Annotated in this window: 105 protein-coding genes and 4 tRNA genes (2 of these 109 running past the window's edge); 45 read left to right on the forward strand and 64 right to left on the reverse strand. The window is 72.1% G+C overall.

Annotation, left to right across the window (positions count from 1 at the left end):
* The 4 genes from A6F73_RS15370 to crcB (A6F73_RS15385) all read right to left on the reverse strand — a co-directional run.
* Positions 1-630: the start of a DEAD/DEAH box helicase gene (locus A6F73_RS15370; protein ID WP_063348327.1), read on the reverse strand. It extends 1,704 nt beyond the left edge of the window; only the first 630 of its 2,334 coding nucleotides appear in the window; it begins with the start codon at positions 628-630; its stop codon lies off the left edge, out of view.
* A gap of 1,070 nt (positions 631-1,700) precedes the next feature.
* Positions 1,701-2,075 (reverse strand): fluoride efflux transporter CrcB, encoded by a 375-nt coding sequence (gene crcB / locus A6F73_RS15375; protein WP_063348328.1) that lies wholly within the window; start codon positions 2,073-2,075, stop codon positions 1,701-1,703.
* Entirely contained in the window at positions 2,072-2,422 is a 351-nt protein-coding gene (locus tag A6F73_RS15380) for a DUF190 domain-containing protein (protein ID WP_063348329.1), read from the reverse strand. The genes crcB (A6F73_RS15375) and A6F73_RS15380 overlap by 4 nt, the downstream gene beginning before the upstream one ends.
* On the reverse strand, positions 2,419-2,916 hold the full coding sequence (crcB, locus tag A6F73_RS15385; protein WP_063348330.1) for a fluoride efflux transporter CrcB: 498 nt from the start codon (positions 2,914-2,916) through the stop codon (positions 2,419-2,421). The genes A6F73_RS15380 and crcB (A6F73_RS15385) overlap by 4 nt, the downstream gene beginning before the upstream one ends.
* Positions 2,917-2,986: 70 nt before the next feature.
* On the opposite strand from crcB (A6F73_RS15385), the gene A6F73_RS15390 reads away from it, so the two are divergent.
* From A6F73_RS15390 to A6F73_RS15410, 5 genes are all read left to right on the forward strand, one after another.
* On the forward strand, positions 2,987-3,328 hold the full coding sequence (locus A6F73_RS15390) for a metallopeptidase family protein (protein WP_063348331.1): 342 nt from the start codon (positions 2,987-2,989) through the stop codon (positions 3,326-3,328).
* A 126-nt stretch (positions 3,329-3,454) separates the two neighbouring features.
* Positions 3,455-3,527 (forward strand) — tRNA-Glu (locus A6F73_RS15395).
* Positions 3,528-3,582: 55 nt separating this feature from the next.
* Positions 3,583-3,656 (forward strand) — tRNA-Asp (locus tag A6F73_RS15400).
* Between the two features lie 27 nt (positions 3,657-3,683).
* Positions 3,684-3,757 (forward strand) — tRNA-Phe (locus A6F73_RS15405).
* Between the two features lie 129 nt (positions 3,758-3,886).
* Positions 3,887-4,432, forward strand: a complete 546-nt coding sequence (locus tag A6F73_RS15410; RefSeq protein ID WP_063348332.1) for a Uma2 family endonuclease — start codon at positions 3,887-3,889, stop codon at positions 4,430-4,432.
* Between the two features lie 111 nt (positions 4,433-4,543).
* Here the strand turns inward: A6F73_RS15410 and A6F73_RS15415 are convergent, their stop codons facing one another.
* Complete coding sequence (locus tag A6F73_RS15415) at positions 4,544-5,569, reverse strand: hypothetical protein (RefSeq protein WP_063348333.1); 1,026 nt, start codon at positions 5,567-5,569, stop codon at positions 4,544-4,546.
* Entirely contained in the window at positions 5,566-6,096 is a 531-nt protein-coding gene (locus tag A6F73_RS15420; RefSeq protein WP_063348334.1) for a SigE family RNA polymerase sigma factor, read from the reverse strand. The genes A6F73_RS15415 and A6F73_RS15420 overlap by 4 nt, the downstream gene beginning before the upstream one ends.
* Before the next feature lie 187 nt (positions 6,097-6,283).
* Between A6F73_RS15420 and hrpA the strand changes: the two genes are divergently transcribed.
* Positions 6,284-10,270: an ATP-dependent RNA helicase HrpA gene (gene hrpA / locus A6F73_RS15425; RefSeq protein ID WP_063348335.1), complete on the forward strand. Its 3,987-nt coding sequence runs from the start codon at positions 6,284-6,286 to the stop codon at positions 10,268-10,270.
* Positions 10,271-10,388: 118 nt separating this feature from the next.
* Positions 10,389-10,462: transfer RNA gene (locus tag A6F73_RS15430), tRNA-Asp, on the forward strand.
* Positions 10,463-10,819: 357 nt separating this feature from the next.
* Here A6F73_RS15430 and bldC read toward each other — a convergent pair.
* Together bldC and A6F73_RS15440 are read right to left on the reverse strand one after the other, a co-directional pair.
* Positions 10,820-11,026: a developmental transcriptional regulator BldC gene (gene bldC, locus A6F73_RS15435; protein ID WP_014137253.1), complete on the reverse strand. Its 207-nt coding sequence runs from the start codon at positions 11,024-11,026 to the stop codon at positions 10,820-10,822.
* A gap of 485 nt (positions 11,027-11,511) precedes the next feature.
* A complete protein-coding gene (locus A6F73_RS15440) occupies positions 11,512-12,399 on the reverse strand; it encodes a hypothetical protein (protein WP_244293398.1) in 888 nt (295 codons plus the stop codon).
* 209 nt (positions 12,400-12,608) lie between these two features.
* On the opposite strand from A6F73_RS15440, the gene A6F73_RS15445 reads away from it, so the two are divergent.
* Both A6F73_RS15445 and A6F73_RS15450 read left to right on the forward strand, forming a co-directional pair.
* Positions 12,609-13,766 carry a Glu/Leu/Phe/Val dehydrogenase dimerization domain-containing protein gene (locus tag A6F73_RS15445; protein ID WP_063348337.1) on the forward strand — a complete coding sequence of 386 codons (1,158 nt, stop codon included), beginning with the start codon at positions 12,609-12,611 and terminating at the stop codon, positions 13,764-13,766.
* Positions 13,767-14,182: 416 nt separating this feature from the next.
* Complete coding sequence (locus A6F73_RS15450) at positions 14,183-14,440, forward strand: DUF3073 domain-containing protein (protein ID WP_063348338.1); 258 nt, start codon at positions 14,183-14,185, stop codon at positions 14,438-14,440.
* A gap of 174 nt (positions 14,441-14,614) precedes the next feature.
* Here the strand turns inward: A6F73_RS15450 and purM are convergent, their stop codons facing one another.
* The 3 genes from purM to A6F73_RS15465 all read right to left on the reverse strand — a co-directional run bounded on the left by purM (position 14,615) and on the right by A6F73_RS15465 (position 18,460).
* Positions 14,615-15,700 (reverse strand): phosphoribosylformylglycinamidine cyclo-ligase, encoded by a 1,086-nt coding sequence (purM, locus tag A6F73_RS15455; RefSeq protein ID WP_063348339.1) that lies wholly within the window; start codon positions 15,698-15,700, stop codon positions 14,615-14,617.
* 79 nt (positions 15,701-15,779) lie between these two features.
* Positions 15,780-17,363: an amidophosphoribosyltransferase gene (gene purF / locus A6F73_RS15460; protein WP_063348340.1), complete on the reverse strand. Its 1,584-nt coding sequence runs from the start codon at positions 17,361-17,363 to the stop codon at positions 15,780-15,782.
* Positions 17,364-17,605: 242 nt separating this feature from the next.
* Positions 17,606-18,460 (reverse strand): hypothetical protein, encoded by an 855-nt coding sequence (locus A6F73_RS15465; RefSeq protein WP_063348341.1) that lies wholly within the window; start codon positions 18,458-18,460, stop codon positions 17,606-17,608.
* Between the two features lie 126 nt (positions 18,461-18,586).
* Here A6F73_RS15465 and A6F73_RS15470 point away from each other — a divergent pair, with 126 nt between their 5' ends.
* From A6F73_RS15470 to A6F73_RS15480, 3 genes are all read left to right on the forward strand, one after another.
* The gene (locus A6F73_RS15470; protein ID WP_063348342.1) at positions 18,587-19,870 is read left to right on the forward strand and encodes an adenylosuccinate synthase; all 1,284 of its coding nucleotides are present in this window, start codon (positions 18,587-18,589) and stop codon (positions 19,868-19,870) included.
* Positions 19,871-19,995: 125 nt separating this feature from the next.
* Entirely contained in the window at positions 19,996-20,625 is a 630-nt protein-coding gene (locus tag A6F73_RS15475) for a GNAT family protein (protein WP_063348343.1), read from the forward strand.
* A gap of 60 nt (positions 20,626-20,685) precedes the next feature.
* Positions 20,686-20,886, forward strand: a complete 201-nt coding sequence (locus A6F73_RS15480) for a DUF397 domain-containing protein (RefSeq protein WP_063348344.1) — start codon at positions 20,686-20,688, stop codon at positions 20,884-20,886.
* A 51-nt stretch (positions 20,887-20,937) separates the two neighbouring features.
* On the opposite strand, the gene A6F73_RS41460 is transcribed toward A6F73_RS15480, so the two are convergent.
* Positions 20,938-21,096, reverse strand: coding sequence for a hypothetical protein (locus A6F73_RS41460; RefSeq protein WP_159398464.1), 159 nt, complete (start codon positions 21,094-21,096; stop codon positions 20,938-20,940).
* 309 nt (positions 21,097-21,405) lie between these two features.
* Here A6F73_RS41460 and A6F73_RS15485 point away from each other — a divergent pair, with 309 nt between their 5' ends.
* From A6F73_RS15485 to A6F73_RS15500, 4 genes are all read left to right on the forward strand, one after another.
* Entirely contained in the window at positions 21,406-22,257 is an 852-nt protein-coding gene (locus A6F73_RS15485) for a helix-turn-helix transcriptional regulator (protein ID WP_063348345.1), read from the forward strand.
* The gene (locus tag A6F73_RS15490; protein WP_063348346.1) at positions 22,254-22,454 is read left to right on the forward strand and encodes a DUF397 domain-containing protein; all 201 of its coding nucleotides are present in this window, start codon (positions 22,254-22,256) and stop codon (positions 22,452-22,454) included. Before A6F73_RS15485 ends, A6F73_RS15490 begins: the two co-directional genes overlap by 4 nt.
* 166 nt (positions 22,455-22,620) lie before the next feature.
* Positions 22,621-24,354, forward strand: a complete 1,734-nt coding sequence (metG, locus tag A6F73_RS15495) for a methionine--tRNA ligase (protein ID WP_063348347.1) — start codon at positions 22,621-22,623, stop codon at positions 24,352-24,354.
* Positions 24,355-24,537: 183 nt separating this feature from the next.
* A complete protein-coding gene (locus A6F73_RS15500; protein WP_063348348.1) occupies positions 24,538-24,849 on the forward strand; it encodes a metalloregulator ArsR/SmtB family transcription factor in 312 nt (103 codons plus the stop codon).
* A gap of 66 nt (positions 24,850-24,915) precedes the next feature.
* Here A6F73_RS15500 and A6F73_RS15505 read toward each other — a convergent pair whose 3' ends face one another.
* Positions 24,916-25,818: a class I SAM-dependent methyltransferase gene (locus tag A6F73_RS15505; protein ID WP_063348349.1), complete on the reverse strand. Its 903-nt coding sequence runs from the start codon at positions 25,816-25,818 to the stop codon at positions 24,916-24,918.
* Between the two features lie 141 nt (positions 25,819-25,959).
* The gene (locus tag A6F73_RS15510) at positions 25,960-26,958 is read right to left on the reverse strand and encodes an NAD(P)/FAD-dependent oxidoreductase (RefSeq protein ID WP_063348350.1); all 999 of its coding nucleotides are present in this window, start codon (positions 26,956-26,958) and stop codon (positions 25,960-25,962) included.
* A 225-nt stretch (positions 26,959-27,183) separates the two neighbouring features.
* Between A6F73_RS15510 and A6F73_RS15515 the strand changes: the two genes are divergently transcribed.
* Positions 27,184-28,239, forward strand: a complete 1,056-nt coding sequence (locus A6F73_RS15515) for an aldo/keto reductase (protein WP_063348351.1) — start codon at positions 27,184-27,186, stop codon at positions 28,237-28,239.
* A 27-nt stretch (positions 28,240-28,266) separates the two neighbouring features.
* Here A6F73_RS15515 and A6F73_RS15520 read toward each other — a convergent pair whose 3' ends face one another.
* From A6F73_RS15520 to A6F73_RS15530, 3 genes are all read right to left on the reverse strand, one after another.
* The gene (locus A6F73_RS15520; protein ID WP_079135707.1) at positions 28,267-28,836 is read right to left on the reverse strand and encodes a GNAT family N-acetyltransferase; all 570 of its coding nucleotides are present in this window, start codon (positions 28,834-28,836) and stop codon (positions 28,267-28,269) included.
* Positions 28,837-29,000: 164 nt separating this feature from the next.
* Positions 29,001-29,423, reverse strand: a complete 423-nt coding sequence (locus A6F73_RS15525; RefSeq protein ID WP_063348352.1) for a DUF350 domain-containing protein — start codon at positions 29,421-29,423, stop codon at positions 29,001-29,003.
* A gap of 121 nt (positions 29,424-29,544) precedes the next feature.
* Positions 29,545-30,033 carry an LURP-one-related family protein gene (locus A6F73_RS15530; RefSeq protein ID WP_063348353.1) on the reverse strand — a complete coding sequence of 163 codons (489 nt, stop codon included), beginning with the start codon at positions 30,031-30,033 and terminating at the stop codon, positions 29,545-29,547.
* Positions 30,034-30,124: 91 nt separating this feature from the next.
* Between A6F73_RS15530 and A6F73_RS15535 the strand changes: the two genes are divergently transcribed.
* Positions 30,125-30,634 (forward strand): GNAT family N-acetyltransferase, encoded by a 510-nt coding sequence (locus A6F73_RS15535; protein ID WP_063348354.1) that lies wholly within the window; start codon positions 30,125-30,127, stop codon positions 30,632-30,634.
* Between the two features lie 38 nt (positions 30,635-30,672).
* Here A6F73_RS15535 and A6F73_RS15540 read toward each other — a convergent pair whose 3' ends face one another.
* Complete coding sequence (locus A6F73_RS15540; RefSeq protein ID WP_063348355.1) at positions 30,673-30,927, reverse strand: hypothetical protein; 255 nt, start codon at positions 30,925-30,927, stop codon at positions 30,673-30,675.
* Positions 30,928-31,052: 125 nt separating this feature from the next.
* On the opposite strand from A6F73_RS15540, the gene A6F73_RS44020 reads away from it, so the two are divergent.
* From A6F73_RS44020 to A6F73_RS15550, 3 genes are all read left to right on the forward strand, one after another.
* A complete protein-coding gene (locus A6F73_RS44020) occupies positions 31,053-31,175 on the forward strand; it encodes a hypothetical protein (RefSeq protein ID WP_279634904.1) in 123 nt (40 codons plus the stop codon).
* A 206-nt stretch (positions 31,176-31,381) separates the two neighbouring features.
* On the forward strand, positions 31,382-31,627 hold the full coding sequence (locus tag A6F73_RS15545) for a hypothetical protein (RefSeq protein ID WP_063348356.1): 246 nt from the start codon (positions 31,382-31,384) through the stop codon (positions 31,625-31,627).
* A 48-nt stretch (positions 31,628-31,675) separates the two neighbouring features.
* Positions 31,676-33,490 carry an NHL domain-containing thioredoxin family protein gene (locus A6F73_RS15550; protein WP_063348357.1) on the forward strand — a complete coding sequence of 605 codons (1,815 nt, stop codon included), beginning with the start codon at positions 31,676-31,678 and terminating at the stop codon, positions 33,488-33,490.
* Between the two features lie 88 nt (positions 33,491-33,578).
* Here the strand turns inward: A6F73_RS15550 and A6F73_RS15555 are convergent, their stop codons facing one another.
* Complete coding sequence (locus A6F73_RS15555) at positions 33,579-34,889, reverse strand: M18 family aminopeptidase (protein ID WP_063348358.1); 1,311 nt, start codon at positions 34,887-34,889, stop codon at positions 33,579-33,581.
* 447 nt (positions 34,890-35,336) lie between these two features.
* Positions 35,337-37,166 (reverse strand): acyl-CoA dehydrogenase, encoded by a 1,830-nt coding sequence (locus A6F73_RS15560; protein WP_063348359.1) that lies wholly within the window; start codon positions 37,164-37,166, stop codon positions 35,337-35,339.
* Positions 37,167-37,449: 283 nt separating this feature from the next.
* Here A6F73_RS15560 and A6F73_RS15565 point away from each other — a divergent pair, with 283 nt between their 5' ends.
* Together A6F73_RS15565 and A6F73_RS15570 are read left to right on the forward strand one after the other, a co-directional pair.
* Positions 37,450-37,884, forward strand: a complete 435-nt coding sequence (locus A6F73_RS15565; RefSeq protein ID WP_107452894.1) for an SseB family protein — start codon at positions 37,450-37,452, stop codon at positions 37,882-37,884.
* A 126-nt stretch (positions 37,885-38,010) separates the two neighbouring features.
* A complete protein-coding gene (locus A6F73_RS15570) occupies positions 38,011-38,961 on the forward strand; it encodes a pirin family protein (RefSeq protein ID WP_063348361.1) in 951 nt (316 codons plus the stop codon).
* A 40-nt stretch (positions 38,962-39,001) separates the two neighbouring features.
* On the opposite strand, the gene A6F73_RS15575 is transcribed toward A6F73_RS15570, so the two are convergent.
* The 3 genes from A6F73_RS15575 to A6F73_RS15585 form a co-directional block, all read right to left on the reverse strand.
* The gene (locus A6F73_RS15575) at positions 39,002-39,823 is read right to left on the reverse strand and encodes a protein phosphatase 2C domain-containing protein (RefSeq protein WP_063348362.1); all 822 of its coding nucleotides are present in this window, start codon (positions 39,821-39,823) and stop codon (positions 39,002-39,004) included.
* 355 nt (positions 39,824-40,178) lie between these two features.
* Complete coding sequence (locus A6F73_RS15580) at positions 40,179-40,799, reverse strand: TIGR03086 family metal-binding protein (protein ID WP_063348363.1); 621 nt, start codon at positions 40,797-40,799, stop codon at positions 40,179-40,181.
* Positions 40,796-41,662, reverse strand: coding sequence for an alpha/beta hydrolase (locus A6F73_RS15585; protein WP_063348364.1), 867 nt, complete (start codon positions 41,660-41,662; stop codon positions 40,796-40,798). Before A6F73_RS15585 ends, A6F73_RS15580 begins: the two co-directional genes overlap by 4 nt.
* Before the next feature lie 175 nt (positions 41,663-41,837).
* Here A6F73_RS15585 and A6F73_RS15590 point away from each other — a divergent pair, with 175 nt between their 5' ends.
* Positions 41,838-42,479 (forward strand): TetR/AcrR family transcriptional regulator, encoded by a 642-nt coding sequence (locus A6F73_RS15590; protein ID WP_063348365.1) that lies wholly within the window; start codon positions 41,838-41,840, stop codon positions 42,477-42,479.
* A 7-nt stretch (positions 42,480-42,486) separates the two neighbouring features.
* Here A6F73_RS15590 and A6F73_RS15595 read toward each other — a convergent pair whose 3' ends face one another.
* Together A6F73_RS15595 and A6F73_RS15600 are read right to left on the reverse strand one after the other, a co-directional pair.
* Entirely contained in the window at positions 42,487-43,806 is a 1,320-nt protein-coding gene (locus A6F73_RS15595) for an amidase (RefSeq protein WP_063351232.1), read from the reverse strand.
* A 30-nt stretch (positions 43,807-43,836) separates the two neighbouring features.
* Positions 43,837-44,067 carry a hypothetical protein gene (locus A6F73_RS15600; RefSeq protein WP_063348366.1) on the reverse strand — a complete coding sequence of 77 codons (231 nt, stop codon included), beginning with the start codon at positions 44,065-44,067 and terminating at the stop codon, positions 43,837-43,839.
* Positions 44,068-44,274: 207 nt separating this feature from the next.
* On the opposite strand from A6F73_RS15600, the gene A6F73_RS15610 reads away from it, so the two are divergent.
* Positions 44,275-45,240 carry an LAETG motif-containing sortase-dependent surface protein gene (locus A6F73_RS15610; protein ID WP_159398465.1) on the forward strand — a complete coding sequence of 322 codons (966 nt, stop codon included), beginning with the start codon at positions 44,275-44,277 and terminating at the stop codon, positions 45,238-45,240.
* Between the two features lie 116 nt (positions 45,241-45,356).
* Here A6F73_RS15610 and A6F73_RS15615 read toward each other — a convergent pair whose 3' ends face one another.
* The gene (locus tag A6F73_RS15615) at positions 45,357-45,992 is read right to left on the reverse strand and encodes an ATP-binding protein (RefSeq protein ID WP_063348369.1); all 636 of its coding nucleotides are present in this window, start codon (positions 45,990-45,992) and stop codon (positions 45,357-45,359) included.
* A gap of 229 nt (positions 45,993-46,221) precedes the next feature.
* Here A6F73_RS15615 and A6F73_RS15620 point away from each other — a divergent pair, with 229 nt between their 5' ends.
* From A6F73_RS15620 to A6F73_RS15670, 11 genes are all read left to right on the forward strand, one after another.
* The gene (locus tag A6F73_RS15620; RefSeq protein WP_107452895.1) at positions 46,222-47,052 is read left to right on the forward strand and encodes a hypothetical protein; all 831 of its coding nucleotides are present in this window, start codon (positions 46,222-46,224) and stop codon (positions 47,050-47,052) included.
* A 226-nt stretch (positions 47,053-47,278) separates the two neighbouring features.
* Positions 47,279-48,034 (forward strand): YcnI family protein, encoded by a 756-nt coding sequence (locus A6F73_RS15625; RefSeq protein ID WP_063348370.1) that lies wholly within the window; start codon positions 47,279-47,281, stop codon positions 48,032-48,034.
* Between the two features lie 79 nt (positions 48,035-48,113).
* A complete protein-coding gene (locus A6F73_RS15630; RefSeq protein ID WP_063348371.1) occupies positions 48,114-48,782 on the forward strand; it encodes an SCO family protein in 669 nt (222 codons plus the stop codon).
* Positions 48,779-49,300, forward strand: a complete 522-nt coding sequence (locus A6F73_RS15635) for a copper chaperone PCu(A)C (RefSeq protein WP_079135711.1) — start codon at positions 48,779-48,781, stop codon at positions 49,298-49,300. The genes A6F73_RS15630 and A6F73_RS15635 overlap by 4 nt, the downstream gene beginning before the upstream one ends.
* A 13-nt stretch (positions 49,301-49,313) precedes the next feature.
* A complete protein-coding gene (locus A6F73_RS15640; protein WP_063348372.1) occupies positions 49,314-51,338 on the forward strand; it encodes a FixH family protein in 2,025 nt (674 codons plus the stop codon).
* A gap of 5 nt (positions 51,339-51,343) precedes the next feature.
* Positions 51,344-52,681 carry an iron uptake transporter deferrochelatase/peroxidase subunit gene (gene efeB, locus A6F73_RS15645; RefSeq protein ID WP_079135712.1) on the forward strand — a complete coding sequence of 446 codons (1,338 nt, stop codon included), beginning with the start codon at positions 51,344-51,346 and terminating at the stop codon, positions 52,679-52,681.
* Between the two features lie 125 nt (positions 52,682-52,806).
* Positions 52,807-53,742: a prephenate dehydratase gene (gene pheA / locus A6F73_RS15650; RefSeq protein WP_063348373.1), complete on the forward strand. Its 936-nt coding sequence runs from the start codon at positions 52,807-52,809 to the stop codon at positions 53,740-53,742.
* A gap of 548 nt (positions 53,743-54,290) precedes the next feature.
* On the forward strand, positions 54,291-55,565 hold the full coding sequence (serS, locus tag A6F73_RS15655) for a serine--tRNA ligase (RefSeq protein ID WP_079135713.1): 1,275 nt from the start codon (positions 54,291-54,293) through the stop codon (positions 55,563-55,565).
* Positions 55,566-55,612: 47 nt separating this feature from the next.
* Positions 55,613-56,473 carry an HAD family hydrolase gene (locus tag A6F73_RS15660; protein WP_063348375.1) on the forward strand — a complete coding sequence of 287 codons (861 nt, stop codon included), beginning with the start codon at positions 55,613-55,615 and terminating at the stop codon, positions 56,471-56,473.
* A gap of 139 nt (positions 56,474-56,612) precedes the next feature.
* Positions 56,613-57,344, forward strand: a complete 732-nt coding sequence (locus A6F73_RS15665) for a FadR/GntR family transcriptional regulator (protein ID WP_063351236.1) — start codon at positions 56,613-56,615, stop codon at positions 57,342-57,344.
* A gap of 66 nt (positions 57,345-57,410) precedes the next feature.
* Complete coding sequence (locus A6F73_RS15670) at positions 57,411-58,730, forward strand: MFS transporter (RefSeq protein ID WP_063348376.1); 1,320 nt, start codon at positions 57,411-57,413, stop codon at positions 58,728-58,730.
* Positions 58,731-58,843: 113 nt separating this feature from the next.
* On the opposite strand, the gene A6F73_RS15675 is transcribed toward A6F73_RS15670, so the two are convergent.
* From A6F73_RS15675 to A6F73_RS15695, 5 genes are all read right to left on the reverse strand, one after another.
* Positions 58,844-59,563, reverse strand: coding sequence for an ABC transporter permease subunit (locus A6F73_RS15675; protein ID WP_063348377.1), 720 nt, complete (start codon positions 59,561-59,563; stop codon positions 58,844-58,846).
* A 58-nt stretch (positions 59,564-59,621) separates the two neighbouring features.
* The gene (locus A6F73_RS15680; protein WP_063348378.1) at positions 59,622-60,539 is read right to left on the reverse strand and encodes an ABC transporter ATP-binding protein; all 918 of its coding nucleotides are present in this window, start codon (positions 60,537-60,539) and stop codon (positions 59,622-59,624) included.
* Positions 60,540-60,565: 26 nt separating this feature from the next.
* Positions 60,566-61,468: an ABC-2 transporter permease gene (locus tag A6F73_RS15685; protein WP_063348379.1), complete on the reverse strand. Its 903-nt coding sequence runs from the start codon at positions 61,466-61,468 to the stop codon at positions 60,566-60,568.
* Entirely contained in the window at positions 61,452-62,414 is a 963-nt protein-coding gene (locus A6F73_RS15690; RefSeq protein ID WP_063348380.1) for an ABC transporter ATP-binding protein, read from the reverse strand. The genes A6F73_RS15685 and A6F73_RS15690 overlap by 17 nt, the downstream gene beginning before the upstream one ends.
* Before the next feature lie 132 nt (positions 62,415-62,546).
* Entirely contained in the window at positions 62,547-63,434 is an 888-nt protein-coding gene (locus A6F73_RS15695) for an LLM class flavin-dependent oxidoreductase (RefSeq protein WP_063348381.1), read from the reverse strand.
* Between the two features lie 507 nt (positions 63,435-63,941).
* Here A6F73_RS15695 and A6F73_RS41465 point away from each other — a divergent pair.
* The 3 genes from A6F73_RS41465 to A6F73_RS15705 all read left to right on the forward strand — a co-directional run bounded on the left by A6F73_RS41465 (position 63,942) and on the right by A6F73_RS15705 (position 66,190).
* A complete protein-coding gene (locus tag A6F73_RS41465) occupies positions 63,942-64,808 on the forward strand; it encodes a hypothetical protein (RefSeq protein WP_159398466.1) in 867 nt (288 codons plus the stop codon).
* Positions 64,809-65,129: 321 nt separating this feature from the next.
* Positions 65,130-65,726 carry a MarR family transcriptional regulator gene (locus A6F73_RS15700; RefSeq protein WP_063351237.1) on the forward strand — a complete coding sequence of 199 codons (597 nt, stop codon included), beginning with the start codon at positions 65,130-65,132 and terminating at the stop codon, positions 65,724-65,726.
* Positions 65,726-66,190, forward strand: a complete 465-nt coding sequence (locus A6F73_RS15705; RefSeq protein WP_208869085.1) for a hypothetical protein — start codon at positions 65,726-65,728, stop codon at positions 66,188-66,190. The genes A6F73_RS15700 and A6F73_RS15705 overlap by 1 nt, the downstream gene beginning before the upstream one ends.
* A 60-nt stretch (positions 66,191-66,250) precedes the next feature.
* On the opposite strand, the gene A6F73_RS15710 is transcribed toward A6F73_RS15705, so the two are convergent.
* The 3 genes from A6F73_RS15710 to A6F73_RS15720 form a co-directional block, all read right to left on the reverse strand.
* Complete coding sequence (locus tag A6F73_RS15710; protein ID WP_063348383.1) at positions 66,251-67,276, reverse strand: hypothetical protein; 1,026 nt, start codon at positions 67,274-67,276, stop codon at positions 66,251-66,253.
* Positions 67,273-68,742, reverse strand: coding sequence for an AMP-binding protein (locus A6F73_RS15715; protein WP_063348384.1), 1,470 nt, complete (start codon positions 68,740-68,742; stop codon positions 67,273-67,275). The genes A6F73_RS15710 and A6F73_RS15715 overlap by 4 nt, the downstream gene beginning before the upstream one ends.
* Positions 68,743-69,044: 302 nt before the next feature.
* Positions 69,045-69,257: a hypothetical protein gene (locus A6F73_RS15720; protein ID WP_063348385.1), complete on the reverse strand. Its 213-nt coding sequence runs from the start codon at positions 69,255-69,257 to the stop codon at positions 69,045-69,047.
* Positions 69,258-69,463: 206 nt separating this feature from the next.
* Here A6F73_RS15720 and A6F73_RS15725 point away from each other — a divergent pair, with 206 nt between their 5' ends.
* Positions 69,464-70,291, forward strand: a complete 828-nt coding sequence (locus tag A6F73_RS15725; protein WP_244293399.1) for an HAD family hydrolase — start codon at positions 69,464-69,466, stop codon at positions 70,289-70,291.
* A 34-nt stretch (positions 70,292-70,325) separates the two neighbouring features.
* On the opposite strand, the gene A6F73_RS15730 is transcribed toward A6F73_RS15725, so the two are convergent.
* The 21 genes from A6F73_RS15730 to A6F73_RS15830 form a co-directional block, all read right to left on the reverse strand.
* Positions 70,326-71,216: a phosphate ABC transporter ATP-binding protein gene (locus tag A6F73_RS15730; protein ID WP_079135714.1), complete on the reverse strand. Its 891-nt coding sequence runs from the start codon at positions 71,214-71,216 to the stop codon at positions 70,326-70,328.
* Between the two features lie 38 nt (positions 71,217-71,254).
* Positions 71,255-72,166: a class E sortase gene (locus tag A6F73_RS15735; RefSeq protein ID WP_079135715.1), complete on the reverse strand. Its 912-nt coding sequence runs from the start codon at positions 72,164-72,166 to the stop codon at positions 71,255-71,257.
* Positions 72,163-74,040: a substrate-binding domain-containing protein gene (locus tag A6F73_RS15740; protein WP_063348387.1), complete on the reverse strand. Its 1,878-nt coding sequence runs from the start codon at positions 74,038-74,040 to the stop codon at positions 72,163-72,165. Before A6F73_RS15740 ends, A6F73_RS15735 begins: the two co-directional genes overlap by 4 nt.
* Positions 74,041-74,078: 38 nt before the next feature.
* A complete protein-coding gene (pstA, locus tag A6F73_RS15745) occupies positions 74,079-75,305 on the reverse strand; it encodes a phosphate ABC transporter permease PstA (protein ID WP_063348388.1) in 1,227 nt (408 codons plus the stop codon).
* A gap of 43 nt (positions 75,306-75,348) precedes the next feature.
* The gene (gene pstC, locus A6F73_RS15750; RefSeq protein WP_063348389.1) at positions 75,349-76,380 is read right to left on the reverse strand and encodes a phosphate ABC transporter permease subunit PstC; all 1,032 of its coding nucleotides are present in this window, start codon (positions 76,378-76,380) and stop codon (positions 75,349-75,351) included.
* Between the two features lie 375 nt (positions 76,381-76,755).
* Entirely contained in the window at positions 76,756-79,428 is a 2,673-nt protein-coding gene (locus A6F73_RS15755; protein WP_159398467.1) for a hypothetical protein, read from the reverse strand.
* Between the two features lie 244 nt (positions 79,429-79,672).
* The gene (locus tag A6F73_RS15760) at positions 79,673-80,263 is read right to left on the reverse strand and encodes a hypothetical protein (RefSeq protein ID WP_063348391.1); all 591 of its coding nucleotides are present in this window, start codon (positions 80,261-80,263) and stop codon (positions 79,673-79,675) included.
* Between the two features lie 45 nt (positions 80,264-80,308).
* Positions 80,309-81,346: a substrate-binding domain-containing protein gene (locus tag A6F73_RS15765; protein ID WP_063348392.1), complete on the reverse strand. Its 1,038-nt coding sequence runs from the start codon at positions 81,344-81,346 to the stop codon at positions 80,309-80,311.
* An 83-nt stretch (positions 81,347-81,429) separates the two neighbouring features.
* Positions 81,430-82,467: a substrate-binding domain-containing protein gene (locus tag A6F73_RS15770; RefSeq protein WP_063348393.1), complete on the reverse strand. Its 1,038-nt coding sequence runs from the start codon at positions 82,465-82,467 to the stop codon at positions 81,430-81,432.
* Between the two features lie 321 nt (positions 82,468-82,788).
* Entirely contained in the window at positions 82,789-83,193 is a 405-nt protein-coding gene (locus A6F73_RS15775; RefSeq protein ID WP_063348394.1) for a hypothetical protein, read from the reverse strand.
* Positions 83,183-83,581: a hypothetical protein gene (locus A6F73_RS15780; RefSeq protein ID WP_244293400.1), complete on the reverse strand. Its 399-nt coding sequence runs from the start codon at positions 83,579-83,581 to the stop codon at positions 83,183-83,185. Before A6F73_RS15780 ends, A6F73_RS15775 begins: the two co-directional genes overlap by 11 nt.
* A gap of 293 nt (positions 83,582-83,874) precedes the next feature.
* Positions 83,875-85,542, reverse strand: a complete 1,668-nt coding sequence (locus tag A6F73_RS15785; RefSeq protein WP_244293634.1) for a GAF domain-containing protein — start codon at positions 85,540-85,542, stop codon at positions 83,875-83,877.
* A 234-nt stretch (positions 85,543-85,776) separates the two neighbouring features.
* The gene (gene cydD / locus A6F73_RS15790; RefSeq protein ID WP_063348397.1) at positions 85,777-89,328 is read right to left on the reverse strand and encodes a thiol reductant ABC exporter subunit CydD; all 3,552 of its coding nucleotides are present in this window, start codon (positions 89,326-89,328) and stop codon (positions 85,777-85,779) included.
* Positions 89,329-89,332: 4 nt separating this feature from the next.
* Positions 89,333-90,358 carry a cytochrome d ubiquinol oxidase subunit II gene (gene cydB / locus A6F73_RS15795; protein WP_063348398.1) on the reverse strand — a complete coding sequence of 342 codons (1,026 nt, stop codon included), beginning with the start codon at positions 90,356-90,358 and terminating at the stop codon, positions 89,333-89,335.
* Between the two features lie 19 nt (positions 90,359-90,377).
* On the reverse strand, positions 90,378-91,922 hold the full coding sequence (locus tag A6F73_RS15800; RefSeq protein WP_063348399.1) for a cytochrome ubiquinol oxidase subunit I: 1,545 nt from the start codon (positions 91,920-91,922) through the stop codon (positions 90,378-90,380).
* 441 nt (positions 91,923-92,363) lie between these two features.
* Positions 92,364-93,752: an EF-hand domain-containing protein gene (locus A6F73_RS15805; protein WP_244293401.1), complete on the reverse strand. Its 1,389-nt coding sequence runs from the start codon at positions 93,750-93,752 to the stop codon at positions 92,364-92,366.
* Positions 93,745-94,323 (reverse strand): Uma2 family endonuclease, encoded by a 579-nt coding sequence (locus A6F73_RS15810; RefSeq protein WP_063348400.1) that lies wholly within the window; start codon positions 94,321-94,323, stop codon positions 93,745-93,747. Before A6F73_RS15810 ends, A6F73_RS15805 begins: the two co-directional genes overlap by 8 nt.
* A gap of 206 nt (positions 94,324-94,529) precedes the next feature.
* Positions 94,530-95,474: an LAETG motif-containing sortase-dependent surface protein gene (locus A6F73_RS15815; RefSeq protein ID WP_063348401.1), complete on the reverse strand. Its 945-nt coding sequence runs from the start codon at positions 95,472-95,474 to the stop codon at positions 94,530-94,532.
* Between the two features lie 174 nt (positions 95,475-95,648).
* Positions 95,649-97,226: a HAMP domain-containing sensor histidine kinase gene (locus tag A6F73_RS15820; protein WP_244293402.1), complete on the reverse strand. Its 1,578-nt coding sequence runs from the start codon at positions 97,224-97,226 to the stop codon at positions 95,649-95,651.
* Between the two features lie 12 nt (positions 97,227-97,238).
* Entirely contained in the window at positions 97,239-98,027 is a 789-nt protein-coding gene (locus tag A6F73_RS15825; protein WP_244293403.1) for a response regulator transcription factor, read from the reverse strand.
* Between the two features lie 250 nt (positions 98,028-98,277).
* The gene (locus A6F73_RS15830; protein ID WP_063348403.1) at positions 98,278-98,751 is read right to left on the reverse strand and encodes a carboxymuconolactone decarboxylase family protein; all 474 of its coding nucleotides are present in this window, start codon (positions 98,749-98,751) and stop codon (positions 98,278-98,280) included.
* A gap of 152 nt (positions 98,752-98,903) precedes the next feature.
* On the opposite strand from A6F73_RS15830, the gene A6F73_RS15835 reads away from it, so the two are divergent.
* On the forward strand, positions 98,904-99,827 hold the full coding sequence (locus A6F73_RS15835; protein ID WP_208869086.1) for an RNA polymerase sigma-70 factor: 924 nt from the start codon (positions 98,904-98,906) through the stop codon (positions 99,825-99,827).
* A gap of 6 nt (positions 99,828-99,833) precedes the next feature.
* Here the strand turns inward: A6F73_RS15835 and A6F73_RS15840 are convergent, their stop codons facing one another.
* On the reverse strand, positions 99,834-100,043 hold the full coding sequence (locus A6F73_RS15840; RefSeq protein WP_063348404.1) for a hypothetical protein: 210 nt from the start codon (positions 100,041-100,043) through the stop codon (positions 99,834-99,836).
* A 110-nt stretch (positions 100,044-100,153) separates the two neighbouring features.
* On the reverse strand, positions 100,154-100,300 hold the full coding sequence (locus A6F73_RS39350; protein WP_347878537.1) for a hypothetical protein: 147 nt from the start codon (positions 100,298-100,300) through the stop codon (positions 100,154-100,156).
* Positions 100,301-100,758: 458 nt separating this feature from the next.
* Between A6F73_RS39350 and A6F73_RS15845 the strand changes: the two genes are divergently transcribed.
* Entirely contained in the window at positions 100,759-102,960 is a 2,202-nt protein-coding gene (locus tag A6F73_RS15845; RefSeq protein WP_079135719.1) for a transglycosylase domain-containing protein, read from the forward strand.
* 58 nt (positions 102,961-103,018) lie between these two features.
* Here A6F73_RS15845 and A6F73_RS15850 read toward each other — a convergent pair whose 3' ends face one another.
* Complete coding sequence (locus A6F73_RS15850; RefSeq protein WP_347878538.1) at positions 103,019-103,237, reverse strand: DUF397 domain-containing protein; 219 nt, start codon at positions 103,235-103,237, stop codon at positions 103,019-103,021.
* Positions 103,212-104,078, reverse strand: coding sequence for a helix-turn-helix transcriptional regulator (locus A6F73_RS15855; protein WP_063348407.1), 867 nt, complete (start codon positions 104,076-104,078; stop codon positions 103,212-103,214). Before A6F73_RS15855 ends, A6F73_RS15850 begins: the two co-directional genes overlap by 26 nt.
* Before the next feature lie 186 nt (positions 104,079-104,264).
* Between A6F73_RS15855 and A6F73_RS41470 the strand changes: the two genes are divergently transcribed.
* Positions 104,265-104,627, forward strand: coding sequence for an ATP-binding protein (locus A6F73_RS41470; protein ID WP_063348408.1), 363 nt, complete (start codon positions 104,265-104,267; stop codon positions 104,625-104,627).
* Positions 104,624-104,878 (forward strand): hypothetical protein, encoded by a 255-nt coding sequence (locus A6F73_RS15865; RefSeq protein ID WP_063348409.1) that lies wholly within the window; start codon positions 104,624-104,626, stop codon positions 104,876-104,878. The genes A6F73_RS41470 and A6F73_RS15865 overlap by 4 nt, the downstream gene beginning before the upstream one ends.
* A gap of 151 nt (positions 104,879-105,029) precedes the next feature.
* On the opposite strand, the gene A6F73_RS41475 is transcribed toward A6F73_RS15865, so the two are convergent.
* From A6F73_RS41475 to hisC, 5 genes are all read right to left on the reverse strand, one after another.
* A complete protein-coding gene (locus A6F73_RS41475; RefSeq protein WP_063348410.1) occupies positions 105,030-105,683 on the reverse strand; it encodes a DUF5666 domain-containing protein in 654 nt (217 codons plus the stop codon).
* A gap of 7 nt (positions 105,684-105,690) precedes the next feature.
* Entirely contained in the window at positions 105,691-106,902 is a 1,212-nt protein-coding gene (locus tag A6F73_RS15875) for an ABC transporter permease (RefSeq protein WP_063348411.1), read from the reverse strand.
* A complete protein-coding gene (locus A6F73_RS15880; protein ID WP_063348412.1) occupies positions 106,899-107,702 on the reverse strand; it encodes an ABC transporter ATP-binding protein in 804 nt (267 codons plus the stop codon). The genes A6F73_RS15875 and A6F73_RS15880 overlap by 4 nt, the downstream gene beginning before the upstream one ends.
* A 2-nt stretch (positions 107,703-107,704) precedes the next feature.
* Positions 107,705-109,120: a biotin/lipoyl-binding protein gene (locus A6F73_RS15885; protein WP_063348413.1), complete on the reverse strand. Its 1,416-nt coding sequence runs from the start codon at positions 109,118-109,120 to the stop codon at positions 107,705-107,707.
* A 324-nt stretch (positions 109,121-109,444) separates the two neighbouring features.
* Positions 109,445-110,521 carry a histidinol-phosphate transaminase gene (hisC, locus tag A6F73_RS15890; protein WP_063348414.1) on the reverse strand — a complete coding sequence of 359 codons (1,077 nt, stop codon included), beginning with the start codon at positions 110,519-110,521 and terminating at the stop codon, positions 109,445-109,447.
* Positions 110,522-110,904: 383 nt separating this feature from the next.
* Here hisC and A6F73_RS15895 point away from each other — a divergent pair, with 383 nt between their 5' ends.
* Positions 110,905-111,430, forward strand: partial view of a LacI family DNA-binding transcriptional regulator gene (locus tag A6F73_RS15895; RefSeq protein WP_063348415.1) — the 5' end (the start) only. 632 nt of this gene lie beyond the right edge of the window; the window shows 526 of its 1,158 coding nt (coding positions 1-526); the start codon lies at positions 110,905-110,907; the stop codon falls past the right edge of the window.

Raw genomic sequence — 111,430 nt, forward strand, 5'->3', positions numbered from 1 at the left:
GGTCCGGACGTCGGCCAGCTTGGCGCTGCCGCGGTTCAGCAGGTCGCGCAGACGGCCGGGGGTGGCGACCAGGACGTCGACGCCGCGCTCCAGCGCGTAGATCTGGTTCGACATCGAGGTGCCGCCGCAGACGACCTTGAGCTTGAGGCCGAGCACCGAGCCGAACGGCTCCAGGGCGTCGGCCACCTGCATGGCCAGCTCGCGGGTCGGGACGAGGATCAGGCCGCGCGGGTGCTTGGGCTTGGTGCGCTCGCCGTCGGCGAGGCGGGTCAGCAGCGGCAGGCCGAAGCTGAGGGTCTTGCCGGAGCCGGTACGGCCACGGCCCAGCACGTCCTTGCCGGCCAGGGCGTCCGGGATGGTCGCGGCCTGGATCGGGAACGGGGTGGTGACACCGCGCTTGGCGAGGGCGCGCACGACGTCGTCGTGCAGGCCCAGGTCGCCGAAGGTGATGGTGGGCTCGGCGGGCTCCTCGGCCTCGACGGCGTCGGCGTTCAGCTCGACGTCGGCGTCGGTGGGCTCGACGGCCTCAACGGCCTCGACGGTGTCGGTGAGGGTGTCGGCGGTGTCGGTGACATCGGCGGCGGCCTCGCTCGCGGGCATGGCGAAGCGGGCGTCGTCAACGAGAGACATGTAAAACCTTCCGGAAGTGGCACGCGCCAAAGTCCGGGGGTTCTGTTTCACAACCGCCTCTATGCGGTCAGCCACGGATCGCCGGAACGCGCCAAGGGCGCCAGATGGGAATAGGGCGCCAGTCAAATGAATCAAACGAACGATCTACCACCATAGACGAACCTCGGGATCAGAGGCAAATGCCCTGGCCAGACCGCTAATGCCCACCCGCATGCGGGCTCGGGGCCGAGGAACCGGAGTTACCGGCCGAGGGCTCCGGGGTCGGTGGGACGGTCGCGGCCGGTGAGGTGTGCTCGGGCTCGGGGGACGTCGAGGGGCGGCTGCTCGGCGTGGCCGACGGCGTGCCCGCCGTACCGCCGGAGCGGCCCTCACCGGTGCCGCCGGCCCCTCCCGCGCCCCCGGTACCCGCCGCACCGCCGGTACCGGCCGACGCGCCGCCGCCCGGCCGGGGCGCGGGGCTGGCACTCACGCCCCCCGCCGAACCGTTCGCGCCGGTGCCGGCCGGCGCGGGGTCCACGGCGGGCGCCCCCGGCACCGGGACCACGCCAGCGGCCGCGCCGTTCACGCCGGGCGCCACCTCGCCCGCCGCCGTGGCCGTCGCCCCGGCCGGCGCGTTCTCGCCCTGCAAGCCCCCCGGACGCTCCGGGCGCCCGGACGCACTCCCCGGATGCACGCCGCTCGGCGAGGCCGACGGCCCGCTCGTCACCCCCGGCTTGCCCGCCGGACCGACCTGCCCGACCGGCGCCACCCCGCGCTTCACCTCCGCCTCCGGACCGACCGACATGCACCCCGTCAGCCCCAGCCCGGCCACCGCCAGCACCGCCGCCGCACGCACCGAAGCCGTACGCGCCGAAACCGCACGCGCCGAAACCGTACGCACCACCGCCCGAACCGCCCGCACCGAAGCCACCGAGCTCCCTCTCCACCGCCCCACCCGGGCCGCCCACTGCTCGCGCGGCCGCTTTTCGGTGCCCAACGCGCGCCCGCCCCGACGGGACACGGGCAGCGCGCCAGGAAGCGCCCGGGCCGCCTCCGCCACAGCCCGCCGAACCGGCAGACCGGCGGCCTGCTCAGCCCCAGAACGCCGAGGCCAGCCCCGCCCCCGCGTACACCGCGGCCAGCCCCACCACCACGCTGCCCACCACGTTCGCCAGCGCGTACCGCCCCGCCCCGGTCTCGACCAGCCGCAGCGTCTCGTACGAGAAGGTCGAGTACGTGGTCAGCGCCCCGCACAGCCCCGTCCCCAGCAGCACCTGGACCTGCGGGGACGCGGCCCCCGCCGCCACCGCCCCGGTCACCAGGCCGAGCACCATGCAGCCGACCGCGTTCACCGCGAACGTCCCCCAGGGGAACACCGAGTCGTGCCGGGCCTGCACCGCCCGGTCGGTCAGGTACCGCAGCGGCGCGCCGACCACCGCGCCCGCCACCACCAGCAGCCAGTTCACCCCGAAGCCCCTTCCCGCCCCACGTACCTGACCACTTCGCAGCGGTCCAGCAGCACCAAGCCCTCCGCCACCAGCCCGTCCAACTGCGGCAGGAACGCCCGCACCCGCTCCTCCTCGTCCACGATCACCACCGCCACCGGCAGGTCCTCGCTCAGCGACAGCAGCCGCGCCGTGTGCACCAGCGACGACGCCCCGAACCCCTCGATCCCCCGGAACACGCTCGCCCCGGCCAGCCCCGCCGCGCGCGCCCGGTGCACGATCTCGCTGTACAGCGGCCGGTGGTGCCAGCGGTCGTTCTCCCCCACCAGCACGGTCAGCCGCAGCGCCGGCCCGCTCAACCTGCTCACCGCACGCCCCCGCCACCACGGGCGATCAGACGGCGCGTCAGCCCGGCCGCCACCCACACCGCGCCGAGCGCGCCCAGCAGCGTCAGCCCCAGGTACGCCAGCCCGAGCCCGAGCCGCCCCTCCTCCACCAGCCGCCGGATGTCCACCGCGTACGTCGAGAAGGTGGTGAAGCCGCCCAGCACCCCGGTGCCGAAGAACGGCCGCAGCAGCGGGTGCGCCGGACGCCCCTCGGTGATCACCACCAGGAACACCCCGATCACCGCGCACCCGACCACGTTGATCAGCAGCGTCGTCCACGGGAACGCCGCCGGCCCGTTCGCCCAGGCCAGCCCGGCGCCGTACCGCGCCACCGACCCGATCGCCCCGCCCACCGCGATCACCACCACGGCCGGCCCCTGCCCGCGCCACACCGGCGGCCGCCTCCGGGCGACCGCCCCCTCGTCCGCCGGCCGGGTCCGCGCCGGGCCGTCCACCGTGCCGTCCGAGGTCGCCATAACCCCATCAAACACCGGCTCCCGCCGTCTGGCACAGCGTCACTCCAGACCCGACAATGAACCGGTGGAGATGACCCGGGACGAGTTCGAGACGCTGGTCAGCGACGCCCTCGACCAGATTCCCCCGCAGCTCGCGGCCATGATGGACAACGTCGCCGTCTTCGTCGAGGACGAGCCCGACCCCGCCGACCCGGAACTCCTCGGCCTCTACGAGGGCACCCCGCTCACCGAACGCGGCGAGTGGTACGCGGGCGTCCTGCCCGACCGGATCCTCATCTACCGCGGCCCCACCCTCCGGCACTGCGAGACCCACGACCAGGTCGTCGCCGAAGTCCGCACCACGGTCATCCACGAGGTCGCCCACCACTTCGGCTTCGACGACCACGAACTCGACGAACTCGGCTGGTCCTGACCCCCGCCCCAAGCGGCCCTCGGGCGGCCCCCACCCACCCGGCCGAAACCCGTTTTGGCGATCCGCCCTGCATCCCATATGCTTCTCGACGTCCCCGAACGCTGGGAACAGCGGGACAGGCCGCAAGCCCTCATCGTCTAGTGGCCCAGGACGCCGCCCTTTCAAGGCGGTAGCACGGGTTCGAATCCCGTTGGGGGCACGCAGTACCGTAGTAAAAAGCAGTGCCGCAAGACCTTAGTGGGAAACCACTACAAGGTCCCGTGGAGCAGTTGGTTAGCTCGCCACCCTGTCAAGGTGGAGGTCGCGGGTTCAAGTCCCGTCGGGATCGCTCGTCTCGCAAGAGACGGTGCAGTACGGCCAGGTAGCTCAGTTGGTACGAGCGTCCGCCTGAAAAGCGGAAGGTCGCCGGTTCGACCCCGGCCCTGGCCACAGATCGGAAGCCCCGCAGCGATGACGCTGCGGGGCTTCCGCCGTTCCGGGGGCCCGGGGCCTGGGGCCGGGCGCCGACTACGCTGGGTGCCGGACACCGGTGGATTCGGTTCGGGAGGCGTCGCACTCATGGCCCCGGAACACTTCGAGCTTCTGGAAGAGGCCCGCAGGAGCCTGCCCGACGGCTTCAAGGTGGAGCTCTCCGGCGACACCATCACCATGATGGTGAGCCCCTCGGGGATCCACCAGCGCAACCTGCTGGTGGTGCGCCGGCAATTCGACGCCCACACCCCGGCCGGGCTGCTGCCGAGCGAGAACACCGATCTGATCTCGCCCAACGTCGGGAAGAGCCGCAATCCCGACCTGACGTACCTTCCGGACGACGCGCTGGCCACCACCGACAACCAGGTGCCCGCCGAGCTGGCCGCGATCGCGGTCGAGCTGGTCTCGCCCTCCAACCCCGAGAACGACTGGGTCGGGAAGGTGCGGGACTACCCGCTGATGGGGATCCCGCTGTACCTCCTGGTCGACGCGCGGGAGAAGACCGTCACCCTCTTCAGCAGGCCGGACGGCACCCGGTACCACCGGCGCGAGGACATCGCGTTCGGCGAGACGATGCGCGTTCCGGAGCCCTTCGGCTTCGAGCTGGTCACCGGCGACCTGCTGCCCTGCTGATCTCGGGCGGCTCCCCTCGGGTCAGCTCGCCAGGCGGCCGGGCGAGCTGACCAGGGGGGAGGTGGGCCGGTCGCGCGGGCGGCGTCGAGGCCGGCACGGCGCCGGGAGGGTTCAGTAGGAGCGGAACCAGCTGGCGTCGGTGCCCAGCACGGAGCCGTCAGCCGCGTAGTACGTGAACGTGCGGGCCTGGGCGCCCGGCTTCCTGGCGATCGCGTACCAGCGCGTCGGGGAGTCCCCGAGGGCGACCGGCGCCGACTCGCTGATGCCGCCGGTGTCCCAGGTGACCACGATCTTCGCGACCCGGGGCCGGACCCCGGCGATCACCACCGGTGAGGCGCCCAGCTCCCCGCCTTTGAACCCGAGCATCGTCCCTCCTCCGGAGGTGGCCCGGTCGATGATCGCCCCGTCCGGCACCCCCGGGGCGGGGGTGTCGTGCATCGCGTCGTCGACCTGGCGCTGCCCGTCCACGGTGGCGTAGAGGTTCACCAGGTCCACGTCCGGGCGCCAGCTCCGGTCGATGTCCGCCCGGGTGGTCTCCGGCAGTTGCGGGATGGCCGCGTGCCGGTCCTCCCAGATCAGCCGGGCCTGTCGGAGGGCGTCCTCCTTGGTGGCGGCCGCCGGCCAGAACGCGGCCCACGCCTGCCACTGCCTGCCGTTCGTGGTGCCGTGGCCGACCACGACCCGGACCGGGGTGAACGGATCCCGCGCGGGAGCGGTCGGTGTCGCGGTGGTGCCCGCGGTGCCCGCGGCGGCCCCGGCGGCCCCGGCGGCCTCCGCGGCGGTGACGGTCGAGGCGTCCGCCACCACCGCCCCCGCGTCGGCCGCGTTGCCCGGCCCCCGCCCCCGCCCGAGCCCGCCGAGCGCCGTCCCCCCGACGACGGCCGCCGCGACCAGCACCGCCACCGCCCCGCTGGTCAGCAGCCGCCGGCGCCGCAGCCGGCGCCGCCCCCCGGCGACCAGCCGGTCGTACGGGACGGCCCCGATCTCGACGCTTCCGGCCAGCTCGCCCAGGACGCGCGCCGCCGCGGCCTCGGCGCCGGCCGCGCCCCCGGCCCCCGCCCCGGCCGTGTCCTCGCCGCCCGCACCGCCCACGTTGCCCATGGCGCCCTCGCCGCCCACGTTGCCCTCGTTGCTCATCTTCCGCCTCCGATGCTCGCCAGCCCGTTGAGTGAGGAGGCCTCCCGCAGCTTGGCCAGGCCTCTGGCCGCCTGGCTCTTCACCGTCCCGACCGAGCAGCCCATCGCCGCGGCGGTCTGGGTCTCGGTGAGGTCCTCCCAGTACCGCAGCACGACGGCCTGCCGCTGCCGGGGCGGCAGTGTGCCGAGGGCCGTGAGCAGCGCCGCCCGTTCGTCCAGCCGCGCGTAGCCGTCGGGGCCCTCAGGTGCGGCCCGGTCGGGGACGGCGGTGACCAGGTCCTCGGCCGCTCGGCGGCGGAACCGCCGGGCGTGCTCGTTGATCAGGATCCGGCGCACGTAGGCGTGCGGGTCGTCGGCCGCCCGGACCCGGCTCCAGGCGACGTACGCCCGCTCCAGGGCCTGCTGGACCAGGTCCTCGGCGGTGTGCCTGTCCCCCGCGAGCAGGTACGCCGTCCTGAGCAGCCGCGTCCACGCGCTGCCGGTGAACGCGCGGAACTCCTCGTCCCTCGCGGTCTTCTGGGCTCCCATGAGCACCTCCTCAACCCCCAGAGCCCGAAACCGCCGCGAACCGTTGCCTGGCCCGGCCCGGAGCCGTCCGGCCCGACGTCGCCGGCACCCGGGCCCGCCGTTCGCGCTCGGCCGCCGGTGGCTGTGACACTGGAGAGGCTCGAAAACCGAGGTGCGCGCCGCCGTACCTCCTTGCGAACCTAGAGGGATGCCCGCAGTGAGTTCTCCCGCAGTCCAGTCCGCCCCCGCACCCGCCGAGGGTCCCGGTATCGGTGAGCTGGCCGCCCGCCTGCCCGAGCTGACCCTGCGCGACCAGGTGCGGATCGGGCGCCGACTGGAGGGGGCCCGTCGGGTCCGCAAGCCCGAGGCCCGGCAGAAGGTCGCCGCCCAGATCGCCGCCGACATCGACCGCGCCGAGCTGCTGGTCGAGCAGCGCCGCGGTGCCGTCCCACCGATCAGCTATCCCGCCGAGCTGCCGGTCAGCCAGAAGAAGGACGAGATCCTGGCGGCCATCCGGGACCACCAGGTGGTGATCGTCGCGGGTGAGACCGGCTCCGGCAAGACCACCCAGATCCCGAAGATCTGTCTGGAGCTGGGCCGCGGCGTGCGCGGTCTGGTCGGCCACACCCAGCCGCGCCGGATCGCCGCCCGTACGGTCGCCGAGCGGGTCGCGGAGGAGCTGCGCACCCCGCTGGGCGAGGCGGTCGGCTGGAAGGTCCGGTTCACCGACCAGGTCGGCCAGGACACCCTGGTCAAGCTGATGACGGACGGCATCCTGCTCGCGGAGATCCAGACCGACCGCGAACTGCTCCAGTACGACACCCTGATCATCGACGAGGCGCACGAGCGCAGCCTCAACATCGACTTCATCCTCGGCTACGTCAAGCAGCTGCTCCCGCGCCGACCGGACCTCAAGGTCGTGATCACCTCCGCGACCATCGACCCGCAGCGCTTCGCCCGGCACTTCAACGACGCCCCGATCGTCGAGGTCTCCGGCCGCACCTACCCGGTGGAGGTCCGGTACCGCCCGCTCGTCGACGACCTGGACGAGGACGACGACGCGACGGACGCCGACCGCGACCGGGACCAGATCCAGGCGATCTGCGAAGCGGCCCAGGAGCTCCAGGCCGAGGGCCCGGGCGACATCCTGGTCTTCCTCTCCGGCGAGCGCGAGATCCGCGACACCGCCGACGCCCTGGACAAGCTGAAACTCAAGTCCACCGAGGTCCTGCCGCTGTACGCCCGGCTGAGCTCGGCCGAGCAGCACCGGGTGTTCCAGCGCTCCGGCAGCCGCCGGATCGTCCTCGCCACCAACGTCGCCGAGACCAGCCTCACCGTCCCCGGCATCAAGTACGTGATCGACCCGGGCACCGCCCGGATCTCCCGCTACAGCCACCGCACCAAGGTGCAGCGGCTGCCGATCGAGGCGGTCAGCCAGGCCAGCGCCAACCAGCGCAAGGGCCGCTGCGGCCGCACCTCCGACGGCATCTGCATCCGGCTGTACTCGGAGGAGGACTTCCTCTCCCGCCCCGAGTTCACCGACGCCGAGATCCTGCGCACCAACCTGGCCTCGGTGATCCTGCAGATGACGGCGGCGGGCCTCGGCGACATCGCCGCCTTCCCGTTCCTGGACCCGCCGGACTCCCGCAACATCAAGGACGGCGTGCACCTGCTGCACGAGCTGGGCGCGCTGGACCCGGACGAGAAGGACCCGCGCAAGCGCCTCACCGCGCTCGGCCGCCAACTGGCCCAGCTCCCGGTGGACCCGCGGATGGCCCGGATGGTGCTGGAGGCCGACAAGAACGGCTGCGTGCGCGACGTGATGGTGATCGCCGCCGCGCTGTCCATCCAGGACCCGCGCGAGCGCCCCGCCGAGAAGCGCCAGGCCGCCGACGAGCGGCACCGCCGGTTCAACTCGGAGACCTCCGACTTCCTGTCCTACCTGGCGATGTGGCGCTACGTCCGGGAGCAGCAGCGCGAGCTGTCCTCCTCGGCCTTCCGCCGGATGTGCAAGGCGGAGTTCCTCAACTACCTGCGGATACGGGAGTGGCAGGACATCTACACCCAGCTGCGCACGGTCGCCAAGCAGTTGGGCGTCACCATCGAGGAGCCGCACGAGGACGCCGAGCCGGACGCCGACCGGATCCACCAGTCGCTGCTGGCCGGCCTGCTCTCCCACATCGGCCTGTTCGACGTGGAGAAGCGCGAGTACGGCGGCGCGCGCGGCGCCCGGTTCGCGGTGTTCCCGGGCTCGGGCCTGTTCAAGAAGCCGCCGCGCTGGGTGATGTCGGCCGAGCTGGTGGAGACGTCCCGGCTGTGGGCGCGGATCAACGCCAAGATCGAGCCGGAGTGGGTGGAGCCGCTGGCCGGCCACCTGATCAAGCGGACGTACAGCGAGCCGCACTGGGAGAAGAAGGCCGGAGCCGTCCTGGCGTACGAGCGGGTGACGCTCTACGGGATGCCGGTCGTCGCCCAGCGCAAGGTCAACTACGGGCGGATCGACCCGGAGCTGTGCCGCGAGCTGTTCATCCGCAACGCGCTGGTCGAGGGCGACTGGGAGACCCACCACCGGTTCTTCGCCGAGAACCGCAAGCTGCTCGGCGAGGTCGAGGAGCTGGAGAACCGGGCCCGGCGCCGGGACATCCTGGTCGACGACCAGACCCTGTTCGAGTTCTACGACGCCCGGCTGCCGGAGGACGTGGTCTCCACCCGGCACTTCGACTCCTGGTGGAAGACGGCCCGGCACGAGCAGCCGGACCTGCTCAACTTCGAGAAGTCGATGCTGATCAACGACTCCGCGGACGGCGTCACGGAGGCCGACTACCCGGACCACTGGCAGCAGGGCAAGCTGCGCTTCCAGCTGACCTACCAGTTCGAACCGGGCAGCGACGCGGACGGCGTGACCGTCCACATCCCGCTGCCGGTGCTCAACCAGGTCACCGCGGAGGGCTTCGACTGGCAGATCCCGGGCCTGCGGACGGAGCTGGTCACCGCGTACATCAAGTCGCTGCCGAAGGCGATCCGGCGCAACTTCGTGCCGGCGCCGGACTTCGCGAAGGCGGCGCTGCGCGCGGTGAAGGACCGCCAGGAGCCGTTGCTGCCGTCCCTGGAGCACGCCCTCAAGCGCCTGACGGCCATCACCGTGCCGCCGGAGGCCTGGGACGACGAGCGGGTGCCGGACCACCTCAAGGTGACCTTCCGGGTGGTGGACGGCCGCCGCAAGCTCGCCGAGTCCAAGGACCTGGAGGAGCTGCGGCTGCGGCTCAAGCCGAAGCTCAAGGAGACGCTGTCCTCGGCGGCCTCCGGCCAGGGCATCGAGCAGGGCGGGCTGACCGCCTGGCCGGGCGGCCTGCCCGTGCTCCAGCGCACCTTCGAACAGCGCTCGCGCGGCCATTCGCTGCGCGCCTACCCGGCCCTGGTGGACGAGGGGGAGTCGGTCGGCGTGAAGCTGTTCGACACCCCGCAGGCGCAGACGCAGTCGATGTGGGCGGGCACCCGCCGGCTACTGATGCTGACCACCACCTCCCCGGCCAAGTCGATCCAGGGCCGGCTGGGCAACCAGGCGAAGCTGGCGCTCTCGCACAACCCGCACGGCTCGGTGAACGCCCTCTTCGAGGACGTGGTGGCCTGTGCGACGGACCGGCTGATGACCCTGGCCGGCGGACCGGCCTGGGACGAGGCGGCCTTCGGCACGCTGCACGACAAGGTGCGGGCGGACCTGTACGACCTGTCCGCGGACACCACGCTGAAGACGGCCACCGCGCTGATCGCCTTCCACAAGGCCTCGACCCGGCTGAAGTCGGTGAGCAGCCCGGTGCTGCTGAACGCGGTGAACGACATCCGGCTGCACCTGGCCTCCCTGGTGCACCCGGGCTTCGTCACGGACACCGGCTGGCAGCGGCTGCCGGACCTCAAGCGCTACCTGCTGGCGGTGGACCGCCGGCTGGAGGCGCTGCCCAACCACCCGCAGCGGGACGCCCAGCAGCTGCTGAAGGTCCAGCAGGTGCAGCGGGAGTACGGGGAGCTGCTGGCGGCGGTGCCGGCAGGCCGGCAGCCGTCCGCGGAGGTGCTGGCGATCCGCTGGATGATCGAGGAGTTGCGGGTCAGCTTCTTCGCCCAGTCGCTGGGCACACCGAGCCCGGTGTCGGAGAAGCGGATCACCAAGGCGATGGAGGCTGCCAGGGCCACGCTCTGAGCTGGGCGGCGGCCTCCTCGGGGGCCCTCAGGTGCCAGTTCGACCTGGGGGCCCACCATGGGCTACAGTCTGTCTTGTTCGCAGCGCGGCAAGCGAGTGAACGAGATCAGAAAACTCTGGTCCCGTGGAGCAGTTGGTTAGCTCGCCACCCTGTCAAGGTGGAGGTCGCGGGTTCAAGTCCCGTCGGGATCGCCGCAGTGCGAGAGGCCCGGAACCGTCAGGTTCCGGGCCTCTCGCTTTTGGCGTCCGGTGTTTATCCCGGACCAGGTCCAGACCACAAGTGACAGACGGTGTGACGGTCGTCACTTATCTTTTCCCGAGAGCACCCCCGCACCACCCTCACCAAGACCTCACTAATTTAATATGTAAAATTGTACAGCCATTAACTGTAAATCCCCCCCGCATCATGCGCATCAAATCGTTATCCGGAGTTCAGCATTCCGTACGTTGTGCCGAGTACCCGGGCACGGCGGGCGGGCATGGCAAAGGGGCCGCTTACCGGACCCGGCGGAGTCCGGTAAGCGGCCCCTTTAAAGAGCCTTTGGCCTATCAGGCCTCAGTGCGCTGAGCGGGAATCCCGGCCAGCAGAGCGCGCACCTCCGCCTCGCGGTAACGGCGGTGACCGCCGAGCGTGCGAATGGACGTCAGCTTGCCCGCCTTGGCCCAACGAGTGACCGTCTTCGGGTCCACGCGGAACATGGTGGCGACCTCTGCCGGCGTCAGCAGGGGCTCAGCATCAGGGGTACGAGCGGTCATGAGCGGCCTCCTCGGGAGAACCGAACCAGGGCGGTTCTATCCTTCAAATTCTGCACCTTGGCCCGCGATGCCCGAAATGGCATAGACGGGCCGAGTCGGTTATAGGACGAACGGCTTGTCCTGGTGTCTACAACTACACCATCCGTCCAGCCCTATCGACCAAACCGCCAAAATTGACCCCTCACGGGTTCAAGAGCGACGGATGGCGATGGACCACCCCATAACGGGCAGTCACGCGGCCGTGACGCCTGGTTACGAGGGGACCAGACCCCCTGTTTCCCCGCAAAGCACGCATCGACTCCAGAACCACCCAAAAGTGGGCATGCCCGCGTGAAGTTGGGCTGGTTGTCCCATTTTTGCACATAGGGGTAAGTTCGCGTCAACGGTGAGTAGTGTCACGTTCGACAGCTATTGACCCGAACCGGGACCTTGGTCATCCAGCTCGGGCCATAGGACTCTTACAGTCATACACGGCTGGTCGGACGTCAGTTCGCGTACCGCAGCGCCAGCACCCTGCGCCAGCGCGCCGTCAGTTCCCCGTACGCGTGCAGCGCCTGTGCGGTGTCCCCCGCCCGCAGCGCGCGCAGCCCCTCCTCCAGCTCCCCCGCCGAACGATCCGCCAACAGCCGCTCCGGCCCCAGCACATGCACCAGCCCCCCGTAGTCCAGCTCCACCAGCGAGCGCGGATGGAATTCCTCCAGCCACCGCCCGATCTGCTCCGCCCCCCGGACCAGTTCCCCGTCCGGCACCTCTTCACGCAGCGCCCGGAAGGCCCGGGCCACCCGGCGGCGCGCCTGCGCCATCGGCGCCAGGTAGAACAGCGCCGCCGCCCGCCCCGGTTTGCCCGGCTCCTGCGCCGGCACGAAACAGCGGTCCTCGTCCCCGAACGGCAGGAACCAGCGCACCGGCACCTCCCACCGGCTGGTCAGGATCCACGGCCGGGCGTCCGGATGGCCGGCCCGCCAGCGCTCCCGGTCCGCCTCCGCCGCCGCCCGGGCCACCGGCGGCACCGCGGTGTCCAGCAGCGCCACCGGCGCGGCCGCCCGCAGCTCCTCCAACGCCTGCCAGCTGCGCAGCCTGGTCGCCCACGGGCAGACGTACAGCACGCCGTCCACCACCCGCAGGTAGGCCCGCCCGCTCTCCCGCTCGGGCAGCGCCCGGGGCGTCCGGGCGGCCAGCTCCGCCAGCGCCTCCCGCTGCTCCTCCAGGACGGCCGCGGCCACCGGCTGCGCCGCCTCGACGGCGTCCGGGCCGTGCTCCGCCGCGTAGGCCTGCCAGCGCACCCGCTCGGACTCCGGGTAGGCGGCCAGCGGCTCGTAGACCCGCAGGTGGGCGGCGTAGGGCGGCAGTACCGAGGTGCGCACGACGGTCACGTCCTGCATGGTCGCACGCGCCGACCGGCCCCGGGAGGGCGCGCCCGCGAACCGTTCGCGCCCGCACCGCGCACCCCCCCTGCGTCTCACTCCTCGGACCACCGGGACAAGCTCGGACAAGAGGGCGGATCGGCGACGCTCCCGCGACTACGCTTCGCCCTAGGCGCCCGCACCACAGCAGGCGGGCCTTCGATACTGGAGTCACCACAGTGACCGACGTACAGACATCCGCCACGCACCCCGCACCCGGAGTGCTCAGCAGGATCTTCCGCACCGAGCAGGACGGCGCCCCCGGCGACGGCCACGAGCAGGTCGTCCTCTGCCACGACCGCAGCTCCGGGCTCAAGGCGATCATCGCCATCCACTCCACCGCGCTGGGCCCGGCCCTCGGCGGCACCCGCTTCTTCCCGTACGCCTCCGAGGAGGCGGCCCTGGAGGACGCGCTCAACCTGTCCCGCGGCATGTCCTACAAGAACGCGCTGGCCGGGCTCGACCTCGGCGGCGGCAAGGCCGTCATCATCGGCGACCCCAACAAGGACAAGAACGAGGCGATGCTCCGTGCCTACGGCCGCTTCGTGGAGTCCCTGCGCGGCCGCTACATCACCGCCTGCGACGTGGGCACCTACGTGCAGGACATGGACGTCATCGCGCGCGAGACGCAGTTCGTGACGGGCCGCTCGCCCGAGCACGGCGGCGCCGGCGACTCGTCCATCCTGACCGCCTTCGGCGTCTTCCAGGGCATGCGCGCCACCGCCCAGGCCCGTTGGGGCCAGCCGACCCTGCGCGGCAAGCGGGTCGGCGTCGCGGGCGTCGGCAAGGTCGGCCACTACCTGGTCGGCCACCTCGTCGCGGACGGCGCCACCGTCGTCATCACCGACGTCTCCGAGACCGCCGTGAACCGCGTCCGCGCGGCCCACCCGGAGGTGGAGGTCGTCGCCGACACCGCCGCCCTGCTGCAGGCCCGGCTGGACGTCTACGCCCCCTGCGCCCTGGGCGGCGCGCTGACCGACGACACGGTGGCCGCGCTCGGCGAGTCCGGCACCACGATCGTCTGCGGCGCGGCCAACAACCAGCTGGCCCACCCGGGCGTCGAGAAGGACCTCGCGGACCGCGGCATCCTCTACGCGCCGGACTACCTGGTGAACTCCGGCGGCGTGATCCAGGTCGCCGACGAGATCGAGGGCTTCAACTTCGACCGGGCCAAGAACAAGGCCACCAGGATCTTCGACACCACCCTGGAGATCTTCACCCGGGCCGCCTCCGACGGCGTCCCGCCGGCGGTCGCCGCCGACCGCCTGGCCGAGAAGCGGATGCGCGAGATCAGCGCGCTGCGCACGGTCCTGCTGCCGGGCGCCCGCCGGGCCTGATCCGGCGCCCCCGGAACCTCGGACGCGCGGGGGGCGGCCGCACCCCCGTGACCCGCCCCCGGGCGGGAGGGGCCCAGCCGTCCCCCGCGCATCACGATGTGGAACCGGATTCTCACTTCTGCGCCCGATCGGGTGATCCAAGGTCCCCCTTGGGGGGATAATCGGTCCTGGAACGACGGACCTGAGACACCTCCGGACAGCGCGCAAACCGCCGCAAAACCTCCCCTGACCTGGGAAGACCTGGTCTCGGGTGCGGTCGGTGCGCGCCACGTCACACCGACGACGTACCGTCCAGCGGCGGAAACAGGTACCGTTAATGCTCCAAGGGACGGTCCTCCCATTCGGGCAGGCCGCTCCTGATCATGAACACGTGTCAGACTCGGGGCCGTGAGCCCCATCGTTGAGGGGGTCGACCCATGGGGCGCGGCCGGGCCAAGGCCAAGCAGACGAAGGTCGCCCGCGAGCTGAAGTACAACAGCGGCGGGTTTGACGCTAACCGTCTGTCCAACGAGCTGGGCGCATCGCCGTCCACCGCTCCGATCGACCCGGAGCCGATCGAGGAGGAGGAGGACGACGACCCGTATGCCGAGTACGCCGCCCGCTATGCCGACCTCGACGACGAGGACGACACCGAGCCGGGCACCGGGCCGTCGCAGGCCTCTCGCCGCTCGTAGCCAGTAGTTTCGCCGACCGGCCCAGCGCCCAGCGCGCCAGGCCGGTCTTCGGCGTTTCCGCGTACCGGATGGCGTACCGGGTGGCGTACCGGGTGGGTCGCCGCCCCCCGGGTGGCAGGACGCGGAAGGGCCCCTCCGGTGCGCCGGAGGGGCCCTTCCGTCGTCCCGCCGGGCTCAGCCCGCGGTGAAGCCCTCGTAGGCGTTGTAGAGCGCCGCGCCGGCCTCGTGCTCGCCGGTGCGCTCGACGATGTCGCCGAGCAGCCAGGCCTCGACGCCGCGGTCCTCCAGGATCGCCAGCACGGCGTCCACCGAGGACGGCGGGACGACCGCGACCATGCCGACGCCCATGTTGAGCGTCTTCTCGATCTCCAGGGTGGCCACCTTGCCGACCTGGGCGACGGTCTGGAAGACCGGCAGCGGGGTCCAGGTGCCGCGGTCCAGGCGGGCGTGCAGGCCGTCCGGGACGACCCGGGCCAGGTTGGCCGCCAGGCCGCCGCCGGTGACGTGCGAGAAGGCGTGGATCTCGGTGGCGCGGGTGAGCGCCAGGCAGTCCAGCGAGTAGATCCGGGTCGGCTCCAGCAGCTCCTCGCCGAGCGTGCGGCCGAACTCCTCGACCTTGCGGTCCAGCTTCCAGCCGGCCTCGTTCAGCAGCACGTGGCGCACCAGCGAGTAGCCGTTGGAGTGCAGGCCCGAGGCCGCCATCGCGATCACCACGTCGCCGGCCCGCACGCGGTCGGCGCCGAGCAGCGCGTCCGCCTCGACCACGCCGGTGCCGGCGCCCGCGACGTCGTACTCGTCCGGGCCGAGCAGGCCCGGGTGCTCGGCGGTCTCGCCGCCGACCAGGGCGCAGCCGGCCAGCGCGCAGCCCTCGGCGATGCCCTTGACGATCGCGGCGACCCGCTCCGGCACGACCTTGCCGACGCAGATGTAGTCGGTCATGAACAGCGGCTCGGCGCCGCACACCACCAGGTCGTCGACGACCATGCCGACCAGGTCGTGGCCGATGGTGTCGTGCTTGTCCATGGCGGCCGCGATGGCCACCTTGGTCCCCACGCCGTCGGTGGCCGAAGCCAGCAGCGGCCGCTCGTAGCGCTTGAAGGCGGACGCGTCGAAGAGGCCGGCGAAGCCGCCGAGACCGCCGACCACCTCGGGGCGGTTCGCCTTCTTCACCCACTGCTTCATGAGCTCGACGGCGCGGTCGCCCGCCTCGATGTCGACGCCGGCTGCGGCGTAGGTGGCGCCGTTCTGGTTGCTGGTCACTACGGTGCGGCCCTCTCGGGTCTGGTGGGGGCTGGAACAGCGGTGGGGCCCCGTTTCGCGGGACCCCACCGTGGATTCGTTACGGGCGGCGCAGCGCGTCGGCCGCGCCCGCCCCGCCGAGCAGCGACTGGACGCCGTCCAGGTCGCTGCCGCTGGTCGGCTTGCCGCGCACGGCCGGCGGCTGCTGGCTGCCCTTGATCTCGGCCTCCAGCAGGAGCTTGCCGAGCAGTGCCGGGTCCGGCAGCTCCATCGGGTACTCGCCGTCGAAGCAGGCCCGGCAGAGCCTGTCCTTGGGCTGCTTGGTGGCCTCGATCATGCCGTCGATCGAGATGTAGGAGAGCGAGTCCGCGCCGAGGGTGCGGCCGATCTCCTCGACGGTCATCCCGTTGGCGATCAGCTCCGCGCGGGTGGCGAAGTCGATGCCGAAGAAGCACGGCCACTTCACCGGCGGCGAGGAGATCCGGATGTGCACCTCGGCGGCGCCGGCCTCGCGCAGCATCCGCACCAGCGCGCGCTGGGTGTTGCCGCGGACGATCGAGTCGTCGACGACCACCAGGCGCTTGCCCGCGATGACCTCGCGCAGCGGGTTGAGCTTGAGCCGGATGCCGAGCTGACGGATGGTCTGGCTGGGCTGGATGAAGGTGCGGCCCACGTAGGCGTTCTTCACCAGGCCGGAGCCGTACGGGATGCCGCTGGCCTCGGCGTAGCCGATCGCGGCGGGGGTGCCGGACTCCGGCGTCGCTATCACCAGGTCGGCCTCGGCGGGCGCCTCCTTCGCCAGGCGGCGGCCCATCTCCACGCGGGAGAGGTGCACGTTGCGCCCGGCGATGCTGGTGTCGGGGCGGGCCAGGTAGACGTACTCGAACACGCAGCCCTTGGGCTTCGCCTCGGCGAAGCGGGAGCTGCGCATGCCGTTCTCGTCGACGGCGATCAGCTCGCCGGGCTCGACCTCGCGGATGAACGAGGCGCCGCAGATGTCCAGCGCCGCCGTCTCGGAGGCGACCACCCAGCCGCGCTCCAGCCGGCCGAGCACCAGCGGGCGGATGCCCTGCGGGTCGCGGGCGGCGTAGAGGGTGTGCTCGTCCATGAAGACGAGCGAGAACGCGCCCTTGACCTTGGGCAGCACGACCTTGGCCGTCTCCTCGATGGAGAGGTCCGGGTGGCCGGCGAGCAGCGCGGTCACCAGGTCGGTGTCGTTGGTCGCGGCGCTCCGCCCGGAGCGGGAGACGTGCTCCTCACCGGGCAGTTCGGCGACCATCTCCGCCAGTTCGGCGGTGTTCACCAGGTTTCCGTTGTGCCCGAGGGCCAGCGAACCGTGCACGGTCGCGCGGAAGGTCGGCTGGGCGTTCTCCCAGACCGAGGACCCGGTGGTCGAGTAGCGGGCGTGTCCGACGGCGATATGCCCGTGCAACGACCCCAGGGAGGCCTCGTCGAAGACCTGGGAGACAAGCCCCATGTCCTTGAAGACGAGAATCTGGGAGCCGTTGCTCACTGCGATGCCCGCGGATTCCTGACCGCGGTGCTGCAGGGCGTAAAGGCCGAAGAACGTGAGCTTGGCGACCTCCTCGCCGGGAGCCCAGACACCGAAGACGCCGCAAGCGTCCTGGGGGCCTTTCTCACCGGGAAGAAGATCGTGGTTGAGTCTTCCGTCACCACGTGGCACGTCTTCGAGTCTAGGGCAGCGGGCACCGGCTTCCGGAACCCGGGCGGCCGGGATTGTCTGGCGATCGGCCGGTAACGCGCGTAGACAAAACCCCTTACCAGGTGGGGATTTCGGGTGGGGGGAATTCCGGCCGGAGGCGGTTGGCCTTGTGGTTCGCGCCTGTTGGGGCGTTCCGTGTGCGGAGAGCCGGGAGTCGGGGCGGCCGCGAAAGTGAGCCTGCTCACCCGGGGTTCACCCCGGCGTCACGCGGCGGGCAGCAACAGGCCCCAGGCGCCCGGGTGGACCGTCCAGGTGCGGGCGCGGACCGGACCGACGGGGTGGCCGTCCGCCTCGTAGCCGAAGCCGCGCCCGACCACCGAGACGCTCTCCGCCCGGGCGCGCACCAGGGCGCCGGGCGCGCGGATCACCACCTCCAGCACGCCCGCGCCGTCCGCCTCGACGCCCGGCAGGGTCAGCTGGACCAGCCGCACCGGCCGGTGCACGTCGGCGAGCAGCCGGCCGTCGGCCTCGACCCGGACCCGGGGATTGTGCTCGGCGCAGGACCGGCCGTCCGCCGTGAGTGCGTTCGCCTGCTCGGCCGCAGCCAGTTTCGCCCATAGCGAACGCCAACCACCCGTACGGCCGGCCGGTCGCCGCGTCCCGGCACCGGTGATCCGCACCCCTCCCAGCGCCACCCCGCCGCCGTCGTCCACCAGCAGGTCGAGCTTGCGCGCCGCACCCGACAGCACCGCCCGCGCGGCCCGGACCGGCTCGCCCGGCACCCCGAGCGCGCGGGCCGCGGCCAGCTCCTCCGACCGGCCGACCGGAACCATGCCCACCGGATCCGCGCCCAGCTCACGCTGGCGGTACAGGGCTTGGAGCACCCGCTGCAACGCCAGGTCGGAACCGATCACGACCGGTCGCCGCCGACCCCGGTGCGAAAGCACCCGGTCGAGTTCGGACGGGCTCTCCGGATAGACCACCTTGACGTCCGCGCCTCCGCAGAGCACGTCCTTCGCGATCCGCACCGACTCGCCGTCGGTGTGCCGGGCCGCCGGGTCGAGGAGCAGCAGGAGCGGCTCGGGGCCGCCGGTTGCGGGCGTGGACAGGGACGACACGACCGGTCCTTCCTCAGGTAATCTCTCGGTGCAAGAGCCCCTTGCGCTACTGCGCCAGGGGCTTCGTCTATCTCGGGGCAGACTGCGGCCTACGCAGGATGCCCCAACCGGAAGGGGTGTACGCCTGTGCCGGCACTCGTGCTCGTTGGCGCTCAGTGGGGGGACGAGGGCAAGGGGAAGGCCACCGACCTCCTCGGCGGCTCCGTCGACTACGTCGTCCGCTACCAGGGCGGCAACAACGCCGGTCACACGGTGGTCATCGGCGACCAGAAGTACGCCCTGCACCTGCTCCCCTCCGGCATCCTCAGCCCTAACGTGACGCCGGTCATCGGCAACGGCGTCGTCATCGACCCGGGCGTGCTGCTCTCCGAGCTGAGCGGCCTCAACGACCGTGGCATCGACACCTCGAAGCTGCTGGTCTCGGGCAACGCCCACCTGATCACGCCGTACCACCGCACCCTGGACAAGGTCACCGAGCGCTTCCTCGGCAAGCGCCGGATCGGCACCACCGGCCGCGGCATCGGCCCGACCTACGCGGACAAGATCAACCGCGTCGGCATCCGGGTCCAGGACCTGTTCGACGAGTCGATCCTGCGCCAGAAGATCGAAGCGGCGCTGCACGACAAGAACCAGATCCTGGTCAAGCTGTACAACCGCCGCGCCATCCCGGCCGAGCTGGTCGTCGAGGAGTACCTCGGCTACGCGGACAAGATCAAGCCCTTCCTCGCCGACACCACCCTCGTCCTGGACCAGGCGCTCAAGGCGAACAAGGTCGTCCTGCTGGAGGGCGGCCAGGGCACCCTGCTCGACGTCGACCACGGCACGTACCCCTTCGTGACCTCGTCGAACCCGACCTCGGGCGGCGCCTGCACCGGCGCCGGCATCGGCCCGACCAAGATCGACCGGGTCATCGGCATCCTGAAGGCGTACACCACCCGCGTCGGCTCGGGCCCGTTCCCGACCGAGCTGCTGGACGAGGACGGCGAGGCGCTGCGCCGCATCGGCGGCGAGCGCGGTGTCACCACCGGCCGTGACCGTCGCTGCGGCTGGTTCGACGCGGTCATCGCGCGCTACGCGACCCGGGTCAACGGCCTCACCGACTTCTTCCTCACCAAGCTCGACGTGCTCACCGGCTGGGAGCAGATCCCGGTCTGCGTCGCGTACGAGATCGACGGCAAGCGGGTCGAGGAACTCCCGTACAACCAGTCCGACTTCCACCACGCCAAGCCGATCTACGAGACGCTGCCGGGCTGGACCGAGGACATCAGCAAGGCGAAGACCTTCGCCGAGCTGCCGAAGAACGCGCAGGCGTACGTGAAGGCGCTGGAGGAGATGTCCGGCGCGCCGATCTCCGCCATCGGCGTCGGCCCGGGCCGCGACGAGACGATCCAGATCAACTCGTTCATCTGAGCCTGATCCGGTCGAGGGCCCTGCGGGACACGTCCCGCAGGGCCCTTCGCTTTGCCCGCTCCGTCAATTTTGCACTAGCGCAGAAGTCCATTGCATCTAGTGCAGCGTGGCGCTACCTTTCCGGCATGACCGCACAGCCGCCCACACCCGTCACCCTCACCGGCCGCCACATCCGCCTGGAGCCCCTCGGCCGCCACCACCTGCCCGACCTGTGGGCCGGCGTCGGCCCCGACCCGGAGGTCTGGCGCTGGATCCCCTCCCTCCCGCCCGCCACCGAGGAGGAACTGGGCGCGATCATCGACGCCCGGCTCGCCGAGGTGGCGGCCGGATCGGCGGTGAAGTTCGCCGTGATCGACCTCCCCAGCGGCCGGGCCGTCGGCGTCACCGGCTACTACGACTTCAGGGCCGTCGACGAGGTCGTCGAGATCGGCGGCACCTGGTACGACCGCTCGGTCTGGCGCACGCCCGTCAACACCGAGGCCAAGCTGCTGCTGCTCTCCCACGCCTTCGACGACCTGGGCATGGGCCGGGTCTACTGGAAGACGGACGCGCTCAACGAGCGCTCCCGCAACGCGATCCTGCGCCTCGGCGCCCAGTACGAGGGCGTCCACCGCCGCGAGAAGCGGCGCGACACCGGCGTGTGGCGCGACACCGCCTACTTCTCGATGCTCGCCGACGAGTGGCCCGTCGCCCGGATCCGCCTCGTCGAGCGCCTTTCGCGCGGTGCCGAACCCTCCGTGCGCCCCCGTTCCTGAACGGCCCCCCGGGAGTTGTCCAGGGTGCCAGGCAGGAACCGGAATGGGAGAAGGCAACCGATGACCCAGCAGTGGCAGAAGTCCACCAGCAGCACCCGGGACGGCAGTGACTCCGTGGAGGTGTCCGTCAACGAACGGGGGCTGATCGAGGTCCGCGAATCCGAGAGCCCCGACGCGATCATCGTCACCACCCCGCAGAAGTTCGCGCTCTGGATCGAGGGCGTGAAGCGCGGCGAATTCGACCACTTCGGCGACGGCTGACCGCACCCTCCGGTGGCCCCCCTCCCGGCGGGGGGCCACCGCTGCCGCGCGCTATTTCTTCTCGACGGCGGCGGAGGAATGACGGACGACGAACTCGCGTTTTGCGGAACGCGGTTCGCGGGGTTGGGCGTTGACCAGCCAGACCAGCCAGCCGACGAATAGGACGGCGAGCAGGAGGGCGGACAAACCGGCGACGAGCAGGCCGTTCACCGGGTAGCGGGAATGCGGTGGGCGGGGGCGAGAAGCAGCGGAAGCGGCATGACAGTCTCCGGTCGGTGATGTCGAGCGTGCCGACCATGCATCTGGTGTGTATTTACGGCTGATTGGCGGCTGTTTAGGCCACAACAAGTCAGTGACTGACGCGGGATCGACCATAGGGTCGAGGTGCAAGACTTGCTACCGAGCGGGAGAACGTTCACTCCATCGTGGGGTATCCCCCATTTCAGTAGCTAGGGCCGGGTAAGCACGGCACACTTCACCGGAAGCATCGACCCGAGCCGCGATCCGGAGAAGAGAGTCATGCCACCCCGCTTGTCGCCGACCGTGCGTCAGCAGCGCCTTGGCATCGAGCTGCGCAAGATGCGCGAACGCGTGGGCGTGACGCCCAAGAGCCTGGCCGCCACCCTGGGCACCGACCTGCCCAAGATCTCGCAGATGGAGAACGGGAAGTCCGGCATCAGCGCCGAACGGCTCCGGCTCTGGGCCCGCACCTGCCACTGCTCCGACGGCCCCTACCTCGACGCGCTGCTCGCGATGACACAGGACCGGCGCAAGTACTGGTGGGACGGCTACCGCGGCAGGCTGCCCGGCGGACTCATCGACATCGCGGAAATGGAACACCACGCCGAGTCACTGGCCATCCTGCACACCACCTTCATCCCCGGACTGCTGCAGACCTCGGCGTACGCCTCCGCGGTGTTCGCCCGGGTCCGGCCGCCCATGCCCCAGCCGGACGCCGACGCCCGCACGGCATTCCGGATCCAGCGCCAGCGGCTGTTCACCGAACGCCCGAAGCCGTACGCCGCGTACATCCACGAATCCGCGCTGCGCATGCAGTTCGGCGGGGCGGTGGTGCTGCGCGACCAGCTGCTCGGCGTGCTGGAGGATTCCGAGCGGCCCGGGGTGGAGATCCGGACCATCCCGTTCAGCGTCGACACCTTTCCCGGGTCCGGAGAGAGCCTCTACCTCGCCCGCGGGCCCGTTCCCGAGCTCGACACCGTGCAGATCGACCTCTCGAACGGGCCGAAGTTCGTGCACCTCGACACCGAACTGCAGACCTACCGACAGATCAAGGAGGAGACCGCCGCGGTCGCCCTCGGGCCGGCCGAGTCCCGGGACTTCATCCGGGCCTTACTGAAAGACTTCTCATGACTGAGTGGCGGAAGTCCTCGTCCAGCGGCGAGAGCAACGAGTGCGTCGAGATCAGAGCCGCCGACGGTCTGGTGGAGATCCGCGAGTCGGACCGCCCCGAGATCGTCGTCCGGACCACGCCGCGCAAGTGGGCCGCGTTCGTCCGCGGGGTGAAGGCCGGGGAGTTCGACCGGTACAGCGACTCCGTCGGGCCCTGAACCGCACCCGCCCCCGAGCAGCACCGCCCTTGAACCGCACCCGCCCCTGAACCGCACCGCCCTCCCGGCCCGGCGGCGGTAGGCTTGGCAGCCCACAGTGGACCCCTGCGCCTGGCACAGCACTCCGGGTGGGGTGCGCGTGCGGGAGAAATCGGAGCATCCGAGGATGGCTCGGCACCTGGTCACCAGCGCCCTTCCGTACATCAACGGGATCAAGCACCTGGGCAACATGGTCGGGTCGATGCTCCCGGCGGACGTCTACTCCCGCTACCTGCGCCAGCGCGGCCACGAGGTGCTCTACATCTGCGCGACCGACGAGCACGGCACGCCCGCCGAACTGGCCGCGCAGGAAGCCGGGCTGCCCGTCGCCGAGTTCTGCGCCCAGGCGCACGACGCGCAGAAGGCGGTGTACGACGGCTTCGGGCTGTCCTTCGACCACTTCGGCCGCAGCTCCTCCCCGCAGAACCGCGAGATCACCCAGGAGATCGCCCGCGAACTCCAGCGCAACGGCTTCATCGAGGAGCGCGCGATCCGGCAGGTGTACTCCAACGCCGACGGCCGCTTCATGCCGGACCGCTACATCGTCGGCACCTGCCCGCACTGCGGCTACGACAAGGCACGCGGCGACCAGTGCGAGAACTGCACCCGGGTGCTGGACCCGACCGACCTGCTGGAGCCGCGTTCGGCGATCAGCGGCAGCTCCGACCTGGAGGTCCGGGAGACCAGGCACCTGTTCCTGCTCCAGTCGGAGCTGACCGACGAGGTCGAACAGTGGATCGCCGCCCACGGCGACGACTGGCCGGTGCTGGCCTCCTCGATCGCCCGCAAGTGGCTCACCGAGGGCCTCCAGGACCGCGCGATCACCCGCGACCTGGAGTGGGGCGTCCCGGTGCCGGCCGACGTCTGGCCGGAGCTGGCGGCCGAGGGCAAGGTGTTCTACGTCTGGTTCGACGCCCCGATCGAGTACATCGGCGCCACCAAGGAGTGGGCGGACGCGGCCCCGGCCGGGCAGGCCCGGGACTGGAAGTCCTGGTGGTACGAGGCCGACCACAGCGTCCGGTACACCGAGTTCATGGCCAAGGACAACGTCCCGTTCCACACCGTGATGTTCCCGGCCACGATCCTCGGCTCGCGCCGGCCGTGGAAGAAGGTCGACTACGTCAAGGCCTTCAACTGGCTGACGTACTACGGCGGGAAGTTCTCCACCAGCCAGAAGCGCGGCATCTTCACCGACGTCGCCCTGGAACTGCTGCCGGCCGACTACTGGCGCTACTTCCTGATGGCGCACGCCCCCGAGTCGGACGACTCCAGCTTCACCTGGGACCTCTTCGCCTCCGTCGTCAACAAGGACCTCGCCGACACCCTCGGCAACTTCGTCAACCGGGTACTCACCTTCAGCCGCAAGCGCTTCGGCGACGCCGTCCCGGCCGGCCACGCGCCCGGCGAGGCCGAACAGCGCCTCGGCGAGCAGATCGCCACCCTGCTGGCCGAGTACGAGGCCCAGTTGGACGCACTCAACTTCCGCAAGGCCGCGCAGGGGCTGCGCGCGCTGTGGAGCGCGGGCAACGCGTACCTGGACGAGAAGGCGCCCTGGCTCCAGGTGAAGACCGACCCGGACGCGGCGGCGCTGACCCTGCGCACCGCGATGAACCTGATCCAGCTGTACGCGGTGGTCTCCGAGCCGTTCATCCCGACCGCGGCGGCGGCGATGCGCGGCGCCTTCGCCCTGCCCGGGGACGCTCCGGCGGCCGGCCTGTCCTGGGTCGGCCCGGAGCAGGCGCGGGCACTGGACCTGGTGCCGGCCGGGACGGCGTTCACCGTGCCGCCGGTGCTGTTCGCCAAGATCACCGACGAGGACCTGGCCGCCTGGACCACCCGCTTCGGCGGCCAGGAGGGCTGAGCCCCGGCGGACGGCCCGGGGCCCGGGCCGTCCGCCACCTTCCCGACACCGGGGGGAATCTGACTCCACGTCACCGACGGTTCGTCCAGGTCATCGGCACCCCGCCGGGCGGAACCGCACTGCCCCACTGACCGGCGTCGGCTCGCCGAGGCCCTGCCGTAACACGCCGGTACGCTTCCAGCCATGGATGTTGACCTGGTCACCGCCCTGCGGGCGATCGCCAACCCGACGCGCCTGCAACTGCTGGCATGGTTGCGCGAACCCGAACGCCACTTCCCCCTGGAGGAAGCGGTCGCCGACCCGCGCGAGGTCGGCGTCTGCGTCAGCCACATCCAGGCCAAGGCCGGCCTCGCCCAGTCCACCGTCTCCGCCTACCTCGCCGAACTCCAGCGCGCCGGCCTCGTCCGCGCCACCCGCATCGGCAAGTGGACCCACTACCGCCGCGACGAGGCCCGCATCGCCGCCCTCATCACCGCTCTCGGTCACACCCTGTAGGCCTCTGCCGCAGCCGGGGCGGGGGAGCCCCCGCCCCGGCTGCGGTCGGCTCGGGCTCCGCAGTCGTCAGGCGGCCTTGCGGGCGGTGTGGACGGTCATGGCCGAGAGGAAGAAGGCGTCCGGGCGGTTCAGGATGCCGGTGGGGGTGTCCTCGGCGAGGAGGGCGTCGAGGGTGCTGCGGTCCTCGGCGGCGAGGTTGTCGGCGAGCTGGTCGCGCAGACGGGCGAGTTGGGTGTGGAGGTGCTCGCGGGCGGGGCGGGCGAGCGGGGCCGGGTGGTCGATCAGGAAGGTGCGGGTGCCGCTGGCGGTCAGACCGGCGCGGGTGAGCATGGCCGGCCAGTCCTCCACCTCCTCGGTGGCGCCGGGCAGTTCGGCGCGCATGGTGCTGAAGCCGTCCTCGTGCACGGCGTCGAGCCGGGCCTGGAAGCCGGCCCGGCCGAGACCGAAGTCGCGCGGCAGGTAGCGCAGCGGCAGGCCGCGTTCGGCGACGGCCAGCAGGCCGCCGGGCCGGAGCGTCGCGGCGAGGGAGGTCAGGGCGGCCTGCTGGTCGCCGAGGTGGTGGATCGCGTTGCCGGACCAGATCAGGTCGGCCTCGCCGAGCTTGCCGAACTCGGCGGGCAGGTCGGCCTGCTGGGTGCTCAGACGGCCGCCGGAACGGGCCCGGGCGCGCTCCAGCAGAGCGGCAGACTGGTCGACGGCGACCGTCTCGGCCTCGGGGAAGGCGTCCGCGAGCAGTCCGGCGATCACCCCGGGCCCGCTGCCGACGTCGAGGACCCGCCGCACCCCGTCGGCCTCGCCGTGCAGGGACCGCAGCCACTGCGCGGCCCCGGTGATGGCGGGGGTGCGCAGTTCGGCCTCCCGCTCCAGGTGGGCGGCGAGGACGTCCCAGTCGAAGTCGGCGGCGGGGACGTGGCCGTGGTGGTGCCCGTGCTGGTGCCCCTGGCCGTGCTGGTGCTGGTGTTCGGACATCGTGGGTTCTCCGATCGTGGGTGACGGAAAGGTGCTGCGGTCGGAAAGGTGCTGCAGTCGGAAGGGCACTGCGGTCGGAAAGGTGACGCCGGGCGAAGGTGCCGGGGGGAGCCGCGGGGAGCTGGGGGGAGCTTCCCCCGCTCAGGCGGGAACGGCGGCGCCGGACGCGCGGTGTTCGGCGACCGCCCGTCCGATCTCCTCCGCGACGAGGTCGTGGTCGAGGTCGAACGCCGCCGCCGCGCCCATCCCGGCGGCGACGACGACCTGGGCCCGCGGGTCGGCGACGTTGCCGACCGCCCAGACGCCGGGGACGCTGGTGCGGCCGGCCCGGTCGGTGGTGACCCAGCCGTTCTCGTCCCGGGCGCATTCCAGGCCGAAGAGCAGCGCGTCCCGGGGCACCGGCTGCGGGAAGACGAACACGGCCTCGCGCGGCACCACCCGGCCGTCGGCGAGTTCCACGCCGCGCAGCCGGTCGGCGTCCGTCACCAGCTGGGTGATCCGGCCTTCGACGACCCGGACGCCGCGGGCGGCGAGCCGCTCCCGCTCGGCCCCGGTCGGCGTGAGGGTGTGCGTGATCAGGACGACGTCCGCGGACCACTGCCGGAGCAGCAGCGCCTGGTTGACCGCGCCCGGGCCGGTGCCGAGCACGCCGAGCGGGCGGTCGCGGACCTCGTAGCCGTGGCAGTACGGGCAGTGCAGCACGTCGCGGCCCCAGCGTTCGAGCAGGCCCGGGAGCTCCGGGAGCCCGTCGCGCAGGCCGGTGGCGACGACCACCCGGCGCGCGTGCAGCACGGGGCCGCCCGCCAGGTGGACGGCGAAGCCCGTCCCCGCGCCTTCGGCGTCCGCGACGCCCTCGACGTGGTCGACCCGGGCGTCGATCAGGTCGACCCCGTAGCCGGCGACCTCCGCCCGGCCGACCTCCAGCAGCGCCGCCGGGGGCATGCCGTCCCGGCTCAGGTAGCCGTGCATGTGGGCGGCGGGGGCGTTGCGCGGCTGGCCCGCGTCCACCACCGCCACCCGGCGCCGGGCCCGGCCCAGCACCAGCGCGGCGCTCAGCCCGGCCGCGCCCGCGCCGACCACCACCGCGTCGTACTCGTCCCGGGGGGCCGTCGGCCCCGTCGTCCTCATCGTGTCGCCCATGGCGCTCACCTCCACCGCCAGGCTGCGACCGGACCAGCCATATCGGCAAGCTTTGTTGCCGTTTCCGCAAACGCCCGCGCCCACCCCGGCCACCGCCCGTCCGCTCCGCGCCACGGGCCCGGACTGCCCGAGTGGACGGGGATCCGGACCGACCCTTGCCATGGAGTGCACTCCAACTCCTAGCCTCTGACGCACCACCGACCCACCACCAGGGGGAGCAGCACCATGCGCTACCGCGTCCTCGGCGGCACCGGCATCGAAGTGAGCACCTACTGCCTCGGCACGATGATGCTCGGCTCCATCGGCAACCCCGACCACGACGACTGCGCCCGGATCATCAACACCGCGCTCGACCACGGCATCAACTTCGTGGACACCGCCGACATGTACTCGGCCGGCGAGTCCGAGGAGATCGTCGGCAGGACGCTGGCCGCCCGCGGCGACCGCGACGAGATCGTGCTCGCCACCAAGGGGCACTTCCCGATGGGCGAGGGCCACGGCCGCGGCGGCAACTCCCGGCGCTGGATCCTCCGGGCGGTCGAGGACAGCCTGCGCCGACTGCGCACCGACCGGATCGACCTCTACCAGATCCACCGGCCGGACCACACCACCGACGTCGAGGAGACCCTGTCCGTCCTCGGCGACCTCGTCCGGGCCGGCAAGATCCGCGCCTTCGGCTGCTCCACCTTCCCCGCCGAACAGATCGTCGACGCGCACCACGTCGCCGAGCGCCGCGCCCTGCCGCGCTTCCGCACCGAGCAGCCGCCGTACTCGCTGCTCGCCCGCGGCGTGGAGCGCGACGTGCTGCCCGTCGTCCAGCGGCTCGGCATGGGCGCACTGACCTGGAGCCCGCTCGCCTCCGGCTTCCTCACCGGCCGCTACCGCAAGGGCCGCCCGGCCGACCTGACCACCGGCCGCCCGACCCTCCACCCGGGCCGCTTCGACCCGACGCTGCCCACCACCGCGGCCAAGCTGGAGGCCGTCGAGGCCTTCACCGCCCTCGCCGGGGACCTCGGCCGCACCCTGCCCGAACTGGCCGTGGCCTTCCCGCTGGCGCACCCCGCCATCACCTCGGTGATCCTCGGCCCGCGCACCCACGACCAGCTGGAGGCGGCCCTCAAGGGCGCCGACCTGGTCCTCGACGACGCCACGCTGGACCGCATCGACGCCATCGTCCCGCCCGGCACCAACGTCTACCACCCCGACGGCGTCTGGCAGCCCCCGTCCGTCACCACCCCCGCCCTCCGCCGCCGCCCCACCACGGACCGCCCGGCGGGATAGCCGAGCCGGCCGCCCGCGGGAGGCCGGCTACTCCCTCGGGGCGGCAAAGCAGTGGACCACGACCGTGCGGTCGGCGGCCCACTGCTGTTCGCCGCTGCCGAGCCAGGTCCAGCCGAGGCGGCGGTAGCAGGCGTTCGCCGGGGCCGCGGTGGCGAGGACGTCGAGGACGGGGTGGAGGCCGAGCGCCCGCGCGTGCGCCACGGCGGCCGCCGCCAGCCGTGCGCCGATCCGGTGGCCGCGCGCCGTGGGGGCGACGTAGAGCCGGCCGATCACGGCGGTGAGTTCCGGGCGGCCGCCGGTGCGGCGGCTCCACAGACCGGGGGCGACGTCGCCGGGCGCACTGCGGGAGAGGCCCACGTGGCCGACCGGGCGGCCGTCCAGTTCGGCGACCCAGGCGGCGAGCAGGCCCCCGGGGGTGAGCCAGGCGGCGGGGCGGTCGGGCCAGTCGGCGGGGTAGCCGTCGGTGGTGTGGACGTCGCCGAGCACCCGGACGCAGTCGGCGAGGTCGGTGACGCGGCGCCGTCGGACGGACACCCCTGCCCCGGCCTGCCGCGAGCCGGACGCGACGACGTTGGCGCGTTCTTCAAGGTCAGCCATGCCGGTACGTTACCGGCCGGGCCCCACCGCCGCAGCAGGTCGGCGACCCCGGTCGGATCCTCCTCGCCACCGACGACGCCACCGACGACGCCACCGCCGCCCGTCGACCGACGCTCCATCAGCCGAACGTGCGGCCGGGCGCTCCCGGGCGCACGGGCGGGCCGTCAGGCGATCGCGGCCGACACCACCGCCGCGACCGCGATGTTGCAACTGGCCGAGACCCAGACCGCCGGGTGCGGCTCCGGATCGACCAGGATCGTGCCGAGCCTGCCGGGCGTCAGCAGGTCCACCGCCCAGAAGGCGACGGCCATCAGCACCAGCCCGAGCAGGCCGTAGCAGGCGGTCGAGACCAGGCCCTTGGCGAAGTCCGCGTAGGTGTACATGATCGCGGTGAAGACGATGCCGCCGATGCCGAGCAGCGCGGAGCTGAGCAGCACGGCGGCGTTGCGGTTGCGCTCGACCCAGATCTGGTGGCCGAGCCTGCCGGGCGTCAGCAGGTCCACCAGGCCGACGCCGAGGAGCAGCAGCACCACCCCGAGGGCTCCGTAGGCGGCCGCCGCGCCGAGCCCGTGCAGGATGTCGTTCATCGTGGTCCCAGCCCCCGGTCCGCTCGCCGATCCCCGACCGGCCTGGTCAAGGGTTGGCAAAAGATACCCCACCGGGGCGGGCGGCGGACCGGGGAAGCGGAGCCCCCTGGCGTCAGTCGGGTCAGTGTTCCTCGTGCACCAGGTGATCGACGCAGGCGGCGATCGCGAGCAGCAGACCGGTGTCGGCGCCGTCGGCGATCTCCACGCCGTAGGTGTCCCGGATCCGGAACCACTTGCGGGAGATCCGGGCGAGGTCGTCGCCGTGGTGGTTCTCGATCCGGTAGTCCTTGTCGATCAGGTCGCCGTGGATCTTCAGCTCGCCGCCGGAGGCCAGCTCCACCAGGTACTTGTCACGGAACGGGGTGAACAGCTTCTCCCGGACGGTCGCGATCACCTCGCCGTCGGCGTCCTCGATCTTCATCGCGTCGCGGACGGTGAACGCCTTCTCCTTCACCACCGCGACCACCCGCCCGTGCGCGTCCTTCAGCTCGAAGGTGTGCCGCAGCCGCAGCACCTTGCCGTCCACCAGGTACGCCTTGTGGCCCCGGTCGTCCTCGATCCAGTAGTCGTCTCCGACTGCGAACAGCTTCTCCCTGACCAGGTACCGCACAGCGGCCTCCTCCGTGTCGACGTGACCCCCATTCGACCCGATCCCCCCACCCGCCGGGAAGCACCGCCACACACGGGCGTTCAATGGCGGCATGCGTCCCGACCCCACCGCCCCGCTGCACAGCGAGCGCCTCGACCTCCTCCCGATCGGCCCCGAGCACGCCGAGGAGCTGGCCGCCGCCCTCGCCGACCCCGCCCTGCACGCCTTCACCGGCGGCTCCCCGGCCACCGCCGACGACCTGCGCGTGCGCTACGCCCGGCTCGCCGCCGGCTCCCCCGACCCCGCCGAGACCTGGGGCAACTGGGCGCTGCGGCTGCGCGCCGACGGCCGCCTCACCGGCTACGTCCAGACCACCGTCAGCCCCGGGGCCGCCGATCTCGCCTGGGTCGTCGGCACCCCCTGGCAGGGCCGCGGCCTGGCCACCGAGGCCGCCCGCGCCCTGCTCTCCCACCTCGCCGCCGCCGGCGTCAGCACCGTCACCGCCCACATCCACCCCGACCACCACGCCTCCGCCGCCGTCGCCCGGGCCCTCGGCCTCACCCCCACCGACGAGCAGCAGGACGGCGAGACCCGCTGGCAGGCGGAGCTCCCCCGCCCCTGACCCGGACCTGACCCGGCCATGGCCCTGCCCTGACGCCCTCAGTCCTCCTCGCCCGGCGCCGGATGCGGGTTGACGGCCTGCCCGTCGATCGGCTGCCCCCAGTCGTCGTCGCCCTCGGCCCCCACGCAGTACCCGGAGCCCTCCACCCACCCCCCGGCGTCCTGGCACTGCTCCGCGGTGACGTCACGCAGAACGGGCCGGGCGGCGGCCGCCGAGGCGGCGCCGGCACCGGTGGCGAGCAGGACAGCGGTCGCGACCGTCAGGGCCGACCGGAGCAGGGGTGAGGTGATCATGCGGACAACGACAGCACGAACCCCACCCCCCACCCCACCGACACGCCCGCCGCCCCCGCCCGCGACCACCGCCCCGGAATGCCGCACCGGAATGCCGCCCGACCACGATGCGGTTGGATACAGACATGGCATCTCGTGCACGTGTACGCGCCCCCGAGCTGGTCGGGGCAGGCGGTTGGCTGAACACCGGTGGCAAGGAGCTGACGCTCGCCGACTTCCGGGGCAAGATCACCATCCTGGACTTCTGAACCTTCTGACACCCAACTCCCTTCGGAATTAAACGAGTTTGAGTGTGATGCCGCTCGATGCCACGCGCACCCGGTTACCGGATGCTCGGGTTCGGAAAATGATCAGCGTCTCGGCACGAGGCTTGCGAGAATCCCGCAAGAGTTGTGGCGGCTGCGCTCGGTCGGCTCGCGGTCGGTGGGGTTGCTCGTACGCGAGGAGGAGTGCCATGTTCGAGAACGTCGCCGGGCTACAGCCCGAGGTAGCCGCGCAGTGGACCGCGCTGGTCGAGGAGTGTCGTCCTGTGCTCGCGAGCGAGGGTATGGATGCGGTGCAAGCCCTGCTGGTCGAACGCGGGACGAGCATCGTCCCGGCAGTCGCCGTCACCAAGGTTCTGCTCGGGTGGGAGGATACCCCGCTCCTGGTCGCTCGGGAGATCGTCGAGACCAGCCCCGCACGCGCAGCAGCCGCCTGAACCGGGACGCCCGGAATGCGGACACCGCCCGTGCGGTTTGATTGAGGCATGGCATCTCGTGCACGTGTACGCGCCCCCGAGCTGGTCGGGGCAGGCGGTTGGCTGAACACCGGTGGCAAGGAGCTGACGCTCGCCGACTTCCGGGGCAAGATCACCATCCTGGACTTCTGGACGTTCTGCTGTGTCAACTGTCTGCACGTCCTGGACGAGCTGCGGGAGTTGGAGGAGAAGCACCGGGACACCGTGGTGATCGTCGGGGTGCACTCGCCGAAGTTCGTGCACGAGGCGGACCACCAGGCCGTGGTGGACGCGGTCGCCCGGTACGAGGTGCACCACCCGGTGCTGGACGACCCGGCGCTGGCGACGTGGAAGCAGTACGCCGTACGGGCCTGGCCGACGCTGGTGGTGATCGACCCGGAGGGGTACGTGGTCGCCCAGCACGCGGGTGAGGGCCACGCGCACGCGATCGCGCGGCTGGTGGAGGAGTTGGAGGCCGAGCACGCGGCGAAGGGCACGCTGCGCCGCGGCGACGGCCCGTACGTGGCGCCGGAGCCGACCGCGGGGGATCTCAAGTTCCCGGGCAAGGCGGTCCGGCTGCCCGGCGGGCACTTCCTGGTCGCCGACTCCGGCCACCACTCGCTGGTGGAGCTGGCCGAGGACGGCGAGACGGTGGTCCGCCGGATCGGCGACGGGCAGCGCGGTCTGGTGGACGGCACCAGCCCCCGGTTCAGCGAGCCGCAGGGGCTGGCGCTGCTGCCGGAGGGCTCGGACTTCGACGTGATCGTGGCCGACACCGTCAACCACGCGCTGCGCGGGGTGCGGCTGGCGGACGGCTCCGTGGCCACGCTGGCGGGCACCGGCCGCCAGTGGTGGCAGGGTTCGGCGACCGAGGGCCCGGCCCGCGAGGTGGACCTCTCCTCGCCGTGGGACGTCGCCTGGTTCGACGGCCGGGTGTGGATCGCGATGGCCGGCGTGCACCAGCTGTGGGCGTACGACCCGGCCGCCGGCACGGTCGGCGTCGCGGCCGGCACCACCAACGAGGGCCTGGTGGACGGGCCCGTCGGCGAGGCCTGGTTCGCCCAGCCGTCCGGTCTGGCGGTCTCGGCGGACGGCGAGCGGCTGTGGGTGGCCGACTCGGAGACGTCCGCGATCCGGTGGGTTTCACGTGAAACCGGGGCGGTCCACACCGCCGTCGGCACCGGCCTCTTCGACTTCGGCCACCGGGACGGCGCGGCCGAGCAGGCGCTGCTCCAGCACCCGCTGGGCGTCACCGTGCTGCCGGACGGCTCGGTGGCGATCAGCGACACCTACAACCACGCGCTGCGCCGCTTCGACCCGGCGAGCGGCGAGGTCACCACGCTGGCCACCGACCTGCGCGAGCCGTCCGGCGCGGTCCTGGTGGACGGGGACATCGTGGTGGTCGAGTCGGCCCGGCACCGGCTGACCAGGCTGCGGCTGCCGGAGGAGGCGGTGCGGGTCGAGTCGGTCGCGCACCGCACCCGGCGGGCGGCCACCGAGGTCGCGCCGGGCGCGTTCCGGCTGGACGTGGTGTTCTCGGCGCCGAGCGGCCAGAAGCTGGACGAGCGGTACGGCCCGTCCACCCGGCTGCTGGTCAGCGCGACCCCGCCCGAGCTGCTGGTCTCCGGCGCGGGCGCGGACAGCGACCTGTCGCGCGAGCTGGTCCTCTCCGAGGAGGTCGCCGAGGGCGTGCTGCACGTCTCGGCGATGGCCGCGTCCTGCGACGACGATCCGGAGATCGAGTTCCCGGCCTGCCACGTGCACCAGCAGGACTGGGGCGTGCCGGTGAAGCTGGTCGCCGACGGCGCGCGCCGGCTGCCGCTGGTGCTCGCCGGCCTGGAGTAGCCCTGGAGTGGCCCGTCCAGTGCGGAAGGGGCCTGGCGGAGCGTACTCCGCCGGGCCCCTTCGCCGTTGAGGGGGGATCAGCCCGGGATCAGCCCTCCAGGAACGCCTTGATCGCACTGGCCAGCAGGTACGGGTCCTCGGCGCCGCACAGTTCGCGCGCCGAGTGCATGGACAGCGCCGCGATGCCGCAGTCCACCGTCTTGATGCCGAGGCGCGCCGCGGTGATCGGGCCGATGGTGGTGCCGCAGGGCATCGCGTTGTTGGACACGAAGGACTGCCACGGCACGCCGGCCTTCTCGCAGGCGGCCGCGAACACCGCCCGGCCGACGCCGTCGGTCGCGTAGCGGTTGTTGACGTTGACCTTGAGGATCGGCCCGCCGTTCGGCAGCGGGTGGTGGCCCGGCTCGTGCCGCTCGGCGTAGTTCGGGTGGACGGCGTGGCCCATGTCGGAGGAGAGGCAGATCGTCCCGGCGAGCGCCCGGGCGCGGTCCTCCGGGGTGCCGCCGCGCGCGTGGACGGTGCGGTCGAGGACGTTGCCGAGCAGCGGGCTCTGCGCGCCGGTATCCGACTCGCTGCCGGTCTCCTCGTGGTCGAAGGCGGCCAGCACCGGGATGTACGGCAGGTCGGCGGCGCCCTCGGCGGAGGCGACGGCGGCCAGCGCGGCGGTGGCGGCGTGGACGGACAGCAGGTTGTCCAGGCGCGGGCCGGCCAGCAGCTCGCGGTCGCGGCCCAGGTAGGCAGCCGGCTGGACGTCGTGCGTCATCAGGTCCCAGCCCGCCACGTCGGCGGCGTCCACGCCGGCGCGCTCGGCGACGTAGGAGATCAGCGAGCCCTCGTCGACCGGGCCGAGGCCCCAGATCGGGGTGAGGTGGCGCTGCTTGTCGAGCTTCATGCCGTCGTTGACCTGGCGGTCCAGGTGGATCGCGAGCTGCGGCACCCGCAGCAGCGGCTCGTCCAGCTGGACGAGCCGCGAGCTGCCGTCCTTCAGCGCGAGGCGGCCGGAGAGCCCGAGGTCACGGTCCAGCCAGGTGTTCAGCGGGACGCCGCCGTAGATCTCCACGGCGACCTGGCGCCAGCCGGCCGAGCCGGTGTCCGGCACCGGCTTGACCCGCAGGTTCGGCGAGTCGGTGTGGGTACCGACCACCCGGAACGGGGTCTCGGGGCGGGCGCTCTCCGGCAGGTACCAGGCGATCAGGGCGCCGCCCCGGATCAGGTAACGGCCGCCGGCGGCGCCGTCCCAGACGTCGGTCTCGGCGACCTGCCGGAAGCCTGCCTTCTCCAGCCGCTCGGCGGCGCTCGCGACCGCGTGGTACGGGGACGGCGAGGTGCCGAGGAACGCGATCAGATCGTCGCTGTGCGTCCGGTCGAAGAATGCCTGGCGGGCGGCGGCGGTCGACATACTGCTCCTGAGTCGAGGGAGGGCTGAAGCCGGATGGGGAGTCGGCTTCGCACCTTGAGCATATGCCCGTACACGGACAGGGAATTCGGAACCTCCCAACGGATGCAGAACGAGGACACAACCGTGAAGTGACGCCGTGCCGAACTCCGTACACCCAGAGATCCGCCCCGGTCGCGGACGGTCATCGCCATGCCCGAGACCGTGCCGCCGGCCCCGTGCAACAGGTGCGAAACGGGCGAACTCGGCGACGGGTGCGGGGCGGCGAACGGGCGGCGCGCGGGACCACGAACGGACAGCGTGCGGGGCGGCGAACGGGCAGCAACGTCGAAGGGCCCGGCGGGAGCCGGGCCCTTCGACGTGAGGGTGGTGTCAGGCGGTCGGAGAGGTGTCACGCCCCTCGCGGCGCCCTTGGGGGCGCGGCGGCGGGTGACGGGTGGGGCGAGGGCCTCAGAAGGCCTCCTCCGCCAGGTCCATGATCTCGTTGTCGATGCCCTCGGCGATCAGCCGCTGCGGGGCGACGGTCGGCAGGACGTTCTTGGCGAAGAAGCGGGCCGCCGCGACCTTGCCCTGGTAGAACGGGACGTCCTTCTCCGAGGCGCCGGCCTCCAGCTTGGCCAGGGCCACCGCGGCCTGACGCAGCAGCAGCCAGCCGACGACGACGTCGCCGGAGACGAGCAGCAGGCGGGTGGTGTTGAGGCCCACCTTGTACATGTTCTTGACGTCCTGCTCGACCGAGGTGAGGTCGGCCAGCAGCTTGCCCACGATGGCGTCCAGGTCGCCGACGGCCTTGGCGAGCAGCTCGCGCTCGGCGGCCAGGGCGTCGCCGCCCTCGGCCGCGCCGAGGAACTTCTGGATCTGCTCGGACAGCGCGGTGAGCGCCTGGCCGCCGTCCTTGACGATCTTGCGGAAGAAGAAGTCCTGGCCCTGGATCGCGGTGGTGCCCTCGTAGAGGGTGTCGATCTTGGCGTCCCGGATGTACTGCTCGATCGGGTACTCCTGCAGGTAGCCGGAGCCACCGAAGGTCTGCAGGGACTGGGCGAGCTGCTCGTAGGACTTCTCGGAGCCGTAGCCCTTGACGATCGGCAGCAGCAGGTCGTTGAGGCGCTCGGCGGCCTCGTCGCGCTCGCCGCGCAGGCCGGCGGCCACCATGTCGTCCTGGACGGACGCGGTGAACAGGACCAGCGCGCGCATGCCCTCGGCGTAGGCCTTCTGGGTGAGCAGCGAGCGGCGCACGTCCGGGTGGTGGGTGATGGTGACGCGCGGGGCGGTCTTGTCCAGGAACTGCGAGATGTCGGCGCCCTGCACGCGCTCCTTGGCGTACTCCAGGGCGTTCAGGTAGCCGGTGGAGAGGGTGGCGATGGCCTTCGTGCCGACCATCATCCGGGCGAACTCGATGATCTTGAACATCTGGCGGATGCCGTCGACCTTCTCGCCGAGCAGCCAGCCCTTGGCCGGGTGCTTGGCGCCGAAGGTCATCTCGCAGGTGTTCGAGGCCTTGAGGCCCATCTTGTGCTCGACGTTGGTGGCGTAGGCGCCGTTGCGCTCGCCCAGCTCGCCGGTCTCCCAGTCGAAGTCGAACTTGGGGACGATGTACAGGCCCAGGCCCTTGGTGCCGGGCTTGCCGCCCTCCGGGCGGGCCAGCACCAGGTGGATGATGTTCTCGGACATGTCGTGCTCGCCCGAGGTGATGAAGCGCTTCACACCCTCGATGTGCCAGGAGCCGTCCTCCTGCTTGATCGCCTTGGTGCGGCCGGCGCCCACGTCCGAGCCCGCGTCGGGCTCGGTGAGGACCATGGTGGCGCCCCAGAGGCGGTCGGTCATCCGCTGGGCGACCTTCTTCTGCTCCTCGGTGCCCTCGTCGTGGACGACGCCGGCGAAGGCGGGGCCGGAGGAGTACATCCAGATGGCCGGGTTGGAGCCCAGGACCTGCTCGGCGTAGGCCCAGATCAGGGAGGACGGGGTGACCTGGCCGCCGATCGCCTCCGGGATGCCCAGACGCCACCACTCGGCGTCCATGTAGGTCTGGTAGCTCTTCTTGAAGGTGGCCGGGACCGGCGCGGTGTTGGTCTCGGGGTCGAAGACCGGCGGGTTGCGGTCGCTGTCGACGAAGGACGCGGCGAGGTCGTTCTCGGCGAGGCGCGAGATCTCGCTCAGGATGTTCTTCGCGGTCTCGACGTCCATGTCCGCGAACGGTCCGGAGCCGTAGACCTGCTCGCGACCGAACACCTCGAAGAGGTTGAACTCCACGTCCCGCAGGTTGGACTTGTAGTGACCCATGGCCGTTTTCTCCGGTTCGTCGCTTCCGGGAGACCGCCGCGTTCGGGCGCCCCGTACCCACCAGTACGCATCATGATGCTACCCAGCGGTAACTTGGGCAAGCCCCTGGCGATGAATCCGCTATGAACGTGGTCACGTCCCACAAGGCGGGACGACCAGTCCTTGTCAGGATCGACGCCCGCACGGGCGGGTGCGCTCCCGATAGCCTGTCCGTGTGTACGGATATGACCAGAACGCATACCCGGGCGACCCCTACCAGCAGCAGGCGGGTCCGCAGCCGGGCATGAACGGCATGCCCGGCCCCGACGCCTACGGCGCGCAGTCGCAGGCGTCCCAGCAGTCCCTCTACCCCGAACCCTCCCCGCCGTCGCTGGCGGACGCCGTCCGGGCGTTCACCACGGGCTCGATGGCGGTCGAGGACTTCCAGGCCATCTTCATCACCTCGAAGGTGCACTGCCCTCGCGGCGAGCGGCCCGGCTTCCTGGCGCTGCACAACACGCCGACGCCGGTGATCCCGATGTTCAGCTCGCTGAAGGAGCTGCGCCGCTACGCCGGCAAGGACTCCAAGCACTTCACCGTCACCGGCGCCGAGGTCCTGGACCTGCTGCCGACCGGCTACGGCTTCGCGCTGGACATGGAGGGCGAGCACCGGATGGTGTTCGACGCCAAGGCGGTCGAGCAGATGGTCGACTTCACCATGCGCCGCATGTACGGCTGACCCATCCTGGAGGAGGAGCCCCGCGCTCCTTCGTCACCATATGGTTCAACTTTCAACTTGCTTGTTGTTGAGAATTGAACTAACCTCGTGGACGTAGGCCAGAGGAACCCCCCGAAGGAGGCCGACATGCCCGCCGTGACCGTCGACAACCCGCTGACCCTGCCGCGCGTCGCCACCCCCGACCCCGCCGCCACCAGCGCCCGGCCGGTCCTCACCATCGCGACCGCACCCGAGGGCTTCGAAGGCGAGGGCTTCCCCGTCCGCCGCGCCTTCGCCAAGATCAACACCAAGCACCTCGACCCGTTCATCATGATGGACCAGATGGGCGAGGTGGAGTACGCCGCCGGCGAGCCCAAGGGCACGCCCTGGCACCCGCACCGCGGCTTCGAGACGGTCACCTACCTGATCGACGGCGAGTTCATCCACAAGGACTCGCACGGCGGCGGCGGCCACCTCGGCGGCGGCGACACCCAGTGGATGACGGCCGGCTCGGGCATCCTGCACATCGAGACGCCGCCGGAGTCGCTGGTGGCCACCGGCGGCCTGTTCCACGGCATCCAGCTGTGGGTCAACCTCCCGGCCTCCGACAAGATGGCCGCCCCGCGCTACCAGGACATCCACGGCGGCCACGTCAAGCTGCTCTCCACCCCGGACGGCGGCGCGATCCTGCGGCTCATCGCGGGCGAGCTGGACGGCCACCGGGGCCCGGGCGTCACCCACACCCCGATAACCCTGCTGCACGCCAGCATCACCCCGGGCGCGCAGGTCACCCTGCCGTGGCGGCCGGACTTCAACGCGCTCGCCTACGTCCTCAACGGCGACGGCACCGTCGGCGCCGAGGGCCGCCCGATCCACACCGGGCAGGCGGCCGTGTTCGGCGAGGGCGACACCATCACCATCACCGCCGACACCAAGCAGGACTCCCGCCACCCCAACCTGGACGTGATCCTGCTCGGCGGGCAGCCGATCCGCGAACCGGTCGCCTGGTACGGGCCGTTCGTGATGAACAGCCACCGCGAACTGGAGCAGGCCATGCGGGACTTCCAGTCCGGCCGGTTCGGCCACCCGATCGACTGACGGCACCACCCCCGGCGACGCCTCGGCCGTCCTCCGCGCGCTACAGGAGCGCGTAGACGGCCGAGGCGTCGTCGTGCGCCTTGCCGCGCGGCCAGCGCTCGCAGGCGGCGTCCGCCCGCTCGACCTCGCGGACCTGCGCGATCAGTTCACCCGGACCGGACTCGGCGAGCAGCCGCAGCGCGTCCGCCCAACTCCCCAGCCCGAAGCGCTCGGTGAAGCGCGAGGCGCCGTCGGTGAGCGCGGCCAGCGCGTGCAGCCGCTCCAGCCGGACGAAGCCGGTCTCGGCGTGCCCGGCCGCCTTCGGGCTGGCCGCGGCGATCCACGGACCGTTGCCCCGGTTGCGGGCGGACCGGACGGCCAGCGCGTACTCCAGGTGCAGCGCGGCCCGCTCGGCCGAGCCGGGGACGGTCGCCCAGACCTGCCGGCGCAGTTCCTCCCCGCCGGGGAAGCGCTGGTTGTCCCCGATCACCTTCGGCGGGCCGTCTTTGTACTCCAGCACCAGCAGCGAGTCGCCGAGCACCAGGTACTCCAGCGACTCGCCGTGCCGGCGGGCAGCCACCACCATCGCCGCGGGGGTGTTGGGGTGGCCCAGGTCGCAGCGGCCGCCGTGCAGCGCGGCCGTCTCCACGATGGCGTCGGCCAGGCATTCGGCGATCGAGCGGTCCACCCGGTCGGTGAGCCGGGCGAGCAGGTGCACGCCCAACCGGCGGACGTACCAGGCGGTTCCGTGCCGGCACCCGGACTCCAGGCCGGTCGGCGAACTCGCACCGTCCAGCAGTACCAGCGCCTCCGGCGAGGCCGCCGCGAAGTCCTCGCTCTCGCGGTCCGGCCGCCGTGCTTCCCCTGCGAGCTGTAGCTGCATCCCGACAGTGTGGCCGCCGCCCCCGGCCCGCGCCCAGACCCCTGCGCCGGTGTGGCGCGGGCCGGTCGCCGCCGCCCGGTGGCAGCCGGGGCAATCCGGTCATACCGTCGAATAACGACCGGACAATTCGGCCAATCAGGGCCTGTCAGGTTTGGGATCACCTTCGGGTGTCCGGGCGGCCCGGGACTGACGAGGAGCAGGAGATGTTCTGGGAGTTCATCGTGCTAGTGGCCGCCTCGACCGGCTTTCCGACCGCCGCGCTGCTCTTCCTGATCGGCGGGCCGCGCTTCCCCGACGAACAGCGCGGCGGCCGGCACGCCTAGCTCTCCGAACCGGGCTATCCGGGCCCGCGTTCCTAGGCCTTCCAGGCCGGGTCCCGCCCGAGCAGGGCCAGCGCGCGGTCGAACCGGCCGCCCGCCGTACCCGCTTCGAGGCGCGGTGCGAACGCCTTGCCCGGCACCCGGTTCTCCGGTGCGGCCGGGACGGCCTCGGCGACCGCCAGCAGGGTCGCCGCCAGCTCCTCGTCGCCGTCCACGACGGCGGTGAACGGGGCCTGGACACCGAGCGCGGCCGCGACGTCCCAGCCGTGCACCAGGGTGTCGAGCAGGTGGAAGCCGACCGCGTGCGCCAGCGGGAAGGGGCCGCCGTGCTGGATCTCCGGCAGCCAGACGTCGCGCCCGGCCGCCGCGGCCTCGCGGAACGCCGCAGTGAGCTCGGCGCCCGTGCGGCGGAAGGCGCCCGCCGGGTCGTCGCCGACCGGGGCGTCGGCCCAGAGCGCGAGGTCGGGCCCGGCGCCGCGGGCGGCCGCGGCGAAGCCCTGGTGCTGGCCGACGATGTGCCCCATCAGCCGGCTCAGCGTCCAGCCCGCGCACGGGCTCGGCAGCTCCAGCTGGTCGGGCCGCAGGCCGTCCACCACTTCGGCGGCCAACTCCAGCGATCGGGCGTGCAGTTCGACGAGTTCTCCGGCACGGCTCATGCGGCGCTGACCTCCTGACCGGCCGACAGGAAGCCGATCGCGTTGTCGATGACGGTGGGCTCGGCGACGATCCGGCGGTGGCCGAGCCCTCGGGTGACCAGTAGTTCCAGCCGGTCACCGTACGCGGCTTTCAGGCGCCGCGCGTGCGATATTCCGACCACGTCGTCGCCCTCGTCGTGCGCCACCAGGATCGGCGGCGGCACCTCCTCGGGCCGGTGCGCGGCGTCGAAGCGCCGCCACGGGTCCTCGGTGCCGGCGAACAGCTCGTGCTCGATCCGGTGCCGCAGGTCCCGCTCGATCACCGGGCCGAGGCCGAGCCCGGCGCAGAACGCGCCCGGCAGGTAGGCGAATTCGCTGACCCCGGCGAGGGCGACCAGCCGCCCGGCCCGGACTCCCTCGCGCAGCGCCAGGAACGCCCCGGCCACGCCCAGCGAGTGCGCCACGATCGCCTCGAACCCGCCGTAGCCGTCCTGGAGTTGCCCGGCGATGGCGCGGTACTCCAGCACCGTGGTGGCCCGGCCGCCGGAGTCGCCGTGGCCCGGCGCGTCGAAGGCGACCGGGCTCAGCCCGAGCGCGCGCAGCCGGGGCACGTAGGGGGCGAAGCGCGAGGCGCGGGAGCGCCAGCCGTGCATCAGCAGCACCGGCCGGGCGCCGTCGCCCCAGCGGTAGACGACGACCTCCTTGCCGTTCACGGTGATCCGCTCGACGGCGGCCTGCCGGTGGGTCTCCCGCTCGGCGGGGCGGACGGCGCTGCGCCGCAGCGGACGCTGGAACAGCTCGTACGCGGCGCGGCCGGCCAGCCGGGGCGCCAGGTGCGAGGTGGTGTTGAGGGCGGTGCGAACCAGTGCGAGGGCCGGGTCCATGCGGTCTCCCTGTCGGTGCGGACGGGCGTGCCGGGGTGCGGGGGCCGTGCTGGGTCCGGATATTAGCACGACCGTTCGTACAGTTTTATGGACGGGAAGTCCGCCGCCCACCCCCGGGCTACCCTGGCGGCACGCACCGCGACGGCGACGGCGACGACGAGAACTGAGGTGGCCGATGGCCGGATCGACCACGGACGGACGGGTCCTACGCGGCGAGGAGACCCGCCGGGCCGTGCTGCACCGCGCCGTCACGATCGCCTCCGTCGAAGGCCTCGGCGCACTCTCCATCGGTCGCCTCGCCACCGACCTCGGGCTCAGCAAGAGCGGCGTGTTCGCCGGCTTCGGCTCCAAGGAGGAGCTCCAACTCGCCACCGTCCGCGCCGCCCGCCGCATCTTCGCCGACGCCGTCGTCGCCCCGGTCGCCGACACCCCGCCCGGCCTCGCCCGGGCCCGCGCCCTCTGCGAGAGCTGGCTCGCCTACTCCCGGGCCCGGATCTTCCCCGGCGGCTGCTTCTTCTACGAGGTCACCGCCGAGTTCGACGCCCGCCCCGGCGCCGTCCGGGACGCCCTCGCCGACTGCGCCCGCGAGTGGCGCCAGGTGATCGCCGACGCCCTCGCCGAGGCCCGCGCCACCGGCGGCCTGCGGCCCGACACCGACCTCGACGACCTCGCCTTCGCCCTGATCGCCCTCCTGGAGACGGCCAACTCCCAGGCCGTGCTGCACGACGAGGACATCCCCTACCAGCGGGCCGCCCGCCTCCTGCTGCGCCTGCTGCGCGCCGAGGCCACCGACCCGGCCGACCCGGCGCTCGCCTAGAACGCTTCTAGGCTTCTCGGCCCAGCGCCCCTTCCAGGAAAGCCGCCTGGGCCAGCAGCCGCTCGTCGCCGCCCGCCGTGCCGACCACCTGGAGGCCCAGCGGCAGCCCCTCCGCCGTCCGCCCGGCCGGGAGGCTCAGCGCGGGCAGGCCCAGGTAGCTCCACGGCAGCGACATCACCGGGTCCCCGGTGCTGTGCAGGCCCTCCGGCGCCCCGCCGGTCGCCGACGGCACCAGCCACAGGTCCACCCCGGCCTCGGCGGTCGCCCGGGCGACCCGCTCGCGCAACCGCTCCCGGGCCTGGAGCGCGGCCGCCCGGTCCTCGGCCGCGACGCCCTGGCCGACCCGGATGCTGGCCGCCGTCTCCGGCCGGTACAGGCCGCCGAACCGGGCGAACCAGTCGGCGTGGCTGCGGGCCAGCTCGAAGCGGTTGATCGTCTGCAACTGCCGGGTGATCCCGGCGAAGTCCGGGAACAGCGGCACCCGGCGCACCGTCAGGCCGGTCTGCGCCAGGCGCTCCAGGCTCTCCTCGAAGGCGCGCAGCGCCGCCGGCTCGGCCCGCTCCAGGTACGCCCCGTCCGGGACCCCGAGCACCGGCCGGCCCCCGCCCCCGGCTGCCGCCTCGCCCCGCCAGTCGTCGCAGAGCAGTGCGGCCGCCAGGGCCGCCCCGGCCAGGTCGGCCGTGAACACCCCCAGGGTGTCGAAGCTCGGCGCGTTCGGGATCACCCCGGCCATCGGGATCCGCCCGTACGTGGGCCGGAAGCCCACCACCCCGCAGTACGCGGCCGGCCGGATCACCGACCCGACCGTCTGGGTGCCGACCGCCAGCGGCACCAGCCCCGCCGCGACCGCCGCCGCCGACCCGCTGCTGGAGCCGCCCGGGGTGTGCCCGGGATGGTGCGGGTTGCGGGTCGGTCCTGGCGCGCTCGCCGCGAACTCGGCGGTCACCGTCTTGCCGGCGACCAGCGCCCCGGCCGCCCGCAGCCGGTCCACCACCACGGCCTGCGGCCCCGCCAGGACCCCCGGCGGCAGCGCCGAACCGCCGTGCGTGGGCAGCCCGTCCACGTGCACGATGTCCTTGACCCCCACCGCCACCCCGTACAGCGGCGGCCGCCCGGCCGGTTCGGGGTGCCGCGCGGCCAGCGCCCGCGCCTGCGCGTGCAGCCGGTCGTGCCGCCCCGGCTCCGGGACGAACGCGTGGATCAGCGGGTCCACCCGCTCGACCAGCGCGCAGAAACGGTCGACGTGCTCGGACAGGTCCGGTACGCCGGACCGCAGCCCGGCGGCCTCACGGGTCAACGACCGCGGCCGGGCGAGGGGTTGCTCCATGCCGATCACGGTAGACCACCCGTGGACGCACTACTGGTGTTCGGCCGACAGGTACGGCGTCTCGCGCAGGTAGTACGCCCCGCAGGTGTGGCAGCACAGCTCCGGCGTCTTGCCCCAGTCCACGGGCTCCCGCACCTGCGCGTCCGGGTCGAGCTCCCGGCCGCACATCGCCACGCTCTCCATCCCCCGGACCATGTGCCACAACCGCACCCCGCCGGTCGCACCCCCGGCCCCGTACTCGGCTCGCATCTGGTGCTTCATGCGGCCATCGTCAGGCCCCCCGGCCACCCCGGCAACCGGTGGCCGAACGGGCGCCTGGGCAGCATCGATCACTTAGCGCCAAATCTGATCGAAACAAGCCACTCGCAACCGGTAGGGTTCGCGGGCGCGACCCGCGCCGACGGCCCTGCCGGAGGCCTCAAGTCGCCCGAAATCGACCCCATTTACCCCAATCTGGAGCTTCTCAACGTGCGCTCTTCTCGCCTTCTGGCCGCCTCCGCGCTGATGGCGCTCTCCTTCGGCACCACGGTCGGCGCCGTCAGCGCGAGTGCGGTCGGAGTCCCCTCCTCTCCGCCCCCCACCTCCACCACGGCCACCCCGAGCGCCCCGGCGCCGAGCACCCCGGCCCCGAGCACCACCCCGAGCGCCCCCACCACGGCGACTCCGAGCACCACCCCCAGCAGCACCGCGACGGCCACCCCCACCAACCGGCCGTCCACCCTGCCCATGCCGACCCCGACCAACAGCATGCGGTGCAGCGGCGGCGTGCACCAGAGCCCGCTGCTCAAGGTCACCGGCTCCGGCCTGTACGGCACCACCCTGGTCAAGGGCGGACCGGCCGCCGAGCTGAGCGTGACCTGGCAGAACAACAGCGGCATCGATCTGCCCGTCGTCCACAACTCGCTCTACGTCACCGACGAGTTCGACGGGGACTACCCCGTCCAGTGGAGCACCGAGTTCTTCGACGTGCAGCTGAACACCGGCTCCGGCTGGAAGCCCGCAAAGCTCGACGACCGCTCCCTCCAGTCGCCGGACATCAAGCTGGCCAAGGGCGAGAAGATCACCTACCAGGTCCGGATCGCCGCCACCGCCAAGGCCCCTGTCGGGAACTACGGCGCCAACTACGACGCCGGCTCCGACGCGTTCGACAACGACAAGGTGCCCACTCCGGCCAACAACAAGCCGAACGCCTGCACCCAGTTCTACAACCCCTTCGAGGGCAAGTTCCGGGTCGCCGAGGCCGGTGGCGCCACGACCCCCGCGGCCGCCGGCCACGGTTCGGCCTCCGCCTCGCCGTCGGCGGGCCCGCACCTGGCCGAGACCGGTGCCGACTCCAACACCCTGCCGATCGCCCTCGGCGGCGCCGCCGTCCTGGCGGCCGGCGCCGGCACCGTGTTCGTCCTGCGCCGCCGCAAGGCCGGCGCGCACAGCTGACCCTGAAACCGGGTGAACGCCGGGGGCGCGGACCGTGGTCCGCGCCCCCGGCGTTCGTCGTATCAGCTCGTCGTATCAGCCCGCCGTCATCAGCGCGTCGTCATCAGTTCGCCGTGTCAGGACGCCCGCAGCAAGGCCCCGTCCTGCCACTTGAGGATCTTGTCGAAGCTCACGATGGCGCCCCGGAGCGGGTGGTTGCGGAGCTGGACGTGGTCGGTGAGGGCGTGGATGAGGAAGAGGCCGCGGCCGGATTCGGCGGTGAGGTCCGGGAGGGCGTCGAGGTCCACGGGGCGCAGCGTGGGCACCGCGGGGCGGGCGGGGAGGACGTGGGTGTCGTAGGGGTGGCCGTCGCGCCGGGGCTGGTGGGCGGTGAGGACCCGGGCCGGGACGGTGGCGCGGCCGCGGCGGGGGCGGCGGTGCGCGGCCGGGCGGGGCGGCGGCGGAGGGACGGGGCGGCGGCGCAGCGCCGGGGCGGGGGTGCCGACGGGGCCGGGCAGGCCGGGGCCGGAGTCGGTGACCTCGATCCGCAGGCGGTCGCCGCTGATCGAGGCGGTGACCTGGAAGCCGTCGTCGGGCCGCCCGCCGGCGCCGTGCTCGACGGCGTTGGCGCAGGCCTCGCTGAGGGCGACGCCGAGGTCGTGGGCGATCTGCGGGTCGACGCCCGCCGTCGCCATGGCACCGAGCAGGATGCGCCGGGCCAGCGGGACGCTGGCCGGGTCGCGCTTGAGGTGCAGAGTCCACCAGATGTCCACGGGAGGTCCCTCCTGGCTGCGGCTCCACATACAACTAGGTATCTCCGGGCGATTCGGCGGTGAACCGTGCCCGGGGCCCGCTGCCGCCCGTTCGGCGGATGGACTGAGGCCGTGGATTGTGCCGAGTGGCGCACTCTCCGGCCTGCACGCCGCTGCCGAACGGGGCATTCGTAGGGATTTCCCACCCTGCCCACGCGGGCGAGGTAGGCGGTGAGATGATGTCTCGGCCATGACTGCCCTCCCCGCCGCCCCGCTCCCGGGCGCCCTCGCACCGGATGCGCCGGTGGGGGCCGCCGCCTGGGACCTGCGGCTTGCCCGGGCCGTCCCGTTCGCCCTGGTGTGCACGCTGATAGCGGCCGCCGGGCACGCCCTGGCGGGTGGCGGGAACGTGCCGCCGGCCGCGTTGGCGACGGGCTTCGCCGCGGTGCTGGTGCTCGCGGTGGCCTGCAGCGGGCGGGAGCGTTCGCTGACGGCCATCGCCGGTGCGCTGGGCGCGGGTCAGCTCGGGCTGCACTGCCTGTTCCACAGCTTCAACGGCCACGCCGCGATCGGCGGCATGGCCGGCATGCACCACGGCGGCTCCGGTCCGCTGACCCTGCCGACCGTGGCGGGCCGGCTGATCTGCAACGAGGCGCGCCCCGGCACGCTGGCCGGCCTGCCCGGGAGCCCGACCGCCGAGCAGCTGGTCTCCTCGGCGGGCCTGGACCCGAACGCGTACGCCGTCGCCCCGTGGTGGCAGGGCGGCGTGTTCGGGATGACGCCGTCGATGCTGGCCGGGCACCTGGCCGCCGCGCTGGTGGCGGGCTGGTGGCTGCGGCGTGGTGAGGCGGCGCTGTGGCGGCTGGTGCGGGTGACCGCGTCGGCGGCCCGGGAGCATTGGGCGGCGCCGCTGCGGTCGGCGCTGGTGCTGGTGGCGGCGCTGCTGCGCGGCCTGTTCGGCGCGGCCGGTCCGGCCCGTCGGTTCGGCGTCCGGGGCGGGGAGAGTCCGCTTCCGGCGGGTGCCGCGCTGCGGCACAGCGTGGTGCGGCGCGGTCCGCCGCGCGGGGTCTTCGCGTACTGATCCGGCTCCTGGCGCCCCGTTCGTGTCGGGCCCCGGTCGTGCGCAGCGTCCCCGGGCCGGTCCCGTGTGTCCCCGACATCCCGTGTGTCCCCGACACGCCGACGGCCCCCGGTTTCCGCCCCCACACGTCCCCAGCACGTCCCCACGCGCGGCCCCGCCGAGGCACGGTCTTCCCGTCGCCCGGACGCGGGCCGGTCCGCCGAGCTCCGATCGGAGACACCCCATCATGCGTTCCCTTCCCACCCGCCGTCTCGCCGCCGTCGCCCTCACCGCCGCCGCCTCCGTGGTGGCGCTGGCCGGCCCCGCGTTCGCGCACGTCACCGTGAACCCGGGTGCGGCCGCCCAGGGCGGCTACACGGCCGTCGACTTCCGGGTGCCGAACGAGAGCGACGCCGCCGGCACGGTGAAGCTGGAGGTCAACCTCCCGCTGGACCACCCGCTGGCCTCCGTCCGCACCCTGCCGCTGCCGGGCTGGACCGCGGCCGTCGAGAAGGCGAAGCTCGACAAGCCGATCAAGGTGCACGGCAGCGACGTCAACGAGGCCGTCTCCAAGATCACCTGGACCGCCGACGCCGGCACCAAGATCGCCCCCGGTCAGTTCCAGGAGTTCCGGGTCTCGATCGGCCCGCTGCCGTCCGACGCCGACAGCATGGTCTTCAAGACCCTGCAGACCTACGACAACGGCGACGTCGTCCGCTGGATCGACGAGTCCAAGGACGGCCAGCCCGAGCCGGCCCACCCGGCCCCCGTCCTGAAGCTCACCAAGGCCGCCGCCGGTGAGGACGCCCACGGCGGCGTCACCGCCTCCCCCTCCGCGGGCGCCCACGGCGACAGCGCCGACCACACCGCGGCCCCGGCCGGCGCCAAGTCCAGCGACTCCACCGCCCGGGTGCTCGGCGTGGTCGGCATCGTGGTCGGCGTGATCGGCACCGCCGTCGGCGTGCTCGGCCTGCGCCGCCGGAGCAGCGGCTCCGCCTCCTGACCCACCCCGCCGGCGGGGCCGTACCCACGCCCCGGGTACGGTCCCGCCGGCGGTCCCACCCCGCACGATCGGATCTCCCATGCCCCGCACCACCCGCACCACCCGCCTGGCCGGCGCGGCCGCCGTCGCGCTCGCCGCCGCCCTGACGCTGACCGCCTGCGGCTCCTCCGGGGGCGGCTCGACCCCCGCCAAGGTCACCAAGCAGAAGTCCGACTCGCCGTACCAGGGCACGGTGCTCACCAAGAACTTCGAGAAGCCCGACCTCCAGCTGACCGACACCTCCGGCCAGCCGTACGACCTGCGGCAGCAGACCAACGGCAAGACCACGCTGCTGTTCTTCGGCTACACCAGCTGCCCGGACGTCTGCCCGACCACCATGGGCGACATCGGCGTCGCGATGAAGGCGCTCCCGGCCGAGGAGCGGCAGAAGGTCAACGTCGTCTTCGTCTCCACCGACCCGCAGCGCGACACCCCCAAGGTGCTGCGCACCTGGCTGGACTCGATGGGCAGCGACTTCATAGGCCTGACCGGCGACCTGGCCAAGGTGAAGACGGCCGCCAGGTCGCTCGGCATCATGATCGAGGACCCGGTGGTCAACGCGGACGGCACCGTCACCTCGACCCACGGCGCGCAGGTGCTGGCCTTCCTCCCCTCGGACGACAAGGCGCACGTGCTCTACCTGAGCGGCACCGAGGAGAAGACCTACGAGCACGACCTGCCGCTGCTCGCCAAGGGGGTCGCGGCATGAAGGCCTCGACCGGCCACGCCCCGGCCGGCCGCGCGACCCTCGGCTTCCGGCGGACGGCGCTCACGGGCGCGGTACTGGCGACGGCCCTGGGCGGCGGCGCCATCCTGGTCGCCTGCGGGGCAGGCGGTCAGGACGGTGCCGGCGGCGGGGCGGCCAAGCTGAGCGTCGCCGACTCCTACATCCCGCTGCCCCCGGCCGGCGGGATGGCCGCCGGCTACCTGACCGTCCGCAACGACGGCGGGCAGGACCAGCTGGTCAAGGTGAGCAGCCCGGGCGCCGAGTCCGTCACCATGCACCGCTCGACCCCGTCGAGCATGGAGCAGGTCCCGAGCCTGGACGTGCCCGCGCACGGCGCGTTGCAGTTCGCCCGCGGCGGCACCCACCTGATGATCATGGGATGGCAGAAGGCCCCCGCCCTCGGCGACGAGCTGGAGCTCGACCTGACCTTCGCCAAGTCCGGCACCCTGTCGGTCAAGGTGCCGGTCAAGGAGCTCACCTACCGCCCCGGCCAGAGTTAAGGGGACCGCCAGCATGGAGAAGGCCGCCCACCGCCGCATCGCCGGACTGCTCGGGACGCTCGGCGCGCTGCTCGCGCTGATGCTCGCCGGCGCCGGACCGGCCGCCGCGCACGCCACCCTGGAGTCCACCGACCCGCACCAGAACTCGGTGGTCGCCACCGCCCCGCAGGCGGTCACGCTGACCTTCAGCGAGTCCGTGTCGCTGTCCAGCGACTCGGTGCGGGTGCTCGACCCGGCCGGCAAGGCGGTGGACACCGGCAACCCGGGGCACGCCGACGGCAAGGCGGACACCGCCCGGGTCGGACTGAACAGCGGGCTCGCCAACGGCACGTACACCGTCGCCTGGCGGGCCGTCTCGGAGGACTCGCACCCGATCGGCGGCGCGTTCACCTTCTCCATCGGCGCGCCCTCGGACACCTCGGTGTCCGCCACCGCGCTCCAGGGCGCCAAGGCCGACGGCCTGGTCTCCGCCCTCTACGGCACCGGGCGCACCGTCGCGTACGCGGCGTTCGCGCTGCTCGCCGGCGTCGCCGCGTTCGTGCTGATCTGCTGGCCGGAGGGCGCCACCCGGCGCCGGATGCAGCGGCTGCTGATGACCGGCTGGGCGGCGCTACTGACCTCCACCGTCGCGGTGCTGATGCTGCGCGGCCCGTACGAGCGCGGTTCGGGGATCGGCAAGGCCCTCGACCTGTCGCTGGTGCGCGCCACCCTGGACGAGCGGATCGGCACCGCGCTGGCCGCCCGGCTGCTGCTGCTCGCGGCGAGCGGGGTGTTCCTGTCGCTGCTGGTCGGCCAGTTGGGGCAGCCGGCCCGGCCGGCGGCGCAGCCCGGCGGCGCCGGGAGCGCGGGAAGCGCCGGAAGTGCCGGAAGCGCGGGCGACGAGGAGGCTGAGGAGGCCGAGCTGCGGGAGCTGGAGCAGCGCGCCGCCGAGCGGCCGCAGCGCGAGGCCCGGCTGGGCCTCGGCGTCGCCGGGCTGGTGCTCTCGATCGCCCTGGCGGCGACCTGGGTCGGCGCCGACCACGCCTCGGTCGGCATCCAGGTCTGGCTGTCGCTGCCGCTCGGCATGCTGCACCTGATCGCGATGGCGCTCTGGCTGGGCGGCCTGGCCGCGCTGCTGGTCGCGCTGCGCGAGGGTGTCGGCGCGCAGGTCGTCGACCGCTTCTCGAAGGTCGCCTTCGGCTCGGTCGCGGTGCTGGCCGCCACCGGCGTCTACCAGTCCTGGCGCGGCCTCGGCAGCTGGGGCGCGCTGACCGGCACCGAGTACGGGCGGCTGCTGCTGGTGAAGACCGGCTGCGTGACCGTGATGCTCGGCGCCGCCTGGTTCTCCCGCACCTGGCTGGCCCGGCTGCGCGCGGCCCCGGCCGAGGCGGCGGAGATCGAACGGACCGCGGTGCCGGAGCCGGTCGGCGCAGCCGCCGCGCACTCCGAGGACCCGCTCCGGCAGGCCCAGCTGGCCCGCCAGCAGGCGGCCCGGGAGAGCGCCGGGCGCGAGCGCGGGCTGACCCCGACCAGGGCCGGGCTGCGCCGCTCGGTGCTGGTCGAGGCGCTGGTCGCGGTGGCGGTGCTGGTGGTCACCACGATGCTCACCAACTCCCCGCCCGGGCGGGTGGCGAGCGAGGTCAAGGCCGGTGCCGTCGCACCCGCCGCCGGACCGGCCGCCGGGGGCGCGCCCGCCCCGCAGACCGAGCCGGGCCGCACCGTCGAGCTCAAGCTCCCGTACGACACCAAGGGCCGCACCCCGAACGCCAAGGGGACCGCGACCGTCACCCTCAACCCGGCCCGGACCGGCCCGAACGAGGTGCACCTCGCGCTGACCGGCGCGGACGGGCAGCCGGTGGACGTCCCCGAGGTGCAACTCGCCTTCACCCTGCCGGACCGCGACCTCGGCCCGCTGCCGGTGGCGCTCACCCCGGAGGGCACCGGCCGCTGGAGCGGCACCGCGCAGCTGCCGCTGGCCGGCACCTGGGTGGTGTCGGTGCAGATCCGCTCCTCCGACATCGACCAGACCACCCCGACCCAGCAGTTCAAGATCGGCTGACCACGATGGAGCACACCTCGACGGACCGCACCACGGCGGACCGGGACACGACGGAGAGGGCGGAGGCGGAGAGGCCTGCAGCACAGGGTGCTCAGGCGCCCGGCCGCGCCGGCTTCACCCGGCGGGCCCTGCTCGGCACCGCCGGCGCCGGGCTGCTGGCCGGCGCCGGAGCCGGCGTCGCCGGTGCGGTCGCCCTGGACCGCCACCCCGGCGCAGCGCCCGCCGCCGGGCCGGGCGGCGCGCTCGGCGCGGCCCGGGTGCCGTTCCACGGCGAGCACCAGGCCGGCATCCTCGAACCCCAGCAGGCCCGGGTCCAGCTGGCCGCCTTCGACCTGGCCGAGGGCGTCGGCCGGGACGGGCTGCGCACCCTGCTCCAGCGCTGGACGAAGGCCGCCGAGCGGCTGACCGCCGGGGAGCCGGCCGAGGACGCCGACAACCAGGTGGCGCTGGACGCCGGCCCCTGCTCGCTCACCCTCACCGTCGGGTTCGGCGCCGCCCTGTTCGACAAGGCCGGGCTGGCCGACCGCCGCCCGCAGGCGCTCGAACCGCTGCCGCCCTTCCCCGCCGACGCGCTCGACCCGGCGCGCGGCGACGGCGACCTGTTCGTCCAGATCGGCGCCGACGACGCCCTGGTGGCCGTGCACGCGCTGCGGGTGCTGCAACGCCAGGCGGCCGGCACGGCGGCACTGCGCTGGCAGTCGGCCGGCTTCGCCCGTACGCCCGGTGCCACCGCGCGCCCGATGACCGGCCGCAACCTGATGGGCCAGATCGACGGCACCAACAACCCCCGGCCGGGCGAGGACGGCTTCGCCGCCAAGGTGTTCTGCACCGCCGGGCCGGACCAGCCGGCCTGGCTCGCCGGCGGCTCGTACCTGGTGTTCCGGCGGATCCGGATGCTGCTGGACAACTGGGAGGCGCTGCCGACCGACCGGCAGGAGCGGGTGATCGGGCGGCGCAAGTCGGACGGCGCGCCGCTCGGCGCGCCCGCCGGGGCTGGCGAGCGCACCCCCGTCGACCTGGCCGCGCAGGGCGCGGACGGCGCGCTGGCGATCCCCGCCGACGCGCACGTCCGGGTGGCCGCCCCGGCCGCCAACGGCGGGGCGGCGATGCTGCGGCGCGGGTTCTCGTACCACGACGGCCTGCTGCCCGACGGCTCGCCGGACGCCGGGCTGCTCTTCCTCGCCTTCCAGGCCGACCCGCGCAAGGGCTTCACCCCGGTGCAGCGCAAGCTGGCCCGGGGGGACGGCCTCTCCCGCTTCCTGCGGCACGAGGCCAGCGGCCTGTACGCGGTGCCGCCGGGCGTCCCGGCCGGCGGCTACCTCGGCCAGCAGCTCTTCGAGTAGCACGCCCCCGACGGTCTCCGGTCCCGGCCACTGAAACGCTTTCCTGGCCGGCGCGCGGAGTCGTTATGGTGACTTCTTCGGCAACACCCCTGCCCCGGTTCCACCCTGTTCCCCACGGAGGCGTCATGTCGGCCACCCGCTACACCTACCTCGGCCCGGCCGGCACCTTCACCGAGGCGGCGCTGCGCACCCTGCCCGAGGCCGCGACCCGGGAGCTGGTGCCGCTGGCCTCGGTGCCGCTGGTGCTGGACGCGGTACGCGGCGGGGACGCCTCCGGGGCGTTCGTCCCGATCGAGAACTCGGTCGAGGGCGCCGTCACCGCGACCAATGACGAACTCGCCGCCGGCACACCGCTGATGATCTACCGTGAGGTGCTGCTGCCGATCTCCTTCGCGCTGCTGGTGCGGCCGGGCACCGACCTGGCGGGGGTCAAGACGGTGACCAGCCACCCGGTGGCCCAGGCGCAGGTGCGCCGCTGGCTGGCGGCCAACCTGCCGGACGCGCAGTGGGAGTCGGCCGCCTCCAACGCGGACGGCGCCCGGCTGGTCGCCGAGGGCCGCTACGACGGGGCGTTCGCGGGCGAGTTCGCGGCGCCGATCTACGGGCTGGACCCGCTGGTCAAGGACATCGCGGACGCGCAGACCGCGACCACCCGGTTCGTCCTGGTCGGCCGCCCGGGCCGGGTCTCCTCGCCGACCGGCGCGGACAAGACCTCGATGGTGGTCTGGCTGCCGGACGACCACCCGGGCGCGCTGCTGGAGCTGCTCCAGGAGTTCGCGGTGCGCGGGGTCAACCTGATGCGGATCGAGTCGCGGCCGACCGGTGAGGGCATCGGCAACTACTGCTTCCTGATCGACTGCGAGGGGCACCTGTCCGATCGCCGGGTGGCGGAGGCCGTGATGGGGCTGAAGCGGATCTGCCCGCAGGTGCGGTTCCTCGGCTCCTATCCGCGCGCCGACCGGCAGGTCTCCACGCACCGGCGGCCGGGGACCTCGGACGACGATTTCACGGCCGCCGCCGACTGGCTCTCCCGGTGCCTCGACGGGCGCGGCGACATCTGATCCACGCGACGGCACCGCGACGGCACCGCGACAACATCCGATCGCCGTCCTTTGTCTTTCCGCCCTTTTCCGATCGTTTTCCCGCGGCCGGACGGAAGGGGGCGGGTGACCGCACCCGTCGTCCACAGGGGCCCGTGGCCCCGGAACCCGCCATCCACAGGGGCGGGGACTATCCACAGCCGAAAGTTATCCACAGGCCTGGGGATGAGTCGACAAACCGGTATAGCCACTGCGGGTTTCGGTCGGATCATTGGTTAGCGGCGTAGAGATGACTAATCGGACCAGAGTCACCCGTGTGCCAGCAAATCACCTGTCTGAGTGCTTCAATTCCCTCACCCGAGAAGGTCAAATGAGGTTTGAAACCTCATTTCCCTGGCTTCGGTGATCGGAGGGCCGACCTCCCCTTCAATCCACAGGCACCGCCCGGATCCTGTGGATAACCCTGGCCCCGCCCGATCCCCACAGAAGTTATCCACAGGATCCGGGCGGTTATCCCCAGGGGAAAACCCGTACCGGTGGACGAGCCTGCGCCCGGTACGCTTGGGCCTGTGATTGACCTTCGCCTGCTTCGTGAGGACCCTGACCGAGTGCGCGCCTCGCAGCGCGTCCGTGGCGAGGACGTCGACCTGGTCGACGCCCTCCTCTCCGCCGACGAACGGCGCCGGTCCTCGGGCAGTCGCTTCGACGAACTGCGCAGCGAGCAGCGGACGCTCGGCAAGCAGGTCGCCCAGGCCAAGGGCGAGGAGAAGGCCGCCCTGCTGCAGCGCACCAAGGAGCTGGCCGCCGCGGTCAAGGCCGCGGACGCCGAGCAGGGCGTGGCCAAGGAGGAGGCCGAGCGCCTGCTCCGCTCGCTGGCGAACCTCATCGACCCGGCCGCCCCGGTCGGCGGCGAGGAGGACTTCGTCACCCTGGAGGAGATCGGCACCCCGCGCGACTTCGCCGCCGAGGGCTTCGAGCCGCGCGACCACGTCGAGCTCGGCCAGATCCTGGGCGCGATCGACACCGAGCGCGGCGCCAAGGTCGCCGGCGCCCGCTCGTACTACCTGACCGGTGTCGGCGCGCTGCTGGAGCTCGCCCTGGTCAACATGGCCATCGCCCAGGCCACCGCGGCCGGCTTCATCCCGATGATCACCCCGACCCTGGTCCGGCCCGCCGCCATGGACGGCACCGGCTTCCTCGGCCAGGCCGCCGAGAACGTGTACCACCTCGCCGAGGACGACCGGTACCTGGTCGGCACCAGCGAGGTCCCGCTCGCCGCGTACCACATGGACGAGATCCTCGACGCCGAGAAGCTGCCGCTGCGCTACGCCGGCTACTCGTCCTGCTTCCGCCGCGAGGCCGGTACCTACGGCAAGGACACCCGCGGCATCATCCGCGTCCACCAGTTCGAGAAGGTGGAGATGTTCGTCTACACCACTCCCGAGGACGCCGAGAACGAGCACCGCCGCCTGCTCCAGTGGGAGAAGGACTTCCTCAACGCGCTGGAGCTGCCCTACCGGGTGATCGACGTCGCCTCCGGCGACCTCGGCGCCTCGGCCGCGCGCAAGTTCGACATCGAGGCCTGGATCCCGACCCAGGGCAAGTACCGCGAGGTCACCTCGACCTCCAACACCACCGAGTACCAGGCCCGCCGGCTCTCCATCCGGATGCGCGAGGAGGGCAAGACCCGCCCGCTGGCCACCCTGAACGGCACCCTGGTCGCCATCCCGCGCACCATCGTGGCGATCCTGGAGAACCACCAGCAGGCCGACGGCTCGGTGGCCGTGCCCGAGGCGCTGCGGCCGTTCCTCGGCGGGCGGACCGTCCTCGAACCGGTCAAGTAGCACCGCGCCACCCGCACCACCCGCAACTCCCGGGAGACGTACGGCCCATGAGCACCACCAGCCCCAGCCCCGTCTCCCCCAACGGTGAGCACCCGAGCGGTGGCGACCTGCCCTACCGGCTGGTCGCCACCGACCTCGACGGCACCCTGCTGACCAGCGCGGAAACCGTCTCCGAGCGCACCCGCGCCGCCCTGGCCACGGCCACCGGCGCGGGCGCGCTGCACATCGTCGTCACCGGCCGCTCCGCAGCCTGGGCCCGCCCGGTCTTCGACGAGATCGGCTACACCGGGATAGCCGTCTGCGGCCAGGGCGCCCAGGTGTACGACGCCGGCGCGCACCGGCTGCTCACCTCCCTCACCCTGGACCGCCGGCTCGCCGCGCTCGCCATCGCCAAGATCGAGGCCGAGACCGGCCCGCTGGCCGTCGCCGCCAACCAGGACGGCCTGGACGGCCAGGTGCTGGCCGGCCCCGGCTACGAGCTGCTGATCGGCTCCGACCTCCCGGTCGTCCGGGTCCACCGCGACCAGCTGCTCGACGCCCCGGTCAGCAAGCTCTACATCCAGCACCCGGGCCTGACCGACGACGCGCTCGCCGAGGCCGCCCGCCGCGTCGCCGGGGACCTGGTCGGCGTCGTGATGGCCGGCGCCGGAGTGGTCGAACTGCTGCCGCTGGGCCTGTCCAAGGCCACCGGGCTGGCCGTCGCCGCCCGCCGCCTGGGCGTCCGCGGGGCCGACACCATCGCCTTCGGCGACATGCCCAACGACGTGCCGATGTTCGGCTGGGCGGCCCGCGGCGTGGCGATGGCCAACGCCCACGAGGAACTGCTCGCCGTCGCCGACGAGGTCACCGCGAGCAACGACGAGGACGGCGTCGCCGTCGTCCTGGAACAGCTCTACCCGGGCGTCTAGGGGCTCTCTTTCGGATCACGCCGTGGTGTTCGGCGGGGGTTCACCTCCAGTTGTAGGATGACCGGGCAAGCGGTTGTAGGATGACCGACGACCGGCGTTGACCAGCGACGCGGCGACCAACGACGAAGGGAGCACCGGCATGACCAACGACGGCAACAGCCTCCAGGCGGCCGGACGGCGCTCCCTGGTGGACACCGCGATCGACCAGCTGCGCGAGCAACTGGCCGGCGGCGTCTGGCCGGTGGGATCGCAGATCCCCACCGAGCACGAGCTCGCCGAGCGGCTGCAGGTCGGCCGGAACACCGTCCGGGAGGCGATCCGGGTGCTGGTGCACGCCGGCATGCTGGTCTCCCGGCAGGGCGAGGGGACGTTCGTCCGCTCCACCAGCGACCCGGCCGCCGTCCTGCGCGGCGTCCAGCGCTCAGGCATCCGGGACGTCCTGGAGGTCCGGGCCGCACTGGAGACCGAGGCCGCCCGGCTGGCCGCGCTGCGGCACACCCGCGAGGACGTCGAGCGGATGCGGGCCGCGCTGGCCCGCGAAGCCGAGGTGATCGCCTCGCACGCCGAGCGGACCGACCGCGAGGCCACCGTCGAGCACGACCTGGAGTTCCACACCGCCATCGTCGAGGCCGCGCACAACCCGGCGCTCACCGAGGTCTACCGCTACTTCGGCGCCTCCGTGCGCGAGTCGATGACCTCGGCCTTCGGCGACCACGACATGCCCGAGGTGGCCGTGGCCACCCACGCGGCGCTGGTCGACGCGATCGAGAGCGGCGACCCCGACCGTGCCGAGGCCGCGTGTCGTGCGCTGCTCGCCGAGCCGACCGCGGCCGTCGAGCAGCTCCTCGCGGCCATCGCGGCCCGGAAGTGACATAGGCACCCGCCTGCCTTCCGCCCTCCGCGCCCTCGCGCACATTCACGAAAGAACAGCACACCCATGGCCGTCACCCGTGCCCAGCAGCCGGTTGCCACCACGTCCCTCCCGCTTCCCGTCCGCACCCGGCTGGCCCACCCCGCACTGCTGCTGACCGGCATCCTGCTGGTCGCGCTGAACATGCGCGCCTGCCTGGCGGCGGTGTCGCCGATGGTCGGCGAGATCCAGCGGACCTTCGGACTCTCCGCCACCGCGAGCGGACTGATCACCACCGTGCCGGTGCTGTTCCAGGGCGTCGGCGCCCCGCTCACCCCCCGGCTGACCCGGCGGTTCGGCACCGAGCGGGTGGTGCTGGGCGCCGTCCTGGTGCTGGGTGCGGGCGTGCTGCTGCGGGTGCTGCCCTCGGTGGCGGCGCTGTACGCGGGCTGCGTGGTGATCGGCGTGGCCATCGCGGTGCTGAACGTGTCGATGCCGGGCCTGGTCAAGCGGGAGTTCCCGGACCGGGCGGCGGCGATGACCGGCGTCTACTCGACCACCATGCTGGTCGGCGCGACCATGGCGGCCGGCCTCTCGGTGCCGCTGGAGCACGCCCTCGGCGGCGGCTGGCAGGCCTCGCTGGGCACCTGGTCGCTACTCGCGCTGATCGCCGCGGTGGCCTGGCTGCCGCAGGTGCTGCGCTCCCGGCAGGAGCGGGCGGCGGTCGCGGCAGCGACGGGCCTCTCCGCCGGCCCTGCGGCCGGTCGGGCGACCGGTCAGGCGACCGGTCATACGGCCGGTCGTACGGCCGGTCGGGCGGCCGAGAAGCCGATCGAGGGCATCTGGCGCTCGCCGATGGCCTGGCAGATCAGCCTCTTCATGGGCATCTCGTCGCTGCTGGTGTACACCCTGGTCGCCTGGATGCCGACCATCCTGGCCGACCACGGCATGGACCGCGGCGAGGCCGGTCTGGTCTTCGCCTTCTCCAACCTGGTGCAGGTCGCGGGCGCCTTCCTGGTGCCGCTGCTGGCCGGCCGGATGACCCGCCAGCGCGGGCTGGCGGTGGCCATGGCCGGACTGAACGGCCTCGGCATCGCCCTGCTGCTGATCGCGCCGGTGTCCGGCGCCTGGGTGTCGGCGACCATCCTGGGCGTCGCCCAGGGCGGTTCGCTGGGCCTGGGCCTGGCCTTCATCGTGCTGCGCACCGGCAGCGCGGCCGGCGCCGCCCAACTGGGCGGGATGTCGCAGGCGGTCGGCTACCTGGTCGCGGCGGCGGGCCCGGTCGGCGCCGGCGCGCTGCACCAGCTCACTGGCGGCTGGACGGCCACCCTGGTGCTGATGCTGGTGCTGGCCACCGTGGTCGGCGCGGCCGGCTGGGGCGCGGGCCGCAACCGGACGCTCGGCTAGCACCTCTACTCGGACCGACCCGGGCTGGCCTCGTTGAGGCCGGCTCGGGCCGACCCCGGCTGACCCGGGTCGACCCCGGCTGACCCGGGCTGACCCGGGCCAGCCCCGGCCGGCTACTCCTCGGCGGCCAGGGTCAGTCCGGCCAGCTTCACCGAGGCCAGCACCGTCGCCGCCACGGTGACCGCCAGCAGCAGCGGGACGGCCACCCCGAGCGAGACGTCGGCGCCGATCGCGGCGTCCCCGGCGACCGCCTCGGCCACCGACCGGCCCCACTGCTGGACGCTCAGTGTCCGGGCGCCCGACACGAAGTTGCCGATCAGCGACTCCCAGACCAGCGCGTACCCCAGTCCGGCCACCACCGCGTGCCGGGTGACCACGCCGAGCAGCAGGAACAGCGCGCTGTACGCCGCCCCGGCGACCAGCACGGCCACGGTGTAGCCGAGCGCGATGCCGTCCCTGGTGCCGATCAGCAGCAGGCCGCAGAGCAGCGTCGGGAGGGCGGCGAACACCCAGGTGGTGCCGATCGCGACGACCAGTTTGGTGGTGACGATCTTCCACCGCGGCAGCGGCTTGGCCAGCAGGTAGACGATCGACCCGTCGTCGATCTCGGTGGCGATCACGCCGGTGCCGACGACCAGGCCGAGGATCGGCACCAGGGTGCCGAGGCCGAGCTGCCCGAGGATCTTGACGGTGAGGTCGTGCTCGTTCCCGCTGGCGGTGCCGCTCGCGACGGCCGAGATGACCAGCAGCAGGGCGGGGACCACCAGCAGCAGGAGGCCGCGGCGGCGGCCCAGCAGGCCGCGCAGGGTCAGCCTGGCGACGGTCGGGTTCATGGTCGGTCGGCCCTTTCCTGGGTCCGGTACGGGAGTTCGGTGGCTCGGACGCCGGGCCTCACGCGGAGACCAGGTAGGAGAAGACGCTCTCCAGCGACTCGTCCGCCGGCGACACGGTGTACAGCCGGATGTCCGCCTCCTGGGCGACCCGGGGCAGCAGGGTGGTGAAGCCCTGGAAGTTCACCGCCTCGATCCGCAGCGCCCGTTCCCGCGCGTCCACCTCGATACCGGTCGTGGAGCCGTCGGCGATCAGCGCGGCGGCCAGCCTGCGGTCGTCGCTGGAGCGGACCAGGTAGCGGTGCGGCCGGTCGGTCATCAGCCGGCGGATCTTCCGGAAGTCGCCCGAGGCGGCGTGCCGGCCGGCCACCACGACCTCGATGTGCCGGGCCAGTTGCTCGACCTCCTCCAGGATGTGGGAGGAGAACAGCACCGTCCGGCCGTCCGCGCCGAACCGGCGCAGCAGCTCCATCAGCTGGAGCCGCTGGCGCGGGTCCATGCCGTTGAACGGCTCGTCGAGCAGCAGCACGGCCGGGTCGTGGACCAGCGCGGAGGCCATCTTGACCCGCTGCTTCATGCCCTTGGAGTACGTCCCGGTGCGGCGGTCCTTGGCGTAGGCCATCTCCACCAGGTCCAGGGCACGCCGGGCGGCGGCGCCCGGGTCGGCGAGGCCGTGCAGTTCGGCGTTGGCGAGCACGAACTCCCAGCCGGTCAGGTAGTCGTACATCGACTCCCGCTCCGGGACCAGGCCGATCTGCCGGTACACCTGCTGGTTGCGCCAGATCGGCGCGCCGTCCAGGGTGACCGCCCCGCTGGAGGGCGCGAGGAATCCGCTCATCATGTGGATGAGGGTCGACTTGCCCGCGCCGTTCGGACCGAGCAGGCCGGTGATGCCTGGGCCGATCGTCATACTGATGTCGTTGACGGCGACCACGTTCCCGAACCAGCGGGAGACCTTGTCGATGGTGATGGTGGCCATGACGCCCTCTCAAACTCCTCGGTTCATCAGACGCTGCGGTAGCGGCGCAGCAGCAGCCCGTACGAGCCGGACACCATCGCGAGAACGGCGACGGTGAAGACGACCACGCCGAGCCCGCCGGGCGCGTGCATCCGGCCGCCCATCCCGCCGACGTCGAAGAGCTGGTTGGTCAGGCTCTCCACCAGGTCGTTCGGCGACAGCAGCGCGATCCACTGGGCGGAGTCCGGGACGGTGAGCTCGGTGGCGGTGCCGATCCGGGTCAGGATCGCCACCACGGCCGTGCTGATCGCCAGGTAGCCCATGATCCCGGCCACCCCGAAGCCGCGGCGCGGGGTCGCGGCGGCGACCACCAGCGCCACCGAGGTCGGCACCAGGGAGTACAGCAGGGCGGCGACCAGGCCGGACAGGAAGTGCCCGGTGTTGTGCCCGAAGTCCAGCCCGCCCAGCAGCGCCCCGATGTAGAGGACCAGCAACGGCGCAGCCATCAGCAGGAACTGGGCGCTGACCATGGCGGCGAACTTGGCCCGGACGTAGTCGGCGCGGGTGATCGGGCGGGAGAAGTACAGCGGGACGGTGTGGTACCGGAGATCCCGGGAGAACAGCACCGGCGCCTGCGAGGCCAGGAAGATCGACACGACCAGCACGAACGAGGACAAGTACCGCGGGTAGTCCAGCGGCAGCTCCTTCGCGCTGGTGGCGAGCGCGATCGCCACCATGACCACGGCCGGCAGCGTGACCACGCCGAGCACCAGCATCGGCAGCACCTTGGACTTGCCGGAGCGCCCGAGCCCGTACGCGGCGCGCAGGCTCTGGGTGAACAGCGAGCGGGTCGCGTAGGCCCGGCCGAGCCGGGGCCCGGTGTAGCCGCGGTAGCCGATGTCGTGGATGACGCCGGTGTCGGCGGACCTGGTGTCAGGAGGCAGCGACATCGTCCGTCCCTCCCCTGTTCTCGTCGGTGAAGATTTCGGCGACCCGGTGGCGGCGCTGCTCCAGCCGGACCAGGCCGAGGCCCAGGCCGGCGACGGTGTCGCGGATGGTGTCGTAGGTGTCGTCGCCGGCCAGCCGGACCAGCAGCAGGTGCGAACCCTCCGGCTGGACGGACAGCCCGGCGGCGGCCAGCCGTGCCCGGACGGCGTCGCCCGGCTCCGGGACGGCGTCCTGCGGGTGGTCCGTCACCTCGACCGCCAGGACGGCCGTCGCCTCGGTGAAGGAGGCGGTGGACGAGGAGCGCAGCAGCTTGCCGCCGTCGATCACGACCAGGTGGTCGCAGGTGCGTTCCAACTCGCCGAGCAGGTGGGTGGTGACCAGCACCGAGATCCCGAAGTCGGTGTGCACCCGGCGGATCAGGCCCAGCATCTCGTCCCGGCCCGCCGGGTCGAGGCCGTTGGTCGGCTCGTCCAGCAGCACCAGCTTCGGGTCGTGCACCAGCGCCTGCGCGAGCTTGACCCGCTGCTTCATGCCGGTCGAGTACCCGCCCATCGGCCGGTACCGCTCCTCGTACAGGCCGACGTGCCGCAGGGTGTCCGCGGTGCGCTCACGGGCGGCGGTGGCCGGCAGCCCCGCCATCCGCGCCATGTGCACCACGAACTCGGTCGCCGACACGTCCGGTGGCAGGCAGTCGTGTTCGGGCATGTAGCCGACCCGTTCACGGATCTCCGGGCCCCGGGTGGCGACGTCCAGGCCGAGGACCTCGCCGCGGCCGGACGTCGCCGGGGCGAGGCCGAGCAGGATCTTGATGAGGGTGGACTTACCCGCCCCGTTGGCCCCGACCAGCCCGACCACCCCGGGCCGCACCTCGACGGTGAGCTGGTCGAGGGCGGTGACCCGGGGGAACCTCTTGGTGAGGCCATCCGTCTTGATGACAGCAGTGGACACCTGCTCAACGTAACGGGCTTGCGCGCCAAGGGCTATGAGCTGGAATGACGAGCCCGTCTGCTGCTGCGGTATGACGCCGCCGACGATCTCCCCTAAGGGGCGGAGGATCCCCCATCAGGGTCGACGCGACGCTCAGCCCAGCTGGGCGAGGCCCTCGGTGGCGATCTGCTCGAAGACGGCGAGGTCGTTCTCGAAGATCGAGTCCGGCACCGGCCAGTGGATCACCAACTCGGTGATGCCCAGCTCCTGGTACTTCCCCGCCCAGTCCACGAAGGCGTCCAGCGACTGAAGCGGCCGCTCCGCCGTCGAGCCCTGGAGCAGCATCTTCTCCAGCTCGCGCACGTCCCGCCCGGTCGCGTCGCAGGCCGCGGTCAGCTTCTCGATCTGCTTCCCGACCACCTCGGGCGCCCGCTCGACGGGCACGTCCGCCGGGCCCTTCGGGTCCCCGTACGTCACCCAGCCCTGGCCGTACTCAGCCGTCAGCTTCAGCCCGCGCGGACCGGTCGCGGCGACGTAGAACGGCAGTCGCGGGGTCTGCGCGCAGCCGGGGATGTTCCGGGCCTCGACCGCCGAGTAATGCGCCCCCTCGCGCGTCGTGGCGTCCGTACGCAGCAACTCGTCCAGCAGCGGCAGGAACTCGCCGAACCGGTCCGCCCGCTCCTTCGGCGACCACGCCTCCTGCCCCAGCGCCGTCGCGTCGAAGCCCGTCCCGCCGGCCCCGATGCCCAGCGTCACCCGCCCGCCGGACACGTCGTCCAGCGTGATCAGCTCCTTCGCCAGCGTCACCGGGTGCCGGAAGTTCGGCGACGTCACCAGCGTCCCCAGCCGGATCCGCTCGGTGGCGGTCGCCGCAGCCGTCAGCGTGGGGACCGAGCCGAACCACGGCTCGTCCCGGAAGCTCCGCCAGGACAGGTGGTCGTAGGTGTAGGCGGCATGGAAGCCGAGCTCCTCGGCCCGCCGCCAGATCTTCTGCCCCTCGCTCCACCGATGGATGGGGAGGATCACGGTACTCAAGCGCATGCCGTCGACCTTACGTCGATGGGACCACACTCGGTGTTGGCGCATCGACCACCTTGCCAGTTCAGTGCGCCAAGTCCGTCAGCCACCCAGTGACCGGTGATGACACGTCGTCGCAGCATTCCGTGGAGGGCCGTGGACTCGGTATCGCCAGGGCGGATCTGCGTCATCACCTCACTGTTATGCAGAGCCGCATAGGCGTCATCGTTACAGGTTGGATGCGGTGAGCGGAGATCCTCAGACCCTCCCGGAGCCAGGGTCGACTCCGACGGCTCAGACGGAGCAGCTTCCGACTAAAGGGGGCCTGATGGACGAGCTGGCGCAACAACATGGACCATAGGCCGACAACACACCGAACCATGCAAAAAGTGACACAAAAACGATCAATGCAGATCGATTTCATTCATCGAAAATGCACCCTACCATCGATTCCGGCATTTTATGATCAAATAAGATGCATCCACGAGATGGCGGCCTTAAGTCGCGAAGCAGTCTGCCAAACTTGTCCTCATGGATAGTGATTCCACACCGAGGCCACCGAACCTGACATCGCGGATCGTTCTCGTTACGCCAGAACTTGCCGGATCCATCCTGGAGAGAAATCGCAATAACAGGCCGGCGGACAAGGGAGTTATCAAGCAGATCTCCGATGCCATCGCGAGGGGCGAGTGGCAGGTCACCCACCAAGGAATCGCCCTGGCCGGGAGTGTCGAGAGCGGAAGACTCCTGGACGGCCAGCATCGACTGGAGGCAGTCAAGGGGTGCGGAGTCGCGGTGCCCATGCTCATCTTCGAGCACGTCCCCGAGGAAACCTTCTCGGTGCTGGACACTGGGCGAAGCCGGTCCGCTGGCGCGGTGCTTGCGCTAACCGGGGAGAAGGACTACACGCTCCTGGCAGCCACAGTGCGACATGTCCAATTGTATCGATCAATGCCAGATTCCACCTGGGCCGGATCGGCCTCCAGGCTGACAAATCAGCAGGTCCTTGAGCTCTTCCAGGAGGACCGCGACTCTTATCTCAATGCCGTAGCCATTGGGCGCCTATTGGGGAAAACCGCAAAGATCATTCCCACGGCGGCCGCCACAGGATACTACCTAACCGTCGACGCATGCCCATCGGCCAGCGCGGACGCGTGGATCGAAGGCTTGTCAACGGGGGCCGGGCTGGCTACCGATGACCCTCGCCTTGCCCTGCGCAACGTCCTAACAGCGTTGTCGATGGGATCCACAGTACGACGCAGGACAGACAATCGCGGGCAACTTGGACTCTACATCAAGGCGTGGAATTCCTGGGTCTTCAAGAAGCCCGTAAAGGCCCTCCGATTCCAGCAAACCGAGAAGATGCCCATCCCTGTCCGCCAGACTCCACTGGGTTAGCGACTGGCACTGTCACTACGCGCCGAGCGCTTCGATGGACGCGGCTCCAACTCGAGAGAACCGCCGGGCCGTCCTACACCCTGGGCTTCCGGGACGTCTGGAGCGAACACGGCAGGGCACTCGGTGCTCCGGCTCATGCCGGAGCACCGAGGATGGCACACAGGCTGAACGCATCCGTGACCGACGGACCCCACGGCGGGCCTCCGGAGCCCAGTCACCTGCCAAGGCTGACCCAAGTCGTCTACATCCAGCCAGCCATAACGGGTGTACCGAGATCCCCAAGGCATCAGCTTGCATAAGATGCAAGCTAGTATCCGACTTATGCAAGCTCCTCCGCCGGCACTCCTGCCGCTTCTGCGTACGGCCTTCCAGGGCGAGCTGTTGGCCTGGCTGTACCTGCATCCGCAGGAAGAGGCTTCGCTTACCGAACTCGCCTCACGTTTCGGCGTTTCGAGTGCGACCGCCAGCCGTGAGGCGGACCGGCTGGTCAAGGCAGAGCTGATCGCTGCTCGACGGCACGGAAACCTCCGCCTCTTGCGAGCCAACACCACCGGGCGGCTGGCGGGCCCGCTGACCGAGCTGTTCGCCCTCACCTACGGTCCGATCGCGGTGCTCGGCGATCTGCTGCTGCCACTGGCAGGCGTCGAGGAAGCCCATATCTACGGCTCCTGGGCAGCCCGCTACTCGGGAGAACACGGCGAGGTGCCCAATGACGTCGATGTCTTGGTGGTGGGCAACCCCGATGAGGACGAGCTGTACGAGGCTGCGCGCCAGGCGGAGGGCATGCTCGGCCGAGAGGTCAATGTCCACCGGGTCTCGCCCGCCCGTTGGCGCGAGCCGGGGACGGATCCGTTTCTCACGGGCGTCCAGAGCCGGCCGACGGTTCGGCTCGAACTCTTCGAAGGGAAGAACAAGTGATGAGGTGGCAGCAGGGCCGCGCTGCGGTCGAGGGCATGCTGGCGCGCAAGGAACTGGAGCGAGTACCGGCGAACCGGGAACAGGCCGACAATCTCCTCACCCAGGCATCGAATCACGTCAAGGCGGCCCAGGCCGTCGTTTCCTTCGATGCGATCGGCGCCTACCAACTGCTGTACGACGCGGCGCGCAAGGCACTGGTCGCGATCCTGGAGAACCAGGGACTGCGGCCAACCAGCCGAGGGGGTCACATCGCAGTCCTGGAAGCCGTCAGTGCACAGCTCGATCCACCTCTCGGGGCAGCCCTCAGGCCCTTTGACCGCATGCGCCGACGCCGAAACCAGGCGGAGTACGCGGATTTGGACTATCCCAAAATCGAAGCCCAGGACGTGACCGGTGACGCACCGAAGGTCACGGCGATCATCGAGCTCGCAGAGCGGGTCCTGGATGAGATGAGCCCCTTCTGACGGTGATCCAGGCGAATCAGGAGTGGATCGACCCAGGTCAGGCTGCGACGAATGGACGAGTCAGAGCTGGCGGACGATGGGGAGGGTGTCCGTGCCGCGCTGGCGGGCGGCGCGGCGGGCGAGGCCGGGGGAGTTGCCGGTGCCGAGGATCTGGCCGTCGGCGATCGCGATCCAGGTGCCCGGTGCCAGTCCGGTGGGCGGGGTGAGGGACAGGGCCGACGTCAGGGCGGGGTCCGGTTGGAGGCGGTCGGGGCGTGGGGCCGGCGATTCGGTGCCGGCGCGCCAGCGGGCCGTCGTCCGCTCGCCGCCCAGTCGGCGTGACCACAGCACGTGCTGCAGCACGATCAGGGGGCCGAGCACGGTCAGCAGGGGGAAGCCCGCCGTCAGCGCGCCCAGGGCGAACAGCGCGCTGACCGCGCTGGTCACGACCACGCCGACGGCTGCCGCCAGCAACGCGGCCGTCCGTCCGAACGCCTTGGCGGCGACCAGCGGGAACAGTACGAGGAGCAGCAGGTCGCCGAGGCCCACGGCGACCGGCGGGCTGCCGCCCGTCAGGACGAGCATCGGGGCGAACGGCCGTCCCTGGACCTGGGTGACGAAGTTCGCGGTGACCTGCGTCAGGGTGGTCGCCACCAGGTCGTAGCAGGACAGGACGGCGGCCAGGCCGGCCGCGTGCGCCGATCGCATCCCGCTCTGCGTCCACAGGTTGGCCACGCCCACCACCGCGACGGCGAGCATCACGTCGGTGCAGGCGCGCACCGCGACGGGGTGGCCGCTGCACGCCGCCGTGGCGCCGGCGGCCACGAGTGCGAGGCCCCAGGCCCAGCGGCCGGAGCAGACCGGTGCCAGGGTGAACTGCACCGCCAGGCAGAGCACCAGGCCGAACAGCGCCGAGACGACCACGCCCGGCAGCTTGAGGTAGAGCAGCGGGGCCAGCACGACGCCGACGCACAGGACGGCGATGTCGCCGGAGGTGTAGACGCCCACCGGAGGCCTGGGCATCCGCACGCGGACCAGGTACCCCCCTGCCGCGGCCATCAGCAGGGCCACGCAGCAGCTCAGGGCGACGAGGGGGATCGCGTTCATGCGCCGCTCCCGGCCCGGACGCCGACCGGACGGGCCGACTCGAAGGTGTGTTCCCGCAGGTCCGCGCGGACCGGACTGGACGGCGGCAGTTTCGACCGGTCGTCGTGGAGCACGATGCCGGCCAGCGGCAGCCCCGCCGCCGACGCCCCCTGTTCGAGCCTGCGGTGCAGGGTCGCCGCGGGCAGCGCACGGACCAGGAGGTGCAGCAGCGCACCGCCGTCCGGCTCCTCGGTCAGCGTGTACCTGGCCGGCAGCGGCACGTCCGGCTCCCCCTCGACCAGGTCGAGGACGTCCCTGGTCGGCACGGAGGCGCTGAGCGGCCCCGACCAGCGGCCCAGGACGGCGGACGTGGCCGGCAGGTGCGCCCACTCGCACCCGGCCTCGCCGACGGGCAGCCGGACCAGGTCGCCGGTGGCGTACCGCAGCAGCAGGGTGCACTCCCGGTAGGGCACGAAGGGGGTGTGCACCAGCATCCCGACCTCCCCCGGCGCGGTCGGCTCCCAGGTCTGCGGGTCGAGCACCTCCAGGTGCCCGAACTCGGTGGTGTGGTGCAGATGCCCCTGGGAGCACGGCGTGCCGCCCGAGGGGAGCGTCTCCGTCATCAGGTAGGACGTGGACACCGGTGCGCCGAACGCCGCTTCGGCCCGCTCCCGCAGGGGGGCCGACAGCACCTCGCCGCCCACCCCGATGCTCTCCAGCCCGAAGTCCGCGGACCGCCACCCGCCCTGCTCGGCCTCCTGTACGAGCGCGGAGAGGTACGACGCGGAGGCGGTGAGGTGGGTGATCTGCGGGGCCTTGCCGGGCAGGCCGAGCGGTGCGGCGAGGCGGTCCAGGGCGAGCGCGGGGTCGATCGTCCCGAACTGGACGAACGAGGCGCCGACCCGGGTGGTGGACTCCTCGGCGACGACCAGCGGCAGGGTGGCCCTGGAGCAGCCCGCGTACGCCACGGTGTGCCGGGGGCGCAGCCCGAGGGTCAGTGCCGCCGAGATGGTGCTGAGGGCGATCGTCGTCTCCAACTCGGCCCGGGAGTACCAGACCGCGGTCGGGGTGCCGCTGGTGCCGGTGGTCAGCGCCATCAGGGCGGGCTCGGCGGCGGCGGAGACGAACGCGGCGGGCAGGCCGCGCAGGGCCGCCTTCGGGGTGACGGGCACCCGCGACCAGGTCTCCGTGTCGAGCGTGTCGGGGTCGATCCCGAGGTCGTCGAAGGTCCGCCGGTAGTAGGCCGTGTGGCGGACGGCGGCGCGCGCGGTGGCCCGCAGGCTCCGCCGGGTGACCGTGCGCCGCACCTCCGGGTCGACCTGACCGGCCTGCCCCGGCAGCAGTGCCGAGTCCGCGCCCGGCTCGCCGAACTCGGCGAGCGTGCGGACCATGTCGTCGGCGATCCGTCCGAGGTCCTGGGGCCGGATCCTGCGGTTGAGCAGGATCGATGCGCCGTACCGGAGTTGACTCACCGCAGTGCCGAACACGAGACCTCCTGGAACCTGGGCCGGGGATGCTCACCCCGGCCCAGGCCGGGACGACTCGGTCAGGCCATGTGCGCGAACATGGCGGCGGTCAGGGTGCTCAGGGCGTACTTGAAGTAGTGCTTGACCATGTCAAGACCTCCTGGTGGGGCTGGCCGGCGCGGCCGAGCACGCCCCGATGGCGTGCTCCGGCGCCGGCGGGTGGGGAGTGCAGTTTAGGGAATCGAACAATGCGCGACCAGAGGTGAGACGGCATCAAATTCCGTGCCACGAAAGGTCGGTGGCGCAGCTCGGCCGGGCAGGACCTACGGGTGCGGGCGGGTGCGCTGGGCCGGGAGGCGGGGCTCGGGGGCGCGGCGGGCGATCTCGGCGAGGGTGTGGAAGAGGACGTCGCCGAGCAGGACCGGCTCGCGGGAGGCGTCCGGGGAAACGTCCGGGGAAGCGCCCGAGAAGGCGTCCGGGGAGGCGGCGGGCGGGATGGTCGGGGGAGGCTCGTCTCGGAGCTGGCGAGTGGGCATGGCTCTTCCTGCCGACGGGGTGGCCGTGCACACTCCTGCCCGTCGCGCCCCGGGGACACCCCGGCCGCCGGGCGAATAGGCCGGAAACGGCGCCTCGGGGGCCGAAAGCCACAGGTCCGGCGGGTCGGCGGCGCCGTCCTGCGGGTCCGCGACGAGGTCCGTCCTCGCCGGTGACCGGTGTGGCACCGATGGGCGAAGATGGACCGGTGACCGAAGCCCGTACCGCCCCCCGCCTCATCGCCACCGACCTGGACGGCACCCTGCTGTGCGCCGGCGGCACCGTCAGCGAACGGACCGCCGCGGCCCTGGCGGCCGCGGAGGCGGCCGGGGTGCAGGTGGTGTTCGTCACCGGGCGGCCGCCGCGCTGGATGCAGCAGGTGAGCGCGCACATCGGCGGCCACGGGGTGGCGATCTGCTCGAACGGCGGCGCGGTGGTGGACGTGCGGCGCGGTGAGCTGCTGGAGTCGTTCCCGCTGCCGGTGGAGACCACCCTGGCGGTGGTCGAGGTGCTGCGCGCCAAGCTGCCCGGCACCGCGTTCGCCTTCGAGTACCCGGACGGGTGGGCCCGCGAGCCCGAGTACGCGGTGCCGATGTGGGGTGACGACCTGGAGCACGCGGTCGGCCCGGCGGAGAAGCTGCTGAGCGCCGGCGGGCCGGTCCGGGGCCTGTTCAAGCTGCTGGCCAAGCACCCCGACCTCGACCCGGACACGTTCCTCACCCAGGCCCGGGAGGCGGCCGGGCAGCTGGCCGAGATCACCCGCTCGGCGCCGATCCCGCTGCTGGAGATCAGCGCGCCCGGCGTCACCAAGGCCAGCACGCTGGCCCGTTGGTGCGCCGGGCACGGGATCGACCGGAGCGAGGTGGTGGCCTTCGGCGACATGCCGAACGACCTGGAGATGCTGGACTGGGCCGGCACCGCGTACGCCGTCGCCAACGCGCACCCGCAGGTGCTGGCGGCGGTGCCGCTGCACACCGTGAGCAACGAGCAGGACGGCGTCGCGGCGGTGCTGGAGGAGCTGCTGCGGTTCCCCTAGCTCCCCTGGCTCCCCTAGGACGTATCGCCCGGGCCTAGCCGAAGCGGCCGTTCACGTAGTCGGAGGTCCGCTGGTCGCGCGGGTTGCCGAAGACCTGCGCGGTCGGCCCGGCCTCCACGATCCGGCCCGGGGTGTCGTGGGTGGCCAGGAAGAAGGCGCAGGTCTGCGAGACGCGCTGGGCCTGCTGCATGTTGTGGGTGACGATCACGATGGTGAGCCGCCCGCGCAGTTCGGCGATGGTCTCCTCGACCCGTCGGGTGGAGGTCGGGTCGAGCGCGGAGCACGGCTCGTCCATCAGCAGGATGTCCGGCGAGACCGCCAACGACCGTGCGATGCACAGGCGTTGCTGCTGCCCGCCGGAGAGCGAGCCGCCCGGGGTGTGCAGCCGGCTGGAGACCTCGTCCCAGAGCCCGGCGCGGCGCAGGCTGGTCTCCACCAGGTCCCGGCGCTCCTCCTTGGAGACCTTGATCCCGGCCAGCTTCAGGCCGCTGGCGACGTTGTCCTGGATGGACATCGCCGGGAACGGGTTGGGCCGCTGGAACACCATGCCGATCCGGCGCCGCACCTCGGCGGGGCGCCGACCGGGACGGTAGACGTCGTCGCCCTCCAGCAGCACCTCGCCGGAGAGCGCGGCGCCGCGCACCATCTCGTGCATCCGGTTGAGGATCCGCAGGTAGGTGGACTTGCCGCAGCCGGACGGGCCGATCAGCGCGGTGACCTCGCCGGCCGGCATCGCCAGCGAGACCCGCTCCAGCACCTTGCGGGCGCCGAACCAGGCGGAGACCTCCCTGGTCTCCAGCCCGGCCAGCGGCTCGCCGCCGGGGTGCGGGGCCGGCGGCAGCGGCGGGAGGGTGAGGGTGTCGGCGGCCGGGTCGGTCGCCGGGGCGTCGACCGTCCCCAGGCCGGTGGTCGGGGTGTCGGTCATCGGTGCATCCGTCATCGGTACGGCCTTCCGGGCGCGCTTCAGTAGAGGTTGGGCAGCAGGGCGGCGGCGTTCTCGTAGACCGCCCAGAGCAGTGCGCCGAGCACCGGCGCGAGGCTCAGGTAGGCCGCCGAGGCCCGCCAGTACCGGGCCAGCAGGAGCGCGCCGAGCACCACGCCCAGCAGTCCGAGCGACCACAGTTGCAGCGTGGCCAGCGCGCCCTTGTCGGCGGCCAGCGCCTTGTCGTACGGGACGGTCCGGGGCCGGCCGCCGGGGTTCTGCTGGGGGTCGCCGTCCAGCCGGGCGCCGACCATCACGGTCGAGCCGGGGATCCAGTCCGAGTCCCCGGTGACCAGGACGAGCCGGTTGCGGGCCGGGTCGGTGATCGGGTGGTCGCCGTCGCCGTACACGTTGACGGTGTAGGTGAACTTGCCCTGCCCGGTGGTGGCCTCGATCTTGTCGCCGACCCGGAGCCCGGACAGTTCGGCGAAGGGCGCGCCGAAGGTGGCGCCGCGGCCGAACAGCACCGCGACGCCGCCCTGGCCGGGCAGGGCGGTGTCCCGGCGGTGGCCGGGCCCGCGCATGAGGTCCCGGCCGGTGGTGCCCTCGACCACGACGGCCTGGTGCAGGCCGATCGCCGGGATGTCCAGCAGGGCCACCGGGGCGCCGTCGGCAGCGGCCCCGGTGGGGGCGACGGCCCGGGCGAGCTGGTCCCGGAAGGTCTTGTACGCGGTGGACTGGAAGTGCCGTTCCTGGACGTGCGAGAGCGTGAACAGGTAGCCGACGAAGCCCAGCACCAGCGCGGCCAGCAGGCTGGCCACCCGGGCGCCCTGGAGGAGGCGGCGCCGCGAAGGGGCGGCGGCGGGCCCGGCCGCGGGGGTCGCGGCGGGCGGGCCCGCGGGCGTGGCCGGCCGCGCGGGGGCGGCCGGCTTCTCCAGCACCGGGGCGGTCACGAGGCGCCGTCCGAGGACTTGCGCCGCCGCAGCAGCCGCCGGCCGAGCAGCGGCGGGACGAGCACCACGGCGAGCAGTTCGAGGGCGGTGAGCGTGCTCAGCGTCCAGTCCTCGGGCTTGCCGGCCACCTCGACCACGTTCGCCGCGACCTCGGTGCTGCCGCCGCGGCCGCGGGCGACGACCTGGCCGGTCTGCGGGTCGACGACGTCCTCGGTGCCCGGGTCGCCCGGCGCGGCGCCGGCCGCGTTCGGGTCCGTGCCGGCCGCGCCGTCGGCAGCTGCGCCGCCGTCCCCGGTGCCGCCGGTGCCCGCGCCGCCACCGCCCGTACCGCCACCGGTACCGCCGGTGCCGCCGGACGTGCCTGCGGCCGTGCCGTTGCCGGTCCGGCCCGAACCGCCGGCGGCCGTGCCGCCCGTGCCCCCGGTGCCGCCCGTGCCGCCCGTGCCGCCGGTCCCGCCGGCCGCGCCGCCGCCGGTGCCGCCCGAACTACCCGCGCCCGAACCGGTCTTGACCGGCTGGCCGTCCTGCACGGTGCAGTCCAGCGGAGCGCCCTGCTTGTCGCAGGGGCTGGGCTGCGGCGCGTTCTTGAGGACGGTCAGCTCACCGGCCGAGTTGAAGGTCGGGTTCGCGCAGTTGGAGAGGGTGTCCGGGTCGACGGGGCTGGCGTTGCCCGGGATGCTCTTGGTCTGCAGCAACCCGCCCTTGACCAGGTTGCGCGGGATCGGCGAGTAGCCGAGGCCGTCCGCCTCGCCCTGGCCCTCGCACAGCACGTAGGCGAGGAAGCGGCTGAGTGCGCCGCCCTTGTCGTTGTTGAAGCGGGGCGGCGGCTTGAGCTCCGCTCCGGCGCGCGGCACGATCACGTAGCTGTAGCTGGAGATCGGGTAGGCGCGGGGGTCGTCCATCGTGTAGACGCCGTCGAGGTTCTGCTGGAGGTAGTTCGGGTCGCTCGCCGGGGTGTTGTCGTCGACGCCGCGGATCTTCGCCGCGGTGAGCGCGACCGCCACGTTGGAGGCCGTCGGCAGGGAGTAGTAGCCGGCCTTGTTGAGCACCTTCACGACCGGCCAGTTGCTGCGCTTGGCGAAGGCGTACTCGTCGTAGCCGATGGTGCCCTGGCCGATCGAGGACTTGATGTAGCCCGCGACGATGTCGGAGCCGTTCTGCGCGGTCATCCGGCCGGACGGCGGGTAGAACTCGGTGTAGTCGCCGCAGGTGGTGCCATTGACGGACTTGCAGTAGTCGTCCCACTGGGCCTGGTAGCTGTGCTCCATCCAACGGGTGAACTGCGCGGTGGCGCCGGAGCCGTCCGAGCGGACCACCGGGGTGATCGGCATGCTCTGCAGCGGCTTGCCGTAGTCGGCGGTGATCTTCGGGTCGTTCCAGTTGGTGATCTTGTTGGTGAAGATGTCCACGATGGTCTGCGGGGAGAGTCGCAGGTCGCGGACCTGCTTGCCGCCGACCTGCAGGTTGTACATGAAGGTGGTGCCGCCCGCGGTGATCGGCACGTACGAGAAGCCGTAGACCGGGTTCTCCCGGCCGCCCTGGCCGCCGGTGCGGGCCGATTCGCTGAGGCCGGTGTCATCCCCGCTGCGGAACGGCACGTCCGAGGCGGTGAAGTCGGTCTGCCCGTTGCTCCAGGCCGTGCGGCCGGCGGCCGAGCCGACCGGGTTGAAGTTGATCTGGATGCCCTGCGGCCCGACGTCCTGGCGCCACTGGTCGATCGCCGGACCGGACCAGCTGGAGCCCTGGGCGCTCAGCGCGACCGACGCCGCGAACGCCGCCCCCTGCCCGAGCAGCAGTGAGGCCGCGGCGAGCGACAGGGACAGCAGCACGGCCAGGGTGCGGGCCACGGGGCGGCTTGCGGCCTCCCACGACATGGGAACTCCTCTGGTACGGAGGGTGGTTGGGCTGGGCATCAGCGCTTCTCCGGCTGGATGGCGTACGGGCGGGCGACGGCGGCCGCGGCGGCCGCCTCGAGACGACGGGCGTCCCGGTTGATCCGGCGCTTCTGACCCCTCGTCAACTGGCCGGGCCGACGGCCGCCGAGCACCCGGGCGGTGACGAACAGGACCAGCACCACGGCCATCAGGGTCAGCCCCGCGGCGAAGGCCCGCGCGACCATCTCGGGGTAGGGCTGCTTGACGTAGTTCCAGATGTAGAGCGGCAGCGACACCTGGGGCTCGGTGAACGGGTCGGCATTGAACTGCGCGGTGAAGCCCGAGGTCAGGAGCACCGGCGAGGTCTCGCCGACGCCGCGCGCCATGCCGAGCACCACCGCCGTCACCAGACCGGGCCGGGCGGTCGGCAGCACCACGTTCCACACCGTCCGCCACTGGCTGCCGCCGAGCGCGTACGAGGCCTCGCGCAGGGTGCCCGGCACCAGCCGGATGACCACCTCGGCGGCCCGGGTGACGATCGGCATCATCATCACGGTCAGCGCCAGCGAGGCCGCGAACCCGCTCTGCTCGAACCCGAGGGTGAGGATCACCACGCCGAGCACGAACAGGCCCGCGACGATCGACGGCAACGCGGTCATCGCCTCGACCAGGGTCCGCACCGGACGGGCCATCCGGCCGCCGACCTCGGACATGAAGACCGCCGCGGCGATGCCCAGCGGCACCGCGAACAGCGTGGCCAGGCCCAGCTGTTCGAGCGAGCCGACGATCGCGTTGAGCGCACCGCCGGAGGTGATCGGGGAGAGCGCGGCCGTCCTCTCCATCGACTCGGTGAAGAAGTTCAGGTGCTGGGCCGCCTCGGAGCCTCGGACCACCAGATAGCCGATCTGGTCGACGATCAGCGCGAGCACCAGCAGTCCGGAGCTCCACGCGACCACCGACACCAGGCGCTCGCGCACCAGCAGCCTGCCCCACTGGAGCCGCCCGAGGGTGAAGTAGCCGGCCAGGAACAGCACGTACCAGCAGACCAGGAAGCCGAACGCGCCGCTGAACGGCAGGATCCGCTCGTAGCTCATCCAGTCCAGCGCCAGCGAGCCGACCAGCGAGCCGGCCACGGTGAGCACGTCCTCGCGGGTGACCCCGCCGAGCTTCAGGCGCCGCTCCGGGCGCGGGGGTACGGGTGCGGGGGCGGGCGGCGCCTCGGCGGGCTCGGACGCGGCCACGGGTGGCAGGTCGAGCGTGGTCATCGGGTCGTCCCTTCAACGGGGTTGGTCATGTCGGCCGCCCTTCTCAGTCCGCGGTCGAGGCGCCGGAGCGCGACCGGTTGATCACGAAACCGGCCGCGACGTTGACCAGCAGGGTCAGTGCGAACAGCACCAGGCCGGCCGCCATCAGCGCGGAGAGCGACAGCGCGTCCGACTCACCGAAGCGCAGCGCGATCAGTGCCGAGATCGAGTTGGCGCCGTTCTCGAGGATGTGTGTGATGGTCTTGAAGTTCGGCGAGATGATCAGCGCGACGGCGATCGTCTCCCCCATCGCCCGGCCGAAGCCCAGCATCACCGCGCCGATCACACCGCCCTTGCCGAACGGCAGCACCACCGCGCGCACCATCCCCCAGCGGGTCGAGCCGAGCGCGTACGCGCCCTCCCGCTCGCCCTGCGGGGCCTGGGAGAACACCTCCCGGCTGAGCGAGGTGACGATCGGGATGATCATCAGGGAGACCACGACGCCCGCGATGAAGGTGGACGAGGTGTAGGACGTCCCGATGTCGCCGGTGCGCACCTTCAGGAAGGGGATCGCGTCGCCGAGGTGGTTGGCCAGCCAGCGGACGAAGCCGATGATGCGCGGCTGGAGGAAGAACAGCCCCCACAGGCCGTAGATGATGCTGGGGATCGCCGCCATCAGGTCGATCAGCGAGACCAGCACCGAACGCAGCCGCACGGGCGCGTACTCGGCGATGAAGACCGCCGTGGTCAGCGCCACCGGGACGGCGATGGCCAGGGCGATCACGGCGATCAGCAGGCCGTTCGGCAGGACGGCGGCGATGCCGAAGTTGTGCGCGGCGGTCTGCCACTTCTGCTCGGTCAGGAACGACCAGCCCACCGCGCGCAGCGCGTCCGTGCCGCGCAGCAGCAGGAAGAACGCGATCAGCCCCATGATGGCGAAGACCGAGATCCCGGCGAGCCGCAGCACGCCGCGGAACACCCGGTCGCCGGGGGTGGCGGGGGCGGTGATGACGCGCGGGACGTCGGGGTCGGGCTGGCCGTCGGGGTGGCCTGGCGCCCCGGCGTACGGTGCCGCGGGCTCGGCGGCGGCTGTCATGGTCTGCTCTCCGTGCTCGGGTACGGGTGCCGGGGTGGTGCCCCGGCCTGGACGGCGGCCCGACGAAAGCGTCGAAGGCGGCTCGGTCGGCTGGTTCGTGGTCGTCGGTCGGTCGCCGGCGTTCCGGTCGGTCGCCGGTCGGTCGGTCGCCGGCGTTCCGGTCGGTCGCCGGTCGGTCGGTCGCCGGCGTTCCGGCCGCCGGTCGGTCCGGTCGCCGACGCGCGGGCGGCGCGGGTCGGGCTGCGGGCCTGGTCAGCGGGCCCGGGGCAGACGGCAACGGGACCGGGCGGACGAGTCGGCGGGGCCGGAACGGCGGCCCCGCCGAGTCGTCCGAGGTGCGCCGGCGTCAACCGGCGCGGGCGTCAACCGCGGGCGTCAGCGGCCCCAGCGGCGGCGACGCACCCGCGACCAGCCCTCGCGCAGCCCGGTCAGCGCCTTCTGCCCGGCCGGAGTGCCGCCCAGCAGCAGCGTCGCCGGTCCGCCGACCAGCAGCACCAGGCCGCCGATCAGCGCGATCGGGAGCAGCAGGCGGGCCATGCCGGAGCGGTCCGCCGCCGGCGTGCCGGCCGCGACGGGCGCCACGGTGATCGGCTTGCCGGACGCGGAGGGGGCGGCGGCGGCCTTCGCCCCGCCGGCCGTTGCGGCGGCCGGGACGGCGGCGGATCCGCCGGTGCCGGCCGTGCCGCCGGTCGTCCCGGTGGAACCGGTGGATCCGATGGAGCCGGTGCCGCTGGTCCCGCCGGTCGTGCCGAAGGTGTTGCCGTCGGCCGAGGTGTCCCCGGTCCCGCCGGCCGCCGTGCCGCCGTCGCTCACGGGCGCGGGCGCGGTGCCGGGAGCGGCGCCGTCCGTGGAGCCCGAACCGCCCGCCGGGGTGCCGCCGGTGCCACCGGTCGTCCCCGGGTCGGGGGTGACGGGGGGCGGGTTCGGCGGCGCGGCCTGGTTGCCGGGCAGCTTGCCGTCCTGCGTCTCCACGTGCGAGGCGGCGTCCGCCGCCTGCGCGCGCTGGGCGTTGGTCAGGGCGAGGAAGCCCTGCGCCAGCCGGCCCGGCTCGGTGCCGTACACCTGGCCGCTGGTCGTCACCGTCTTCAGGAACTTGGTGATCGCCGCCGCCTTGGCGTCGGGCACGCCCTTGGTCGGCACCATCGCGTACTGCACGCTGGTCAGCGGGTAGGCGAACTGGTCGTGGGCGTACGCCGTGTCGGCGACGCCGTACGGCAGTTGCTGGACACCCGTCGACGCGTCCACCGTCATGTCCGCCACCGCGGACTGGAAGCTGGACGTGCTGGGCGCAGCGAACCCGCCCGCCGGGTTGAGGAGTTGGGCCTCGGGGAGCGCGTAGGCCTTCGCCTGGCCGGCGTCCATGATCGAGAACAGCGTCCGGCTGCCCGGGTCCATCGGCGCGCACTGGTTGTGGCCGCCGTCGGGCTGGATGGTCGGATCGATGCAGGTCGGCTTGTTCTGCAGCAGCTTCCGCGCCACGTCACCGAGCCCCGTGGTGACCGGATTCCACTCGTACTCACGCCAGTTGCTGCGCGGCTGCGTCGTCGCCCCGACCAGCCCGGAGGAGTCCTGCCGGGCGAAGGAGTCGGTCGGGTAGCCGGAGAAGGCCGGCCGCAGGTAGTACGTGTCCACCCGCATGCCCCACGGGTCCGGCTCGCCGTCCAGGAAGCGCGCGGCGTCCGGGTCGGAGGCGATCCACGAGGTCAGCTGGTACACCAGGTCCGTCGTGCCGCCGACCACGATGGGGCTGGACTGCGAGACCGCGCAGGACGTCGGCCACTTCAGCCCGCTCTCCGGCGGCAGCGGGTTCAGCTTCAGGAACTCCTGGTCCCGGAAGATGCAGGTCGGGTTGCCCTTCACGGAGGCGATCACGCCTCCGGCGGGCGAGTACGACTGGGTGAGGAGCTTGGCCAGCAGCCGGGCGTTGAGCTTCATGTCCCTGATCTGCCGACCGGTCGACGGGTCGTCGACCACGAAGGCCACCGACACGCCAGAGGCCGACAACGGCGCGTAGACGTAAGGGCGTTGCGGCGTCGACGTGTCCGGTCGGACCGTCAGGGCGACGTCCGTCGCTCCGCCGAGGAAGTCGGCCCGGGCCTGCGGCTCACCGCCGGCGGGAAGGTACTGGAAGGACAGCGGGTTGTCGCCCAGGCACAGGCCGGAACGCCACAACTGCACGGCCCGGTTGGCCGCCTCCAGGCCCGCGGCACGGAACGCCGACGTCTGCGCCTCGCAGGCGGCCGGCGAGGGCGCGAAGGCCAGCGGCACCACGGCCCGGTTCTCCCAGGCGCACTGCTCGCCGCTCGACATGCCGTTGGCCGCGTCCTTGCCGAACACCTCGTCCGACGCGAGCTTGTATCCGGTGGTGAGATCGAGGGTGTGGTTCGTGCAGTCCACGGTCTGCTGCGGATTCGTCTGGCCGAGGCTGTCACCGCCGTAGTTGGCCTCCACCACCAGGGAACACGGGTGGGTGGCATCGCAGGCCAGGGTCGGGCTCTGCAGCCCCGTGTACAACTCGATGGTCGCGGCTCCCGAACCGTCCATACTGGTGGGGGAGATCACCATGTTGCTCGGGAAGTCCGGCGCAGGCACGTCGGTCTTCCGCTGCTGGAACCCGGCAGCCGGATCCAGCCCATACATGGTGCTGCCGTAACAGTCGGTGACCTTTGGATCGGTGCCGCGGCACTCGTAGATCCGGACGGCGAAGAAGGAGTAGGCGTCGCCGGGCTTCACGATCGTCCTCGGCTGGCCGTTGCCGTCCGTGGTCGGGGTGAAGCCGCTCCAGGAGAGCTGGACCACCTGGTTGGTGAGGTCCTTCGACTGCGAGAGCGTGATGCTCCCCTGCTTGCCGTACGTCCCGGTGCTCGGATTCCAGAGCTTCGGCCCCTTCACCGTCACCGCGGACGACGCCGCCACCGCCTGTGGCACCGCCCCCAGGCCGATCGGCACCACCCCGAGGGCCACCACCACCGACCACACCATCGCGATCGCCGGCCATCGGCGACGCCACCACCCCGGATCCCTCCGGTCGGGTAGTCGGACTCTCATGGCGGGCACCTCCGTGCGAATCCGCGCCGCCCAGCACGCGGCGCAAGGGGGATCAGGCATGCGGACGACCGGACGGTTCCGGTACCTGACCATTGCGCCAGCCGGATATGGCCGGATCCGGTCGACAGGGTGTACGAGACCCCAACGCGGCACCCATGGAACGGAGTTGCGTCGTCCGAATGCGTACGGGCCCGCACCGGGGTGCGGGCCCGCAGATCACCCCGCGGTCATCGCGGGCCGGGGGTCAGCTGCCCGGGGTGAAGGACAGGGCGAGCGAGCCGACCGACTGGCCGCCGGTGAAGTACGTGGTGCCGAGGGCCTTGTCCAGGTACTGCGCGCCCTCCGCGTCCACCTGGAGGCTGGAAGCGGTGAGGCTCTGCGTGGTGCCGGTGCGGCCGACCTGGGTGTCGCCCAGCGGGTCCAGCAGCGCCACCGGGTTGGTGCCGCCGTCCGGGACGGCCGTGATCTTCCAGCTGCGGACGCCGAAGTCGAGCTGCTTGAAGACGACGCTCTTGCCGTTCGTGGCGTTGAAGAAGAGCAGGCTGCCGCCGAACTGCACGTCCCCGGAGAAGGACGGGATGTTGGCCGCTCCGCCGGTCACCGGGAAGGTCGCGGTGATGGCGTTGTTGGCGGCGGCCGCGGTGGCCGGCGTCAGCGGGACGACGACGATGCCCTTGAGCACCGACTTGGCCAGGAACGCGCCGTCGACGGTGATCACGGCGCTGCCGGTGGGCGCGGTGGCGGTGGTGTCGGCCACGGCCACACCGCCGACACCGGTGACCGCCAGGACGACGGCGGCACCGGTGGTGGCGAGGCGGATGCCGGTTCTTGCCATGCTGAACTCCTTGGGAGAGGTGGGATGGTGCGGGTGGAGCAGTGGTCAGCTGTGCGTGATGCTCCCGCAGGCGTGGGGCGGCAGCGGAAGGAAGCCGAACCCGGTGATGTCCGCGAGGGCGGTCGGATTGGTGCAGATCCAACCGTCGGCGCCGAAGACGGAGCGCAGTGCGGCACCGTGGGCGTCGGCGGCGTTCCAGTCGGAGCGGCGGAGCACGTGGTAGAGGGAGAGGACGTAGCTACCGCCGACGAAGTTCTTGTTGATGGCCTTCTTCGCGGTGTCGACCGGCGCGTCGCCGTTGACGTTGCGGATGGTCAGCGGGCCCTGCACATCCGAACCGCTGCCCCGGCCGTAGTACATCTGCCCGACGTAGTGCCCCACGGAGTAGGGGACCAGCGCGTCGGGGTCGTTCAACTGGGCGTCGCTGCCCTCGTTCTCCTGCACACCCTCGGTCACACAGAGGCCGAAGGCCGAGACGCCGATCTTCCACAGGAAGTTCGTGCGGAGGGCTGAGCCGGGCTGCGGCAGGAACGGCTTGATGGTGGTGCTGGGCAGGCTGGGGTCGATCTGGTCCCAGGTGGTGACGTTGCAGGTGTAGATGTCCTTGAGGTTCTGCGTGGTCAGGTTGGCCGGCGCGTTACCACCGGATTTGGCCGCCCAGGACACCGCGTCCGATGCGAACGCCACGAATTCGAAGGTGTTCGGGTCGGTCAGTGCCGGACCACGTGAGGAGCGGGCGAAGTCCACGGTGGTACTGGTGTTGTTCTTCAAGGCCTGGATGCCGGCGTCGGCCCCGTTCGGGCGGGCGATCGACGTGGCGCCGGTCTTGGTGGTGATCGGCGAGGTGCCCGTCGCGTCCCAGCTGTACAGGCGCGGCGTGGTGGTGTCGGTGCTCGGGATGGTGGCGTTGTAGTCCGCGGAGAGCTGGTTCATCACCAGCTGCGTGACGCCGTCCCCCACCCCCACGATGTCCCGTGCGGCCGGCAGCGACGTCGGATCGGCGGCCCCCGTGCCGCCGGTCGCGGTGACGACCGCCGTCGCCAGAGCGGCGGCGGCGAGCAGCTTCTTCGTCGTTCCACGCATGGTCCCGGGCCCCTTCGACGGCTCCTCCGATGGCCGGCGGCCACGGGCGCTGCGCCCGTGGCCGCCGGATGGTGCGGGGTGGATCAGGAGTGGGTGACGCTGCCGCAGGCGCCGGCCGGCAGCGGCAGGAAGCCGAAGCTCTTCAGGTCGGCGGACGCGGTGGCGTTGGTGCAGACCCAGCCGCTGGTGCCGAAGATGGCGCGCAGCGCGGTGCCGTGGGTGTCGGTGGCGATCCAGTCGGAGTGACGGACCACGTTGTAGACGCTGCGGGCGTAGGAGGTACCGGCGAAGGCGTTGGTGATCACCTTGTTGACGGTGTCGACCGGGGCGACGCCGTTGACGTTGCGGATGGTCAGCGGGCCCTGGACGTCGGCGCCGCTGCCCTTGCCGTAGTACACCTGGCCGACGTAGTGGGCGACGGAGTAGGGGACCAGCGCGTCGGGGTCGTTCAGCTGGGCGTCGCTGCCCTCGTTCTCCTGCACGCCCTCGGTGACGCAGAGGCCGAAGGCCGAGACGCCGATGGTGGAGAGGAAGAAGGAGCGGGTGCCGGAGCCGGACTGCGGCAGGAACGGCTTGATGGTGGTGCTGGGCAGGCTGGGGTCGATCTGGTCCCAGGTGGTGACGTTGCAGGTGTAGATGTCCTTGAGGTTCTGCGTGGTCAGGTTGGCCGGCGCGTTGCCGCCGTTCTGGGCCGCCCAGGACACCGCGTCCGTGGCGTACGCCACGAAGTCGAAGGTGTTCGGGTCGGTCGACGCCGGGCCGCGCGAGGAGCGGGCGAAGTCCACGGTGGCGCTGGTGTTGTTCTTCAGCGCGGTGATGCCGGCGCCGGAGCCGTTCGGGCGGGCGATGGAGGTGGCGCCGGTCTTGGTGGTGATCGGCGAGGTGCCGGTCGCGTCCCAGCTGTACAGGCGCGGGGTGGTGGTGTTGCTGCTCGGAATGGTGGCGTTGTAGTCCGCCGAGAACTGGTTCAGGACGGCCTGGGTGGTGTCGGAGCCGACGCCCACGATGTCCTTGGCGGCCGGGAGCGACGCCGGGTCGGCCAGGGCGGTGCCGCTGGCGACGGTGGCCAGGGAGGTCGCCAGGGCGGCAATGGTGAGCAGCTTGGCAGCGGTCTTACGCATGTTTCTCTTCCTCCGGTGGGAGAGACGTCCATCGCGTGGACCCGTGCTCTGGTTGGGAGCCCGGGGCCGGTGGCCGCGTCCGCTGCGGCCGCTCCGGCAGTGCAGATCCTGTCCGGCCCGGTGGTTCCGCCGGAAGGGAGGTCGAGGGCGGGTCGGGATTGTCGACTCATCGGTTCGACGAGGTTTAGCGACTGGTCAGCGCGGGCGTGGCGGAGGGGAAAGGGGGTGGTCAGAGGCCGATGACGTTCTTCTCCAGGTGGCGACTCGGGGTGTTGCCGGAAACCTGCGCTTCACCGGAACTGCACGTGGGCCCCGGCCGCCTCACAGCGGCCAGCGACCGTCCCGACCGCCCCGCCGCAACTCCTGCCCCACCCACTGGAGTCCGGACAGGAAGCCCTCGGCGCCGGCCTGGCACTGGTCGCGCCGCAGGTAGCCGCGGGCGCTGCGCGCCACCGGCGCGGGCTCGACCGCCGTCCGCCGGGTGCTGCGCACCGGCAGGTAGGCGGACCACACCCACTGCCGGCCCTCGGACTGGGCCACCGAACATCGCAGGGCCGCCCGCTCGATCAGCAACACCCGGACCGCCTCGGCGAGTTCCTCCTCGCTGCGGTAGGTGCGCACGCCCATGCCGAGCGGCCGCCCGTTGGCGGCGCGCAGCGCCCAGCCCAGGCAGCGTTCGGGTGCGGGGACGATCAGCAGACGGGGGCCGCGCCCCTCAGCGGCCATCGGGGCGTCTCAACGAGACGGTGTTCCGGGGAAGTTCACGGCCCGGCAGGTCACGAACCGGCCGCTCACGAGCGGGCCGCTCACGAACGGACTGGTCGCGAACGGGCCGGTCCCGCGCGGGCAGCTCACGAACGGGCAGCTCCCGGACGGGCAGGTCCCGCGCGGGCTGTTTGGCCAGCAGCACGACGAAGCGCCGGAAGGCGTTCTGGCAGGTCGCGTACCGCTCGTACGCCCGGCTGGAGCGCACCTCGGGCAGGCTGCGCGACCCGGGGACGACCCAGATCCAGCCGATGCCGTCCCGGACGTGGGTGATCCGCGCGGTGAGTTCGGCGGCCCCGACGCGTAATCCGTCGAAGCCGCGCTCGGCCTCGCCGGGCGTCTCGAACATGGCGGCGGTGATGGCCACCACCCGGCCGTTCGGCGCCTTCAGCTGCCAGCGGTACCGCCCGTCCGGGGCGCGCTCCGTCCTGAACCCGCCTCGACTTGCCCCTGCTGCGGTGTTCCCGCGGCCAGACGCGTCCACTGCTCCCCCGTCCGGTTACCCCTCCGAGACCGGTGCAAAGCTATGTGTGCACACGGACCCACGGAAAGCCCAGAACGTTCACAACTTGCGCTGTTGGTCGGGAAGTTCTCCCTCGTTTAACTTTCACCGGCCAACCGCCGAGGAGGATCGGGCCGGGTTCAGAGCCGGGCCGTCCAGCGGACCCTGGTGCCCTTCCCGTACGGCCCGGCCTCGTGCCAGGCGGCGCCGCCGAGCGCCTCGGCCCGCCGGGTCAGGTTGAGCAGGCCGCTGCGGCGCCCGCCCGCCGGGATGCCGACGCCGTCGTCGGTCACCGTCAGCAGCACGCCCGGGCGCCCGCCCCGGTCCAGCGACTCCGGGTCGCCGCTCACCGGCCGGCCGGTGTCGTCCAGATGGGCGGTCGCGTCGATCTCGACGCCGACCCGGGAGGCCCGCGCGTGCCGGGCCGTGTTGGAGAGCATCTCCCTGAGCGCGGCGAGCAGTTGGCGGCCGTTCTTCTCCTCGACCAGGCTCTCCACCGGCCCGACGAAGCTCACCGAGGGCTTGAAGCCGAGTGCGGCCGCGGCCTGGCTGGCCTCCCGCAGCACCCGGGTGCGCAGGGTGTCCGGCGCGTCGCCGTGGTTGTCGTGCTGGAGGGCGTAGATGGTGGTGCGGACCTCCTGGATGGTGGCGTCCAGCTCGTCCACCGCCTTGCCGATGCCGACCTTCACCTCGGGCACCACGGACCGCCGGGCCGCGCTCTCCAGCATCATCCCGGTGGCGAACAGCCGCTGGATCACCAGGTCGTGCAGGTCGCGGGCGATCCGGTCGCGGTCCTGGAAGACGGCCAGGCGCTGCTGGTCGCGCTGGCCCTCGGCGAGCCGCAGGGCCAGTGCGGCCTGCGAGGCGAAGGTCTCGGCGAGCTGCTTCTCGGTGTCGGTGAACGACAGGGCGCCGCGCGGGCGCCAGACGCAGAGCCCGCCGAGCACCCGCCCGGCGGCGACCATCGGGACGGCCATGGACGGGCCGAAGGCGCGGGCGAGCCGGATCTCCACGGTCGGGTCGCTGGACATGTCGTCCAGGTAGACGCTCTCCCCGGCGAGCAGTCGGGCCGCGAAGCTCTTCCTGGGCAGCAGCTCGCCCCGGACGAACTCGGCGGCCTCGCCGGAGGCGTGGGCGACCCGCATCTGCCCGTCGCCGTCCTCCGTCGGTTCGGTCGGGAGCAGGATCATGCCGAGCGCGGCGTCCGCCAGCTCCCGGACCTGCTCGGCCGCGACGGTGAGCGCGGTCTCGGCCTGGTCGGTGGAGAGCAGCGCCGTGGTGACGGCGGAGGCGCCGGCGATCCAGCGTTCCCGGCGCCGCCCCTCCTCGTACAGCCGGGAGTTCTCGATGGCGACGCCGGCCGCCGCGGCGAGCGCGTGCACCACCTGTTCGTCCTCGGGGGTGAAGGCGCCGCCGCCCTTCTTCTCGGTGAGGTAGAGGTTGCCGAAGACCTCGTCGCGGACCCGGATCGGCTCGCCGAGGAAGGTCTTCATCTCCGGGTGGTGCGGCGGGAATCCGGAGGAGCGCGGGTCGGCGCCGAGGTCGGCGAGCCGCAGCGGCTCGGGGCGGTCGATCAGCGCGCCGAGGATGCCGCGTCCGGCGGGCAGTTCGCCGATCTCGGCGGCGGTCTCGTCGTCGACGCCGACGTGGATGAAGTCGGCCAGACCGGTGCCGCCGGGGGCGATCACGCCGAGGGCCGCGTACCGGGCGTCGACGAGTTCGGCGGCGCCGGTGGCGATCCGGTGCAGGGTGGCGTGCAGGTCGAGCCCGGCGCCGATCGAGACCACCGCCTCCAGCAGCCGCTGCATCCGGTCGGTGACCGCGGCGGCCGACTGCAGCCGCTCCGCGACCTCGGTGACCAGGGTGTCCAGCCCGAGCGAGGCGATCTCCGGCACCCGATGGGGTGTCGGCTCGGGCGCGGCGGCGGAGGGCTCTGGCGTGGGGTCCATGCAGAAAGCCTAGTTTGTACGCTTTTCATCCGAAGGACGGCGCTGCTCGGGAAACGCGCCTTGACCGGGCCTGGCAGGTGGCCCCGACCGGGCCTAACGGGTGGCCCCGACCGGCTCCACCAGCCCGTCCGCCTCCCGCTCCAGCAGCCCGTCCGCCTCCCGCTCCCGCCGCCACATGGCGTGCAGCCGCCCGTCCCGGTCCGCGATCAGCTCCGACCAGCGGCCGCGCTCAGCGACCCGGCCGCCGTCCAGCACCAGCACCTCGTCGACGGTGGTGTCGTCCAGGCCGGCCAGCCGGTGCGTGATCAGCACGGTGGTGCGGCCCTCGGTGGCGGCCAGCAGGTCGGTGGTGAGCGCGTCGGCGGTGGGCAGGTCGAGGTGTTCGGCGGGCTCGTCCAGGACGAGCACCGGGAAGTCGGCGAGCAGGGCCCGGGCCAGTGCGAGGCGCTGCCGCTGGCCGCCGGAGAGCCGGGCGCCGTGCTCGCCGACCATGGTGTCCAGGCCGTCGGGCAGGGTCAGCGTCCAGTCCAGCAGCCGGGCGGCGGCGAGCGCGGCGCGCAGGTCGTCCTCGGTGGCGCCCGGCCGGGCCAGCCGCAGGTTCTCCCGCAGCGAGCTGTCGAAGACGTGGGCGTCCTGGGCGCACAGTCCGATCACCCGGCGGACGTCCTCGCCCGCGAGCGCGCGGCTGTCCACAGCCGGTGGGCGGCCGTCGGCGAAGGTGACGGTGCCCGCGCTCGGTTCCAGGAACCGCAGCAGCGCCTGGGCCAGCGTGGTCTTGCCGGAGCCGGACGGGCCGACCACGGCGATCCGGCGGCCGGCCGCGAGGTCGAGGTCGACGCCGGTGAGCGCGTCCACGGCCTGCCCGGGGTGCCGGACGGTCAGTCCGCGCACGGCGACCGGCAGCGGCTGTTCGGGCAGCGCGGCGGGCGCGGCCGGCTCCGGGACGGCGGCCTCGGCCTCCAGCACCTCGTCCAGCCGGGCCCGCGCGGCCCGGCTGCGCTGGCGCGCCTGGACGGCCAGCGGCATCCCGGTGACGGCCTCGAACGCGGCCAGCGGGGTGAGCACGACCACGGCCAGGCAGACCGGCGCCAGCGCGCCGCCGTGCACCCCCTGGACGCCGACGGCCGCCGCGGCGGTCACGGTCAGCCCGGTGAGCAGCGTGATCAGCCCGGTGCCGAGCGCGGTGGTGGCCGCCGAGCGGGCGGCCAGCCGGGTGAGTGCGGCGTCGGCGCCGTGGACGGCGGCGAGCCGGCCGGGCAGCGCACCGGCCACGGTGAGTTCGGCGGTGCCGGTGAAGGCGTCGACGACGGTGGTGGCGAGCCGCCCGCGCTCCGGGGCCTGCCGCCGTTCGGCGCCAGCCGACCAGCGGGCGGCCAGGGCGGGCACCACCGCGCCCGCGAGCAGCAGCCCGATCCCGAGCACGACCCCGGCGGCGGGCAGGAAGGCGCCCATCGCCGCCGCCGCGGCCAGCGAGACCACGCCCGCCACGGCGGCCGGCAGCCGCCAGCGCAGGTGGTGGTCCTGGATCGCGTCGACGTCGGCGACCAGCCGGGAGAGCAGGTCGCCGCGCCGGAAGGCGGGCAGTCCGGCCGGGGCGAGCGCGGTGAGCCGCCGGTAGACGGCGGCCCGCAGGGTGCCGAGGGTGCGCAGCACGGCGTCGTGCGAGACCAGCCGTTCGGCGTAGCGGAAGACGCTGCGGCCGATGCCGAAGGCCCGTACCGAGGTGACGGCCATCATCAGGTAGAGCACCGGCGGCATCTCGGAGGCCCGGGAGATCAGGTAGCCGGAGGTGGCCATCAGCGCGACGGCGCAGCCGAGGGCGAGCGCGCCGAGCAGGACGGACAGCGCCAGCCTCGGGGTGGCGGCGTCGGCTTCGGGCTCGTCCTGCGCCGTGGCGGGGGCGGGCGTCGGCCGCCCGCTGTGCGCGGGCCGCCCGACCGCAGCGGAGACCGCAGCGGAGGCCACCGCCGCAGCCGGGCCGGCGGCCGGGGCGGGCGCCCCCGCCAGCCGGACCCGCCGGTCGGCGACGGCCAGCAGCGCCGGCCGGTGGGCGACGATCAGCACGGTGCGCGCCGGGTCCTCGGCGAGCGTCCGGACGGCGTCCACGACGGCGGCCTCGGAGGCGCCGTCCAGGTTGGCGGTCGGCTCGTCGAGGAGGACCAGCGGCCGGTCGTCGGCGAGCAGGACGCGGGCGAGCGCGAGCCGCTGGCGCTGCCCGGCGGAGAGCCCGGCGCCGTCCTCGCCGAGCGGGGCGTCCAGCCTGGTCACGAAGTCGAGCGCGTGCGCGGCCCGTAGCGCCGTCCACAGCTGCTCGTCGGTGGCCTCCGGGCGGTAGAGCCGCAGGTTGTCGGCGACCGTCCCGGCGAACAGGTGCGGGTGCTGCGGCACCCAGGCGATCTGCCGCCGCCAGCTCGCCGGTTCCAGTGCGGCCAGGTCGTGGGTCCGCCCGTCGGCGACGGTGATCCGGACGGTGCCGGCGTCCGGGGCGACGAGGCCGAGCAGGACGGCGAGCAGGGTGGACTTGCCGGCCCCGCTCGGGCCGGTGAGGGCGGTGGTGGTGCCCGGGCGCAGGGTCAGCGCGGCGCCGTCCAGGGCGGGCTCGGTCCGGCCGGGGTGGCGTACGACCAGGTCGGAGACGGCGACGACGGCCCCGGTGAGGGCGGGTGCGGGCACCGTGCCGGCGGCGGGCAGCGGGGTCTCCAGCACCTGGAAGATCTCGTCGGCGGCGGTCAGGCCCTCCACGCTGGAGTGGTAGAGCGCGCCGACCTGGCGGATCGGGAAGTACACCTCGGGGGCGAGGATCAGGATCAGCAGCCCGGTCTCCAGGTCGAGCGTGCCGTCCACCAGCCGGAAGCCGACGGTGACCGCGACCAGTGCGACCGACAGGGTGGAGAGCAGTTCCAGCGCGAAGGAGGAGATGAAGGCGATCCGCAGGGTGCGCAGGGTGGCGCGGCGGTAGTCGGCGGTGATCCGGGCGATGGTGGCGGCCTGGGCGCGGGCCCGGTTGAACACCTTGAGGGTGGGCAGTCCGGCCACCACGTCGAGGAAGTGGTGCGAGAGCCGGGCCAGGGTGCCCCACTGCCGGTCCATCCGGCTCTGGGTGGCCATCCCGATCAGCACCATGAACAGCGGGATCAGCGGGAGCGTCCCGGCGATGATCGCGGCCGAGGTGAAGTCGGCGCCGACGATCCGCAGCAGCACGATCACCGGGACGACGACGGCGAGCGCCAACTGCGGCAGGTAGCGGGCGAAATAGTCGTCCAGCGCGTCGACGCCGCGGGTGGCGAGGGTGGTGAGTTCGCCGGTGCGCCGGCCCGCCAGGTAGGCCGGGCCGAGCGCGGTGGCGTGGTCGAGCAGCCGGCGCCGCAGGGTGGACTTCACCCGGGCGACGGACCGGTGCGCGGTGAGCTCGGTGAGCCAGCCGACCAGCCCGCGCCCGACGGCCGTCAGGGCGAGCAGCAGCAGCGGCGTGGTCAGTTCGCCGAGGGTCGCCTGGCGCTGGAAGGCGCGGACGACGATCTCGGCGATCAGACTCGCCTGGGCCACCACCAGGGCCGCGCCCGCCCCGCCGAGGAGCACGGATCCGGCGAGGAAGGCACGGGTGGTGCGGGCGTACCCGAGGAGTCGGGGGTCGACCGGCTTCACGGCGTCAGGCCTGGTCGAGCGCGGCGGCCGGGTTGTGCCCGGGGATGTGCTGGACGCCGATGCGCTTGCGGAACACCCAGTACGTCCAGCCCTGGTAGAGCAGCACGAGCGGGGTGAACACCGCGGCCACGATGGTCATCAGCTTCAGCGTGTACGGCGAGGAGGCCGCGTTGCTGACGGTCAGGCTCCAGCCGTCGTTGAGGGTGGAGGGCATGACGTTCGGGAAGAGCGCCAGGAAGAGCATCGCGACGGCGGCCACGATGGTCGCCCCGGAGAGGATGAACGCCCATCCCTCGCGGCCGAGTTGGTTGGCCGCCAGGGCTCCGACCAGGGCCAGCACGGCGATGATCAGGGCGGCCAGGCTGCGGCCGTTGCCGTTGTCGGCCTGCGTCCAGAGCAGGAAGGCCAGCGCCAGCACCGCCGCCACCACGCCCACCCGCAGGGCGGTGGCCCGCGCCCGGTCGCGGATGTCGCCGACCGTCTTGAGCGCCGCGAACACCGCGCCGTGGAAGGTGAACAGGCTGAGCGTCACCAGGCCGCCGAGGATGGCGTACGGGTTGAGCAGGTCCCAGAAGGTGCCGACGTAGTTCTTCTGCGCGTCGATGTCGACGCCGCGCACGATGTTGGCGAAGGCCACGCCCCACAGGAAGGCCGGGAGCAGCGAGGTCCAGAAGATGGCCTCCTCCCAGTTGCGCTGCCAGCGCGCGTCGTCGCGCTTGGCCCGGTACTCGAAGGCCACGCCACGCACGATGAGGCAGACCAGGATGATCAGCAGCGGGATGTAGAAGCCGCTGAACAGGGTCGCGTACCAGTCCGGGAAGGCCGCGAAGGTGGCGCCGCCGGCGGTCAGCAGCCAGACCTCGTTGCCGTCCCAGACCGGGCCGATGGTGTTGATCAGGACGCGCCGTTCGGCGGTGTTGCGGGCGAGCGGCTTGGTGAGGATGCCGATCCCGAAGTCGAAGCCCTCCAGGAAGAAGTAGCCGATCCACAGGACCGCGATCAGTACGAACCAGACGTCGTGGAGTTGCATGTCAGATCCCCTGTGGTCCTCAGTAGGCGAAGGCGAGAGGCTTGTCGGCGTCGTCGTCCGAGGACGGTCCGCGCAGGGTCGGGTCCTTGGCGGGGGGCTGCTCGGTCACCACCGGGCCGGCCTTGGCGTACTTCACCAGCAGCCGGACCTCGACGACGGCGAGGATCGCGTACAGCAGGGTGAAGGTGGTGAGGGCGCCGATCTGGGTGCCGACGCTCACGTTGGGGGAGACCGCGCTCGCCGTGGTCATCAGGCCGAAGACGGCCCAGGGCTGGCGGCCCATCTCGGTGAAGATCCAGCCGAAGCTGTTGGCGATCAGCGGGAATCCCATGGTCAGGATGCCGATCCGCCAGCTCCACTTGGTGAGGAACGGACCCATCTCCCGCCCGGGGGTGAGCATCAGCCGGGGCACCTCGGTCTCGCCGGTGCGGAACTCGGGGCGCAGGAACTTCTTGCGCCGGGTGGTCCAGAGCCCGATCAGGCCGGCCACGAAGGAGGTCATCCCGAAACCGATCATGAGGCGGAAGCCCCAGTAGGTGACGAAGATGCTCGGGATGTAGTCCTTGGGGTCGCCGCCGTACTTGGCGGCCTCGGCGGCCGCGGTGTCGTTGATGCCGGGGACGGAGGAGTTGAAGTCGCTGTGGGCGAGGAAGGAGAGTATCCCGGGGATCTCCAGCTCGACCGAGTTGTGGCCCTTGCTGACGTCGCCGACCGCGAAGATCGAGAACGGCGCGGGCGACTGGGTGTCCCACAGGGCCTCGGCGGCGGCCATCTTCATCGGCTGCTGCTCGAACATGACCTTGGCGAGCGAGTCGCCGCTGAGCGCGGTGCCGGCGCCGAAGACCACGGCGAGGACCAGGCCGAGTCGCAGCGAAGTGCGCATCACGGCGGTCTTCTTGGGGTCGGCGTTCTCCGGCTTGCGCTTGGCCTTCCAGAGGTGGAAGGAGGCGATGCCGACCATGAAGGCCGCGCCGGTGAGGAAGGCGGCGGTCAGGGTGTGCGCCACCACGGTGAGGGTGGTGTTCTGGAACAGCACCTTGGCGATGTCGGTGAGCTGGGCCTTGCCGGTGGCCGGGTCGATCGAGTAACCGACCGGGTGCTGCATCCAGGAGTTGGCCGCCAGGATGAAGTAGGCGGAGAGCACGGTGCCCAGGGCGACCATCCACATGCAGGCGCAGTGGATCTTCTTCGGCAGCTTGTCCCAGCCGAAGATCCACAGGCCGATGAAGGTGGACTCGAAGAAGAAGGCGATCAACGCCTCCATCGCGAGCGGGGCGCCGAAGACGTCGCCGACGAAACGGGAGTAGTCGGACCAGTTCATGCCGAACTGGAATTCCTGGACGATGCCGGTGACCACGCCCATCGCGATGTTGATCAGGAAGAGCTTCCCCCAGAACTTCGTGGCGTGGAAGTACTTCTCCTTGTTCGTCCTCACCCAGGCGGTCTCCAGCCCGGCCACGATGGCGGCGAGGCTGATGGTGAGCGGGACGAAGAGGAAGTGGTAAACGGTGGTGATGCCGAATTGCCATCGCGCGATGGTCTCGTGAGCGATTGCCAGCTCCACGTCGCCCTCTCTCCAACCGACCGGCCCTGTTGAAGGGCATGTTTCGGACAAACTTCATCTATAGCTGTAGACCGCTGCCCAACTACGCAAGCTTGTCCGCTTGTGAACGTGAACACGTTCACAAGGAGCAGTATCCATCATCCTTACGAAGGAATCGCAGGCGGGGTGGGGTTGACACCTTCGGAACGGTGCGTAGCCGTACGTAGCGGGGTGTGGCCTTGTGTGGCCGCATGTGACCGCGCGTGACCGTGCGGCGGCGGTGCAGTGGTGAACGCAGTGGCGGTGGGGACAGTCTGCGGAGCCGTCCACGGCCCTGACAACGAACGGCCGGGCAGCCGGCGGAGCGGTCTTGGCCGATCCGGCGCTTGACACGGCGGCGCGGGCGCCTGGCGGGACCAGCGACCCCTGGTCCCGTCCTCGCTTCTCCGCTACGCCCTCCCGCTACGCCCGGCCGAGGAGCTGGGTGCCCGGGGTGGAGTCGGCGCGGGCGGTGAAGAACTCGGTGAAGCCGTGCAGGAACTCCTCCACGGTGATCCGGCCGTCCCCGTCCACGTCCAACTGGCGGAACCCGTGCGACAGTTCGGCCGGATGAACGCGCGGGCCGCCGAACACCGCCCGGTACTCGTCCGCCTCCAGGAAGCCGCTGCCGTCGGTGTCCGCGGCAGTGAACACGGCCCGCAGCGCGGGCAGCAGCCCCTGCTCCAGATAGGCCGGATCCCGGTCGCAGCCCGCGACGGTGGCCGCCACGAACTCCTCCCGGCTCACCTTGCCGTCGCCGTTCGCGTCCATCGCCGCGCGCAGCTGCTCCCACCAGCCGTCGAAGGCCTGGTACACCCGCGCCTCGGCGGCATCGTCCAACTCCAGCTGCCAGCACACGTTGTGCGCCATCGCCCGCAGGTCGTGGACGGTGAGGAAGCCGTCGCCGGTCTGGTCCAGCACCTCGCGGAAGAACCGGTCCACCCGGGAGCCGCGCGCGTCCCGGCGCGGGTCCCTGCGCGGCGGACGCCACCGGGACGGAGCACCGCCCCGTTCCGGAGAGCGGTAGCGCACCCGGTCCGGCAGCAGCGGGACGACCGCGCCGGCGCCCCGGTGCAGCAGCCAGGACAACAGCGCGGCCCGCCGCGTCCGCACCAGCCCGAACCGCTCCCGCACCGCCGGCGGCAGATCCGCCACCGTCAGCGCCGTGATCGCCCGCGCCACCACCACCCGCAGCACCCGCCACCCGGCGTCCCCGAGGAACCACAGCCGGCGCGGCCGCGGGGCCCCGCGCAGCATGTCCTCCAGCAGGTAGCGGGTCGCCTCGGTGAACTCCAGCCGCTCGCGCGCCGCCCGGGCGAAGTACGCGGGCAACTCGGCGGCGCTGGGTGGGAGTTCGCCCTCAGGCAGCCCGAAGGCCGCCACCGATCCGGTGAACTCCTGGTACGCCGCCTCCAGTTGGCCGGCGTCGTACGGGTCCCCGCCCAGCCGCCGCATCGCGACCACGCACTCGAACAGCGTCAGCAGCACCCACGCCCGGGTCGCCGCGTCCTCGGCGTCGTACGCCCGCCCGTCCGGCGCCGTCCCGCGGATCCGCTTGTGCGCCCGGTCCAGCCGCGCGACCTCCCGCCGCAACGCCTCCCCGTCCTGGTAGAACAGCCGCCGCCCGCTCCCCAGCGTGTGCTCCACCCGCCGCCACGGATGCGCCTGGTACGTCGAGTGCTCCGCCATCCCGGCCCCCACCACCGGATCCGCCGCCTGCAACACCAGCAGCCGCCACGCGACCAGCGCGACCCGCCACTCGGACAGATCCCGCCGGAACGACACCCCAGGACCAGCCACGGGATCAGCCACGGCGCTCACCCGTGATCTCCGGCCCGATCGCGAACCCCTTCGCGGGGCCCTCGGGGATCACGGCCTCCTCGCCGTACGGGATCCGGGTCGAGGCGGCGTAGGCACGGCGCTCGGGGTCGGGACGGGAAAGTACGGTCACGGTACCGCCGTGATCGTAGTCATCGATGATCACGTACACCGGAATGCCTGCGGAAGCGTAGGCGCGCGGCTTGAACTCCTGGTCACGGCGTTCGCAGCAGTCGGGCCACACGACCTCGGCGACAAGGGGAATCCCGGACGCCAACAGCCCCACACCCTCATGGTGTTCGGCCGCCTTCGTGTCGTCCGGTGCCACGGCGAGGTCAGGTTTCATCACCTTCAAACCGGCGGTCACATACCGGCCTTGCGTCGCCGTGTACCCCGTCCCGCGCAGGTGCTTCGTCAGGACCTTCCTGAGGCCACCTCCCACCGCTGCATGACGGAGGTCACCGATGACCGAGATGGTGATGCTGTCTTCGTCGATCTCCGCGCGCGTGTGCTTCGGGAGGGCCATGGTCTTCCAGGCCTTCCACAACCTCTGATCAGGGTCCATAGCGATCTCCCGGTGCGTGAGTAAGCACCTGGACCGTCGCACACGACCGAGGGGCCGGTCGGGTGAACTCCCGCCGTTCACCCGATCGGGGCGTTTCGGGGCCGGGAAACGCGAAACCGCAGGGCGGGCCGGGAGGGGGCCTGCCCTGCGGTTCGGGGTGCTGTGGGGTCCGCGCCCTCCTCCCGAGCGGGCGCGAACCGGGTGGATCAGGAGGAGGAGCGGGCCGGCTTGCGGCGGGAGACGTAGAGGGCCGCCGCACCCAGGCTGAGGGCCAGGCCGGAACCCAGTGCCAGGTACGGGGTGGCCGGGTTGGAACCGGTCTCGGCGAGCTCGGTGGTCGAACCAGTGGTCGCCTTGGCCGTGGCGGCGGTCGTCGACTTGGTCTGGCTGCTCGCCGTGGTCGCCTTGGCCGTCGGCTTGGCGGAGCTGGTCGACGCGGTGGTGTCCGAGATCGGGGTGACGGCGGCCGGCTGCTCCGCCGTGGCCGGGGCGGGCTGCTCGACCGGCTTCTCGCTCGGCTTGTCGGCCGGCTTGTCGGCGGGCTTGTCGACCGGCTTCTCGGCGGCGGCCTTGGCGTCGGCGAGGGCCTTGTCCGCGGTGGCCTGGGCGGCGGCCGCGGTCTTGGTGGCCTCCTGCAGCCCGTGGAGCTTGCGCATCGCCGCGACCTTGGCGTCGTCCAGCGCCGTGCCGGCGGCGGTCACGGCGGCCTTGGCCTTGGTGTCCGCGTCGGTGGCGGCGTTGGCGGCGTCGAACGCCGCCAGCATCCGCACCCTGGCCGCTTCCAACTCCTCCGGCTTCGCGGAGCGGTACGCGGCCGAGGCCTCCACGGCTTCGTTGTAGGTCTTCTCGTGGGCCGCGGCGGCCGTCTTGGCGGCGGCCTGGGCCTCCTGGAGCTTGCCGAGGTAGGGCTGCGGGTTGTTCATGAAGGCCGTGGTCTCGGCCTGCCCGGCGGCCTCGGCGGCGACGGCGGCCTGGTGGGCCTTGGCCGCGCCGGCGGCGGCCTTCTCCAGCTCCGCGATCGAGCCGGTGTCGTTCCGGGTCTGCGCCGTCGAAGCCGACTCCGCGAAGGCGGGTGCCGCGGAGAGCATGGCTGCGGGCGAGATCACGGCAGCGACGAGGGCGGCCGAGACCAGCGTACGGCGGAGTTTCACAATGACCCCTTTCGGGTCGGAAAGAAAGCAAAAGCCGTGTGCCGGGCCGTTCTTGACGTCCCGACAGCGCTGATCATAGGCACACGGATTCTTTACGCTCCATGCCGCATTCCGGCAATGAAAAACGCCCGTCATTGCCTGGTCAGCAAGGGAATTGACGTGTCGACAATGCCGTCAGGAAGTCCGGTCACCGTTGGTGGGCAGTTCGACCCGGAACGTGGCGCCGGCGCCGGGGGCGGTGTCCAGGGTGAGGGTGCCGCCGTGCGCGTGGGTGAGCGCGGTGGCGATGGCGAGGCCGAGTCCGGCGCCGCCTCCGCCGTGCCGGCTGCGGGAGGCGTCGACCCGGTAGAAGCGGTCGAAGACCCGCTGGGCCTGGCCGTCGGTGAGCCCCGGCCCGGCGTCGGCGACCTCCAGCAGGCAGACGCCGCCCGCGCCGCCGACCCCGATCCGCACCGGGGTGCCGGGCGGGGTGTGCTTGACCGCGTTGCCGACCAGGTTGGTGACCACCTGCCGCAGCCGGGCCTCGTCGCCGAGGACGGGGGCCGCGCCGGGGGCTCCGGTGCCGGACGGGCCGGTGAGGGAGACGGGCCGGGTCGGGTCGAGGGCGGTGAGGTCGTGCAGCGCGTCCGCGGCGAGGGTGCGCAGGTCCATCGGGGCGAGGTCGAGCGGGCGTTCCTCGTCGAGCCGGGCGAGCACCAGCAGGTCCTCGACCAGGGCGCCCATCCGGACGGCCTCGCTCTCGATCCGGGTCATGGTCCGTTTGACGTCCCCGTCGGTGGGCAGTGCGCCCATCCGGTAGAGCTCGGTGAAGCCGCGGATCCCGGCGAGCGGGGTGCGCAGTTCGTGCGAGGCGTCGGCGACGAACCGCCGCATCCGGGCCTCGGATTCGGCGCGGGCGGCGAAGGCGGCCTCGATCTGGGTGAGCATGCCGTTGAGCGCGATGGAGAGCCGCCCGACCTCGGTGCCGGGGGAGAGTTCCGGCATCCGGTGGGAGAGTTCGCCGTCGGCGATCCGGGCGGCGCCGGCCTCGATCCGGCGCAGTGGCCGCAGCCCGGCCCGGACGGCGAAGAACCCGAGCGCGGCAATCAGCACCAGGACGGCGCCGCCGATCGCGAGGAAGGAGCTGCGCAGCTTGCCGACGGTGGCGTCGATGTCCGAGCGGGAGACGGCCACCATGACGTAGGTCGCGGTGACGGCGGGCGAGGCGTAGTCGCTGGGGCTGGCGGCAGCCGGGGCCCGGGGGGCCTGGATCGGCAGCACGAGCACCCGCCAGTTGTAGTGGCCGCGCTGGTCGGGCAGGTCGAAGGGGACGTCGGGTTCGGTGCGGGTCGGGTCGAGGCCGGCCAGTTGGGGCGCCGGGTCGCTGTCGGAGACGGGCTGGCGCATGACGGCCTGCACCTTGCCGTCCGAGGAGAGGTACTGGACCAGGTACTGGCTGGGCAGGGTGCTGCGCTTGCCGGTGACGGCGGGGCGCCCGGCCTCCGGGGTGCCGACCCGGACCGGGCCCTTGTGGGACAGCGGCAGCCCGTACCGCTGGAGCTGCTCGTCGAGTTGATCGACCAGCTGCACCCGGACGGTGCCGAGGACGACGGCGTCGCTGACCACCAGCCCGGTGGTGACCAGCACCAGCGCGAGCACCAGCAGCCGGGCGCGCAGGGACAGCCTTGACAGCTTTGACAGCCCCGACAGCTTTGGCAGCCGGGAGAACGGCCGCCGGAACACCGACAGCCGGGTGGAGAGCCGGGCGGACACGGAGCGGACCGGTCAGCCCTGCGGGGGGCGGCGCAGCGCGTAGCCGATGCCGCGCACGGTGTGGATCAGCTTGGGGCCGTGGGCCGGGCCGGAGTCGAGCTTGCGGCGCAGGTAGGAGATGTACGACTCGACAATGGAGAGGTCGCCGCCGAAGTCGTAGGCCCAGACGTGGTCGAGGATCTGCGCCTTGGAGACCACCCGGCCGACGTTGGCCATCAGGTAGTGCAGCAGCTTGAACTCGGTCGGGGAGAGCGCGACGGGGGTGCCGGCCCGGGTGACCTCGTGGGCGACCGGGTCGAGGCTGAGGTCGGCGACGATGAGCCGGCCGTCCTCGGCGGGCCCGCCGGAGCGGCGCAGGATGGCGCGGATCCGGGCGATCAGCTCCTCCAGGCTGAACGGCTTGGTGACGTAGTCGTCGGCGCCCGCGGCGAGGCCCTGGACCTTGTCGCCGACGCCGTCCTTGGCGGTGAGGAAGAGCACCGGGAGGTGGTCGCCGGGGTGGCCGTGCACGGGCCCGGCGATCTGGCCGCGGTTGGTGCGCTCGCGCAGCTTCTCGACGACGGTGAAGCCGTCGAGGTCCGGGAGCATCACGTCGAGGACGACGAGGTCGGGGCGTTCGACGGCTATCAGGTCGAGGGCCTCGGTGCCGCTGGCGGCGGAGGCGACCCGGAAACCGGAGAAGCGCAGCGAGGCGGCGAGCAGCTCGCGGATGTTGGGTTCGTCGTCGACGACGAGGAGGAAGGCCTCGCCAGGGCCGCCGGCCACCGCGGACCCGCCTGGTGTGGTGACTGTGCCTTGCACGGGGCTTTCGCCTCCTGGTCGGACGATGGCATTCGGCATGAGGCTAGCCCCCGGAGGCTATGCGGCATCGATGAATGTTGGATTAACACCTTATCGGTCGGTTTTTTAAGCACAAGGCCCCCAGCACAGGCTGGGTGGTATGCGCACGGACGGTAACGCCCCGCAAGCGCCGACGGCCGAGAACCCGACGGCCGAGAGCCCGACGCCTGCGGCCGGGGAGACAACTCCCCGGCCGCGGAAGGGGCTCCGGTCAGGCGTGCTGACCGGGCCGGTACCCGCCGGCGGGCATCCGGGTGATCACGTTGCCGCGGTTGAAGGCGTTGATGATCGCGATGAGGGCCACCAGGGCCGCGAGCTGCTCCTCGTCGTAGTACTTCGCGGCGTTCGCCCAGGCCTCGTCCGTGACCCCGCCCGCTGCATCGGCCAGGCGGGTGCCCTGCTCCGCCAGCTCCAGGGCGGCACGCTCGGCGTCCGTGAACACCGTCGCCTCCCGCCAGGCCGCGACCAGGTTGAGGCGGGTCGCCTCCTCCCCGCCGTGCACGGCGTCCTTGAAGTGCATGTCGACGCAGTAGCCGCAGCCGTTGATCTGGCTGGCGCGCAGCTTCACCATCTCCTGCGTCGCGAACGGCAGAGCCGAGTCCACGATCGCCTTGTTGGCCGCGATGAGGTGCTTGAGGACCTTGGACATGGTCTGGCTGGCGAAGGGGTTCAGTCGGGCTTCCATCGTGTGCTCCCTTGTCGTCGTCCGCTGGTGCCCTCTGAGACAGGGCACCCCGGCGAGTCGTGACAGACATGGATGTGACCTGCATCACCATCTTCGCCGCGCCGTTGGGTAGCCTGCGGATACCCTGCTCGGCCAACCGGGGGAGGAGCTCCATGGCGGAATCGGCAGTTGCGACGGATGCGGCCGGCTACCGACCGCTGCTGTTCTCCATCGCCTACGGGATGACGGGCTCCGTCGGCGACGCCGAGGACATCGTCCAGGACGCCCTCCTCGGCCTGACCCGGGCCGACCGGGCCGGGACCACGATCACCAACCTCAAGGCGTACCTGACCACGTCGGTTACCAGACTGGGCATCAACCACCTGACGTCGGCGAGGGTCCGCCGGGAGACGTACATGGGCGAGTGGCTGCCCGAACCCGTCGTGGTGACCGCCGACCGCCCGGGGCCCGCCGAACACGCCGAGCTGGCCGACGCGTTGTCGATGGCGTTCCTCGTCCTGCTGGAAGCCCTCTCCCCGACCGAGCGGGCGGTGTTCATGCTCCGCGAGGCCTTCGGGTACGGCTACCCGGAAATCGCCGACGCCGTCGGCAAGTCCGAGGCCAACTGCCGCCAGATCATCGCCCGCGCCCGCAAGCGCCTCACCCCCTCGGCCCAGACCGTCGACACCCGGGCGCGCAAGGCCGAGGCCGCCGAACTCGCCCGCAGATTCTTCGAAGCCACCGAAGGCGGCGACCTGGACGCCCTGCTCCAACTCCTCTCCCCCGACGTCGCCTTCCACGGCGACGGCGGCGGCAAGGCCCGCGCCCTCGGCAAGACCCTCACCGGCCTACGCCGCGTCGCCCAACTCCTCATAGGCGGCCTCCGCCGCAACCGCAAACTCGGCGTCACACTGAAGCCGGCCACCGTCAACGGCAACCCGGGCGCCGTCCTCCACGACACCGAGGGCCGCATCGCCGGCGTGCTGGAACTGGACATCGCCGACGGCGCCATCCAGGCCGTCCACTCGGTCTCCAACCCCGACAAGCTCACCCACCTCGGCCCGGTCTCCGACATCGCCCTGGTGAAGACGAAGTGACCCTCCTCAGAGCTTCCACTGGATCGAAGATCCGTCCGGCCCCGTGTAGCCCACGAACTGCCCCTCAAGCCCCGTCTCGACGGTGAACCACTCCCGCCGGGGCCGGTTGCGGTCGAGCCAGGTTCGGTGCGCGGCCTCGATGGCCTGCCACAGGTCCCGGGGGCCGCTGACGGCGACGGTCGACGAGCCCTCGGGGTGGTCCTGCACCTGGGCCACGCCACCAACTCCGGTATTTGTCAGATGAATCCGAGGCATGACTCGTACGCTGGGGCCGCCGCCTGACCCGTGACGGGCAAGCACCAACATATATAGGGCAGTGAGGCGTGCTAGAAGACGATTTCCTGTTCCCCCAAGAACTCGTCCTTGATGCTTTCGATCAGGCTGCGCATCTCGTCACCGGACAAGGCCGCGCCCACGAACCCGTCGAACTTTCGGACATAGACCTCAACGTCGCGAGGGTCAGTGACGACCAACTCGGCACGAGGGGGAGGCGGCTTCGGCGCAGGAAGTCGGCTCGGCCGACTTCCTGCGCTGAGGGGACTCGGACAGTGCCGTGGCGCGCCGTCAGCGGCTGGGTGTGGGAGGGGGTGGGGCGCGTCGGGGCGCTGCCGGCGGGTCTGGATGGGGGCGGGTCGCGCAGGTCGGTGTCGAGGCTCCCGGGCGTAGGCAACCTTTTGGGCCGCTCGCGGCATCTAAGTGGTGTCGGGGCTGCGAGAGGGGGAGGGCGCGGTAGGCGGGCAGGCGCGGTCCGTGGTCGTGCCACCGAGGGGGAGCTGAATTGGTTGCGGGTGGCCTAAATTTCTTATTGCGCTTATTTGGTGCGTATGCGACTTGATGTATTGGAGTCGAATTCCGGCATCTGTTGCACAGCCGTGACAGCCGAGTGCGAAAAATCGTTCGACCAGCGAGGTGTGCGGGCTAGCATTCCTGGATGGAATCGAATCTCCCTCCGATATGGAATTCCTCCGACAGCGCGGCTCTCCCCCCGCCCCGCAAGGCGCCGCTTCGGCTGGCCCGCTTCGGTGCGATCTTCCTGGCGGCGAGCGTGGTGTCCGGTGTGCTGCTGGCGGGCCTCGCCCTGCCTGCCGCCGGCGGTTTCGGGCTGACTGCCAAGGGCACGGCGGAGGGCTTCGAAGACATCCCCAGCGACTTCAAGACCCCGCCGCTCACCCAGGCGACGCAGATCTTCGATGCCAAGGGCGGCCTGATCGCCAAGGTGTACGAGCGTGACCGCACCGTCCTCGCCCCTGAGCAGATGTCGCCGTTCATGCGGCAGGCCCAGGTGGACATCGAGGACGCCCGCTTCTACGAGCACGGCGCCGTCGACCTCAAGGGCGTGCTCCGGGCGATCGGCAAGAACGCCGAGAGCGGCACCGCCTCGCAGGGTGCCTCGACGCTGACCCAGCAGTACGTGAAGAACGTCAACGTCGAGAAGGCGGGCGAGGATCAGGCCGCGGTGCTGGAGGCGCAGCGCAAGACCCTGGGTCGCAAGATCCAGGAGCTCAAGGTCGCGATCAAGCTGGAGGAGGACCTGTCGAAGGACCAGATCCTCACCAACTACCTCAACATCACGTACTACGGGAACGGCGCCTACGGCGTGGAGGCCGCCTCCCAGCGCTACTTCAGCAAGAGCAACAAGGACCTGACCATCGCCGAGGCCGCCATGCTGGCCGGGCTGGTGCAGAACCCCTCCCAGTACGACCCGAAGCTGCACCCGGTGGCCGCGCAGAAGCGCCGGGACACGGTCATCGACAAGATGCTGGAGAACAAGCACATCACCGCGGACCAGGCCAAGGAGGCCAAGGCCGCCCCGCTGGGTCTCAACTTCAAGGATCCGCAGAACGGTTGCATCACCGCCACCGCCCAGGGCGGCATGGGCTTCTTCTGCGACTACGTCCGGCACGTGGTCAAGCAGGACCCGGCGTTCGGCCAGAGCGCCGCCGACCGCAAGAAGTTCTGGGACACCGGCGGCCTGAACATCTACACCACGCTGGACCCGGACAAGCAGGCCGCCGCCCAGAACGCGGTGACCGCCAACGTGAAGGTCACGGACAGCGTCTCGGCCGCCGCCACCATGGTCGAACCCGGCACCGGCAAGATCCTCGCCATGGCCCAGACCCGCCCGTACGGCCTGGACGCCAACAAGAACCAGACCGTCGTCAACCTCAACGTCGACGCGGCGATGGGCGGCGGCAACGGCTTCCAGCCCGGCTCCACGTTCAAGCCGGTCGTCGCGGCCGCGGCCCTGGAGGCGGGCCTGCCGGCGACCCAGGAGTACTCGGCCCCGAACTCGATGGAGTACCCCACGATGAAGACGTGCGAGGGCACCTGGAAGAACCAGGGACGGCCCAAGGCGGTGGTGCCCAACGAGTCCGCCAGCGAGAAGGGCCCCTACCAGCTGAAGCAGGCGATGGCCCTCTCGGTCAACACCTACTTCGTGCAGATGGAGCAGGAGATCGGCCTCTGCGCGGTCAAGCAGATGGCCAACAAGCTGGGCGTCACCAGCAAGGCCAGCGGCAAGCCGCTGGAGGAGGTGCCCGCGATGGCCCTGGGAGTGGAGGAGATGAGCCCGCTGACCATGGCCAACATCTACGCGACCTTCGCCGCCCAGGGCAAGCACTGCGCCCCGATCGCCATCAACAAGATCACCACCGTGGACGGCAAGGACGTCCCCGTCCCGGCCGGCCAGTGCGAGAAGGCGTTCTCCGATGACACGGCGCGGGCGATGAACACCGTCCTGAACGGCGTGACCGAGAACAAGGGCACCGGCGCGGCGCTCAACCTCGACGACAACCGCCAGATCGCCGGCAAGACCGGCACCTCGGACCGCAAGCGGGCCGCCTGGTTCAACGGCTACACCCCGCAGCTCGCCACCGCCGTCTGGCTCGGCGGCCCCAACGGCGGCGTCGAAATGCGCAACCTCACCATCAACGGGAAGTACCGCACCGAGGTGTTCGGCGCCGACGGCCCCGGCCCGATCTGGCGCGACGCCATGAACCAGGCCCTGCGCGGCACGCCCAAGCAGTCCCTGCCGATGGCCGACATCCCCGACCCGGCCCCCAAGACCGACCCGAACAACACCGGCACCGGCACGGGCGCCCCGGCCACCAACCAGCCCGACCCGCAGCACTGACAGCAGTCACACCGGCGGCCCCTTGCGAGAGCAGCAAGGGGCCGCCGGATCGTTTCACTCAGGCGTCGGCGGTGAAGTGGTCAAACTCGCCCGCCTTCGCGCCCTGGAGGAACGAAGCGAACTTGAGGGCGGTCGTACGGACGACGACCTCACCCTCGTCGGACTCCCGGAGTTCGACTGCCCCGGCGACCACACGGACCTCAACGCATTCGGAGTTCGCAGCCGAGTAACTGGACTTCTGCCAGACAGAGTTAGGCATTTTTGCTTTCCATATCATTCTTGATGGATTGAATGAAATCCCGGGACTCCTCCTCCGAGAGAGCCGCCGAATCGATCCGGTCGAGCACGGAACGGAACTGGGCGATATGGGCTGGTGCGTCAAAGACCACACTATCGAGGCCTGAATCCATCTGAGCTGTATCGAGCTCAGCGATCGGACCTTCAACGTACGTGAAGTTCTCGTGGTTGACCGGGAGCGTATCCACGTTGAACAGCACAACTCGGATCGAGATGGTCGACCGCTCGGAGTCCTCGATGAGGCTACCCAGCTGCTCGGCTTGAACCCTGGGCCCACTGAACTGCATGCGCAGCGCCGCCTCATGGATGTATGCAGAGTACGGAGTTTCGCCGGACCGGACCACGTGCTGCCGCCGCACACGGAAGGCGGTCCTCAGGTCAACTTCATGCTGGGGAAGAGGTGGGAAGCCCCGAGCGAAGACAGCAGAAGCGTAAGCAGTGGTCTGGAGCAACCCGGGGATGAAGGCCATCGTGTAGGTCGAGAGTCCATCGGCGCGACCTTCCATCTCGGCCATCTCCAGGAAGTGCTGTGAGAGGCGGCCCCGATACTCCTCCCACCAGCCTCCCTTGTCACGGCCCGAGATGATGTCCGCCAGCGCATCGATCAACGGCTCGTTGACACACATGCACAGCGCGGCGATCGTACGCAGGCGTTCGACACTGATGCCGGTCTTCCCGCTCTCCATCTGCGTCACATGGGCAGGATTGATACCCAGCGCGCGGGCGAGCTGACTGCCGCCGAGGCCGGCCTGCTCCCGCATCCTGCGCAGCTCGGCACCCAGCCGCCGTTGGCGGAGAGTTGGGTTCGATCGAAGGGCCATGGGGTCCTCTCTGCAGCTCGTGGGACCAGTCTGCCTCAGGGGCGCAGCCACGTTAGAGGGAACTTCTCACAGGCCGCCACAAATCTGTGGCGGCCTGCGCTATCGTCGCCACCAAGCGATCGGACTGATCGTCAACAATGCCTGCTCGAAGGCATTCCCCACACCAGCAGCCTCGCGGAGGTTCCCGTGTGCACCCTCAACACCCCCTCGCTCGCGCTCGCCCGGCAGTCCCTGCGGGACGCCCTGACCCGCTCCGGGTGGGACGCCGAGACCATCTTCTTCGCCGAACTCGCCCTGGCCGAACTGGTCGTCAACGCCTGGCGGCACGGCAAGACCGCTTCCCCCGTCGTCCTCCTCTCACTCCTCGGCGGCACCCTCCGGGTCTCCGTCTCGGACGAGAGCGACGTCTTCCCCGAACGACGCCAGCTCCCCGCCCTGGCCACGACCGGCCGGGGGCTCCAGCTCATCGAAGGGCTCACGCACCGCTGGGGCGTGGACTCCCAGGAGCGCGGCAAAACGGTCTGGTACGAGCTGGACTTCGCCGCGTGAGCGCCGCCCGCGAACCCGTCGCGCCGGACGACCCCCGGATGCGCGACTACACCCAGCCCCAGATCGTCGCCCTGCTCGGCGAGGTGCACCAGCGCGGACGCTCCTACGGTCTCCTCTGGGGCTCCGCCTTCCCCCACGAGACCACCCTCGACGGTCGCATCCTCGTCGACTTCGGCAACGCCCCCGTGAGCACTCTGCTCAACCTCCTCCACCTCCTCCGCGACGTGGAACGGGACGAGGCGTGGGGGTGATGGGTTTCACCGTGCCTCTCAGCGTCATCGCGACCCTCAGGATGCCGCGCCCCGGCGACCGCGACGACTACGACAACCAGCGCTGACCACATGCGAAGGCCCTCGCCCCAGGGATTGGGCGAGGGCCTCGCGGCGTCCGGGAGCTACGGGGTCAGCCTCCGGACGGGTTCTTGGGAGCACCGCCACCGCCGAAGCCGCCGCCGAAGCCACCCGCGCCGCCCGCCGCGCCCTCGACGAGCTGGCTGGCCGCGTAGCCGCCGTTGGCGTCGGGGGTGCCGACGACGGTCACGCTCTGGCCGGGCTGGAGGTCGGCGACCTTGCCCTCCTTGTTGAGCTGGACCTTCGTCGCGTCGCCGGTGGTGACCTTGACGGTGTTGCCGTTGGCGTCGGTCAGGTAGACGGTGTTGCCGTCGACGGCCTTGACCGTGCCCCTGGTGAGCCCGGCCTGCCCGCCCTGGCCCTGGCCAGCGCCCTGACCGGCACCCTGCCCACCCCGGCGAGACCCGCTCTGCCCGTACCCCCCGCCACCACCACCCGCCCCGGCCGCCCGCTGCTGCCCGGCGGCGGAAGCCGTCGCGTGCGAGGTGCCGCTGTTCGTCCCGTGGTTCTGCTGGTACCAGACCCCGCCCGCGAAGGCCCCGCTGGCGATGACGCCCCCCGCCAGCACGAGGCTGAGCCAGGGCAGCTTGCGGCGCGGCGGGGCGGCGAGCTCGGCGGTGACGTCGCGGGCGTCCGGCGGGGTGGCGAGCAGGGCGACCTGCTCGGCCGGCGTGCTGCTGCTGACCGTGGCGATCTCGTTGCTCATGGGAGTCCTACTCGTGCCGGAGGGCGTCGATCGGCCGCAGCGAGGCGGCCCGGTTGGCGGGGTAGCTGCCGAAGAACAGCCCGATGGCGACGGCGATGCCGAACGCGCCGATCACGGATTCGGGGATCACCACCGGTTTGATGCCGACGATGCTGAAGTGCGAGCCGGCGATTCCGGCGGCCACCCCGAGCCCGGCGCCGAGCACCGAGAGCAGGGTCGATTCGGTCAGGAACTGCCCGAGGATCACCGCGCGCGGGGCGCCGAGCGCCTTGCGGATGCCGATCTCCCTGGTCCGCTCGGTGACCGTCACCAGCATGATGTTGGTGATCCCGATCCCGCCGACGAGCAGCGAGATCGCCGCCACCGCGCCGAGCAGCACGGTGAAGGTCTTGGTGGTGCTCTCCCTCGCCGTGAGCAGCGAGGACTGGCTGGTGATCCGGAAGTCGGCCTTGGTCGGGTCGGCGATGGCGTGGGTGCCGAGCAGCACCCGGGTGATCTCGGCCTGGGCCGCGGTCGTGCTGTCGGCCGAACCGGCCTGCACCAGGATCTGGTTGACCGATCCGAAGCCGGTGAAGGCGTTCTGCACGGTCGGCAGCGGGGCGATCACCACGTCGTCCGGGTCGGTGAAGCCGCTGCCGCCCTTGGCCTGGAGCACGCCGACCACGGTGAACGGGGTGCCGCCGAGGACGATCTTCTTGCCGACCGGGTCCACGGTGTCGAACAGCTGCTTGGCCGTCGTGGCGCCGAGCACCGCGACCTTGCGCGAGCCGAGCACGTCGTCGTCGGTGAAGTACTCGCCGTGCGCGACCTTCTGGTTGGCGGTCTCGAAGTACGCCGGGTAGGTGCCGACGATCGAGCCGGGGCTGTACGAGATGTCCCCGTACAGCGCCGTCCCGCTGGTGGTGACCACGGGGGCGACCGACTTGATCGCGGTCGAGTCGGTGTCGGCGGCCAGCGCCTTGGCGTCGGCGACCGTCAGCTTCTTCACCGAGGAGGTGGCACGGGAGCCGCCGCTGGCCGAACCGGAGCTGACCGTGAGCGAGTTGGTGCCGAGCGAGGTGATCGACTCCTTCACCGCGACCGACGAGCCGTTGCCGACGGCCAGCAGCAGGATCACCGAGGCGACGCCGATCAGCACCCCGAGCATGGTGAGCGCCGAGCGCACCTTGTTGGCGGCCAGGCCGCCGACCGCGAAGCGGAGCATCTGCCAGAGGATCACGCCGGCACCCCCAGCTCGCGCAGCAGCGGCGGCGGCCCGTCCACCGGGGCCTGCCGGACGTCGCTGACGATCCGGCCGTCGACCAGCCGGAGCACCCGCTTGGCGTGCCGCGCGACTTCGTCCTCGTGGGTGATCAGGACGACGGTGCGGCCGGTGGCGTTGAGCGCGTCGACGAGGTCGAGGACCTCCTCGGTGGAGCGGCTGTCCAGGTTGCCGGTGGGCTCGTCGGCGAGCAGCATCGCGGGTGCGGTGACCAGTGCCCGGGCGACCGCGACGCGCTGCTGCTGGCCGCCGGAGAGCTGGTTGGGCCGGTGCCCGGCGCGCTCGGCGAGGCCGACCAGGGAGAGCGCGGCCAGGGCCCGGCGGCGCCGTTCCGAGGCCCGGACACCCGCGTAGGCGAGCGGCAGCTCGACCTGGGCGAGCGCGGTGGTGCGCGGGATCAGGTTGAAGGACTGGAAGACGAAGCCGATCTTGCGGTTGCGGACCAGCGCGAGCTGCCCCTCGTCGAGGTGGCCGACGTCGATGCCGTCCAGCAGGTAGCGGCCGGCGGTCGGGACGTCCAGGCAGCCGAGGATGTTCATCATGGTGGACTTGCCGGAGCCGGAGCTGCCCATCACCGCGACGTAGTCGCCCTGGTGGATGTTCAGGCTGACGCCGAGCGGGCCGCCGGTGTCCGGGGCCTCCGGGCCGTGCAGCGCGTGCACGACGGCGTCGCCGTGCCCGTACGCCTTGGTGATCCGGCGCAGCTGGATGACGGGCGGGGGCGCCGCCGGGACGCGCTTGTCGATGACGTGACGCATGCTCAGCCCTTACCGCCCCGGCCGGCCCCGCCGCCGACGGCACCGCCGCCCCCGCCGCCGACGCCCGCCAGGCCTGTGCCGCCGCCCTGACCGCCGCGGCCCTGGCCGCCGCCGACCCCCGGGAAGGAGGCGTTCGGGAAGCCGTTGCCGCCGCTGGTGGTGGGGAGTTCGACCTTGTCGCCCTCCTTCAGCCCGGAGACCACCTGCACCGTGCTGTCGCCCTCGACGCCGACCCCGACGCTGACCCGCTCGCTGGAGCCGTCCGGGTGCACCACGGTCGCGGTGCGGCTGGCGCCGGTGCCGGAGAGCGCGGAGGTGGGCAGCGACAGCGCGCTGTCCGCCTCGCCGGTGATCACCTGGACGGTGGCGCTGAGGCCGGTGCGCAGCGCGCTGGTGTCGCCGCTGAGCTGGAGCGTGGCGGCGTACTGGACGGCCGTCGAGCCGGCGCTGCCGCCGCCACTGCTGGGCAGCGAACTGACGGACAGGACACTGGCGTTGAGCTTGGTGTCGGACTGCGCGTTCAGGGTGACGGTGGCCGCCTCGCCCTTCTTGAGCTTGAGCGAGTCCAGTTCGGAGAAGTTGGCGGTGACCTGCATCCCGGTCGGGTTGGTCAGCACGATGAAGCCGCTCGGCGCGCCGCCCGAAGCGGTGCCGCCGGTGGACGACTTGCCGGTCGACCCGGCCGACCCGGCGGAACCGGCGGAACCGGAGGAGCCGGACGAGCCACCGGAGCTCGCGCCCACGGTGTCGCCGACCTTCGCCGAGACGGACGCGACCGTCCCGTCCACCGAGGCGGTCAGGGTGGTGCCGGTCAGCGCCGCCTGGGCGTTGGCGAGGGTGGTCTGCGCGGTGGCGACCTGCTGCTGGGCCTGGGCGACGGCCGCGTCGTCGACCTTGGTGGTGGTGATGGTGGTGGTCTGCGGAGCGGGCGTGCTGTTCGCGCCCGCTCCGCGTTCCCCACCACCGCCGCCGTTGCCGCCGGCGCCGGAGGTCGCACCCGGCAACGGCTGGGTGGTCGTGGTGGTGACACCGGCCTGCGCCTTGGTGAGGTTGGCGTTGGCCGTGGTCAGGGACGCCTGGGCGGCGTCCACCTGCTGCTGGGCGGCCGTGGTGTCGACGGTGGCGAGCAGCTGGCCCTTCTTGACGGCGTCCCCCACCGCGACCTTGACCGAGGTGAGCCGGCCGCCGGTCGCGAAGTCCTGGGCCGCGTCGGTCGGTGAGACCAGGGTGCCGGTTCCGGACACGGTGGCCAGGACCGTTCCCTTGGCCACGGTCGCCGTACGGATCTGGGTCTTGCCGGCGGCGGCACTGGTGCCGCTGTTCACTGTGGCGTACACCAGGGCGGCACCGCCCAGGAGCGCCACGCCGAGCGCGGAGTTGACGAGGACGACGCCTCGCCGTCGCGGGAGCACCTTCATGCCGGACAGCTTTCCTGGGCGCTCTTGCGGAGCCCTGGGCGCGGGCTGGGAGAAGACTGACCGTGCGGATCCGGGCATTCCGGTCACACCGCCCGGTTCGCGCGGGCGCCTTGGCCGTGCCGTGGGCCGTCGTTGGCCGAACTCCCAGCGGGCTCCCAGTGAGTTCCGATGATCTCCAGCCATCCGGCAGCGCCCCGGGCGGCCGGCCCGGGGCGCCGGAAACGCCGCAGGGGCGCACCGCGAACCGGTACGCCCCTGCGACGGAGCCTGCGAAGGCCCCTGCGGAGGAGCCTGCGAAACCTACGGAACCCGCGAAACCGCCGGTCAGAGCGTCTTGCGGAACGCCTCGGCCACCGAGAGGAAGATCGAGTTGCCCTCGGTCTCGCCGATCGAGATCCGGACGCCCTCCGGGAACGGCCGGACGATCACCCCGGCCTCGGCGCACGCGACGGCGAACTCCTGCGAGCGCTCGCCGAGGCCCAGCCAGACGAAGTTGGCCTGCGAGTCCGGGATCTCCCAGCCCTGGGCGCGCAGCGCGGCCACCACCCGGGTGCGCTCCTCGACCAGCGCGTCCACCCGCTCCAGCAGCGCCTGCTCGGCGCGCACCGAGGCGACGGCGGCGTTCTGGGCGAGCTGGCTGACGCCGAACGGGACGGCGGTCTTGCGCAGCGCGTTGGCCACCGGCTCGTGCGCGATCGCGAAGCCGACCCGCATGCCCGCGAGGCCGTACGCCTTGGAGAAGGTGCGCAGCACGCAGACGTTGGGGCGGTCCCGGTAGAGGTCGATGCCGTTGGGCACCTCGGGGTCGCGGATGAACTCGATGTACGCCTCGTCGACGACCACCAGGACGTCGGACGGGACGGCGTCCAGGAAGCGCTCCAGCTCGGCGCGGTGGATCACGTTGCCGGTGGGGTTGTTGGGGTTGCAGACGAACACCAGCCGGGTCTTCGGGGTGATCGCGGCGAGCATCGCGTCCAGGTCGTGGTCGCCGGCCTCGGTGATCGGCACCGGGACGGGGGTCGCGCCGGCGACCTGGGTGATGATCGGGTACGCCTCGAAGGAGCGCCAGGCGAAGACCACCTCGTCGCCGGGGCCCGCGGTGGCGAGGATCAGCGACTGGGCGACGCCGACCGAGCCGGTGCCGGTGGCGATGTGCTCGACGGGCACGCCGAAGCGCTCGGCCAGCACCTCGCTGAGCTCGCCGACGGCCATGTCGGGGTAGCGGTTGAGCGAGCCGGCCGCCGCGACCGCCGCCTCCAGCACGCCGGGCAGCGGGTCGTACGGGTTCTCGTTGGAGGACAGCTTGTACGCGTCGGCGCCGGCCGGCTTGCCGGGCTTGTAGGTGGGGATGCCGTCCAGGGTCGGCCGCAGCCGCGGGCCCTGCGCTGACGTACTCGTCACGGTCCTACTCCTTCTCGATGCTGTCCGCGCGCGTTCGGCACGCGTTCGGCGCGTGTTCGGCGCGTGTTCTCCGGTGCGGTCGCCCCCGCCACCTGTGGGATCGCCACCGTGCCCGGGATCTCGGAACGCGTCCGGGGCACCCCGGTCGGGTGCCTTGAACGATACCGACCGCGCTCACCCGTAGGGGTGAGATGCCCGGTCGGGTGACAGGCGCAGATCAGCCATTCTGCCGGGTTCCTTTGGCACATGTCAGAGGTAAGACGGCTGGTTTCGTGCGGGTATCGAAGGAGCGCACCCCGGCTCACTCTTGGAGAAACGTATCTCCAAGGGCTCCCGATGCGCCGGTCACAGACCCTTGTCAGGAGCCATACGATCGGTCCGCCATGACAGCAGCAGCCAACCAGAGCGGTCGGCGTCCCACCACCTCACGGCGTCTGGAGCGGGCCGGCATCCGGGATGTGGCAGCAGCCGCCGGAGTGTCGATCACCACCGTCTCCGACGCGCTGAACGGAAAGGGCCGCCTGCCCGACGAGACCCGCAGCCGGGTGCGCGAGGTCGCCGAACGCCTCGGCTACCGGCCCTCCGCGGCCGCCCGCACCCTGCGCACCGGACGGTCCGGCCTGATCGGGCTGACCGTCACGACCTACGGCGAAGAACCGTTCACCTTCACGGAGTTCGCGTACTTCGCCGAGATGGCCCGGGCCGCCACCAGCGCCGCCCTCGGCCGCGGCTACGCGCTGGTGGTGCTGCCCGCCTCCTCCCGCCACGACGTCTGGGGCAACATCGCCCTGGACGGCACCGTGGTGATCGACCCGCCCGACCAGGACCCCCTGGTCAGCGAGCTGTACCGGTCCGGCGTCCCGGTCGTCAGCGACGGCAAGCCCGGCAACTGCCCGGTCACCGCCTGGG

The sequence above is a fragment of the Streptomyces sp. MJM8645 genome (assembly GCF_001625365.1).
GTDB lineage: Bacteria > Actinomycetota > Actinomycetes > Streptomycetales > Streptomycetaceae > Kitasatospora.

Excerpts from the sequence above, each read along its gene's own strand:
- crcB (WP_063348330.1), bottom strand. The coding sequence starts at position 2,916 with ATGGCGACCTCGGACGGCACGGTGGACGGCCCGGCGCGGACCCGGCCG.
- A6F73_RS15390 (WP_063348331.1), top strand. The coding sequence starts at position 2,987 with ATGACCCGGGACGAGTTCGAGACGCTGGTCAGCGACGCCCTCGACCAG.
- A6F73_RS15410 (WP_063348332.1), top strand. The coding sequence starts at position 3,887 with ATGGCCCCGGAACACTTCGAGCTTCTGGAAGAGGCCCGCAGGAGCCTG.
- A6F73_RS15415 (WP_063348333.1), bottom strand. The coding sequence starts at position 5,569 with ATGAGCAACGAGGGCAACGTGGGCGGCGAGGGCGCCATGGGCAACGTG.
- A6F73_RS15420 (WP_063348334.1), bottom strand. The coding sequence starts at position 6,096 with ATGGGAGCCCAGAAGACCGCGAGGGACGAGGAGTTCCGCGCGTTCACC.
- hrpA (WP_063348335.1), top strand. The coding sequence starts at position 6,284 with ATGCCCGCAGTGAGTTCTCCCGCAGTCCAGTCCGCCCCCGCACCCGCC.
- bldC (WP_014137253.1), bottom strand. The coding sequence starts at position 11,026 with ATGACCGCTCGTACCCCTGATGCTGAGCCCCTGCTGACGCCGGCAGAG.
- A6F73_RS15450 (WP_063348338.1), top strand. The coding sequence starts at position 14,183 with ATGGGGCGCGGCCGGGCCAAGGCCAAGCAGACGAAGGTCGCCCGCGAG.
- A6F73_RS15475 (WP_063348343.1), top strand. The coding sequence starts at position 19,996 with ATGACCGCACAGCCGCCCACACCCGTCACCCTCACCGGCCGCCACATC.
- A6F73_RS15480 (WP_063348344.1), top strand. The coding sequence starts at position 20,686 with ATGACCCAGCAGTGGCAGAAGTCCACCAGCAGCACCCGGGACGGCAGT.
- A6F73_RS15485 (WP_063348345.1), top strand. The coding sequence starts at position 21,406 with ATGCCACCCCGCTTGTCGCCGACCGTGCGTCAGCAGCGCCTTGGCATC.
- A6F73_RS15490 (WP_063348346.1), top strand. The coding sequence starts at position 22,254 with ATGACTGAGTGGCGGAAGTCCTCGTCCAGCGGCGAGAGCAACGAGTGC.
- metG (WP_063348347.1), top strand. The coding sequence starts at position 22,621 with ATGGCTCGGCACCTGGTCACCAGCGCCCTTCCGTACATCAACGGGATC.
- A6F73_RS15500 (WP_063348348.1), top strand. The coding sequence starts at position 24,538 with ATGGATGTTGACCTGGTCACCGCCCTGCGGGCGATCGCCAACCCGACG.
- A6F73_RS15505 (WP_063348349.1), bottom strand. The coding sequence starts at position 25,818 with ATGTCCGAACACCAGCACCAGCACGGCCAGGGGCACCAGCACGGGCAC.
- A6F73_RS15510 (WP_063348350.1), bottom strand. The coding sequence starts at position 26,958 with ATGGGCGACACGATGAGGACGACGGGGCCGACGGCCCCCCGGGACGAG.
- A6F73_RS15515 (WP_063348351.1), top strand. The coding sequence starts at position 27,184 with ATGCGCTACCGCGTCCTCGGCGGCACCGGCATCGAAGTGAGCACCTAC.
- A6F73_RS15520 (WP_079135707.1), bottom strand. The coding sequence starts at position 28,836 with ATGGCTGACCTTGAAGAACGCGCCAACGTCGTCGCGTCCGGCTCGCGG.
- A6F73_RS15525 (WP_063348352.1), bottom strand. The coding sequence starts at position 29,423 with ATGAACGACATCCTGCACGGGCTCGGCGCGGCGGCCGCCTACGGAGCC.
- A6F73_RS15535 (WP_063348354.1), top strand. The coding sequence starts at position 30,125 with ATGCGTCCCGACCCCACCGCCCCGCTGCACAGCGAGCGCCTCGACCTC.
- A6F73_RS15540 (WP_063348355.1), bottom strand. The coding sequence starts at position 30,927 with ATGATCACCTCACCCCTGCTCCGGTCGGCCCTGACGGTCGCGACCGCT.
- A6F73_RS44020 (WP_279634904.1), top strand. The coding sequence starts at position 31,053 with ATGGCATCTCGTGCACGTGTACGCGCCCCCGAGCTGGTCGGGGCAGGC.
- A6F73_RS15545 (WP_063348356.1), top strand. The coding sequence starts at position 31,382 with ATGTTCGAGAACGTCGCCGGGCTACAGCCCGAGGTAGCCGCGCAGTGG.
- A6F73_RS15550 (WP_063348357.1), top strand. The coding sequence starts at position 31,676 with ATGGCATCTCGTGCACGTGTACGCGCCCCCGAGCTGGTCGGGGCAGGC.
- A6F73_RS15555 (WP_063348358.1), bottom strand. The coding sequence starts at position 34,889 with ATGTCGACCGCCGCCGCCCGCCAGGCATTCTTCGACCGGACGCACAGC.
- A6F73_RS15560 (WP_063348359.1), bottom strand. The coding sequence starts at position 37,166 with ATGGGTCACTACAAGTCCAACCTGCGGGACGTGGAGTTCAACCTCTTC.
- A6F73_RS15565 (WP_107452894.1), top strand. The coding sequence starts at position 37,450 with ATGAACGGCATGCCCGGCCCCGACGCCTACGGCGCGCAGTCGCAGGCG.
- A6F73_RS15570 (WP_063348361.1), top strand. The coding sequence starts at position 38,011 with ATGCCCGCCGTGACCGTCGACAACCCGCTGACCCTGCCGCGCGTCGCC.
- A6F73_RS15575 (WP_063348362.1), bottom strand. The coding sequence starts at position 39,823 with ATGCAGCTACAGCTCGCAGGGGAAGCACGGCGGCCGGACCGCGAGAGC.
- A6F73_RS15580 (WP_063348363.1), bottom strand. The coding sequence starts at position 40,799 with ATGAGCCGTGCCGGAGAACTCGTCGAACTGCACGCCCGATCGCTGGAG.
- A6F73_RS15585 (WP_063348364.1), bottom strand. The coding sequence starts at position 41,662 with ATGGACCCGGCCCTCGCACTGGTTCGCACCGCCCTCAACACCACCTCG.
- A6F73_RS15590 (WP_063348365.1), top strand. The coding sequence starts at position 41,838 with ATGGCCGGATCGACCACGGACGGACGGGTCCTACGCGGCGAGGAGACC.
- A6F73_RS15595 (WP_063351232.1), bottom strand. The coding sequence starts at position 43,806 with ATGGAGCAACCCCTCGCCCGGCCGCGGTCGTTGACCCGTGAGGCCGCC.
- A6F73_RS15600 (WP_063348366.1), bottom strand. The coding sequence starts at position 44,067 with ATGAAGCACCAGATGCGAGCCGAGTACGGGGCCGGGGGTGCGACCGGC.
- A6F73_RS15620 (WP_107452895.1), top strand. The coding sequence starts at position 46,222 with ATGACTGCCCTCCCCGCCGCCCCGCTCCCGGGCGCCCTCGCACCGGAT.
- A6F73_RS15625 (WP_063348370.1), top strand. The coding sequence starts at position 47,279 with ATGCGTTCCCTTCCCACCCGCCGTCTCGCCGCCGTCGCCCTCACCGCC.
- A6F73_RS15630 (WP_063348371.1), top strand. The coding sequence starts at position 48,114 with ATGCCCCGCACCACCCGCACCACCCGCCTGGCCGGCGCGGCCGCCGTC.
- A6F73_RS15635 (WP_079135711.1), top strand. The coding sequence starts at position 48,779 with ATGAAGGCCTCGACCGGCCACGCCCCGGCCGGCCGCGCGACCCTCGGC.
- A6F73_RS15640 (WP_063348372.1), top strand. The coding sequence starts at position 49,314 with ATGGAGAAGGCCGCCCACCGCCGCATCGCCGGACTGCTCGGGACGCTC.
- efeB (WP_079135712.1), top strand. The coding sequence starts at position 51,344 with ATGGAGCACACCTCGACGGACCGCACCACGGCGGACCGGGACACGACG.
- pheA (WP_063348373.1), top strand. The coding sequence starts at position 52,807 with ATGTCGGCCACCCGCTACACCTACCTCGGCCCGGCCGGCACCTTCACC.
- A6F73_RS15660 (WP_063348375.1), top strand. The coding sequence starts at position 55,613 with ATGAGCACCACCAGCCCCAGCCCCGTCTCCCCCAACGGTGAGCACCCG.
- A6F73_RS15665 (WP_063351236.1), top strand. The coding sequence starts at position 56,613 with ATGACCAACGACGGCAACAGCCTCCAGGCGGCCGGACGGCGCTCCCTG.
- A6F73_RS15670 (WP_063348376.1), top strand. The coding sequence starts at position 57,411 with ATGGCCGTCACCCGTGCCCAGCAGCCGGTTGCCACCACGTCCCTCCCG.
- A6F73_RS15675 (WP_063348377.1), bottom strand. The coding sequence starts at position 59,563 with ATGAACCCGACCGTCGCCAGGCTGACCCTGCGCGGCCTGCTGGGCCGC.
- A6F73_RS15680 (WP_063348378.1), bottom strand. The coding sequence starts at position 60,539 with ATGGCCACCATCACCATCGACAAGGTCTCCCGCTGGTTCGGGAACGTG.
- A6F73_RS15685 (WP_063348379.1), bottom strand. The coding sequence starts at position 61,468 with ATGTCGCTGCCTCCTGACACCAGGTCCGCCGACACCGGCGTCATCCAC.
- A6F73_RS15695 (WP_063348381.1), bottom strand. The coding sequence starts at position 63,434 with ATGCGCTTGAGTACCGTGATCCTCCCCATCCATCGGTGGAGCGAGGGG.
- A6F73_RS41465 (WP_159398466.1), top strand. The coding sequence starts at position 63,942 with ATGGATAGTGATTCCACACCGAGGCCACCGAACCTGACATCGCGGATC.
- A6F73_RS15700 (WP_063351237.1), top strand. The coding sequence starts at position 65,130 with ATGCAAGCTCCTCCGCCGGCACTCCTGCCGCTTCTGCGTACGGCCTTC.
- A6F73_RS15705 (WP_208869085.1), top strand. The coding sequence starts at position 65,726 with ATGAGGTGGCAGCAGGGCCGCGCTGCGGTCGAGGGCATGCTGGCGCGC.
- A6F73_RS15710 (WP_063348383.1), bottom strand. The coding sequence starts at position 67,276 with ATGAACGCGATCCCCCTCGTCGCCCTGAGCTGCTGCGTGGCCCTGCTG.
- A6F73_RS15720 (WP_063348385.1), bottom strand. The coding sequence starts at position 69,257 with ATGCCCACTCGCCAGCTCCGAGACGAGCCTCCCCCGACCATCCCGCCC.
- A6F73_RS15730 (WP_079135714.1), bottom strand. The coding sequence starts at position 71,216 with ATGACCGACACCCCGACCACCGGCCTGGGGACGGTCGACGCCCCGGCG.
- A6F73_RS15740 (WP_063348387.1), bottom strand. The coding sequence starts at position 74,040 with ATGTCGTGGGAGGCCGCAAGCCGCCCCGTGGCCCGCACCCTGGCCGTG.
- pstA (WP_063348388.1), bottom strand. The coding sequence starts at position 75,305 with ATGACCACGCTCGACCTGCCACCCGTGGCCGCGTCCGAGCCCGCCGAG.
- pstC (WP_063348389.1), bottom strand. The coding sequence starts at position 76,380 with ATGACAGCCGCCGCCGAGCCCGCGGCACCGTACGCCGGGGCGCCAGGC.
- A6F73_RS15755 (WP_159398467.1), bottom strand. The coding sequence starts at position 79,428 with ATGAGAGTCCGACTACCCGACCGGAGGGATCCGGGGTGGTGGCGTCGC.
- A6F73_RS15760 (WP_063348391.1), bottom strand. The coding sequence starts at position 80,263 with ATGGCAAGAACCGGCATCCGCCTCGCCACCACCGGTGCCGCCGTCGTC.
- A6F73_RS15765 (WP_063348392.1), bottom strand. The coding sequence starts at position 81,346 with ATGCGTGGAACGACGAAGAAGCTGCTCGCCGCCGCCGCTCTGGCGACG.
- A6F73_RS15770 (WP_063348393.1), bottom strand. The coding sequence starts at position 82,467 with ATGCGTAAGACCGCTGCCAAGCTGCTCACCATTGCCGCCCTGGCGACC.
- A6F73_RS15775 (WP_063348394.1), bottom strand. The coding sequence starts at position 83,193 with ATGGCCGCTGAGGGGCGCGGCCCCCGTCTGCTGATCGTCCCCGCACCC.
- A6F73_RS15780 (WP_244293400.1), bottom strand. The coding sequence starts at position 83,581 with ATGTTCGAGACGCCCGGCGAGGCCGAGCGCGGCTTCGACGGATTACGC.
- A6F73_RS15785 (WP_244293634.1), bottom strand. The coding sequence starts at position 85,542 with ATGCAGCGGCTGCTGGAGGCGGTGGTCTCGATCGGCGCCGGGCTCGAC.
- cydB (WP_063348398.1), bottom strand. The coding sequence starts at position 90,358 with ATGCAACTCCACGACGTCTGGTTCGTACTGATCGCGGTCCTGTGGATC.
- A6F73_RS15810 (WP_063348400.1), bottom strand. The coding sequence starts at position 94,323 with ATGGACCCTGATCAGAGGTTGTGGAAGGCCTGGAAGACCATGGCCCTC.
- A6F73_RS15830 (WP_063348403.1), bottom strand. The coding sequence starts at position 98,751 with ATGGAAGCCCGACTGAACCCCTTCGCCAGCCAGACCATGTCCAAGGTC.
- A6F73_RS15835 (WP_208869086.1), top strand. The coding sequence starts at position 98,904 with ATGGCGGAATCGGCAGTTGCGACGGATGCGGCCGGCTACCGACCGCTG.
- A6F73_RS15845 (WP_079135719.1), top strand. The coding sequence starts at position 100,759 with ATGGAATCGAATCTCCCTCCGATATGGAATTCCTCCGACAGCGCGGCT.
- A6F73_RS15850 (WP_347878538.1), bottom strand. The coding sequence starts at position 103,237 with ATGATATGGAAAGCAAAAATGCCTAACTCTGTCTGGCAGAAGTCCAGT.
- A6F73_RS15855 (WP_063348407.1), bottom strand. The coding sequence starts at position 104,078 with ATGGCCCTTCGATCGAACCCAACTCTCCGCCAACGGCGGCTGGGTGCC.
- A6F73_RS41475 (WP_063348410.1), bottom strand. The coding sequence starts at position 105,683 with ATGAGCAACGAGATCGCCACGGTCAGCAGCAGCACGCCGGCCGAGCAG.
- A6F73_RS15880 (WP_063348412.1), bottom strand. The coding sequence starts at position 107,702 with ATGCGTCACGTCATCGACAAGCGCGTCCCGGCGGCGCCCCCGCCCGTC.
- A6F73_RS15885 (WP_063348413.1), bottom strand. The coding sequence starts at position 109,120 with ATGAAGGTGCTCCCGCGACGGCGAGGCGTCGTCCTCGTCAACTCCGCG.